The organism is Faecalibacterium taiwanense, from assembly GCF_036632915.2.
In the GTDB taxonomy this organism is placed as follows: domain Bacteria; phylum Bacillota; class Clostridia; order Oscillospirales; family Ruminococcaceae; genus Faecalibacterium; species Faecalibacterium taiwanense.
Map to the genome: position 1 here is coordinate 1,372,495 of NZ_CP155552.1, position 115,343 is coordinate 1,487,837.

Annotated in this window: 106 protein-coding genes and 3 pseudogenes (2 of these 109 only partly in view); 90 read left to right on the top strand and 19 right to left on the bottom strand. The window is 58.3% G+C overall.

What is annotated here, in order from left to right; all coding sequences use genetic code 11:
• The 14 genes from hemZ to glmS form a co-directional block, all read left to right on the top strand.
• Nucleotides 1-454, top strand: the 3' portion of a protein-coding gene (hemZ, locus tag PXT33_RS06940; protein WP_332376196.1) for a coproporphyrinogen dehydrogenase HemZ. 1,016 nt of this gene lie to the left of the window's left edge; only the last 454 of its 1,470 coding nucleotides appear in the window; the start codon falls outside the window, past its left edge; the stop codon is at nt 452-454.
• Nucleotides 420-1,382 carry a uridine kinase gene (locus PXT33_RS06945; protein WP_005940117.1) on the top strand — a complete coding sequence of 321 codons (963 nt, stop codon included), beginning with the start codon at nt 420-422 and terminating at the stop codon, nt 1,380-1,382. Before hemZ ends, PXT33_RS06945 begins: the two co-directional genes overlap by 35 nt.
• A 169-nt stretch (nt 1,383-1,551) precedes the next feature.
• Nucleotides 1,552-1,959, top strand: a complete 408-nt coding sequence (locus PXT33_RS06950; RefSeq protein WP_097774820.1) for a zinc ribbon domain-containing protein — start codon at nt 1,552-1,554, stop codon at nt 1,957-1,959.
• A gap of 161 nt (nt 1,960-2,120) precedes the next feature.
• Nucleotides 2,121-2,831 (top strand): MazG family protein, encoded by a 711-nt coding sequence (locus PXT33_RS06955; RefSeq protein ID WP_223387844.1) that lies wholly within the window; start codon nt 2,121-2,123, stop codon nt 2,829-2,831.
• A 54-nt stretch (nt 2,832-2,885) separates the two neighbouring features.
• Nucleotides 2,886-3,155 (top strand): HU family DNA-binding protein, encoded by a 270-nt coding sequence (locus tag PXT33_RS06960; RefSeq protein ID WP_005940126.1) that lies wholly within the window; start codon nt 2,886-2,888, stop codon nt 3,153-3,155.
• Between the two features lie 70 nt (nt 3,156-3,225).
• Nucleotides 3,226-3,483 carry an RNA-binding S4 domain-containing protein gene (locus tag PXT33_RS06965; RefSeq protein ID WP_005940129.1) on the top strand — a complete coding sequence of 86 codons (258 nt, stop codon included), beginning with the start codon at nt 3,226-3,228 and terminating at the stop codon, nt 3,481-3,483.
• 48 nt (nt 3,484-3,531) lie between these two features.
• Entirely contained in the window at nt 3,532-3,816 is a 285-nt protein-coding gene (locus PXT33_RS06970; RefSeq protein WP_005940132.1) for a YabP/YqfC family sporulation protein, read from the top strand.
• A complete protein-coding gene (locus tag PXT33_RS06975) occupies nt 3,813-4,253 on the top strand; it encodes a hypothetical protein (protein ID WP_097774821.1) in 441 nt (146 codons plus the stop codon). Before PXT33_RS06970 ends, PXT33_RS06975 begins: the two co-directional genes overlap by 4 nt.
• A gap of 30 nt (nt 4,254-4,283) precedes the next feature.
• Nucleotides 4,284-4,589 carry a septum formation initiator family protein gene (locus PXT33_RS06980; RefSeq protein WP_005940137.1) on the top strand — a complete coding sequence of 102 codons (306 nt, stop codon included), beginning with the start codon at nt 4,284-4,286 and terminating at the stop codon, nt 4,587-4,589.
• A gap of 39 nt (nt 4,590-4,628) precedes the next feature.
• Complete coding sequence (locus PXT33_RS06985; RefSeq protein ID WP_005940140.1) at nt 4,629-5,198, top strand: S1 RNA-binding domain-containing protein; 570 nt, start codon at nt 4,629-4,631, stop codon at nt 5,196-5,198.
• 105 nt (nt 5,199-5,303) lie between these two features.
• Complete coding sequence (locus PXT33_RS06990; RefSeq protein WP_005940143.1) at nt 5,304-6,509, top strand: class I SAM-dependent RNA methyltransferase; 1,206 nt, start codon at nt 5,304-5,306, stop codon at nt 6,507-6,509.
• 270 nt (nt 6,510-6,779) lie between these two features.
• Entirely contained in the window at nt 6,780-7,649 is an 870-nt protein-coding gene (locus tag PXT33_RS06995; RefSeq protein WP_044953440.1) for a DUF5685 family protein, read from the top strand.
• Nucleotides 7,646-8,203, top strand: a complete 558-nt coding sequence (locus PXT33_RS07000; RefSeq protein ID WP_005940152.1) for a hypothetical protein — start codon at nt 7,646-7,648, stop codon at nt 8,201-8,203. Before PXT33_RS06995 ends, PXT33_RS07000 begins: the two co-directional genes overlap by 4 nt.
• A gap of 301 nt (nt 8,204-8,504) precedes the next feature.
• Nucleotides 8,505-10,325 (top strand): glutamine--fructose-6-phosphate transaminase (isomerizing), encoded by a 1,821-nt coding sequence (glmS, locus tag PXT33_RS07005; RefSeq protein WP_332376200.1) that lies wholly within the window; start codon nt 8,505-8,507, stop codon nt 10,323-10,325.
• A gap of 370 nt (nt 10,326-10,695) precedes the next feature.
• On the opposite strand, the gene PXT33_RS07010 is transcribed toward glmS, so the two are convergent.
• Both PXT33_RS07010 and PXT33_RS07015 read right to left on the bottom strand, forming a co-directional pair.
• Complete coding sequence (locus PXT33_RS07010) at nt 10,696-11,961, bottom strand: AI-2E family transporter (RefSeq protein WP_332376201.1); 1,266 nt, start codon at nt 11,959-11,961, stop codon at nt 10,696-10,698.
• A 48-nt stretch (nt 11,962-12,009) separates the two neighbouring features.
• Complete coding sequence (locus tag PXT33_RS07015; RefSeq protein ID WP_097774826.1) at nt 12,010-13,356, bottom strand: butyryl-CoA:acetate CoA-transferase; 1,347 nt, start codon at nt 13,354-13,356, stop codon at nt 12,010-12,012.
• Nucleotides 13,357-13,869: 513 nt separating this feature from the next.
• Here PXT33_RS07015 and coaD point away from each other — a divergent pair.
• The 22 genes and pseudogenes from coaD to PXT33_RS07125 all read left to right on the top strand — a co-directional run bounded on the left by coaD (nt 13,870) and on the right by PXT33_RS07125 (nt 44,571).
• Nucleotides 13,870-14,376, top strand: a complete 507-nt coding sequence (coaD, locus tag PXT33_RS07020) for a pantetheine-phosphate adenylyltransferase (protein ID WP_044953444.1) — start codon at nt 13,870-13,872, stop codon at nt 14,374-14,376.
• Nucleotides 14,377-14,455: 79 nt separating this feature from the next.
• On the top strand, nt 14,456-15,673 hold the full coding sequence (locus PXT33_RS07025; RefSeq protein ID WP_005940168.1) for an acetyl-CoA C-acetyltransferase: 1,218 nt from the start codon (nt 14,456-14,458) through the stop codon (nt 15,671-15,673).
• A 122-nt stretch (nt 15,674-15,795) separates the two neighbouring features.
• Nucleotides 15,796-16,581 carry an enoyl-CoA hydratase-related protein gene (locus PXT33_RS07030; RefSeq protein WP_097774828.1) on the top strand — a complete coding sequence of 262 codons (786 nt, stop codon included), beginning with the start codon at nt 15,796-15,798 and terminating at the stop codon, nt 16,579-16,581.
• Between the two features lie 42 nt (nt 16,582-16,623).
• Nucleotides 16,624-17,496: a 3-hydroxyacyl-CoA dehydrogenase family protein gene (locus PXT33_RS07035; RefSeq protein ID WP_005940172.1), complete on the top strand. Its 873-nt coding sequence runs from the start codon at nt 16,624-16,626 to the stop codon at nt 17,494-17,496.
• A gap of 104 nt (nt 17,497-17,600) precedes the next feature.
• Nucleotides 17,601-18,776 (top strand): acyl-CoA dehydrogenase family protein, encoded by a 1,176-nt coding sequence (locus PXT33_RS07040; RefSeq protein WP_005940174.1) that lies wholly within the window; start codon nt 17,601-17,603, stop codon nt 18,774-18,776.
• A gap of 17 nt (nt 18,777-18,793) precedes the next feature.
• Nucleotides 18,794-19,576, top strand: a complete 783-nt coding sequence (gene acrB, locus PXT33_RS07045) for an acryloyl-CoA reductase electron transfer subunit gamma (protein WP_332376203.1) — start codon at nt 18,794-18,796, stop codon at nt 19,574-19,576.
• Between the two features lie 21 nt (nt 19,577-19,597).
• Entirely contained in the window at nt 19,598-20,692 is a 1,095-nt protein-coding gene (gene acrA, locus PXT33_RS07050) for an acryloyl-CoA reductase electron transfer subunit beta (RefSeq protein ID WP_097774831.1), read from the top strand.
• A 613-nt stretch (nt 20,693-21,305) separates the two neighbouring features.
• Nucleotides 21,306-22,244 carry a CAP domain-containing protein gene (locus PXT33_RS07055; RefSeq protein ID WP_332376204.1) on the top strand — a complete coding sequence of 313 codons (939 nt, stop codon included), beginning with the start codon at nt 21,306-21,308 and terminating at the stop codon, nt 22,242-22,244.
• Nucleotides 22,245-22,445: 201 nt separating this feature from the next.
• Nucleotides 22,446-23,066 (top strand): YigZ family protein, encoded by a 621-nt coding sequence (locus tag PXT33_RS07060; RefSeq protein WP_097781924.1) that lies wholly within the window; start codon nt 22,446-22,448, stop codon nt 23,064-23,066.
• A gap of 167 nt (nt 23,067-23,233) precedes the next feature.
• The gene (locus tag PXT33_RS07065) at nt 23,234-24,232 is read left to right on the top strand and encodes a deoxyguanosinetriphosphate triphosphohydrolase (protein WP_332376206.1); all 999 of its coding nucleotides are present in this window, start codon (nt 23,234-23,236) and stop codon (nt 24,230-24,232) included.
• 25 nt (nt 24,233-24,257) lie between these two features.
• Complete coding sequence (gene dnaG / locus PXT33_RS07070) at nt 24,258-26,033, top strand: DNA primase (RefSeq protein ID WP_154258718.1); 1,776 nt, start codon at nt 24,258-24,260, stop codon at nt 26,031-26,033.
• A 50-nt stretch (nt 26,034-26,083) separates the two neighbouring features.
• Nucleotides 26,084-27,163: an RNA polymerase sigma factor RpoD gene (rpoD, locus tag PXT33_RS07075; protein WP_120079519.1), complete on the top strand. Its 1,080-nt coding sequence runs from the start codon at nt 26,084-26,086 to the stop codon at nt 27,161-27,163.
• A 545-nt stretch (nt 27,164-27,708) separates the two neighbouring features.
• Complete coding sequence (locus PXT33_RS07080) at nt 27,709-31,551, top strand: DNA-directed RNA polymerase subunit beta (protein WP_097774836.1); 3,843 nt, start codon at nt 27,709-27,711, stop codon at nt 31,549-31,551.
• A gap of 128 nt (nt 31,552-31,679) precedes the next feature.
• Nucleotides 31,680-35,252: a DNA-directed RNA polymerase subunit beta' gene (rpoC, locus tag PXT33_RS07085; RefSeq protein ID WP_249235795.1), complete on the top strand. Its 3,573-nt coding sequence runs from the start codon at nt 31,680-31,682 to the stop codon at nt 35,250-35,252.
• Between the two features lie 288 nt (nt 35,253-35,540).
• Nucleotides 35,541-35,969, top strand: a complete 429-nt coding sequence (gene rpsL, locus PXT33_RS07090; RefSeq protein ID WP_005940205.1) for a 30S ribosomal protein S12 — start codon at nt 35,541-35,543, stop codon at nt 35,967-35,969.
• A gap of 161 nt (nt 35,970-36,130) precedes the next feature.
• The gene (gene rpsG / locus PXT33_RS07095) at nt 36,131-36,601 is read left to right on the top strand and encodes a 30S ribosomal protein S7 (RefSeq protein ID WP_005930552.1); all 471 of its coding nucleotides are present in this window, start codon (nt 36,131-36,133) and stop codon (nt 36,599-36,601) included.
• Nucleotides 36,602-36,655: 54 nt separating this feature from the next.
• A complete protein-coding gene (gene fusA / locus PXT33_RS07100; protein WP_242702867.1) occupies nt 36,656-38,752 on the top strand; it encodes an elongation factor G in 2,097 nt (698 codons plus the stop codon).
• 175 nt (nt 38,753-38,927) lie between these two features.
• On the top strand, nt 38,928-40,133 hold the full coding sequence (tuf, locus tag PXT33_RS07105; RefSeq protein ID WP_005940209.1) for an elongation factor Tu: 1,206 nt from the start codon (nt 38,928-38,930) through the stop codon (nt 40,131-40,133).
• A gap of 267 nt (nt 40,134-40,400) precedes the next feature.
• Entirely contained in the window at nt 40,401-41,033 is a 633-nt protein-coding gene (locus PXT33_RS07110; protein ID WP_120079525.1) for a GyrI-like domain-containing protein, read from the top strand.
• Between the two features lie 102 nt (nt 41,034-41,135).
• Nucleotides 41,136-42,686, top strand: a complete 1,551-nt coding sequence (gene guaA / locus PXT33_RS07115; protein WP_044953447.1) for a glutamine-hydrolyzing GMP synthase — start codon at nt 41,136-41,138, stop codon at nt 42,684-42,686.
• Nucleotides 42,687-43,084: 398 nt separating this feature from the next.
• Entirely contained in the window at nt 43,085-43,642 is a 558-nt protein-coding gene (locus PXT33_RS07120) for a TetR/AcrR family transcriptional regulator (RefSeq protein WP_097781913.1), read from the top strand.
• Between the two features lie 264 nt (nt 43,643-43,906).
• Nucleotides 43,907-44,571, top strand: a pseudogene (locus tag PXT33_RS07125) (hypothetical protein).
• 185 nt (nt 44,572-44,756) lie between these two features.
• Here the strand turns inward: PXT33_RS07125 and PXT33_RS07130 are convergent.
• Nucleotides 44,757-46,712 (bottom strand): glycerophosphodiester phosphodiesterase family protein, encoded by a 1,956-nt coding sequence (locus tag PXT33_RS07130; protein WP_332376211.1) that lies wholly within the window; start codon nt 46,710-46,712, stop codon nt 44,757-44,759.
• 365 nt (nt 46,713-47,077) lie between these two features.
• Here PXT33_RS07130 and PXT33_RS07135 point away from each other — a divergent pair, with 365 nt between their 5' ends.
• The 17 genes from PXT33_RS07135 (at nt 47,078) to PXT33_RS07215 (ending at nt 63,113) form a co-directional block, all read left to right on the top strand.
• Nucleotides 47,078-48,397 carry a carboxyl transferase domain-containing protein gene (locus PXT33_RS07135; protein WP_332376212.1) on the top strand — a complete coding sequence of 440 codons (1,320 nt, stop codon included), beginning with the start codon at nt 47,078-47,080 and terminating at the stop codon, nt 48,395-48,397.
• A 49-nt stretch (nt 48,398-48,446) separates the two neighbouring features.
• Nucleotides 48,447-48,827: a biotin/lipoyl-containing protein gene (locus PXT33_RS07140; protein ID WP_005940233.1), complete on the top strand. Its 381-nt coding sequence runs from the start codon at nt 48,447-48,449 to the stop codon at nt 48,825-48,827.
• A gap of 16 nt (nt 48,828-48,843) precedes the next feature.
• Nucleotides 48,844-50,247 carry an oxaloacetate decarboxylase subunit alpha gene (locus tag PXT33_RS07145; RefSeq protein WP_005940236.1) on the top strand — a complete coding sequence of 468 codons (1,404 nt, stop codon included), beginning with the start codon at nt 48,844-48,846 and terminating at the stop codon, nt 50,245-50,247.
• Nucleotides 50,248-50,431: 184 nt separating this feature from the next.
• Nucleotides 50,432-50,773, top strand: coding sequence for a transposase family protein (locus PXT33_RS07150; protein ID WP_044953484.1), 342 nt, complete (start codon nt 50,432-50,434; stop codon nt 50,771-50,773).
• Nucleotides 50,774-51,004: 231 nt separating this feature from the next.
• A complete protein-coding gene (locus tag PXT33_RS07155; RefSeq protein ID WP_097774851.1) occupies nt 51,005-51,883 on the top strand; it encodes a YicC/YloC family endoribonuclease in 879 nt (292 codons plus the stop codon).
• Between the two features lie 22 nt (nt 51,884-51,905).
• A complete protein-coding gene (locus PXT33_RS07160) occupies nt 51,906-52,187 on the top strand; it encodes a DUF370 domain-containing protein (RefSeq protein WP_005940246.1) in 282 nt (93 codons plus the stop codon).
• On the top strand, nt 52,174-52,746 hold the full coding sequence (gene gmk / locus PXT33_RS07165; protein ID WP_005940248.1) for a guanylate kinase: 573 nt from the start codon (nt 52,174-52,176) through the stop codon (nt 52,744-52,746). The genes PXT33_RS07160 and gmk overlap by 14 nt, the downstream gene beginning before the upstream one ends.
• 21 nt (nt 52,747-52,767) lie before the next feature.
• The gene (gene priA, locus PXT33_RS07170) at nt 52,768-55,026 is read left to right on the top strand and encodes a primosomal protein N' (protein ID WP_332376214.1); all 2,259 of its coding nucleotides are present in this window, start codon (nt 52,768-52,770) and stop codon (nt 55,024-55,026) included.
• A 16-nt stretch (nt 55,027-55,042) separates the two neighbouring features.
• Nucleotides 55,043-55,579 (top strand): peptide deformylase, encoded by a 537-nt coding sequence (gene def, locus PXT33_RS07175; protein ID WP_332376215.1) that lies wholly within the window; start codon nt 55,043-55,045, stop codon nt 55,577-55,579.
• Nucleotides 55,579-56,499: a methionyl-tRNA formyltransferase gene (gene fmt, locus PXT33_RS07180; RefSeq protein WP_005940255.1), complete on the top strand. Its 921-nt coding sequence runs from the start codon at nt 55,579-55,581 to the stop codon at nt 56,497-56,499. Before def ends, fmt begins: the two co-directional genes overlap by 1 nt.
• Nucleotides 56,499-57,917, top strand: coding sequence for a 16S rRNA (cytosine(967)-C(5))-methyltransferase RsmB (rsmB, locus tag PXT33_RS07185; RefSeq protein WP_347070535.1), 1,419 nt, complete (start codon nt 56,499-56,501; stop codon nt 57,915-57,917). Before fmt ends, rsmB begins: the two co-directional genes overlap by 1 nt.
• A complete protein-coding gene (rlmN, locus tag PXT33_RS07190; RefSeq protein WP_005940261.1) occupies nt 57,872-58,912 on the top strand; it encodes a 23S rRNA (adenine(2503)-C(2))-methyltransferase RlmN in 1,041 nt (346 codons plus the stop codon). Before rsmB ends, rlmN begins: the two co-directional genes overlap by 46 nt.
• Before the next feature lie 19 nt (nt 58,913-58,931).
• Nucleotides 58,932-59,159: a protein phosphatase 2C domain-containing protein gene (locus tag PXT33_RS07195; protein WP_347070536.1), complete on the top strand. Its 228-nt coding sequence runs from the start codon at nt 58,932-58,934 to the stop codon at nt 59,157-59,159.
• Nucleotides 59,156-59,671, top strand: coding sequence for a protein phosphatase 2C domain-containing protein (locus tag PXT33_RS07200; RefSeq protein ID WP_346352579.1), 516 nt, complete (start codon nt 59,156-59,158; stop codon nt 59,669-59,671). The genes PXT33_RS07195 and PXT33_RS07200 overlap by 4 nt, the downstream gene beginning before the upstream one ends.
• The gene (pknB, locus tag PXT33_RS07205; RefSeq protein WP_332376216.1) at nt 59,671-61,569 is read left to right on the top strand and encodes a Stk1 family PASTA domain-containing Ser/Thr kinase; all 1,899 of its coding nucleotides are present in this window, start codon (nt 59,671-59,673) and stop codon (nt 61,567-61,569) included. Before PXT33_RS07200 ends, pknB begins: the two co-directional genes overlap by 1 nt.
• Nucleotides 61,570-61,580: 11 nt before the next feature.
• Complete coding sequence (rsgA, locus tag PXT33_RS07210; RefSeq protein WP_097774859.1) at nt 61,581-62,459, top strand: ribosome small subunit-dependent GTPase A; 879 nt, start codon at nt 61,581-61,583, stop codon at nt 62,457-62,459.
• Nucleotides 62,460-62,477: 18 nt separating this feature from the next.
• A complete protein-coding gene (locus tag PXT33_RS07215) occupies nt 62,478-63,113 on the top strand; it encodes a thiamine diphosphokinase (protein ID WP_044953453.1) in 636 nt (211 codons plus the stop codon).
• 209 nt (nt 63,114-63,322) lie between these two features.
• On the opposite strand, the gene PXT33_RS07220 is transcribed toward PXT33_RS07215, so the two are convergent.
• Nucleotides 63,323-64,444, bottom strand: coding sequence for a cysteine desulfurase family protein (locus PXT33_RS07220; protein WP_332376218.1), 1,122 nt, complete (start codon nt 64,442-64,444; stop codon nt 63,323-63,325).
• Between the two features lie 394 nt (nt 64,445-64,838).
• On the opposite strand from PXT33_RS07220, the gene PXT33_RS07225 reads away from it, so the two are divergent.
• The 6 genes from PXT33_RS07225 to PXT33_RS07250 all read left to right on the top strand — a co-directional run bounded on the left by PXT33_RS07225 (nt 64,839) and on the right by PXT33_RS07250 (nt 69,445).
• Nucleotides 64,839-66,200: a uracil-xanthine permease family protein gene (locus PXT33_RS07225; protein WP_332376219.1), complete on the top strand. Its 1,362-nt coding sequence runs from the start codon at nt 64,839-64,841 to the stop codon at nt 66,198-66,200.
• A 287-nt stretch (nt 66,201-66,487) separates the two neighbouring features.
• Nucleotides 66,488-67,039, top strand: coding sequence for an NADH peroxidase (locus tag PXT33_RS07230; RefSeq protein WP_005926148.1), 552 nt, complete (start codon nt 66,488-66,490; stop codon nt 67,037-67,039).
• 164 nt (nt 67,040-67,203) lie between these two features.
• Nucleotides 67,204-67,974: a heparan-alpha-glucosaminide N-acetyltransferase gene (locus tag PXT33_RS07235; protein WP_332376221.1), complete on the top strand. Its 771-nt coding sequence runs from the start codon at nt 67,204-67,206 to the stop codon at nt 67,972-67,974.
• Nucleotides 67,975-68,125: 151 nt separating this feature from the next.
• Complete coding sequence (locus PXT33_RS07240) at nt 68,126-68,542, top strand: flavodoxin (protein ID WP_005940293.1); 417 nt, start codon at nt 68,126-68,128, stop codon at nt 68,540-68,542.
• Nucleotides 68,543-68,871: 329 nt separating this feature from the next.
• Nucleotides 68,872-69,228, top strand: coding sequence for a nitrous oxide-stimulated promoter family protein (locus PXT33_RS07245; RefSeq protein ID WP_097781902.1), 357 nt, complete (start codon nt 68,872-68,874; stop codon nt 69,226-69,228).
• Between the two features lie 58 nt (nt 69,229-69,286).
• The gene (locus PXT33_RS07250) at nt 69,287-69,445 is read left to right on the top strand and encodes a DUF1540 domain-containing protein (protein ID WP_005940302.1); all 159 of its coding nucleotides are present in this window, start codon (nt 69,287-69,289) and stop codon (nt 69,443-69,445) included.
• A 66-nt stretch (nt 69,446-69,511) separates the two neighbouring features.
• Here the strand turns inward: PXT33_RS07250 and PXT33_RS07255 are convergent, their stop codons facing one another.
• On the bottom strand, nt 69,512-70,126 hold the full coding sequence (locus tag PXT33_RS07255) for an HAD family phosphatase (protein WP_097774864.1): 615 nt from the start codon (nt 70,124-70,126) through the stop codon (nt 69,512-69,514).
• Nucleotides 70,127-70,256: 130 nt separating this feature from the next.
• Between PXT33_RS07255 and PXT33_RS07260 the strand changes: the two genes are divergently transcribed.
• From PXT33_RS07260 to PXT33_RS07280, 5 genes are all read left to right on the top strand, one after another.
• Entirely contained in the window at nt 70,257-70,556 is a 300-nt protein-coding gene (locus PXT33_RS07260) for a PRC-barrel domain-containing protein (protein WP_097774865.1), read from the top strand.
• A gap of 135 nt (nt 70,557-70,691) precedes the next feature.
• Nucleotides 70,692-72,629, top strand: coding sequence for an LTA synthase family protein (locus PXT33_RS07265; RefSeq protein WP_332376222.1), 1,938 nt, complete (start codon nt 70,692-70,694; stop codon nt 72,627-72,629).
• Nucleotides 72,630-72,830: 201 nt separating this feature from the next.
• The gene (rpsB, locus tag PXT33_RS07270; protein ID WP_005940316.1) at nt 72,831-73,553 is read left to right on the top strand and encodes a 30S ribosomal protein S2; all 723 of its coding nucleotides are present in this window, start codon (nt 72,831-72,833) and stop codon (nt 73,551-73,553) included.
• A gap of 48 nt (nt 73,554-73,601) precedes the next feature.
• The gene (tsf, locus tag PXT33_RS07275) at nt 73,602-74,525 is read left to right on the top strand and encodes a translation elongation factor Ts (protein ID WP_005940319.1); all 924 of its coding nucleotides are present in this window, start codon (nt 73,602-73,604) and stop codon (nt 74,523-74,525) included.
• Between the two features lie 190 nt (nt 74,526-74,715).
• Nucleotides 74,716-75,408 (top strand): alpha/beta hydrolase, encoded by a 693-nt coding sequence (locus tag PXT33_RS07280; RefSeq protein WP_332376223.1) that lies wholly within the window; start codon nt 74,716-74,718, stop codon nt 75,406-75,408.
• Nucleotides 75,409-75,785: 377 nt separating this feature from the next.
• Here PXT33_RS07280 and PXT33_RS07285 read toward each other — a convergent pair whose 3' ends face one another.
• A complete protein-coding gene (locus PXT33_RS07285; RefSeq protein WP_332376224.1) occupies nt 75,786-77,513 on the bottom strand; it encodes a carbon starvation CstA family protein in 1,728 nt (575 codons plus the stop codon).
• Nucleotides 77,514-78,209: 696 nt separating this feature from the next.
• Between PXT33_RS07285 and PXT33_RS07290 the strand changes: the two genes are divergently transcribed.
• The 12 genes and pseudogenes from PXT33_RS07290 to hslO all read left to right on the top strand — a co-directional run bounded on the left by PXT33_RS07290 (nt 78,210) and on the right by hslO (nt 90,289).
• On the top strand, nt 78,210-78,527 hold the full coding sequence (locus PXT33_RS07290; protein ID WP_120079555.1) for a YerC/YecD family TrpR-related protein: 318 nt from the start codon (nt 78,210-78,212) through the stop codon (nt 78,525-78,527).
• A 74-nt stretch (nt 78,528-78,601) separates the two neighbouring features.
• Entirely contained in the window at nt 78,602-78,925 is a 324-nt protein-coding gene (locus PXT33_RS07295) for a hypothetical protein (protein WP_097774870.1), read from the top strand.
• A 152-nt stretch (nt 78,926-79,077) separates the two neighbouring features.
• Complete coding sequence (locus PXT33_RS07300) at nt 79,078-79,731, top strand: HAD-IA family hydrolase (protein ID WP_243112283.1); 654 nt, start codon at nt 79,078-79,080, stop codon at nt 79,729-79,731.
• A gap of 42 nt (nt 79,732-79,773) precedes the next feature.
• Entirely contained in the window at nt 79,774-81,648 is a 1,875-nt protein-coding gene (locus PXT33_RS07305) for an SGNH/GDSL hydrolase family protein (RefSeq protein WP_347070537.1), read from the top strand.
• A 55-nt stretch (nt 81,649-81,703) separates the two neighbouring features.
• Complete coding sequence (locus PXT33_RS07310) at nt 81,704-81,925, top strand: hypothetical protein (RefSeq protein WP_005940342.1); 222 nt, start codon at nt 81,704-81,706, stop codon at nt 81,923-81,925.
• A gap of 95 nt (nt 81,926-82,020) precedes the next feature.
• Nucleotides 82,021-82,761 (top strand): YjjG family noncanonical pyrimidine nucleotidase, encoded by a 741-nt coding sequence (locus tag PXT33_RS07315; protein ID WP_044953456.1) that lies wholly within the window; start codon nt 82,021-82,023, stop codon nt 82,759-82,761.
• A 35-nt stretch (nt 82,762-82,796) separates the two neighbouring features.
• Nucleotides 82,797-84,692 carry an ABC-F family ATP-binding cassette domain-containing protein gene (locus tag PXT33_RS07320; RefSeq protein ID WP_332376227.1) on the top strand — a complete coding sequence of 632 codons (1,896 nt, stop codon included), beginning with the start codon at nt 82,797-82,799 and terminating at the stop codon, nt 84,690-84,692.
• Nucleotides 84,693-84,705: 13 nt separating this feature from the next.
• On the top strand, nt 84,706-85,395 hold the full coding sequence (locus tag PXT33_RS07325) for a Gx transporter family protein (RefSeq protein ID WP_347070538.1): 690 nt from the start codon (nt 84,706-84,708) through the stop codon (nt 85,393-85,395).
• A pseudogene (gene lon / locus PXT33_RS07330) lies at nt 85,392-87,850 on the top strand (endopeptidase La). Before PXT33_RS07325 ends, lon begins: the two are co-directional and overlap by 4 nt.
• A gap of 170 nt (nt 87,851-88,020) precedes the next feature.
• Complete coding sequence (gene yihA, locus PXT33_RS07335; protein ID WP_005940358.1) at nt 88,021-88,620, top strand: ribosome biogenesis GTP-binding protein YihA/YsxC; 600 nt, start codon at nt 88,021-88,023, stop codon at nt 88,618-88,620.
• A 3-nt stretch (nt 88,621-88,623) separates the two neighbouring features.
• A complete protein-coding gene (locus PXT33_RS07340; protein ID WP_005940360.1) occupies nt 88,624-89,373 on the top strand; it encodes a class I SAM-dependent methyltransferase in 750 nt (249 codons plus the stop codon).
• Nucleotides 89,374-89,377: 4 nt separating this feature from the next.
• Nucleotides 89,378-90,289 carry an Hsp33 family molecular chaperone HslO gene (hslO, locus tag PXT33_RS07345; protein ID WP_120019739.1) on the top strand — a complete coding sequence of 304 codons (912 nt, stop codon included), beginning with the start codon at nt 89,378-89,380 and terminating at the stop codon, nt 90,287-90,289.
• A gap of 402 nt (nt 90,290-90,691) precedes the next feature.
• Here the strand turns inward: hslO and PXT33_RS07350 are convergent, their stop codons facing one another.
• Both PXT33_RS07350 and PXT33_RS07355 read right to left on the bottom strand, forming a co-directional pair.
• The gene (locus PXT33_RS07350) at nt 90,692-91,834 is read right to left on the bottom strand and encodes a sporulation protein YqfD (protein WP_332376228.1); all 1,143 of its coding nucleotides are present in this window, start codon (nt 91,832-91,834) and stop codon (nt 90,692-90,694) included.
• 9 nt (nt 91,835-91,843) lie between these two features.
• A complete protein-coding gene (locus tag PXT33_RS07355) occupies nt 91,844-92,131 on the bottom strand; it encodes a YabP/YqfC family sporulation protein (RefSeq protein WP_332376230.1) in 288 nt (95 codons plus the stop codon).
• Between the two features lie 72 nt (nt 92,132-92,203).
• Here PXT33_RS07355 and PXT33_RS07360 point away from each other — a divergent pair, with 72 nt between their 5' ends.
• On the top strand, nt 92,204-93,244 hold the full coding sequence (locus tag PXT33_RS07360; protein WP_097774879.1) for a hypothetical protein: 1,041 nt from the start codon (nt 92,204-92,206) through the stop codon (nt 93,242-93,244).
• A gap of 324 nt (nt 93,245-93,568) precedes the next feature.
• Here the strand turns inward: PXT33_RS07360 and PXT33_RS07365 are convergent, their stop codons facing one another.
• A complete protein-coding gene (locus PXT33_RS07365) occupies nt 93,569-94,936 on the bottom strand; it encodes an AAA family ATPase (protein ID WP_332376231.1) in 1,368 nt (455 codons plus the stop codon).
• Between the two features lie 691 nt (nt 94,937-95,627).
• Here PXT33_RS07365 and PXT33_RS07370 point away from each other — a divergent pair.
• Entirely contained in the window at nt 95,628-95,894 is a 267-nt protein-coding gene (locus tag PXT33_RS07370) for an AbrB/MazE/SpoVT family DNA-binding domain-containing protein (protein ID WP_097774882.1), read from the top strand.
• Nucleotides 95,891-96,157 carry a type II toxin-antitoxin system mRNA interferase toxin, RelE/StbE family gene (locus PXT33_RS07375; protein WP_097774883.1) on the top strand — a complete coding sequence of 89 codons (267 nt, stop codon included), beginning with the start codon at nt 95,891-95,893 and terminating at the stop codon, nt 96,155-96,157. Before PXT33_RS07370 ends, PXT33_RS07375 begins: the two co-directional genes overlap by 4 nt.
• Nucleotides 96,158-96,238: 81 nt before the next feature.
• On the opposite strand, the gene PXT33_RS07380 is transcribed toward PXT33_RS07375, so the two are convergent.
• From PXT33_RS07380 to rpmB, 5 genes are all read right to left on the bottom strand, one after another.
• Nucleotides 96,239-98,803: a heavy metal translocating P-type ATPase gene (locus PXT33_RS07380; RefSeq protein WP_332376232.1), complete on the bottom strand. Its 2,565-nt coding sequence runs from the start codon at nt 98,801-98,803 to the stop codon at nt 96,239-96,241.
• 42 nt (nt 98,804-98,845) lie between these two features.
• Nucleotides 98,846-99,241 carry a metal-sensing transcriptional repressor gene (locus PXT33_RS07385; protein WP_332376233.1) on the bottom strand — a complete coding sequence of 132 codons (396 nt, stop codon included), beginning with the start codon at nt 99,239-99,241 and terminating at the stop codon, nt 98,846-98,848.
• A gap of 143 nt (nt 99,242-99,384) precedes the next feature.
• Nucleotides 99,385-100,140, bottom strand: a complete 756-nt coding sequence (locus PXT33_RS07390; protein ID WP_005941285.1) for an esterase family protein — start codon at nt 100,138-100,140, stop codon at nt 99,385-99,387.
• Nucleotides 100,141-100,240: 100 nt separating this feature from the next.
• Nucleotides 100,241-100,417 carry a DUF4250 domain-containing protein gene (locus PXT33_RS07395; RefSeq protein ID WP_097774886.1) on the bottom strand — a complete coding sequence of 59 codons (177 nt, stop codon included), beginning with the start codon at nt 100,415-100,417 and terminating at the stop codon, nt 100,241-100,243.
• Nucleotides 100,418-100,486: 69 nt separating this feature from the next.
• Nucleotides 100,487-100,675 (bottom strand): 50S ribosomal protein L28, encoded by a 189-nt coding sequence (rpmB, locus tag PXT33_RS07400; protein WP_082210844.1) that lies wholly within the window; start codon nt 100,673-100,675, stop codon nt 100,487-100,489.
• 413 nt (nt 100,676-101,088) lie between these two features.
• Here rpmB and PXT33_RS14820 point away from each other — a divergent pair.
• The 9 genes and pseudogenes from PXT33_RS14820 (at nt 101,089) to PXT33_RS07450 (ending at nt 109,925) form a co-directional block, all read left to right on the top strand.
• Nucleotides 101,089-101,762: pseudogene (locus PXT33_RS14820) on the top strand (site-2 protease family protein).
• Nucleotides 101,763-101,764: 2 nt separating this feature from the next.
• Entirely contained in the window at nt 101,765-102,487 is a 723-nt protein-coding gene (locus PXT33_RS07415) for a ScpA family protein (RefSeq protein ID WP_097778376.1), read from the top strand.
• Nucleotides 102,484-103,035 carry an SMC-Scp complex subunit ScpB gene (gene scpB, locus PXT33_RS07420; protein ID WP_005941268.1) on the top strand — a complete coding sequence of 184 codons (552 nt, stop codon included), beginning with the start codon at nt 102,484-102,486 and terminating at the stop codon, nt 103,033-103,035. Before PXT33_RS07415 ends, scpB begins: the two co-directional genes overlap by 4 nt.
• Nucleotides 103,036-103,038: 3 nt before the next feature.
• Nucleotides 103,039-103,788: a hypothetical protein gene (locus tag PXT33_RS07425; protein WP_097801861.1), complete on the top strand. Its 750-nt coding sequence runs from the start codon at nt 103,039-103,041 to the stop codon at nt 103,786-103,788.
• 79 nt (nt 103,789-103,867) lie between these two features.
• Entirely contained in the window at nt 103,868-104,275 is a 408-nt protein-coding gene (gene ytfJ / locus PXT33_RS07430; protein ID WP_005941263.1) for a GerW family sporulation protein, read from the top strand.
• Between the two features lie 403 nt (nt 104,276-104,678).
• Complete coding sequence (locus PXT33_RS07435) at nt 104,679-105,587, top strand: pseudouridine synthase (protein ID WP_347070541.1); 909 nt, start codon at nt 104,679-104,681, stop codon at nt 105,585-105,587.
• 700 nt (nt 105,588-106,287) lie between these two features.
• Nucleotides 106,288-107,658 carry a sodium-dependent transporter gene (locus PXT33_RS07440; protein ID WP_347070265.1) on the top strand — a complete coding sequence of 457 codons (1,371 nt, stop codon included), beginning with the start codon at nt 106,288-106,290 and terminating at the stop codon, nt 107,656-107,658.
• Nucleotides 107,659-107,902: 244 nt separating this feature from the next.
• Nucleotides 107,903-108,625 (top strand): LytTR family DNA-binding domain-containing protein, encoded by a 723-nt coding sequence (locus PXT33_RS07445; protein ID WP_005941248.1) that lies wholly within the window; start codon nt 107,903-107,905, stop codon nt 108,623-108,625.
• Nucleotides 108,618-109,925 carry a GHKL domain-containing protein gene (locus PXT33_RS07450; RefSeq protein ID WP_332376237.1) on the top strand — a complete coding sequence of 436 codons (1,308 nt, stop codon included), beginning with the start codon at nt 108,618-108,620 and terminating at the stop codon, nt 109,923-109,925. Before PXT33_RS07445 ends, PXT33_RS07450 begins: the two co-directional genes overlap by 8 nt.
• A 415-nt stretch (nt 109,926-110,340) precedes the next feature.
• Here PXT33_RS07450 and PXT33_RS07455 read toward each other — a convergent pair whose 3' ends face one another.
• The 3 genes from PXT33_RS07455 to PXT33_RS07465 are packed head-to-tail and all read right to left on the bottom strand — an operon-like array spanning nt 110,341 to nt 112,505.
• The gene (locus PXT33_RS07455; RefSeq protein WP_097781882.1) at nt 110,341-110,778 is read right to left on the bottom strand and encodes an aspartate carbamoyltransferase regulatory subunit; all 438 of its coding nucleotides are present in this window, start codon (nt 110,776-110,778) and stop codon (nt 110,341-110,343) included.
• A 1-nt stretch (nt 110,779) separates the two neighbouring features.
• Nucleotides 110,780-111,721: an aspartate carbamoyltransferase gene (gene pyrB, locus PXT33_RS07460; RefSeq protein WP_097781881.1), complete on the bottom strand. Its 942-nt coding sequence runs from the start codon at nt 111,719-111,721 to the stop codon at nt 110,780-110,782.
• A 28-nt stretch (nt 111,722-111,749) separates the two neighbouring features.
• On the bottom strand, nt 111,750-112,505 hold the full coding sequence (locus tag PXT33_RS07465) for a GntR family transcriptional regulator (RefSeq protein WP_097777907.1): 756 nt from the start codon (nt 112,503-112,505) through the stop codon (nt 111,750-111,752).
• Between the two features lie 197 nt (nt 112,506-112,702).
• Here PXT33_RS07465 and PXT33_RS07470 point away from each other — a divergent pair, with 197 nt between their 5' ends.
• Complete coding sequence (locus PXT33_RS07470; RefSeq protein WP_223387809.1) at nt 112,703-113,251, top strand: GNAT family N-acetyltransferase; 549 nt, start codon at nt 112,703-112,705, stop codon at nt 113,249-113,251.
• Nucleotides 113,252-113,458: 207 nt separating this feature from the next.
• A complete protein-coding gene (locus PXT33_RS07475; protein ID WP_154255424.1) occupies nt 113,459-113,596 on the top strand; it encodes a hypothetical protein in 138 nt (45 codons plus the stop codon).
• 134 nt (nt 113,597-113,730) lie between these two features.
• Here PXT33_RS07475 and PXT33_RS07480 read toward each other — a convergent pair whose 3' ends face one another.
• Together PXT33_RS07480 and PXT33_RS07485 are read right to left on the bottom strand one after the other, a co-directional pair.
• The gene (locus tag PXT33_RS07480) at nt 113,731-115,098 is read right to left on the bottom strand and encodes an MATE family efflux transporter (protein ID WP_332376238.1); all 1,368 of its coding nucleotides are present in this window, start codon (nt 115,096-115,098) and stop codon (nt 113,731-113,733) included.
• Between the two features lie 205 nt (nt 115,099-115,303).
• Nucleotides 115,304-115,343: the final stretch of a TIM-barrel domain-containing protein gene (locus PXT33_RS07485; protein ID WP_332376239.1), read on the bottom strand. Its footprint extends 1,976 nt past the window's final position; 40 of the gene's 2,016 nt are visible here — the last part of the coding sequence; its start codon lies beyond the right edge, outside the window — the gene reads right to left on this strand; it ends in the stop codon at nt 115,304-115,306.

Here is a 115,343-nt window from a genome sequence, read left to right on the forward strand (position 1 = left end):
GCAGGCCATCGCGCTGGACCCGGAGAACATCACCGTGCACACCCTCACCCTCAAGCGCGCTTCCCGCATCGTCATTGAGGACCAGAAGGAAAACGACTACGCTGACGTCGCCGCCATGCTGGAAAAGTGCAATCTGCTGGCCGAGGCGGGTTACCGGCCCTACTACCTCTACCGCCAGAAGAATACTCTGCAGAACCTGGAAAACGTGGGCTGGTGCAAGCCGGGCCACGAGGGATATTACAACATCTATATCATGGAGGAAGTCCAGACCATCCTCTCCGCCGGTGCAGGCGGCAGCACCAAGCTGGTGGCCGACGGCGGAAAACGGATGCAGCGCATTTTCAATTTTAAGTATCCGAACGAATATATCCAGCGTTTTGCGGAGGTGCTGGAACGCAAAAAAGGAGTGGCTGATTTTTATGATCACGATTTGGGTACCCAAACGTCTGGTTGAGATCGATCTGTACAATGTGGCAGCCCGCAGCCCGCAGGCACTTGCCGACCTGAGTGAGCAGAGCTATGCCCAAAGGATAGATTACGCCGCCCAGAAGGTGCAGCTCTCCGGCGCAAAGATCGTCATGCTCACCGGCCCGTCGGCCAGCGGCAAGACCACCAGCGCCCACTGTCTGGCGAAAGCTTTGCAAAAGCGCGGGACTCCGGCGCAGGTGGTCAGTCTGGATAATTTCTTCAAAGGCGCAGAGTTCTATCCGCGCCTGCCGGACGGCACGCTGGACTACGAGAACCCCGATACGCTGGATCTGCCTCTCATCAAGCAGTGCCTGCGGGAGCTGAGCGAGATGGGCAAGACCGTGCTGCCCATCTACGATTTCTCTGCCGAAAAGCGCTCGGCAGAGGTGGAGCCCATCGACCTGCAGGGCGGTGTATGCATCGTGGAGGGCATCCATGCGCTGAACCCGGAGCTGACCGGCCTTGTAAAGGGCGACGACATCTACCGCATCTATGCAGGCCTGCGGGAGGAATACTGCATCGATGGCCGCCGCGTCATCAACACGCAGGATATCCGCCTGTGCCGCCGCACCCTGCGGGACGCTGCAGCGCGCGGCCGCAGCCCGGAAAAGACCCTTGCCATGTGGGACCGCGTGCTGGACGGTGAGACGCGGTATATCAAGGGCTTCAAAACTACGGCAGACTTTTTGCTGGATACCTCCTTTACCTACGAGCTGGGCCTGATCTCCAAGCTGCTGGGCGTGGTGCGCCGTCAGTTCACGCTGGAAGGCCACAATGCGGAGCTGTGGGACGAGACAGCCCGCCGCTTTGAGCATGTGGCACCGCTGGAGCTGGAGCTGCTGCCGGAGGACAGCATGCTGCGGGAATTCTATGGCGGCGCAGCCGACCGCAGGGCACAGAATGCCGATGTGTGAAATTATCGTGTAAATTTAGGCCGAATGCGAAAAAATTGTTTCCAAACCGGCACCAAACTGTAAAAAATGCGGTCCGTTCATTGCAAACGAGCGGCCTGTGCGCTATAATGGAGATAACATCCGCACATGGCCCATGATAAACAGGCCGATAGTAAGAGAGGTGTCTTTTATGGATTTCAACAAGATCAAGGAAATGGGTCTGGAATATGCCGAAAAAGGCAAGAACGCTGCGCTGGACCTGGCCGAAAAGGGCAAGACTCAGGCTTTGATCGTAAATGAGCAGGGCAAGCTGCTCAAGGCACAGCGCCAGTTGGGCGCACTGGTGTACAGTCTGGCCAAGGGCAAGGAAGAAAACCAGCCGCTGGTGGATAAGTATATCGAGATGATCGATAACATCGAGCAGGAGATCGCCCGCCTGAAAGCATCCCTGACCCCGGCGGAAGCTGCCGAGGCGGAATATGTGGTGCACGAGGAAGTTCCTGCTGACCAGCCGGAAGAGCACAAAGCCTGCCCGCAGTGCGGTGCTCCCGTCTCGGACGATGCACTGTTCTGCAACAAGTGCGGTGCACAGCTGTAATAAAACGGTTCAGCAACAGGGCGGCGCTCCCCACAGGGCACCGTCCTGTTTTTGCGAGCGGAAAATGCAGGCGAAATGCGGGAAATTTGCGCACTTTGTCTTGCAAAACTGCATGAGATGCGATACAATATACAGTATCTTTTACAAGGCAGGTGAGCGCTGTGCTGGACTGGCAGCCAAAGGCACCCTATACGGCAGAGCAGCTGCTGGAAATTCTGCGTATCCTGCGGGACCCGGAGAACGGCTGTCCGTGGGATAAGGTACAGACCCATGCTTCCATCCGGAAGAACTTTCTGGAAGAGACCTGCGAAGCGCTGGAGGCCATTGATGCTGACGATCCGCAGTTGATGCAGGAAGAGCTGGGCGATGTGCTGATGCAGGTGGCGTTCCACGCGGTGATCGAAGAAGAGCGCGGGCGCTTTACTTTTGAGGATGTCTGCCGTGAGGTGTGCGAGAAGCTGGTGTTCCGGCATCCGAACATCTTTGCGTCCTCGGCGGCACAAAATGCGGGTATAAACGGCTGGGATGCGCTCAAAAATAAGGAAAAGGGCCGCACCACTCTGGCTGATGAGCTGGGCACAGTGCCGGTTACGCTGCCTGCTTTGATGCGTGCCCAGAAGCTGCAGAAGCGTGCCGACCGCTGCGGGGCAGAGCAGTCTGCGCCGGAAACGGCACGGCAGGCTTTGCGGGCAGCACTGGACGGCTGGAACCGGGAACAGGACGCACAGGCGGCGGGAGAACTGCTGTTTGCTGCGGCCAATGCCATGCGGCTGGCTGGTGTGGACGCGGAGGAAGCGCTGACCTTCGCATCCAAGCGCTATTGTGCAGAACTGCTGGCGCAGAAAGAACAAAGCGGTACTCAGGTCGAGTGACCTGCTCCGATAGAGAAAAAAGAACACCAAGTAACAAATCTGGAGGGTATTTTTATGACGAAGACCGATCTGATCGCACAGGTTGCTGCGAACACTGAGATGAGCAAGAAGAGCGCTGAGCAGGCTGTCAATGCTGTGTTTGAAGCACTGAGCAAGGCCATGTCTGAGGGCGAAAAGATCACCATTTCCGGCTTTGGCACCTTTGAGATGCGTGAGCGCGCCGAGCGTCAGGGCATCAACCCCCGCACCCGTGAGCCGATCACCATTGCCGCTTCCCGCAGCATCGTGTTCAAGCCCGGCAAGTCCCTGAAGGACACCCTGTAAGCTGTATCTGCTTTGCCGCCGCTGCCTGCAAGAGGGTGCGGCGGCTTTTTTTGTGACAGGAGGAAAAACCATGCGTCTGGATAAATATTTGAAAGTTTCGCGTCTGATCAAGCGCCGCACCGTGGCAAACGAGGTGGCCGATGCAGGCCGCATCCTCATCAACGGCAAGATCGCCAAGGCCAGTCAGGCCGTTAAGGCGGGCGACATCATCGAGGTGACCTTCGGCAACCGGCCCATCAAGGTAAAGGTGCTCTCGGATGTGGAGCCGCGCACCAAGGATGTGGCCCGCGAGATGTACGAGATCATTGCGGAGGGCGAGCAGGCATAAAAGCCCCGGTCCGGTGCATAGGATGCACCAGAAAAGGGGAGACGAACCATGCCGGAAAAAACACCCAGAGACCCGCAGCCCGCGCCGCACGATCTGATCTTGGAAAGCCGCGCCCGCCTGACGGTGACCGGTGTGCAGAAGGTACTGCACTGCAATGCCGACAGCGCTGCCATGGAAACGGGCAAGGGCACGCTGCACCTGACCGGGGCGCAGCTGAACATGGCGGCGCTGGATCTGGAGACCGGGGAGGCGAAGTTCACCGGCCGCATCGACACGCTGGAATATACGGCCAGCGCACCGGCGGGCGGTTTTCTGCGCCGCCTGCTGCGATGATCCCGGTACTGCCGCCTGCAGCCCTTGGGCAGGAGATCGCTGCCTGCACGGTGCTGGGAGCCAGTATCGGCGCACTGCGGGCTGTATTCCCGGCCAGAGGTCGTGCAGCTTTTGTGCCGGATCTGGTGTGGATGGGTGCTGTGCTGGCCGCTGTGCAGAGCTACGCAGCAGGGCAGAGCAGTGCCGGTGTTCTGCGCTGGTACATGGCTGCGGCAGCATTTGCCGGTGCCGGTGCAGCAGCCTTTGTGCTGGGTGCACCGCTGCGTGCAGCGGGAGGCGTTTTACAGCGCCGGGTACTCCGGCCGGCAGAGCGGCGGCGCGCCCGGCGGAGAAAGGCGCGCAAACTACGCCGCAGCGCAAAAAGAACTGCAAAAAAGCGCAAAAAGAACTTGCCAAACCAGCGCCGCATGATGTATAATTCATATGTGTTAAAGTAAGAGTCAAATGCAACGGGGGCAGAAGAGATCATGGCAGCACCGGACCGCAGAAAACGCAAGAAGAAAGTGGTCGTTAAAACGCTTGTACGGGTGTTTTTTGTCCTGCTGCTGCTGAGTATGCTGGCAGCATACATTTCCAATCAGGTCACCATCAGCTCCAAACGTGCGGAGCTGGACACGCTGAACGAGCAGATCGCCCAGCAAAAGACTGAAAACGAGGAGATGCAGCGCATTCTCAGCGGCGATGCAGACCAGATCACCGAGTGGGTCGCGCGGGATTCTTACAATTACGCTGCACCCAACGAGCGCATCTTTGTGGATGTGACCGGCAGCTGAATTGCTGCCCATTCTATGGAAAACAAGGAGTATTGAGTTTTGGCAATTGAGGTAGGGAACGTATTCGAGGGCCGCGTCACCGGTGTAAAGCCGTTTGGCGCTTTTGTCGCACTGCCGGAGGGCCGTGTAGGCATGGTCCATATTTCCGAGGTGTCCAACGAGTTCGTGCAGGACATTGCAGCTGTTCTGCACGATGGTGATATCGTCAAGGTGCAGGTGATCAACATTGCACCGGACGGCAAGATCGCGCTGTCCATCAAGCGCCTGCTGCCGCCGCCTCCGCGCCCGGCGCGTGAGGGCAGAGGCCCTGCAGGCGGTCCGCGCTCTGGTGGTCCCCGTCCGGGCGGCCCCCGCGAGGGTGGTCATTTTGGTGCAGGCCGCGGCGGCGCTGGCCGCCCCCCGCGTGAGGGAGGCAGAGGCCCTGCCCGCGACAGCGCACCCCGTGTATGGCAGCCCAAGGCTCCCGTCCGTTCCGATAACATGAGTTTTGAGGACATGATGAGCCGCTTCAAGAGCCAGAGCGAAGAGAAGATGGCCGATCTTGATCACGAGACCAATAACCGCCGCGGCGGTGGTTATGCGCCTCGCGGCCGCGGTGGCCGCCGCTGAGCGGAAAGGCCTGCGCTTTTCAAGCCTGATCAAAATAACGGAAACAGACCTGTCTCATTTGATCGGGCAGGTCTGTTTTTTCCGTAATAAAAGAAAGGAAACACAATGCCTGCAAAATTTGAACTGATCGCGCCCTGCTTTTTTGGGTGTGAATCCACTGCAAAATTTGAGCTGACCCGCATCGGCGCAGAGAATATCCGCGTGGACGATGGCCGTCTGAGCTTTGCCGGCGGCGCAGAGATGATCGCTGCTGCAAACCTCAATCTGCGCACGGTGGAGCGCGTGATGCTGCTGCTGGCCCGCTACAGGGCCGCCACCTTTGATGACCTGTTCGACGGCGTGTACGATATCCCGTGGGAGGAGCTGCTGCCCGCAGACGCAGCCTTTCCGGTCACCGGCTCTTCGCTGAACAGCCAGCTGTCCAGTGTGCCTGCCTGCCAGAGCATCATCAAAAAAGCTGTGGTCAAGCGCCTGATGGCAAAGCACCACACCTCTGTGCTGCCGGAGACCGGCGCGGAGTACAAGATCCGCTTCATGCTGCGCAAGGATCAGTGTGAGATCATGCTGGACACCACCGGCGACGGCCTGCACAAGCGCGGCTACCGCCGCAACGCCATGGAGGCACCCATCCGCGAGACTTTGGCGGCTACCATTGCAGACCTTGGCCGTGTGCGCCGCGACAGTCTGGTGGAGGACCCCTTCTGCGGCAGCGGCACGCTGCTGATCGAAGCTGCTCAGAAAGCCATGAACATTGCCCCCGGTCTGAAGCGCCGCTTTGCCGCCGAGCGCTATGGCTTTGTGCCGGCAGCCATCTGGGCCGAGCAGCGTCAGAAGGCACTGGCCGAGGCCAAGCTGGATGTGGGCTTTGAAGCCTTTGGCTATGATATCGACCCTGCCGCTGTGGCTTTGGCCAACGCCAACGCAAAGCTGGCCGGTGTGGAAAAGCGCTGCCACTTTGAAGTGGCTGATGTGGCCGACTTTGCCGCAAAGCAGGAGGCCATCGTGCTGACGAATCCCCCGTATGGTGAGCGCATGAGCACCATTGAAGGCGCTGCAAAGCTGGCCCGCACGCTGGGCCGGCAGATGGAAGCACACCCCTGCGCAGGCGTGTATGCGATCACTGCCGATATGGATTTTGAGACCCACTACGGCAAGCGTGCCAACAAGCGCCGCAAGATGTACAACGGCATGATCCCCTGCCAGCTGTATATGTACTACAGCGCGCCCAAGTTTGAGCACACTGCAAAGCCGATGCCGAAGTCCGGCTTTGACGGCAAGCGCACTGCACCGAACCGCTTTAACAAGAAGTAATTGAAAAATGTTACCTGCCGCACCGGAGCTGTCCAGTGCGGCTTTTTACATTGCAGCCGGTAATTACCGGAAAAAAACAAAGCAGGGCCTGAATTGGCAGGAGATGGAAATGAACGCAAACACAGGAAGTTTTACGCTGTGTTCCGCGCCATGTGCGGCAAAGATGAGACAAATTCATGCTCTTTTTACAAAGGATGGTTGAACCCGGGCTGAAAATGGATTATACTTACCTTATTATTCTGCGGTTCTTCCGAGGAGGAAAAGGTGCGTATGAAGGGTAGGATGCGGCCATATCTGCCGGAGCTCACCATCCGGGATTACAATATCTACCTGCGCTATCTGCGCGGGGTGCGACGTCAGCTGTACGAGGCGTACGGATTATATTCCTGCCATCTGCTGCGGAGCAACGGCGTGCTGTTTGCCATCCTTTCGGACAGTCTGGCCGGGCGGCAGGCCACTTGCCAGCGCAAGCGGGTCCCGGGCACACTGGCCTGGCGCAGGCTCATGTGCCAGACCCAGGGCATCCGGCTGGCCGCACAGGTGGAGGTGCTGCTGGGCTGGCACAACCTGCAGGACCGCAAATACAGCGAGCTGCGGCCGCTCAAGCGCCTGCGCCGTGCGGTGGACCGTCTGCTGCTGCGCCGCGCCTATGAGCGTGCCGTGCAGGAGAACCCGGCGCTGGAACGGCTGTTCGTGCAGGAGCGGGATCAGGCCGTGGTGCAGATGAATCTGAGCGCCAAGAACTACTCTCTTGCCGCTGAACCCATGAGCAACATTTACGGTGCACTGTATTCCACCCTTGCCACCGACGACCCCAGCCAGCGCAAGAGCATGCGCTACATCGGCAGCAGCATCGGCCGCATTTTTTACCTGCTGGATAAGGCTGAGCGCTTTGAGATGGACAAGAGCAGCGGCCGCTACAACGTGTTCGTAGTCAACGACCTGCGGGGACAGGCTGCGGCGGTGGAGAATGCCCGCCGTCAGGCACTGGCTGCCGCCAACGATCTGATCCGCGTGTACAGTATGCTGGACATCAAATTGAACCGCGGCCTGCTGGATAACATCATGCTGCTTGGCCTGCACCATGCGGTGGAACCGCTGGAAGCCGGTGCTGAGCGCGAAAACTGGGAGATCCCATGAAGCAAAACCATCAAAAAAGCTGGGCCATGGCTTACTGTGGCATTGTGGCGGCGCTGTGCGTCGCACTGATGCTGCTGGGAGCTGTGATCCCCATTGCCATGTTCATTGCGCCTGCAGTGGCAGGCTTCCTTGTTGCCACGGTGTGCGTGGAGTGCGGGATGCAACTGGCTTTGACGGCCTATGCGGCAGTCAGCCTGCTGGCACTGCTGTTCGTGCCGGATAAGGAAGTAGCGCTGATCTTTGTGTTTTTGCTGGGGTATTACCCGCTGGCAAAGCCGAAGTTTGAGCGCATCCGCCCTGCGGTTCTGCGCATTGTCTGCAAGCTGCTGCTGTGCAACGGCACAGTGCTGGCCATGTACGGGCTGGTATTTCTGCTGGTGCCGGCGGGCAGCATTTCGCAGGAGCTGCGCACCACCGCGCTGGCTGTCTCGCTGGCAACGCTGGTCATGGGCAATGTTGCCTTTGTGCTGTACGACCGGGCATTGCATAACATGCTCATGATGTACCGGCTGGTCTGGCGGCCGAAACTTCATAAAACTTTGGGCTGGCGCTGAGCCAGCCTTTGTGCTATAATGGGGCATCAGAAAGGGGAGAGCGCAGCACACAGGTAACGCAAAGCGCCGGGCCACGCGGGTGACAGCCGCGAGGGTGACGAGGAGAGGAATCATCGAAAGATTCGGCGGATGTTTCTCCGGCTGAGGGCTAGACCAGCCGCAGAGAAGGGCAAAAAACGGCAGCAATACCGCAACAGATCCCTTCAAAGAAAGCCATACAAGAACATAAACTGTACTAGGAAGCTGACTGGATATCACTGCGCCTTTTTGCGCGGGAACGGTCGGTATGGAGGTGTTTTGTATGTGTGGCATTGTTGGTTATGTCGGTAAGCGCAGTGCGCAGGACGTGCTGCTGGATGGTCTGGAAAAGCTGGAGTATCGCGGGTACGACTCCGCCGGTGTGGCGCTTGCGCTGGACGGCGGCATCCGCGTGGTAAAAAGCAAAGGACGGCTCACCGCCCTGCGGGAAAAGCTGGCGGCGCAGCAGCTGGCACAAAGCTTCTGCGGCATCGGCCACACCCGCTGGGCTACCCATGGCGAGCCCAGCGATGTGAACAGCCACCCGCATTCGACCCCGCGTGTGAGCATTGTGCACAATGGCATCATTGAAAATTACGGCCTGCTCAAGGAGCGCTTGGCCGCAAAAGGCTATACCTTCCAGAGTGAGACGGACACCGAAGTGCTGGTAAAGTTGATCGACAGCTGCTATACCGGTGACCCGCTGCGTGCACTGCAGCAGGCGCTTGCCAAGGTGCGCGGCAGCTATGCGCTGGCCGTGCTGTTCCGGGATTACCCGGACACCATTTTTGCAGTCAAGCGGGAAAGCCCGCTGATCGTCGGCTGGGGCGAGGGCGAAAACTTTGTGGCTTCGGATATTCCGGCACTGCTCAAGTATACCCGGAAATACAGCGTGCTGGAAGAAGGGGATATGGCCGTCTGCACCACAGAGGGCATCCGCTTTTACAACGAATTTGGTGAGCCGGTGGAGCGCCAGCAGCTGAAGGCGGACTGGGATATGGAAGCTGCCGAAAAGGGCGGCTATCCCCACTTTATGCTCAAGGAGATCAACGAGCAGCCTGCGGCCATTATGGCCACGGTCAGCCCCCGTGTAGAGGACGGACTGCCGGTGCTGCGCATCCCGGAGCTGACCGATGAAGTGCTGCGCGGTATTGGCCGGGTGCATCTGGTGGGCTGCGGTACGGCTATGCATGCCGGTATGGTGGGCAAATCTGCCATCGAAACGTTGGCCCGTGTGCCCGCCGAGGTGGACATTGCCAGCGAGTTCCGTTACCGGGACCCCATTCTGGAAAAGAACGATCTGGTCATCATCATCAGCCAGTCCGGCGAGACCAGCGACACGTTGGCAGCGCTCAAGCTGGCCAAGAGCCGCGGCGTGCCGGTGCTGGCCATCGTGAATGTGGTTGGCAGCTCCATTGCACGTGCCGCAGATTATGTAATGTACACCTATGCCGGGCCGGAGATCGCGGTAGCATCCACCAAGGCGTATATGGTGCAGATGTGCGTGCTGTATCTGTTTGCACTGCGGCTGGCCTATGCGCGCGGACGGCTGAGCGAGGCAGAGACCCGCCGCTTTACGGCCCAGCTGCTGCGCGCACCGGAGGTCATCAAGCCGCGCCTTGCAGATTGTGAGCAGATCAAGTACCTTGCCAGCCGCTATGTGAACACCCAGAGCTGCTTCTTCATTGGGCGCGGGTTCGACTATGCGCTCTCGCTGGAGGGCAGCCTGAAACTCAAGGAGATCAGCTATGTGCACTCGGATGCCTATGCAGCCGGTGAACTGAAACATGGTACCATCAGCCTGATCACCGATGGCGTGCCGGTGATCGCACTGGCCACCCAGAAACAGGTGTACGAAAAGACCATTTCCAATGCCAAGGAGACCCGCAGCCGCGGAGCAAGGGTGCTGCTGTTTACCACAAAGGATGCTGTGGTGCCGGAAGGCGTGGCAGATGCCGTGACCCGGCTGGATGAGTATGAGGATATCCTGATGCCGCTGCAGCTCATTGTGCCGCTGCAGCTGTTTGCCTATTATATGGCTGTTCTGCGCGGCTGTGACGTGGATAAGCCGCGCAATCTGGCCAAGAGCGTGACCGTGGAGTGACGGCATAAAACGCAGCCAGAAAGCCCTGCACGAAACAGAAATAACAAAACAGGACCCGCTCTGAATCACTGAAGTGCATTCTGTCAAGTAGACGAAAAAATAATATAAGGTTTTTGTTCGCCGTTTCCACAAGGAGACGGCGAATTTTTTGTGCAAAATCGGTATCAGGCAGCTCGGTTCATGGCACCGACATGAGCCCGCATCGGCATCTGAATGAACAGACGGTGCTGGCAACGGCGGCTGTTGCAGCAGTCAATCGTGAAGAGTGAGCGCTCTTTCTTGACATGAAAATACCCCCAGAGTACTCAGAGTTTTTGTCTCTGTCTACTCTAGGGGTAGCGTATCACATGGAATGCCGGGGCATTGTGATTTATAGATTATTTGTTTCGACAGGAGGTGCTTCCGATGCAGACGTTTCTACCGGAACATCGTCCTCCGGGTCACCGAAGCTGTCGTGGTAAGTCTGCAGCAGGTCGATCTCCTTGTTGCGCTTCAGGCCGTGGACGACCAGCTTTTTGATCACATCATAGATGACTGCAAACAGCGGCACACCTACGATCATGCCCACAAAGCCCCACAGACCGCCGAACAGCAGGATGGCGAACAGTACCCAGAAACTGGAAAGACCGGTGGTGTTGCCCAGGATCTTGGGGCCGATCACGTTTCCGTCCAGCTGCTGCAGCACCAGAACGAACAGGACGAACCACAGCGCCTTGATGGGGTTCTGAATGAGGATCAGCAGGGTGGCGGGCACGGCACCGATGAACGGGCCGAAGAAGGGGATCACATTGGTCACGCCGATGATCACGGAAACCAGAAGGGCACTGGGGAACTTGAAGATCAGGCAGCCGATATAGCACAGCACGCCGATGATGGCGGAATCCATGATCTTGCCGTTGATGAAGCCGCCGAACATCTTATCGGCGTACTTCACTTCTTCCTTGATCAGCTCTGCCCAGCGGGGCTTGAAGATGCTGTAGAGCACCAGCTTGGCCTGCTGCACAAAGCGCTTGCGGCTGGCCAGCATATACACGGCCACGATGATGCCGATGATCAGGTTCTTGGCCATGGTCACTACGTTCAGCACACCCACTGCGGCACCGCTGACGATGTTCTGCATGGAGGGCAGGAGCCGGGTCTTGATCAGATCATCGATATTGGTGCTGATGGTGGCATAAGCAGAGTTGAGCATGTCCATGATCTGCTGGTTGTTCTCAATGAACTCCACATGATTCGCCCACTGCACGAACTTTGCGAGGTTGCGCTGCGCAGTGTAGTACAGGGTGGTCACGCTGGTAATGAGCTGCGGAATGATCATCATGCACAAAGCGTAGATGAGGAGCAGGCCGAACAGGATGGTCAGCGTAACGGACAGCACATTGACCAGACCATGCATCTTTTCCGGGATGAACCGGCGCAGAAAGCTCTCGATGGTGTTGCACACAGGCTTGAGCAGGTAGGCGATGACGGCACCGTAGATGAACGGCATCAGAATGCCGGTCAGCGTGGAGATGGCATCACCAAAACCATCGAAGCGGTAGATCAGGAAAAAGAAGATGATGCTCAGGGAGATCGCTCCAAATCCTGCCAACATCCCGTAGAGATAGGGCTTGATGTGCGGCTTTTTGTCCATCATGATAGACTCCATTTCAGCCGCGGACAGCAGGAATCCCCGCGGCACTTATCAGATTTTGTTGCTCCTGCGCCAGATGTGCATTTTTTCGGCTTCCTTGATCAGGTCTTCACGGAAGTCGGGATGTGCTACGCTGATCAGAGCTTCAGCCTTTTCCCAGGTGGTCAGGCCCTTCAGGTTCACGCAGCCGTACTCGGTGCACAGGTAGTGGATGTTGGCACGGGTATCGGTGACGATGCTGCCGTTTTCCAGAGTGGGACGGATGCGGCTCTCCAGCTGGCCGGTCTTCTTATTAAAGAAGGTAGAGGACAGGCAGATAAAGCTCTTGCCGCCCTTGGAAAGGTATGCGCCCAGAACGAAGTCCAGCTGACCGCCGGCACCGGAGATGTGCTTGAGGCCTGCAGTCTCGGCGTTCACCTGACCGAACAGGTCGATGTCCACAGCGTTGTTGATGGAAATAAAGTTATCCAGTGCGGAGATGCTGCGGATATCGTTGGTGTAGTCCACGGGTGCAGACATGCACTCCGGGTTATCGTTCAGGTAATCGTACATTTTCTGGGTGCCGGCACCGAAGGCGTAGACCTGACGGCCCTTGTCCAGCTGCTTGCATGCACCGGTGATCTTGCCGGCCTTGGCGATATCCACAAAGGCATCCACATACATTTCGGTGTGCACGCCCAGATCCTTCAAATCGCTCTGTGCGATCAGGCTGCCGATGGCATTGGGCATACCGCCGATGCCCAGCTGCAGGCAGGCACCGTTGGGAATCTGCGGAACGATCAGGTTGGCAACCTTCAGATCCACTTCGGTAGCAGCACCGGGAGCGGCCATCTGGCCGATGGGCGGGTTCTCGCCTTCCACGATGCCGGTGACCTGAGAAATGTGGATGCAGTTCTCCATGCCGCCAAGGCAGCGGGGCATGTTCTTGTTGACCTCAACGATGATCTTCTTGGCTTTTTCGCACACAGCACCCAGATGAGATGCACTGGGGCCGAAGTTGAAGTAGCCGTGCTCGTCCATGGGGGTCACCTGGAACACCGCCACATCCAGCGGATCCGGGCTTTCGCGGTAGTAGCGGGGCAGCTCGGAATAACGGATGGGGGAGTAGAAGGAGAAGCCCTGTGCAATGGCCTTGCGCTCAATGCCGCCCATATGCCAGCTGTTCCATGTCATGTGTGCAGCGGGATCGTCGATCTGGAAGATCGCGGGCACCCACATCAGGATGCCGCCGCGGAAGTTGACACCTTCCAGCTCAGGCAGACGCTTTGCGATCTCGGCATCCACCGCCACAGGGGTGTTCACAGCCCAGCCGTAATCCACCCAGTCACCGCTTTTGACCAGTGCGGCAGCCTGAGCGGCGGTCATTTTCTTCTGAGCATACAGTTCCGTAAAATCCATTATAAACCATCCTCTCCTATAATAACATAAAGGAATTGTAAATTTATCATTTACTCTTCCTGCACGGACAAATCTTTGCAGGATGTTTACCACCTGTTGGCAATTTGAACACAGCTCTGACACAGGCGGATGATATCCTGATAACCAGCAGAAGGCAGCTGTCGGACAGGGCAGCAGATCTGCACAACTTAGTTATAACATTAACAATGTGTAGAATCAATAGTTTATCGAGAAAATTTTGACCGACTGGCAATATGGACAAAATTCGCGGAGTTTTTGGACGATTGTTTGGTGCTGAAAAACCAAAATCTTTGCAAAAGGACTTGATAAAATTTTGACGATATGGTTTACTTATAGCGTAGCAAGCAGCTGCGATGCAACACGACATTGATTGTTTAAATTTTAACGATAAAACGTACAGCTTGCACAAAAATCTTGCACCCAAGACTGGAAAGTGCTATCATGGCAGAACCAAAACGCGCTTTTCACAGCGCTCAAGGAGGACACCAGACGATGGCAACAGCAGTTTATCCCGGTTCGTTCGATCCGGTCACAAAAGGGCATCTCGATATCATCAAGCGCGCAGCAAAGATCAACGATCATCTGATCGTGGCGGTGCTCAACAACAGCGCAAAGAATCCGCTGTTCACCGTGGAGGAACGCGTGGAGCTTCTAAAGGAATGCTGCAAAGGCATCCAGAATGTTTCGGTGGAGAGCTTCGACGGCCTGACCGTGGAGTTCGCCAAGAAACGGCACGCTTCGGTGATGGTGCGGGGCCTGCGGGCGGTGACGGATTTTGAAAACGAGATCCAGCTTGCGCAGACCAATCATGCACTGATGCCCGGCATCGAGACCATGTTTCTGGCAACGAGCATCAAGTGGAGCTACCTTTCTTCCACCATTGTAAAAGAGGCAGCTTACTACGGCAGCGACATCGGTAAGTTCGTCACACCCAATGTGGAAAAGGCGGTCAACGAAAAGTATGCGCTGATCCGGCAGAAAAAAGACCCCGAGACCTAATTTGTAAAAGCGCTTACGGGCGTTTTGATAAAAATGGCTTACGAAAAGTAACACATACACAATTCAGGAGGCTATTCACATGAAAAAGATCGTTATCGCATCTGCATGCCGTACCGCTATTGGCAAGTTCGGCGGCACTCTGGCAAACGTTCCCGCAGTTGAGCTGGGCTCCATTGTCATCAAGGAAGCCCTGAACCGTGCAAACGTCGCACCTGAGCAGGTCGATCATGTCTACATGGGCTGTGTCATTCAGGCTGGTCTGGGCCAGAACGTTGCACGTCAGGCTGCTCTGAAGGCTGGTCTGCCCATCGAGACCCCGGCTGTCACCGTCAACGTGGTGTGTGGCTCCGGTCTGAACTGCGTCAATATGGCTGCTCAGATGATCGAGGCTGGCGATGCTGATATCGTGGTCGCAGGCGGCATGGAGAACATGGACATGGCTCCCTTCGCACTGCAGAAGGCTCGTTACGGCTACCGCATGGGCGCTCCTATGGGCAAGAGCGAGATCGTGGATACCATGGTCAACGATGCTCTGTGGGATGCCTGCGGCTTCAACAAGCACATGGGCATGACCGCTGAGAATGTCTGCACCAACGAGACTTATCAGAAGAAGTACGGCTACAGCCCCATCACCCGTGAGATGCTGGACGAGTTCTCATACAACAGCCAGCTGAAGGCTGACAAGGCCATCAAGGACGGCGCTTTCAAGGACGAGATCGTTCCCGTTGTGATCAAGGGCAAGAAGGGCGACACCGTGTTCGATACTGATGAAGGCCCCCGTCTGAGCGCTCCTGAAGTGCTGGCAAAGCTGAAGCCCGCTTTCACCAAGGACGGCATCGTGACCGCCGGCAACTCTTCCGCCATCAATGACGGTGCTGCTGCTCTGGTCATCATGAGCGAGGAGAAGGCTAAGGAGCTGGGCGTGAAGCCTCTGGCTACCTGGGTCGCCGGTGCTCTGGCAGGCGTTGAGCCCGAAGTCATGGGCCTGGGCCCCATCGCCGCTACCAAGAAGGTCATGGCAAAGACCGGCCTGACTGTTGCTGACATGGATCTGATCGAGGCCAACGAGGCATTTGCTGCTCAGTCTGTGGCTGTCAGCCAGGCTCTGAACTTTGATATGAGCAAGGTGAACGTCAACGGCGGCGCAATTGCTCTGGGCCACCCGGTCGGCGCTTCCGGCGCTCGTATCCTGGTCACCCTGCTGTATGCTATGAAGCATCGCGGTGCACACAAGGGCCTGGCTACCCTGTGCATCGGCGGCGGCATGGGCTGCGCTACCATCGTTGAGATGGACTAAGTTCCACCTCTTGGAATCCTGACTGAATGACAGACCCGGACGGGGAAGGAAACCGGAGAGCCTTTCCTCCATCCGGGGGCTGTTTGTGATAATTGATAAGATTTGAATAGGAGGTTTTCACAATGGCATTTGTAAAAACCGAGGTGCAGGGTGCAGTTGAGATCATTACCATCGACCGCCCCAAGGCACTGAATGCCCTGAATCCCGAAGTTCTGGCAGACCTGAAGGCAGCTTTTGAGGCTGTGGATCAGGAGACTGTCCGCTGCATCGTTCTGACCGGCGAAGGCGACAAGAGCTTCGTGGCAGGTGCAGATATCGGTTCCATGAGCACCATGACCAAGGCAGAGGGTGAGGCCTTCGGCAAGCTGGGCAATGATGTGTTCCTGATGATTGAGAGCTTCCCCATCCCCGTTATTGCAGCCGTGAACGGCTTTGCACTGGGCGGCGGCAACGAGCTGGCTATGAGCTGCGACATCCGCATCTGCTCTGACAACGCTGTGTTCGGCCAGCCGGAAGTGGGTCTGGGCATCACCCCGGGCTTCGGCGGCACCCAGCGTCTGGCACGTCTGGTCGGCATGGGTATGGCAAAGCAGCTGGTCTACTCTGCACTGAACATCAAGGCGGACGAGGCTCTGCGCATTGGTCTGGTGAACGCTGTGTATCCTCAGGCTGAACTGATGGAGAACGTGCTGAAGCTGGCCGGCAAGATCGCAAAGAATGCACCCATCGCTGTACGCAACTGCAAGAAGGCAATCAACGGCGGCATCAGCCTGCCCATCGAGAAGGCTGTTGAGGTCGAGGAAAAGCTGTTCGGCAGCTGCTTCGAGACCCACGACCAGAAGGAAGGCATGGCCTGCTTCCTGAGCCGTGAGAAGCCGAAGCCCAAGGCAGTGTTCACCAACAACTAATCCATTACTACATAATTTTTGATATTAAAGGAGAGGTTTCCTATGAAGATCGGTGTTATCGGCGCTGGCACCATGGGCCAGGGCATCGCAAAGGCATTTGCACAGGTTGAGGGCAACACCGTTGCTCTGTGCGACATCAAGCAGGAGTGGGCCGAGAATGGTCTGGCAAAGATCAAGAAGGGCTACGAGAAGCTGGTTGCCAAGGGAAAGATGACGCAGGAAAAGGCAGACGCTATCGTTGCTGCCATCACCCCGGGCCTGAAGGAAGACCTGTGCGCTGACTGCGATCTGGTCGTTGAGGCTGCTTTTGAGGATATGAAGGTCAAGCAGACCACCTTCGGCGAGCTGGATAAGATCTGCAAGCCCGAGTGCATCTTCGCTTCCAACACTTCTTCTCTGTCCATCACCGAGATCGGCAAGGGCGTTAGCCGTCCGCTGGTCGGCATGCACTTCTTTAACCCCGCAGACCGCATGAAGCTGATCGAGGTCATCGCAGGCTGCAACACTCCCGCTGAGACCGTTGAGAAGATCAAGGAGATCTCTGTTGCCATCGGCAAGCAGCCGGTTCAGGTCAATGAGGCTGCAGGCTTCGTCGTCAACCGCATCCTGATCCCCATGATCAACGAAGCTGCTTTCATCAAGATGGAAGGCGTTTCCGATATCGCCGGCATCGACACCGCTATGAAGCTGGGTGCCAACCACCCCATGGGTCCCCTGGAGCTGGGCGACTTCATCGGCCTGGATATCTGCCTGGCCATCATGGATGTGCTGTACAAGGAGACCGGCGACAGCAAGTACCGTGCCTGCCCGCTGATCCGTAAGATGGTCCGTGGCGGCAACCTGGGCTGCAAGAGCGGCAAGGGCTTCTACGTTTACAACGCAGACCGCACCAAGACCCCTGTTGACCAGCTGTAAATTCTGATAAACGTTTCTCCCGACCGTGGAAAAGCGGCCGGGAGGAATTTGTTTGCACCGGGCAATTCCGGTAAATGAAAAAGACCCGTTAGGAGGATATAGCGATGGATTTTACTCTGTCCAAGCAGCAGCAGATGGTACAGAAAATGTACCGCGAGTTTGCTGAGAACGAAGTCAAGCCCCTGGCAAAGAAGGTTGATGCGGAAGAGTACTTCCCCAAAGAGACCGTCGAAAAGATGGGCAAGCTCGGCATGATGGGCATTTATTTCCCGACTGAGGTCGGCGGTGCAGGCGGCGATGTGCTGTCCTACGTCATGGCAGTGGAAGAGCTGAGCAAGGTCTGCGGCACCACCGGTGTCATCGTCTCTGCTCACACCAGCCTGTGTGCTGCTCCTATTTATGAAAATGGTACTCCCGAGCAGAAGGCAAAGTATCTGCCCAAGCTGTGCAGCGGTGAGTGGCTGGGTGCTTTCGGCCTGACTGAGCCGGGTGCCGGCACCGATGCACAGGGTCAGCAGACCTTTGCAAAGCAGGACCCCGAGACCGGTGATTGGATCCTGAACGGTTCCAAGATCTTCATCACCAACGCCGGCTACGCAAACGTCTTTATCGTTATTGCTGTCACCGATATCGTGCCCGACAAGAAGGGCCGTCCCACCAAGCAGTGCTCCGCCTTTATCGTGGAGCGCACCGACCCGGGCTTCTCTGTCGGTAAGGCTGAGGACAAGATGGGCATCCGCGGTTCTTCCACCTGCGAGCTGATCTTTGAGGACTGCCGCATCCCTGCTGACCGTATGCTGGGTGTGCGTGGCCGCGGCTTCCAGCTGGCTATGGCTACTCTGGACGGTGGCCGTATCGGCATTGCTTCTCAGGCTCTGGGCATCGCCGAGGGCGCTCTGGAAGAGACCGTTGCTTACGTCAAGGAGCGCAAGCAGTTCGGCCGCAGCATTTCCGCATTCCAGAACACCCAGTTCGAGCTGGCTGAGATGAAGGCACGCGTTGAGGCTGCAAAGTATCTGGTCTACGCTGCTGCTCTGAAGAAGCAGGAAGCAATGGACGGCAAGAAGGTTCGTTACAGCGTCGAGGCTGCTCAGGCAAAGCTGATCGCAGCCCGCACCGCAAGCGATGTGACCCGCCGCTGCCTGCAGCTGTTCGGCGGTTACGGCTACACCCGTGACTATCCCATCGAGCGCATGATGCGTGATGCCAAGATCACTGAGATCTACGAGGGCACCAGCGAAGTGCAGATGATGGTCATTTCCGGCGCGCTGCTGAAGTAAGGGAGGCAAGAGTTACAATGAAAGCAATTGTTTGTGTAAAGCAGGTTCCTGATACCTCCGGCAAGGTGTCCGTCAAGCCCGATGGCACTCTGGACCGTGCTTCGATGGCTACCATCACCAACCCTGATGACCTGAACGCTCTGAAGCTCAAGGACGCTACCGGCTGCGAAGTCGTTGTTGTTACCATGGGTCCCCCGCCGGCAGAAGGCATGCTGCGTGAGCTGCTGGCCCGCGGTGCAGATAAGGCTGTTCTGGTCTCCGGCCGTGAGTTCGGCGGTTCCGATACCTTCGCAACCAGCCAGATCCTGGCTGCTGCCGTCAACAAGATCGGTGTCGGCCCCGAGGACGTTGTGTTCTGCGGCCGTCAGGCAATCGATGGCGATACCGCTCAGGTCGGTCCTCAGATCGCTGAGAAGCTGCACCTGCCTCAGGTCACCTATGTGGCTGACATCCAGAAGGATGGCAACACCCTGACCGTGAAGCGTATGCTGGAGGACGGCTACATGATGGTCAAGGTACAGACTCCCTGCCTGCTGACCTGCATCAAGGAGCTGAACCAGCCCCGTTACATGAGCGTGAACGGCATCTTCACCTGCTACGACAAGCCGATGGAAGTGTTCGATTACAACGCACTGAAGGACGATCCGCTGATCGAGGTCGATACCATTGGTCTGAAGGGTTCTCCGACGAACGTCTTTAAGTCCTTCACTCCTCCGCAGAAGGGCGCAGGCACCATGCTCAAGGGCGACGATACTGCCGCACAGCTGGCTGGTATCCTGGCCAAGAAGCACCTGATCTGATGAAAGGAGCATAGGATTACAATGGCTGATTTTAACGAATACAAAGGCGTATGGGTCTTCTGCGAGCAGCGCCAGGGCGCATTGATGCCCACTGATTTCGAGCTGGTGAGCGAGGCCCGCAAGCTGGCTGATGAGCTGGGCTGCGAGGTCACCGGTCTGCTGCTGGGCGACAACGTGGAAGGCATTGCCAAGGAGCTGGGCGGCTATGGTGCCGATAAGGTCATGGTCTGCGACAGCCCCCTGCTGAAGGATTACACCACCGATGCATACGCTAAGGTCGTGTGCGACATGGTCAACGAGTACAAGCCCGAAGTCCTGCTGATCGGTGCAACCAACATCGGCCGCGATCTGGGCCCCCGCTGCGCAGCTCGTCTGCACACCGGCCTGACCGCTGATGCTACCCATCTGGACATCGACACTGCAAAGTACATCGATTTCCTGAAGGAGAGCTCCACCATCGACCTGTCCAAGCAGAAGTTCGATATGGAAGACCGCAACCTGAAGATGACCCGTCCCGCATTCGGCGGCCATCTGATGGCTACCATCATCTGCCCCCGCTTCCGTCCGCAGATGTCCACCGTCCGCCCCGGCGTTATGAAGAAGGCTCCCTTCGATCAGGCCAAGGCTGATGCCTGCCAGATCGTGAAGCCCGCATTCGCTCTGGCTGCTGAGGACATCAAGACCGAGGTCCTGAGCGTTGAGAAGGCCGCTGAGAAGCTGGTCGATCTGATCGGCGCAGACGTGATCGTCTCTGTCGGCCGCGGCATCAGCAAGGATGTCCAGAAGGGCATTGAGCTGGCTGAGCAGCTGGCAGCTGCTCTGGGCGGCGGCGTTGTGGGTGCTTCCCGTGCCGTCACCGATGCAGGCTGGATGACCGCTGACCATCAGGTTGGTCAGACCGGCAAGACCGTGCACCCTAAGATCTATGTTGCTCTGGGCATCTCCGGCGCTATCCAGCACACCGCTGGTATGCAGGACTCCGAGTGCATCATCGCTGTCAACAAGAATGAGGGCGCACCCATCTTCGGTGTTGCCGACTACGGCATCGTGGGCGACCTGTTCAAGGTCGTGCCCGAACTGATCAAGCAGATCGAGGCAGCAAAGGCTGCTCAGTGATCGACTGACGCGAGATCTTTTTATAGCATAGCCTGAATTGTGGGAGGGCGGCTCTTCGGAGCCGCTCTTCTTTTTATGTAAGGAATACGGCACAGCACAGATGGCCCTGAAAAGGCTGCCTGTGCTGTTTTTTGTTGCAGAAAGTACAGCCAAAGGCCGGCTGCAGCCCAGAAAAGGGCTGCGGGAGGGGGGAGTGGAACGGAAAAGCGCACACAAAAGTCTGTTACACTTTGAAATATGCATATAAATAAATAAACATACAGAAAAATGCATGAAAAACATTGCAGAAAAGGTGTAGAAAAATAAAATGCAACACGTCAAGTGTGACGAAACAATCCTGAAAACGGTGAAGTGCAACACAGACGTAACAAATTTACGATATCTTGGATGAACCTGTTGCGCTTGTGAAACGTTTTCGGAACGGGAAATTTTGATTTTTTTGCATTTTCTCTCAAAAAATCGACAGAAACCCCTTGACGATGAGATGCTATTGTGATACTTTTGTTGCACAAAAGCAACACATTTGAAACGGAAGAGTTGCAAATGTGTTGCAGTACGCATTCACATGAATGCAAAAAAGCTTTTATATACAAAAGCTTACGGAGGATGTCTTATGAAACTCGAGATGCGCACCCTGAAAAATATCGCAGCAGCAGCTATGACTCTGGCTGTGGTTTTTGGTGCTGCATCTCTCAAACCCGTTACTGCAAACGCAGCTGAGGCTTCGGGTTCTGCCTCCATCGAAGAAGAAAATTCCTACATCAGCTTTCAGGACGAAGCTTATCAGAACGAGTTCCTGCGCCGCGTAAACAACGAGCGCGTAAAGGCTGGCCTGAAGCCCGTTCAGCTGGGCGACAGCAACCACAATAGTGCCGCTCAGGAGCGCGCTAAGGAACTGGCCTCTTCTTATTCCTACGTTCGTCCCAATGGCCAGCGCGATTTTACCATCTTCGCCGAGAATGGTATCGACGATGCGTCCGTTGGCGAAAACTACATGGCGGGCGTTTCTACCCCCGATGCAGCGGTGGATCAGTGGATGAACATTGATTTTACCCGTGAGCGCATCCTGAACGCAGACGCGACCACCATGAGCGTGGGCCACTACGAAGGCGGCGTTTACAACAACTACTGGGTGCTGATCTTCTCTTGCCCCGAAAACTCTTACACCAGCAACTACCGTCAGGAAGTTCTGAATCTGGTCAATGCCGAGCGTGCAAAGTACGGCCTGCAGCCCCTGGTCATGGGCGATGCAAAGCTCACCGCAGCTGCTCAGCAGCGCGCCGAAGAAATCGCAACCGTCAATTCTCACGTTCGTCCCAATGGTACCAAGTGGTACACTGTTCTCAGCGAGTACGGCGTGACGGATGCCGCTGCTGGCGAGAATGCCGCATGGGGCAGCGTTTCTCCTGAAGAAGTCGTGAATGCCTGGATGAACTCCGAAGGCCATCGCGCAAATATTCTGGACCCGGAAGCCCGTGCAATGGGTGTTGGTTACTACTACAACAGCTCCAGCACTTGGGGCCATCAGTGGATCCAGCTCTTTACCAAGTAATCATCGTAATCATATGCTTTCTTCAGAAAAATCGGCTGGGCCGCAGGGCTCAGCCGATTTTTTGTTGCGCTTTTTTCTGGCAGAGGACATGCGGGCAGCAGTACAGGAAGCTGGCCTTGACACAAAAACGTATGCGGCAGTGGTTGCACAACGGACGATTTATGTTATACTTGTTTTGAATAACATGCAGGAGGAACCACAGTGGAGGATTACCGCACCATCCATGGCACGGCCACAGGAGAATACGAAGAAAAGAAGAGCCGCTTCATTGCGGCGCTGTCATTTGCGGACAGCGAGGAAGCTGCCGTTGCATTTCTGGAACAGGTGCGTGCGGCCAACCGCACCGCCCGCCACAATGTGTATGCCTACCGCCTGAGGGAAGGCAACCGGGAACGCTATTCAGATGATGGTGAACCGGCCAAGACGGCGGGCACACCAGCGCTGGAGGTGCTGCAGCACAGCGGCCTGACGGATCTGATCGTGGTGGTGACCCGTTACTTTGGCGGCGTGCTGCTGGGCACCGGCGGCTTGGTGCGTGCATACACCACGGCTACGGCCCGTGCACTGGAAAATGCCGAGGTGGTCACGGTGCGCAGCGTGGTGGAGCTGCGCGTGACGGTGGATTACTCCCTTTATGAGCGTGCATCGCTGCTGATCGATGCGGCGGGAGCAAAACAGGCCGCGCCGCAGTTCACGGATCGCGTGGCCCTGTGCTGGCAGATGCCGGAACACACCGAAGGCCCGCTGCTGGAACAGCTGCGGGAGCTGACGCGCGGCAGCGCGCAGGTGACGGTATCCGACCCGTTCTACGCACCGTTCTGAACCCGGCAGCGGCAAAAATAAAAAAGCAAGCATTATTTTGCGAACCGACAGGCTTTTTCCCCCTTCGACAAAGCGGGTGTGCTACAATTGCCGCAGACGCAGCAATTGGGATCGGCTGTGCCGAAACAGAGAGGGGGAATGGCGACAAAAAGGGAGGGCGACTTTGTATGGATGTACGTCAGCGCACAGAAGAGATCGAACATATGACCTTCGCGCCGTGGGCTACCTTCAGCGACCAGAGCCGCGGCCGCATGCTGCCGGAAGAGCAGGACCCGATCCGGCCGGTGTTCCAGCGTGACCGTGACCGGGTGCTGCACTGCAAGGCGTTCCGACGGCTCAAACAAAAGACGCAGGTGTTCCTCTCGCCGGAGGGAGACCTGTACCGCACCCGACTGACCCATACGCTGGAGGTCTCGCAGATCGCGCGGACCATTGCCCGCGCCCTGCGGCTGAACGAAGATCTGACCGAAGCGATCAGCCTTGCCCATGATCTGGGCCACACGCCGTTTGGCCATGCCGGGGAGCGCGCGCTGAATGAGCTGTGCCCGGACGGCTTCAAGCACTACATGCAGAGCCTGCGTGTGGTGGACAAGCTGGAAAAGGACGGCCGGGGCCTGAATCTGACGTGGGAGGTGCGCAACGGCATCGTGACCCACACAAAGGGCACCTGGGCGGCAACGCCGGAAGGGCGCATCGTGCACATGGCGGATCAGATCGCCTATGTGAACCACGACATTGAGGACGCGGTGCGCGCCGGTGTGCTGGACCCGGCCACCCTGCCGAAGGACTGCACCGCCGTGCTGGGCCAGACAAAATCTGCCCGCATCACCACCATGATCAACAGTATCCTTGCCAACAGCGATGGGGATGTGAAGGTGGGCGCAGAGGAAAACGAAGCCTTCCTTGCGCTGCGGGATTTCATGTACGCTACCGTGTACGTGGACAAGACCGCCAAGCGGGAAGAGCAGAAGGTGGACAAGGTGATCGGGGAACTGTACGATTACTACCTGAACCATGTGGACCGGATGTCCAATTTTTACATCCAGCTGGCTTATCAGGAGGGCAGAGAACGTGCAGTGACTGATTACATCAGTGGCATGAGCGATGAATTTGCCATCCGCACTTTTGAGGAATTGTTTGTGCCCCGGAAGTGGCATGTCCTATAAATCCGAAAGGTCGTTTGAAAGATCCATGATCCCACACGAATACATTGAAGAACTGACCCGCCGCACCGACATTGTGGAGCTGGTGGGCAGCTATGTGCAGCTCAAGCGCAAGGGACGTTTGTATGGCGGCCTGTGCCCCTTCCACAGCGAAAAAACGCCCTCATTCTACGTCTACCCGGACACCCAGAGCTTTTACTGCTTTGGCTGCGGCGCAGGCGGCGATGCCATTACCTTTACGAAAAAGATCAACAGCATCGATTACCCGGAGGCCGTTAAGCTGCTGGCAGCGCGGGCCGGTATGCCGGAGCCGCAGGAGGACGACAAAACAGGCCGGATGCGCAGCCGCATCCTCTCCATGAACAAGGAGGCGGCACGGTTTTTCCACGCCTGCCTGAACTCCACCGTGGAGGAAGCCCGGCAGGCCCGTGCCTACTGGCGGCGGCGCGGTCTGGACGACAAGACGATCGTCCGGTTCGGGCTGGGCTATGCGCCCAACGACGGACAGGCGCTGTATCAGTTCCTGCGCGATAAGGGCTACAATCAGCAGGAGCTGGATGCCAGCGGCCTGTTCAAGCGCAGCGCGTCCGGCCGCATCTACTGCCTGTTCTGGAAGCGGGTGATGACCCCCATCTTTGACCTGCGCGGCAACATCATTGCGTTTGGTGGGCGCGTGCTGGACGATTCCAAACCGAAATATGTCAACAGCCCGGAAACGCTGGTGTACCACAAATCAGAGACGGTGTTTGCGCTGCAGATCGCAAAGCGCAGCGCGGTGCGTCGGTTCGTGCTGTGCGAGGGCTACATGGACGTGATCAGTATGCATCAGGCAGGCATCGACACAGCAGTGTGCGCCTGCGGCACGGCCCTGACCCCGGAGCAGGTGCGGCTCATCAGCGAGTATGCTGACGAGGTGATCCTGAGCTACGATTCGGACGAAGCAGGCCAGAAGGCCACGCTGCGCTCGCTGGAACTGTTCCGCAACAGCCCGGTAAAGGTGGGCGTGCTGCAGATCCCCGGTGCAAAGGACCCGGACGAGTACATCAAAAAGTATGGCGCAGAGCGATTCAAGGCCCTGCTGGACGGTGTGGGCAATGCACTGGACTTCCGGCTGGGCCGTCTGCGCAGCCAGTACGATCTGGCACAGGATGCCCAGCGGCTGGAATACGTGAAGGAAGCTGTGAATATGCTGGCAGAGCGCTCCAACCCTACCGAGCAGGAAGTGTATGCGGGGCGTCTGGCTGAGGAGACCAACATCTCCAAAACAGCTATCATGACCCAGCTGGAGACCGCCGTGAAGAGGGCGGGCAGCAAGCACCGCTGGGAGAAAAAGCAGCAGGCGCTCAAGTCCGGTGAGATGAATCAGATCAACGTGCCGTACAGTGCGGGCGGCAGTCAGGCGCTGGGCATTGCCAGTGCACAGCAGCGGCTGCTGGCGGCGATCCTGCGGGAGCCGCACTATATCGATCTGGTGCAGGGGCAGCTGACCGCAGAACAGTTCGTGCTGCCGCAGCAGAAGGAGCTGTTTGAAGCCATGCTGCGCTGCCGACAGGAGGGCATTGAGATCAGCCTGACCACGCTGCGCGCTTTTGTAAGCGAAGAAGCGCTGAATGAACTGAGCCATCTTGCGGCACAATACAGCGATGTGAATTGTACGCCGGATGATATCCGGCTGTATCTGGACCGCATTGCCCGGGGGATGCCCATGGCAGGCAAGGCGGCGCATATGTCCAATGAGGAACTGAGTGATTACCTCCAGTCGATGCGCGAAAAGAAGCAGGGAAATGTGCCTGTAGAAGAATGATCCCCCGCTTTCCCCTCCGGCTGGAGCAGGAGAGGAAAGGAGCAGGAACCATGCAGAAATTGTCGCAAACGGAGGAATTGGCCAGAACATTGGCTGCGCGGGCACGCCACCATGCCCTGACACCGGAGCAGATCAGCCGTGCCATGGACGAACAGGATTACGATGTGGCGCAGCTGGACGAGCTGTATACGGCACTGGAGGACCGCGGCGTGCACCTGACCGAAGAGGAAGCGGACCTGCCTGCGTTGGATGAAACGCAGATCGGCAGGCTGGAACATGAGCTTTCGGCAGAGGGGGTGGCGCTGGACGACCCGGTAAAGGCCTATTTGAAGGAGATCGGCCGGGTGCCGCTGCTGACGGCAGAACAGGAAACGGAGCTTGCCCGTGCCGCGCAGGCCGGGGACGAGGATGCCCGGCGGAAGCTCAGCGAAGCGAACCTGCGGCTGGTGGTGTCGGTGGCAAAGCGCTATGCAGGGCGGGGCCTGCCGTTTCTGGATCTCATTCAGGAAGGCAATCTCGGTCTGATGAAGGCGGCGGAAAAGTTTGAGCCGGAGCGCGGCTTCAAATTTTCCACCTATGCCACGTGGTGGATCCGTCAGTCCATCACCCGCGCCATTGCGGATCAGGGGAGGACCATCCGCATCCCGGTGCACCTTGTGGAGAGCATCAACCGGGTCAAAAAGACGACTGGCGACCTGCTGCGGAAAAATGGCCGGGAGCCTACCGCGGAAGAGATCGCTGTTCAGCTGGACATGGAGCCGGACCGTGTGCGGGAATTGCTGCAGCTGGCGCAGGACCCCATCAGCTTGGAAACGCCGGTGGGCGAGGAAGAGGATGCCCACCTTGAAGATTTTATTCAGGACGAGGATGCAGGCGTCCCGGTGGATGAAGCCGGGCGGCAGCTGCTGCGGCGGGAACTGTTCAGCGTGCTCAAAAGCCTGACACCGAGGGAAGAGCGGGTGATCGCACTGCGCTTCGGGCTGGAGGATGGCCGGGCGCACACGCTGGAAGAGCTGGGGAAGGAGTTCAATGTGACCCGGGAGCGGGTGCGGCAGATCGAAGCCAAGGCCCTGCGCAAGCTGCGGCATCCCAGCCGTGCAAAGCGTCTGCGGGATTATCTGGATGAGTGAACGATTATAATTGCCGCCGCTTGCACTCTGGCAATATTAGAGGAAACATTATTTTTATATTTGCAGCTCAGAAAAGCCTGCGAGCTTTTCTGAGCTGCTTTTTCACAAAAAAGGGCCGCAAGGGAAAACGGGCATATCCGACTGTAAAAGTAATACGCCAAAACACAAGGGCAAAGATAGACAAATTGCACAAGGGGATTATGAACAGGAACGTGCAAAATAAAAAAATCAAGCCCTAAAACAGCAAAACACAACACGCTGCCGGGCGTGCGAAAATGAAAGAAAAAATAAATTTGTTTTGGCAAAAATCTGAAAAATGGCTTGACAGCAAGGCTTTTAGGGTGTATACTGCATTAGTATCACATAATGGACTAGTGCGCCAAAAAGAGGAATGCGCAGGCGGTGACTGGACGGGTCAAACCGAAAAGTTTGTGAAAAACGCCGAAAGGTTCCCTTCGACGCGGGTCGAATTATGTGTGTCTGCTCAAATTTGACCCGTGTATACGACATCCCGTAGAGTATAAAAGTAAGGAGTGGTTGATTTTATGATGAAAGTCAAGCCCGTAAAGCTCGGCAAAACCGAGCGCATGAGCTTCTCCCACATCGACGAAGTCATCAGTATGCCGAACCTGATCGAGGTCCAGAAGAACTCTTATCAGTGGTTCCTGGACGAGGGCCTGAAAGAGGTCTTCCACGATATCGGCACCATTGAGGACTACACCGGCAATCTGGCACTGAGCTTTGTGGACTTCCGCCTGGATAAGGAGCCGAAGTACAGCATCAAGGAGTGCAAGGAGCGCGACGTGACCTATGCAGCACCCCTGCGCGTCACCGCCCGTCTGCTGAACAAGGAGACCGGCGAAGTGAAGGATCAGGAGATCTTCATGGGCGATTTCCCGCTGATGACCGATGCCGGCACCTTTGTGATCAACGGTGCAGAGCGTGCGATCGTCAGCCAGCTGGTGCGTTCTCCCGGCGTGTTCTACGGCGATGCCAAGGATAAGGTGGGCAACGACCTGTACAGCGCCACCATGAACCCCAACCGCGGTGCATGGCTGGAGTACGAGACCGATGCTTCCGATGTGTTCTATGTTCGTATCGATAAGAACCGCAAGCTGCCTGTCACCGTGCTGTGCCGTGCACTGGGCCTGTCCACCAACGAGGACATCCTGAACTTCTTTGGCGACGATGAGCGCATCCTCGCTACTCTGGAAAAGGATACCACCAAGAATCAGGAAGAGGGCCTGCTGGAAGTTTACCGCAAGCTGCGCCCCGGCGAGCCTCCCACGGTGGAGTCTGCTACCAGCCAGATCAACATGCTGTTCTTCGACCCGCGCCGTTATGACCTGTCTCGTTTCGGCCGTTATAAGATGAACAAGAAGCTGTCTCTGGCCCGCCGCATCACCGGTCAGGTGGCTGCTGAGAATGTGGTCGCTCCGCTGACCGGCGAGATCCTGATCGAGGCTGGTGCCAAGATCACCCGCGAGCTGGCTGAGAAGGCTGACAATGCCGGTGTGAATCTGGTCGTGCTGAAGCTCGACGATCCCATGAAGGAAGAGAGCCGGAAGATCAAGGTCATCACCAATGGCTGTGTGGATGCACAGGGCTTCTTCTCCTTCGACGTGAAGGAGTGCGGCATCAACGAGCGCTGCTCCTTCGATGAGATCAAGAAGATCCTCGACACCACCTCTGATGTGGAAGAGCAGAAGGAGATGCTGCGCCGCAACCACGACCAGCTGATCGGCCGCACCGTTACGGTCGCCGATATTCTGGCTTCCATCAACTACCTGAACGGTCTGGGCCACAATATTGGCACCACCGATGATATCGACCATCTGGGCAACCGCCGCATCCGCAGCGTGGGCGAGCTGCTGCAGAACCAGTTCCGCATCGGCTTCTCCCGCATGGAGCGCGTCATCCGTGAGCGCATGACCCTGCAGAGCCAGGATCAGAGCGTCATCACTCCGCAGGCCCTCATCAACATCCGTCCGGTGGTGGCAGCCATCAAGGAGTTCTTCGGCTCTTCTCCGCTGTCCCAGTTCATGGATCAGAACAACCCGCTGGCTGAGCTGACCCACAAGCGCCGCCTGTCTGCTCTGGGCCCCGGCGGTCTGAGCCGTGACCGCGCAGGTTTCGAGGTCCGCGACGTTCACTACAGCCACTACGGCCGTATGTGCCCCATCGAGACTCCTGAAGGCCCCAACATCGGTCTGATCTCCTATCTGGCATCTTACGCCAAGATCAACGAGTACGGCTTCGTGGAAGCTCCGTACCGCAAGGTCAAGAAGATCTATGACGAGAATGGCAACCTGAAGGAACAGGTCGTCACCGACGAGGTCGAGTATATGACCGCTGATGTCGAGGACGAGTACGTTGTGGCACAGGCCAACGAGCCGCTGGATGAGGGCAAGCACTTCATCCGTCCCCGTGTGTCTGCCCGCCGCCGCGACGAGATCCTTGAAATTGATGCAGAGAAAGTCGATTACATGGACGTTTCTCCGCGAATGATGGTCTCTGTTGCTACCGCCTGCATCCCCTTCCTGGAGAACGATGACTGTAACCGTGCTCTGATGGGTTCCAACATGCAGCGTCAGGCAGTGCCTCTGATGGTCACCCAGCAGCCCATCGTTGCTACCGGTATGGAGTACAAGGCTGCTACCGACTCCGGCACCGCTGTTCTGGCAAAGAATGACGGTATCGTTGAGAAGATGGATGCCGACCATGTTGTTGTGCGCAACAACAAGGGCGAGCTGGAGGATTATCCTCTGGTCAAGTTCGCACGCTCCAACGCAGGTACCTGCATCAACCAGCGTCCCATCGTGGAGGTCGGCGAGAGCGTCAAGGCCGGTCAGGTGCTGGCCGACGGCCCTGCAATGCGCAACGGCGAAATTTCTCTGGGTAAGAACGCTCTGATCGGCTTCATGACCTGGGAAGGCTACAACTACGAGGATGCCGTTCTGCTGAACGAGAAGATCGTGCGCGAGGACGTGTACACCTCCATTCATATTGAAGAGTACGAGACCGAGAGCCGCGACACCAAGCTGGGACCTGAAGAGATCACCCGTGATATCCCCAACGTTTCTGAGGATGCACTGAAGGATCTGGACGAGCGCGGCATCATCCGTATCGGTGCTGAGGTCAAGAGCGGCGACATTCTGGTCGGTAAGGTCACCCCGAAGGGCGAGACCGAGCTGACCGCTGAAGAGCGCCTGCTGCGCGCCATCTTCGGCGAGAAGGCACGCGAAGTGCGTGATACTTCTCTGCGCGTGCCCCATGGTGCATACGGCATCATCGTGGATGTCAAGGTGTTCACCCCGGAGAACAGCGACGAACTGCAGCCCGGCGTACGCGAGGTCGTCCGCTGCTATATTGCCCAGAAGCGCAAGATCAGCGTTGGCGATAAGATGGCAGGCCGTCACGGCAACAAGGGTGTCGTTTCCCGCATTCTGCCGCAGGAGGACATGCCCTACCTGCCCGACGGCACCCCGCTGGACATCGTGCTGAACCCTCTGGGCGTGCCTTCCCGTATGAACATCGGTCAGGTGCTGGAAGTCAACCTGGGCTACGCTGCCAAGGCATGCGGCATCAAGGTCATGACTCCCGTCTTCGACTCTGCTCGTGAGAACGACATCGGCGATACCTTTGATACCGCCCGCGAGATGTGGCATGGTGAGAATGCTCCTGCATATCCCACGAAGCTCCCCAAGATCATGGGCGAGAAGGGACACATCATCGACTTCTCCAAGATCGAGCTGGACCGCGATGGCAAGACCACCGTTTACGATGGCCGCACCGGCGAAAAGTTCGATAACCGCGTTACCGTCGGTTATATGTACTACCTGAAGCTGCATCACCTGGTTGATGATAAGATCCATGCACGTTCTACCGGCCCCTACTCTCTGGTCACTCAGCAGCCTCTGGGCGGCAAGGCCCAGTTCGGCGGCCAGCGCTTTGGCGAAATGGAAGTCTGGGCACTGGAAGCTTACGGCGCTGCATACACTCTGCAGGAGATCCTGACCGTCAAGTCCGACGACGTGGAGGGCCGTGTGAAGACCTACGAGGCCATCGTTAAGGGTGAGCCGATCCCGCAGCCCGGCATTCCCGAGTCCTTCCGCGTTATGCTGAAGGAACTGCAGTCTCTGGGTCTGGACGTTGTTGTTCAGGACAAGGACGGCAACGAGATCGACATGCGTCAGAACTTCGACGACGAAGAGACCGGCTTTGATATGCGCGATGTTGCCGGCACTGAGAACGTCGTGCAGGAGAGCGAACTGCTCAACGATTATAATATTAAGGATGCCGATGCCGGTTTCGATGATCCTTCTGTGCTGGAGGACAATAACTCCGGTGCCGAAGCTCCCGCTTCTTCTGACGAAGTAGATTTCTGATCAGACAAAGAACACAAGCCTCAAGCCCCCTGTTCCGCGTGCTGCGGCAGGGGAGAGGGGCCTGTGGTCTGAACAAGAAAGCCGCCTGTATCATCGAGACAACTAGAGATTAAGAAAGGGTTCGTTTCATGGAAAACAACGTTTTCGATTCCATCAAGATCGGCCTTGCCTCCCCGGAGCAGATCCGCAACTGGAGCTACGGCGAGGTCAAAAAGCCTGAGACCATCAACTACCGTACCCTGAAGCCGGAGCGCGACGGCTTGTACTGTGAGCGCATTTTTGGACCTACCAAGGACTGGGAGTGCCACTGCGGTAAGTATAAGCGCATCCGCTACAAGGGCAAGATCTGCGACCGCTGCGGCGTTGAAGTGACCAAGGCCAAGGTCCGCCGTGAGCGCATGGGCCACATTGAGCTGGCCGCTCCCGTCAGCCACATCTGGTACTTCAAGGGCATCCCCAGCCGCATCGGCCTGATGCTGGACATCAGCCCCCGCCTGCTGGAGAAGGTGCTGTACTTTGCAAGCTATATCGTCACTGATCCGGGCGCTACCCGTCTGGAAAAGAAGCAGCTGCTCACCGAGAGCGAGTATCGTGAGATGCGCGACCACTACGGTGATGAGTTCGAGGCTGCTATGGGCGCTGAGGCCATTCAGGATCTGCTGAAGGAGATCGATCTGGATCAGCTGAGTGAAGAGCTGACTGCCGAGGTGGAAAAGTCCTCCGGCCAGAAGCGCGTGCGCATCCTCAAGCGTCTGGAAGTAGTTGAGGCATTCCGCATTTCCGGCAACCGTCCTGAATGGATGGTCATGGATGTGCTGCCTGTTCTGCCGCCTGACCTGCGCCCCATGGTCCAGCTGGACGGCGGCCGTTTTGCCACCTCCGACCTGAACGACCTGTACCGCCGCGTGATCAACCGCAACAACCGTCTGCGCCGTCTGCTGGAGCTGGGCGCTCCCGACATCATCGTGCGCAACGAGAAGCGTATGCTGCAGGAAGCAGTGGACAGCCTGATCGACAACGGCCGCCGCGGCCGTCCGGTCACCGGCCCCAACAACCGCGCACTGAAGAGCCTTTCCGATATGCTGAAGGGCAAGCAGGGCCGCTTCCGTCAGAACCTGCTGGGCAAGCGTGTTGACTACTCCGGTCGTTCTGTTATCGTCGTCGGCCCTGAGCTGAAGATGGATCAGTGCGGTCTGCCCAAGGAAATGGCTCTGGAGCTGTTCAAGCCCTTTGTCATGAAGGATCTGGTGGAGAAGGGCATTGCCAACAACATCAAGTCCGCCCGCAAGATGGTGGAGCGCGCTAAGCCCGAAGTGTGGGACAGCCTGGAGACTGTGATCAAGGGCCACCCCGTTCTGCTGAACCGTGCACCTACCCTGCACCGTCTGGGCATTCAGGCTTTCAACCCGGTGCTGGTGGAGGGCCGTGCAATCAAGCTGCACCCGCTGGCATGTACTGCATTCAACGCCGACTTCGACGGTGACCAGATGGCAGTGCATCTGCCTCTGGGCGAGGATGCCTGCCGTGAGGCCAAGATGCTGATGCTGGCTTCCGGCAACCTGCTGAAGCCCTCTGACGGCGCACCTGTTACCGTGCCTACGCAGGATATGATCCTGGGCAGCTACTACCTGACCACCGTTCGTGAAAATGACGAGGGCGCAGGCAAGGTGTTCCGCGATGAGAACGAAGCCCTGATGGCTTATGCAGAGCACATCGTTACCCTGCACGCACCCATCAAGGTGCGCCGCACCATGACCATTGACGGCGTGGAGCGCACCGGTCTGGTGGAAGCCACCGTCGGCCGCATCATCTTCAATAACCCTGTTCCTCAGAATCTGGGTTATATCGACCGTACTGATCCCGAGCACTGGCTGGAGTACGAGGTCAGCTTCCGCGTGACCAAGAAGACTCTGCCCGACATCATTTCCCGCTGCATGACCCGCAACGGCACCCGCAAGTGTGCAAAGATGCTGGATGCCATCAAGGCGCAGGGCTACAAGTACTCCACTCTGTCTGCAATCTCCGTCGCTGTGTGCGACGCTGTGATCCCGCCGCAGAAGCAGGAACTGATCGCTGAGGCTGACCAGCAGATCGCAAAGGTCGGCAGGCTGTTCAACCGCGGCCTGATCTCCGACAACGAGCGTTACAACCAGACCATCGCCATCTGGCAGGCTACCACCGATAAGGTCTCCAAGGCTCTGGCAGACAACCTGCCCAAGGACAATGAGATCTATATGATGGCTGACTCCGGTGCTCGTGGTTCTATGAACCAGATCAAGCAGCTGGCCGGCATGCGCGGCCTGCTGGCAAACACCGCCGGCCACACCATCGAGATGCCCATTCGTGCCAACTACCGTGAAGGTCTGAATATTCTGGAATATTTCGTTTCTGCCCGTGGTGCCCGTAAGGGTCTGGCCGATACCGCTCTGCGTACCGCTGACTCCGGTTACCTGACCCGCCGCATGGTCGATGTCTCTCAGGATGTCATTGTGCGCGAGATCGACTGCGGCACCACCGACGGCCTGTGGGTGTCTGAGATCCACGAGGGCAAGGAGAAGATCGAGAGCTTCCGCGAGCGCTTGATCGGCCGCTTCGCTGTGGGCGATGTGGTCAACCCCGTCACCGGCAAGGTGATCGTGCCGGAAGGCAAGATGATCGACCTGTACGATGCAAACGAGATCGAGGCTGCTGGCATTACCAAGCTGAAGATCCGCAGCCTGCTGACCTGCCGTGCAAAGACCGGTGTCTGCGCACGCTGCTACGGTTCCGATATGGCAAACGGCGAGCCGGTCCGTCTGGGCGAGTCTGTCGGCGTTATCGCCGCAGAGTCCATCGGCGAGCCTGGTACTCAGCTGACCATGCGTACCTTCCATACCGGCGGTATCGCATCTGCTGAAGATATCACGCAGGGTCTTCCCCGTGTTGAAGAGCTGTTCGAGAGCCGCCGTCCCAAGAGCATGGCCATCATGAGCGAGATCTCTGGTGTCGTTTCTCAGGACGATACCAAGAAGAATGTCGTTATCAAGGTGACCGGCAAGGACGAGAACGGTGCCGAGGTCGTAAAGAGCTATTCCATCCCGTTCACCCAGCATTCCCGCGTGATGCCGGGTGACCGTGTGGAGAAGGGCGACATCATCACCCGTGAAGGTGTTCTGTATCCGCAGGATATTCTGGCAATCAAGGGTCTGGAGGATGTCCAGAACTACCTGATCAACGAAGTTCAGAAGGTCTACCGTCTGCAGGGCGTTGAGATCAACGATAAGCATATCGAAGTCATCGTCCGTCAGATGTGCCGCAAGGTGCGCGTGACTGATTCCGGTTCTTCCAACCTGATCGGCGGTGCACTGGCAAGCCGTCTGGAAGTGGAGAGCATCAACGCCGATCTGCAGCAGCGCATCGACGCTGGTGAAGAGGGCCTGAAGCTGGTCGAGTACCAGCAGGTGCTGCTGGGCATCACCAAGGCTGCTCTGGCAAACGACTCCTTCCTGTCCGCTGCATCCTTCCAGGAGACCACCCGCGTGCTGACCGAAGCTGCCATCAAGGGCAAGGTCGACCCGCTGGCCGGCCTGAAGGAGAACGTCATCATTGGTAAGCTGATCCCCGCAGGTACTGGTCTGCCGGAAGTCCGTGAGGATCTGAAGAACCGTGAGGCTGAGCGCGATGCTGAGATCGCTGCCGAACAGGCAGCTGCTGTACAGTAAGCAAAGCTCCTTCTTCTGAAATAAAACAATGGACCGCTCTGTGGGCATCCGCCTGCAGGGCGGTTTTTATATGCCCGGAAAAGCGGAAACAGGGGAGAAAACCGTGCGTTTTACGTCGAAAAAATGCTGAAAGAAAAAATCTGGAATAAATGCAAAAAACTTTGCAAAAACTGTTGACATCCGCCTGTAAAGCGAGTATTATATAACTGTTGCGCATCCCTCATGGGGATAGTGCGGCAAAAAAGTCGGAAAAAGTCCGATGTGCATTATTAAGAAAGGAGAAACAAAATGCCTACTTTTAACCAGCTTGTACGCAAGGGCCGTCAGGTTCTGGCTACCAAGAGTACCGCTCCCGCACTGCTGAAGAGCTACAATTCTCAGAAGAAACAGTATTCTGATCTGAACAGCCCCCAGAAGCGTGGTGTCTGCACTGCTGTTCGTACCATGACCCCCAAGAAGCCCAACTCTGCTCTGCGTAAGGTTGCTCGTGTCCGCCTCACGAATGGTATCGAGGTCACCTCTTACATTCCCGGTATCGGCCATAACCTGCAGGAGCACTCCGTCGTGCTGATCCGTGGCGGTCGTGTTAAGGACCTGCCCGGTGTGCGTTACCACATCATCCGTGGTACCCTGGATACTCAGGGTGTGGCAGGCCGTAATCAGGCCCGCTCCAAGTACGGCGCAAAGCGTCCTAAGGCCGGTGCTGCAAAGAAGTAATTGAGGACAACCGCCATAAACGGCTTTCCATTATATAAATAACAAGTCCGCTTGCAAAGCGGAGGGCAACAGTTTATGTAAAGGTCAGCTCTTTGTGACACAACGGGAGTTTTATTACTTTCGAGTACCGATGATATCATTCTGTGAAGGAGGGAAGAAAGATGCCTAGAAGAGGTAACATTGCTAAGCGCGATGTCTTAGCTGATCCTATTTACAATTCCAAGATGGTCACTCGTCTGGTCAACAGCGTTATGCTGGATGGCAAGAAGGGCGTCGCTCAGAAGATCGTTTACGAAGCTTTCTCCATGATTCAGGAGAAGACCGGCAACGATCCTCTGGAGACTTTCGAGAAGGCGATGGAGAACATCATGCCCAGCCTCGAGTGCAAGACCCGCCGCGTTGGCGGTGCTAACTACCAGGTTCCTCTGGAAGTCAGCCCGGCTCGCCGCGAGACCCTGGGTCTGCGCTGGCTGACTGCCTACAGCCGCAGCCGTGGTGAGAAGACCATGGCTCAGCGTCTGGCTGCTGAAATCATGGATGCTGCCAACAACACTGGTAACGCCGTGAAGAAGCGTGAGGATACTCACAAGATGGCAGAGGCCAACAAGGCTTTCGCTCATTTCCGTTATTGATCTGTTCTGTAGGAGGTTAATTTCATGGCTACACCCAGAGAAGTTTCTCTTCAGATGACGAGAAATATCGGCATTATGGCCCACATTGATGCTGGTAAAACTACTACTACCGAGCGTATTCTGTACTACACCGGTATCAACCACAAGATCGGCGAAGTTCATGATGGCGGCGCTACCATGGACTGGATGGTTCAGGAGCAGGAGCGTGGTATCACCATCACTTCCGCTGCTACCACCTGCTACTGGAGCCACTCTGAAACCCAGAAGGATCCGGTTGCATTCAAGAAGAACCGTCACCGCATCAACATCATCGACACCCCGGGCCACGTGGACTTCACTGTTGAGGTCCAGCGTTCCCTGCGCGTGCTGGACGGTTCTGTGACCGTTCTGGCTGCAAAGGGCGGTGTTGAGCCGCAGTCTGAGACCGTTTGGCGTCAGGCTGACGAGTACAAGGTTCCCCGTATGGTGTACGTTAACAAGATGGACACCATGGGTGCCGACTTCTTCCGCTGCATCAAGATGCTGCACGATCGTCTGCACGCAAACGGCGTGGCGATCCAGCTGCCTATCGGTCAGGAGGATACCTTCCGCGGTATCGTTGACCTGGTCGATATGAACGCTGAGGTCTACTACGACGATATGGGCAACGACATGCGCACTGAGCCCATCCCCGAGGATATGCGTGAGCAGGCCGAGGAGTACCACAACATTCTGATCGAGGCTGTTGCTGAGAACGACGAAGAGTTGATGGAGAAGTACCTCGAGGGCGAGGAGATCACCCGTGCCGAGCTGAAGGCTGCGATCCGCAAGGAGACCATCGCTAACACGCTGGTTCCCGTTGTCTGCGGTTCTTCCTACAAGAACCGTGGTGTCCAGAAGCTGCTGGACGCTATCGTTGACTATATGCCCGCTCCTACCGATGTCCCTGACATCAAGGGCGTGAATCCCGAGACTGAGGAAGAGGAGACCCGTCCGTCTTCTGACGACGCTCCCTTCGCAGCTCTGGCCTTCAAGATCGCTACCGACCCGTTCGTTGGTAAGCTGGCATACTTCCGTGTTTACTCCGGTAAGGTTGAGGCAGGTACCACTGTCTACAACTCCGTGAAGGACAGCAAGGAGCGTATGGGCCGCATCCTGCAGATGCATTCTAACCACCGCAAGGATATCGACTGCTGCTACGCAGGTGATATCGCTGCTGTTGTCGGTCTGAAGAACACCACTACCGGTGACACTCTGTGTGATGAGAATCATCCCATCATTCTGGAGTCCATGAAGTTCCCCGAGCCTGTTATCCGTGTTGCCATCGAGCCCAAGACCAAGGCCGGCAACGAGAAGATGGGCATCGCGCTGGCAAAGCTGGCTGAAGAGGATCCGACCTTCAAGACCTACACTGACGAAGAGACCGGTCAGACCATCATCGCCGGTATGGGCGAGCTGCACCTGGAGATCATCGTTGACCGTCTGCTGCGTGAGTTCAAGGTTGAAGCAAACGTGGGTGCACCTCAGGTTGCTTACCGTGAGACCATCCGCAAAGAGGCCAACCAGGAGACCAAGTACGCACGTCAGTCCGGTGGTAAGGGCCAGTACGGTCATGTTAAGATCAAGATCGAGCCCAACGAGCCCGGCAAGGGTTACGAGTTCGTCAACGCCATCGTTGGCGGTGCCATCCCGAAGGAATACATCCCGGCTATCGACAACGGTATCCAGGGTGCTATGAAGTCCGGTGTTCTGGCTGGCTATCCTGTCGTTGATGTCAAGGTTACCCTGTGGGATGGTTCTTATCATGAGGTCGACTCCTCTGAAATGGCCTTCTCCATTGCTGGTTCTATGGCGTTCAAGGATGCTATGCGCAAGGCTGATCCTATCATCACTGAGCCTATCATGAAGGTTGCAGTTATCGTTCCCGATGAGTATCTGGGCGATGTTATCGGCGACCTGAATGCACGCCGTGGTCAGATTCAGGGCATGGAAGCTATGGCTGGTACTCAGCGCGTCAATGCATTTGTGCCTCTGGCTCAGATGTTCGGCTACGCTACCGACCTGCGTTCCAAGACTCAGGGCCGTGGCCAGTATGTCATGGAGCCGTCTCACTACGAGCCGGTGCCTAAGAACATTGCTGACCAGATCATCGCTGGCCGCACCAAGGGCTGATTCCTGAAAAATGGATAAAGATTTTGCCGGGGTAGTGTAACCTCGGCAAAATTTCCTGTAAAAGCACTTGATTTTACAGGGCAAATTTAGTAGAATAGCCTTGCAATGCAATGTCTACATCTTGCAGGGTTGTTGTAACCAAATATCAAAACCTAAATTAAGGGAGGATATTCCAATGGCTGAAAAGGCAAAGTTCGACCGTTCTAAGCCGCATGTGAACATCGGCACCATCGGTCACGTTGACCACGGCAAGACCACTCTGACCGCCGCTATCACCAAGTACCTGGCTCTGAAGGGCGACGCAGACTTCATGGATTATGCCAACATCGATAAGGCTCCTGAGGAGCGTGCTCGTGGTATCACGATCAACTCCGCTCACGTTGAGTATCAGACCGACGCTCGTCACTATGCTCACGTTGACTGCCCGGGCCATGCTGACTACGTCAAGAACATGATCACTGGTGCTGCTCAGATGGACGGCGCTATCCTGGTCGTTGCTGCTACCGATGGTCCCATGCCCCAGACCCGTGAGCACATCCTGCTGGCTCGTCAGGTCGGCGTGCCCTATATCGTCGTGTTCATGAACAAGTGCGATATGGTCGACGACGAAGAGCTGCTGGATCTGGTTGAGATGGAGATCCGTGAGCTGCTGACCGAGTACGACTTCCCCGGCGACGACACCCCGATCATTCGTGGTTCCGCTCTGAAGGCTCTGGAGTCTACCTCCACTGATCCCAATGCTCCCGAGTATGCTTGCATCAAGGAGCTGATGGACGCTGTTGACACCTATATCCCCAACCCCGATCGTGAGGAAGACAAGCCCTTCCTGATGCCCATCGAGGATGTCATGACCATTTCTGGCCGTGGTACTGTTGCAACCGGTCGTGTTGAGCGTGGTATTGCTAAGGTTGGCGATGCTATGGAGATCGTCGGCATCAAGCCCGATCGTCTGAGCACCACCATTACCGGTCTGGAGATGTTCCGTAAGTCTCTGGACTTCGCTGAGGCTGGCGATAACATCGGCGCTCTGCTGCGTGGTGTTGATCGTACTCAGATCGAGCGTGGTCAGGTTCTGGCTAAGCCCGGTTCCGTGCACCCCCACAAGACCTTCGAGTCTCAGGTGTACGTTCTGACCAAGGACGAAGGCGGCCGTCACACCCCGTTCTTCTCCAACTATCGTCCTCAGTTCTACTTCCGCACCACCGACGTGACCGGTATCATCACTCTGCCCGAAGGCACTGAGATGTGCATGCCCGGCGATAACGTCATGATGCACGTTGAGCTGCTGACCCCTGTTGCTATGGAAGAGGGCCTGCGTTTCGCTATCCGTGAGGGTGGCCGTACCGTTGGTTCTGGCGTTGTTGGCAAGATCATTGAGTGATTTTGACCCTTCGCGCCTTTCCTAAGGCTAAAGGTTAAACTTACGAGAGACCTTCCCATTCCGGAGAGTGGGAAGGTCTCTTTTTGTTTTAGATCCTCTGTCTGTAAGGGCAGGGGATTTTTTTGCGGCATGTCACAACTTTTTGTTTACAAAACAAGGTTGTTCTGGTATACTGAAAAAGGAAATGCTGGAAAAGTCCTATCGGCTGGTGCTGAGGGGATTCAGCAAAAAAGAAGCAGCATGAACTTCTGGATGGGGTGAAGAGTAATGCCGTTTGATTATAAGAAAGAGTACAGGGAATTTTATCTCCCGCCGAAAAAACCGCATCTGATTACGATACCGCGTATGAATTTTGTGGCAGTGCACGGCAAGGGTGACCCGAATGCTCCGGGTGGAGCCTATCAGGAGGCTATGGGAGTGCTGTACGGCATTGCTTTCACCATCAAAATGAGCTATAAGGGCAGCCACAAGATGGACGGCTATTTTGAATATGTGGTTCCACCGTTGGAGGGCTTGTGGCATCAGAAGGGCGTGGATGGCGTTGACTATGCACATAAAGAAACATTTGAGTGGACATCCATGATCCGACTGCCAGAATTCGTGACGCCGGAAGCGTTTGATTGGGCCGTACAGGAAGCAACGGCAAAAAAGAAAAAGGATTTTTCCAAGGCGGAATTCCTGACCTATGATGAGGGACTTTGCGTTCAGTGCCTGCATATCGGCCCTTATGATGAAGAACCGAAAACGCTGGCGCAGATGGATGCCTTTGCCGTAGAGCAGGGGTATAGGCTTGATTTTTCAGAGACACGCTTCCACCACGAAATTTATCTGAGTGATCCTCGCCGTGCTGCACCGGGGACACTGAAAACAGTTCTGCGGCATCCCATACGTGAAAAATAAAAACAGGAAAATTCACAAATGATGTCGCTTTTATTTGGCAGATGTGCTATACTGATTTTATCTGTAGAAACACATTGAATGGATAAGGGAGGAGAGAACTTCATGCAGCATGAAACTGTCATCGTGCTGGACTTTGGCGGCCAGTACAATCAGCTGATCGCGCGCCGCGTCCGCGAGAACAATGTCTACTGTGAAATCTATTCCTATAAAACCGATCTGTCGGTTATCAAGGCAAAGAACCCCAAGGGTATCATCTTTACCGGTGGCCCCAACAGCGTTTATCTGGAGGATTCCCCTACGATCGACCCTGAGATCTTCAACTGGGGTGTGCCTGTGCTGGGCATCTGCTACGGCAGCCAGCTGATGATGCATCTGCTGGGCGGCCATGTCTGCCGCGCACCGGAGCGCGAGTACGGCAAGACTGAGGTGTTCGTGGACACGAACAGCAAGATGTTCACCGATGTGCAGCCCTCCACCATTTGCTGGATGAGCCACAACGACTATATTGAGCAGGCAGCGCCCGGCTTTAAGATCACTGCTCACACGGTCAACTGTCCGGTAGCTGCGGCAGAGAACGCTGAGAAGGGCCTGTACGCGGTCCAGTTCCATCCGGAAGTGCTGCACACTGCGGAAGGCAAGAAGATGCTGCGCAACTTCGTGTACAACGTCTGCGGCTGCACCGGCGACTGGAAGATGGACTCCTTTGTGGAGAACAACGTCAAGGCCCTGCGTGAGCGCATCGGCGATGGCAAGGTGTTGTGCGCCTTGTCCGGCGGCGTGGATTCCTCCGTTCTGGCAGCTATGCTGGCTAAGGCCATCGGCAAGCAGCTGACCTGCGTGTTCGTGGATCACGGTCTGCTGCGTAAGAACGAGAAGGAAGAGGTCTGCTCTGTATTCGGCCCGGGCAATGCCAACGGCTTTGATATCAACTTTATCTGTGTGGATGCCCGCGAACGCTACTTTGCAAAGCTGGCTGGTGTCACCGAGCCGGAGCGCAAGCGCAAGATCATCGGCGAAGAGTTCATCCGTGTGTTTGAAGAGCAGGCCAAGAAGATCGGCAAGGTGGATTTCCTGGCACAGGGTACCATTTACCCGGATGTCGTTGAGAGCGGTCTGGGCGGTGAGTCCACTGTTATCAAGAGCCACCACAACGTCGGCGGTCTGCCCGACACCGTGGACTTCAAGGAGTTGGTGGAGCCGTTGCGCAACCTGTTCAAAGACGAGGTGCGTCAGGCCGGCCGTGAGCTGGGCCTGCCCGAATATCTGGTCAGCCGTCAGCCGTTCCCCGGCCCGGGTCTTGGCATCCGCATCATCGGCGAAGTGACCCCGGAGAAGGTGGCTATCGTGCAGGATGCCGACGCGATCTGGCGTGAGGAGATCGCAAAGGCGGGTCTGGATAAGGAGATCAGCCAGTACTATGCAGCCTTGACCAACATGCACAGTGTGGGCGTCATGGGCGACGAGCGCACCTATGATTACGCTGTGGCGCTGCGTGCTGTGACCACCACCGACTTTATGACCGCGGAGAGCTATAATATGCCCTGGGATGTTCTGGGCACTGTCACCAGCCGTATCGTCAATGAGGTCAAGCATGTGAACCGCGTGTTCTATGATTGCACCGGTAAGCCGCCGGCAACCATTGAGCTCGAGTAATGAAAAAATCCTTCCGACTTTTTAGACCCTTCAACAATATAACGAAATAACGCAAATAAAGGCTCTGCTTTTCGGAAAATACCCCCCGAAAAGCGGGGCTTTTTTGTTTGGGGTAACACTTTGGTAACAGCTTTACGGCTTTTCTTCTTTTTTGATGCCGTCTCCGATGGATTCCCCCGGGGCTTTCAACTGTGCCGGGACGCTTGCTGATCATTACGTGTAGCCAATGCAGAAACCTGTGTTTGGTTTGTAAACTTTCAGCTGATTCATATTTTCCATTCGTGAACATGGCTCAAAGGGATAACCACAAAAATATAAACCTCTTATGAAATCCTCTTGACAAAGTGGGAACGGGCAGTATAATAAAAATGAACATTGTTCATATTGAGGGTGACCACATGAATACAATCGTAACCTCCAAGGAAGATATCTTAAAAAACAGCCGTGAGCTTATCCGGGAAAAGGGCTGGGCGGCGGTCAGTATCCGTTCTGTCGCCTCGGCATGCGGGGTCTCGGTCGGCTCGATCTACAACTATTATGACTCCAAGGCTGAGCTTATCAGCGCCACGGTCGAGAGCGTCTGGTGCGAAATTTTCCACCGCCCGCAGGACGAGGCTGTATTTCAGGATGTGCAGACCTGTGTCAAATGGATGTACGAGCGCATGGCCTACGGCTGTGAGCAGTATCCTGGATTCTTCACACTGCACTCTCTCGGCTTTATGCAGGAGGACAAGGCCGATGGCAAACGGCACATGCAGCAAATCTGGCACCATATCTTAAATGGTCTGTGTACGGTGCTGCAACAGGATACCAAAATCCGTCCGGACGCTTTTAACGCGCAATTCACCGTTGAAAAATTTGCCGATGTTCTATTTTCGCTGATGCTGTCTGCCTTGCTGCGGCAGGACTACGACCCCGCCGCTGTGCTGGAAATCGTGCGCAGAACCTTATATTGACCGCATTTTCTTCCCACACTGCTGTGGGAATTTTATAATGCCTAAAATGAACAATGTTCACTTAAAAGGGACACTCCTAGGAAAGTCCATCGCAATATCCTATTGCTGCTCGCCTGCCTTGTGTGGAGCGCTGCCAGCTTCAACATCCTGCGCTTTGGATGCAACTTTGCCGAGCAAGCCCTTGATGACCGTAAAAACGAAGTCGGCCCTGCAAAAAATGCAGTGTTACAATCAATTTAATCTATCAACAAGGAGCAATCAACTATGCAAGCAATCGTAGAAACTGTTTTTGATGCTGTGTATCTGGTATCCGTCATCACCATCGGTATCCTGATGATTCGTGGCTGCAAGGGCAGCCACCAGTTCAAGCTGTTCGGCCTGATGGCTGTCGTTCTGGGTGCCGGCGACTCGTTCCATCTGATTCCCCGTGCTCTGGCTCTATGCACCACGGGCTTTGAAAACTTTACCGTCCCCTGGGTCTGGGTAAGTGGATCACCTCTGTGACAATGACTGTCTTTTATGTGCTGCTGTACTATGTCTGGCGTGAGCGCTACCGGGTCAAGGGCAACAATGGCCTGACTGCCGCCGTCTACGGTCTGGCTGCCGTGCGTGTTATCCTGTGCATGATGCCGCAGAACCAGTGGCTGAGCGCCGAATCCCCGCTGTCCTGGGGCATTTACCGTAACATTCCTTTTGCACTGATGGGCCTGCTGATCATCGTGTTGTTCTACCGCAGTGCCAAGGAGCATGACGACTCGGCTTTCCGCTGGATGTGGCTGACCATCGTGCTGAGCTTCGGGTTCTACATTCCCGTTGTTCTTTGGGCCAATACCGTCCCCATGATCGGTATGCTGATGATCCCCAAGACCTGCGCCTATGTGTGGACCGTTCTCATCGGCTATTCTGCTATGAAGAAGGAATGTAAGTGATTTGTTCACAGTACCGATTTATTAAATAAATTGCTTCGTAAAGATCCAAGCTTACCGAATTGGAATGATCTTTCTTGATAAAACTGGATCAGGTAAACTTGTAAGCCCCCTGCCGGTGATGAACTGGCAGGGGGCTTTTTATGTGTGTACGGGTAGTTTAACAGAATACTTGATGTTTGCCGCGATTACGACGCATCCAGCAATTCGTCCGGGTCCTCGATGGCTTCTTCGATGGTCTCTTCCTCAGGAGTGGGTTCATCGACATCGGACGGAGCGAACAGGTCGCGGATGAAGTCGCGCAGGAGGACGAGGCTGTTGTCAAGGTCGGCATCCTCGCTCAGCAGCTGCTGGATCATATCCGGCTTATCGGTGATCAGGTCGTCCACGCCGATGCTCAGCAGTTCGCTGGCATCCTCTTCGCGGTTGACGGTCCATGCGGAGATCGTCTTGCTGCGCTTATGGATCTGCTGCACCATACCAGAGGTGATAAAGGTGGACTGTACGCTGAAGAAATCTGCGGCAGGCAGATCGTAATAACTGCCCACGCCCAGTGCAAGGATATAGCCGGTCCGGATCTCCGGTGCCAGCTCCTTGACCTTGCAGAGGGTTTCATAACTCTGCGAGGTGATGGTGCAGTCCTGCGCAAAGCCTTTTTCGCGGATGATGCGGATGGTTTCCGCTTCCAGCTCCGGGGTGGCGGCATTGGGCTTGATCTCAATGTTCAGCTGGATCTTACCTTTGCACAGGTCCAGCACTTCTTCCAGTGTGGGAACTTTGGCACCAGTGTACTTCTGGCCGAACCAGCGCCCGGCATCCAGCTTGCGAACCTCGTTACAGGTCAGGTCGTAGATGTTCTCGTTGCGGCCGGTGCAGCGGCGCAGGCTGGTATCGTGGGTCACCATGACCACGCCGTCCCTGGTCATCTGCACATCCAGCTCGGCCCACTCGCAGCCCTGATCGATGGCCAGCTGGAAAGCGGGCAGGGTGTTTTCCGGTGCGGCAGCGGAGTAGCCGCGGTGCGCGGTGACTACCGGCGCAACGCCGCCCAGCATGGAGAGCAGCTCGTCGTCTCTGGGCAGGGCAAGGTAACAGAATGCCAGCGCAAAGGTGAGCAGAGTAGCACCCGCAACCGATGCACCCAGAAGCAGCCTGCCGGTGGAACGGTGATGCTTTCCGCTCTGGACCGGCTCCGGCTCAGAGGGGAGAGACTCCCGCAGGCGGCAGTGTAGCATGGCGAGGATCGTGCACTGCGCCATGGTGATGGCGCAGTCGATCAGGAACTGGAAGAAAGGCATCTCAATGGCCAGCGCCGCGCGGGACAGTGCAAACATGGCCTGTGTGCTCTGCAGCCCGACCGCGATGATGATGCCGTACAGCGGCACGGCAACCGCTGCCGTCAGCAGCAGGGAACGCAGGACGACCGAGAGGTTCCAGCGCAGCAGCAAAAGAAAAGCACGGAAGACGCGCCTGCGGATGCAGCAAAAGCTTTCCTTTACCGACTGCCACAGGCTTTTGCGCTCCAGCACGAACAGCGGCAGCACCAGCACCCAGCTGACACAGAGGAACAGCAAGGCGGCACCGGCAGCCAGATAGAGCAGGTAATACCGGCTGTTTGCCCGGATGACACCCATGATGTATTCCGGCACGGCAAGCTGCGTGATATAGTTATAGGCGAGGAAGAAGTTGGTGAACGGGATCAGCACGGCACTGTAGACCAGAACGAGCCAGTTTTGCGGCAGGAATGCGTGGCGGATATCTGCAAGAGAGGTGCGCAGCAGGGCAGGCAGGCGGATCGTTTCGCCCTTGCGGGCAAGATCCAGCCCATGCAGCAGGACGGAAAACTCATACAGCGCCCAGAACGCGGTCAGGATGGCAATGAGCGTGATGCACAGGATGATCGCAGGGGAGGAAAAGATATCGGAAGCGTTGTTGTTGCTCAGGTAGTGCATGGGTGCGAACCGCAGCGTGAGCGACCAGAGCTGCTGCATCAGGGGGACGAACAGCAGGTTCGTTGCAGCCTTATACAGGACGATGACCGCGAGCAGGGGGATCTCGGCGCGGCGGATGATAGCCCGGGCGGAGTGTTTCATGGAGTTGTAGGTTTCGTTGGAGGCGCGGAGTGAAGTGAGCAGATTTTTCAATTTGACATGGCCGTCCTTTTATATTCTGCAAAATGACCCGCCCCGAAGCTTCCCGGCGGGCTGTTCTGCGAAAAAAATTTACATATTAAATATAGTGTAACATAACTTCTTATAAAATAAAATGCAGCAGGGGCAGACAGAATCCACAAAATTGAAAGAGAATTTTTGGCAGCTGAGTGTGCGGCGCAAAATGCCCGCAAAAAGGCGAGAAAGCGGAGAAACGATGAATCGTTAAAAAATTGTAGAACTTTGCCGACAGATGTTGATTCGCATGGACTTTTATAGAATCTCTTGCATTTTTATGGAAAATTCAGTATAATAAAACTAATTTTGAAAGCTCACACAGACAACCAGGAGGTCTTACCATGGCTTCAAAGATCAATAAGGGAGAAATCCTCGCCAAGTTTTTTGATGACGGGGAATACACTGCACTGTTTGCTGACGGTGCAGTGAGCGCTGCTTGCGGCTATGCGGCAGGTCAGCAGGCTTACGCTGTTTACCAGAACGGCGAAGCTGTTACCGTAAAGGATGTTGAAAAGAACATCAAAGTTCTGGAGATGGCAGCTCAGACTGGCTGCCCGGTCGTCACCTTCTACAACTCCGTCGGCGCAAAGCTGGCTGAGGGTCTGGACGTGCTGACCGCCAGCGCAAAGCTGAATGCGCAGATCGCAAAGGTTTCCGGCGTGATCCCGCAGGTGGCTGTTGTTCTGGGTGTCTGCGGCGGCACCAGCGCACTGAGCGCTGCCAATGCAGATGTCTGCATCATGGCTGAGGGCGCAGAGCTGTTCTTCACCGCTCCGTTCACCTCTGCTGCCAAGGGCGACAAGGTGGCCGATGCCGGCACCGCAGCCGCCGCTGCAAAGGCTGGTGTGGCCGCCATTGTGGCACCCACTGCTGAGGAAGCTGCCGAGAAAGCTGCTCACATCGTGGGCCTGCTGCCGGCCAACAACCTGACCGGCCCTGCGATCTTTGAGTTCGAGCAGCCCACTGCTGCTCTGGCTGCCGGTGCAGAGCCTGCAAAGGCTGCTGCTGCCGTGGTCGATAAGGACAGCGCTGTGGAGCTGTATGCAGGCTTTGGCAAGTCTGTTTACACCGCATTTGCCACCGTGGGCGGCAACGCCGTGGGCGTTGTGGCCACCGGCAAGACCCTGTGCCACAACTGCGTGGCCAAGGCTTCCCGCTTTGTGCGCCTGTGCGATGCCTTCAGCGTGCCGGTGATCACCATTGTGGATACCGAGGGCTTTGTGCCCAGCGCGACCGATGACATTGCAGGCGGCATCCGTGAGGCTGCCCGTCTGGCTGCTACCTATGCCGACGCTACCACCGCAAAGGTGGCTGTGCTGGCTGGCAAGGCTGTCGGCCCTGTTTACACCGCTCTGGCTGCTGCCGATCTGCGCATTGCCGTGACTGGCTGCACCGTCAGCGCACTGGAACCCAGCGCAGCGGTCAGTGTCCTGTACAAGGAAGAGATCGATGCTTCCGACAACATCATTGCAGCCACCAACGCAAAGGCTGCTGCTTACACCGCCGAGGTGTGCAGCGCAGCAAATGCAGTTGCCTGCGGCGCTGCTGACCTGACCTGCGATGCAGCCAATGTGCGTGCAAGCGTTGTTGCCGCACTGGAACTGCTGAGCACCAAGCGTGCTGCCCGCCTGCCCAAGAAGCACGGCAACATGGCTCTGTAATCGTCTGTATAAATCTTTTTGATACGATTTTGATTTGGAGGATCCTTCCATGAAGTACTACAATATTACCGTCAATGGCGTTGCTTACAGCGTCTCCGTGGAGGAGACTGCCGCTGGTGCTGCTCCGGTTGCTGCTGCAGCTCCTGCCGCACCCGCTGCTCCTAAGGCTGCTCCGGCTCCCGCTGCTGCTCCCAAGGCTGCTGCAGGCGCTGCTGGTGCCGTTGCCGTCAAGGCTCCCATGCCCGGCAACATTCTGGATGTCAAGGTCAAGGCCGGTGCATCCGTGAAGGCTGGCGACGTGCTGGTGATCCTGGAGGCCATGAAGATGGAGAACGAGATCGTTGCTCCGCAGGATGGCACTGTGGCTTCCATCAACGTCAACAAGGGCGACACCGTCAACTCCGGTGACGTTCTGGTTTCCATGAACTAAGGGAGAGGTGACAATCATGGCCAAAAAGCCGATCAAGGTTACTGAGGTCGTCCTGCGCGATGCCCACCAGTCTCTGCTGGCCACCCGCATGACCATGGATGAGATGCGTCCCATCCTGCCGGAAATGGATAAGATTAACTACTTCTCCGTGGAGTGCTGGGGCGGCGCTACGTTCGACAGCTGCATCCGCTTTCTGGACGAAGACCCGTGGGAGCGCCTGCGCATCCTGCGCAAGGAACTGCCCCACCAGAAGCTGCAGATGCTGTTCCGCGGCCAGAACATGCTGGGCTACCGCCCCTACGCAGACGATGCCGTTGAGTACTTTGTGCAGAAGTCTGTTGCAAACGGCATCGACGTGATCCGTATTTTCGATGCACTGAACGATCCGCGCAACCTGCAGACCGCCATCAAGGCAGCCAACAAGGAAGGCGCTCATGTGCAGGGCTGCATCAGCTACACCCTCAGCCCCGTGCACAACAACGAGTACTTTGCAGCCTACGCCAAGACCCTGGAGGAGATGGGCGCAAACTCCATCTGCATCAAGGATATGGCCGGTCTGCTGACCCCCTATACCTGCTACGATCTGGTGAAGAAGCTGAAGGAGACCGTCAGCATCCCTGTTGACATCCACAGCCACTACACCGCAGGTCTGGCTTCCATGTCCATCCTGAAGGGCATCGAGGCAGGTGCCGACATCATCGATACCGCCATGAGCCCCCTGAGCCTGGGCACCAGCCACATGCCCACCGAGAGTCTGGTCGCTGCCCTGCAGGGCACCGATTACGACACCGGTCTGGATCTGAAGCAGCTGAACGTTGTGCGCGCATACTTTGCAAAGCTGCGCGAGAAGTACATTGCCAACGGCCAGATCAGCCCGAAGAGCCTGGGCGTGGATGCAAACACCCTGCTGTATCAGGTGCCGGGCGGCATGTTCTCCAACATGCTCAAACAGCTGAAGGATGCCGGCAAGGAAGATAAGCTGGACGAAGTGCTGGCAGAGATCCCCCGCGTCCGCGAGGATGCAGGCTATCCGCCGCTGGTCACCCCCACCAGCCAGATCGTTGGTACGCAGGCTGTGTTCAATGTGATCCTGGGCGAGCGCTATAAGATGGTCACCAAGGAGTTCAAGGGTCTGGTCCACGGTGATTACGGCAAGACTCCCGCTCCCATCAAGCCCGAGTTCACCAAGAAGATCCTGGGCGATGAGCAGCCCATTACCTGCCGCTTTGCTGATACTCTGGCTCCTGAGATGGACAAGCTGAAGGCAGAAGCTGCCAAGTGGGCAACGCAGGAAGAGGATGTGCTGACCTACGCAATGTTCCCGCAGGTGGCACCCAAGTTCTTTGAAAAGCGCAATGCCAAGAAGCAGGGCGTGGACGGCGACCATGTGGACTACACCAATCAGTCTCATCCCGTCTGATCTTTCATAACGGATTCAGGAGCTTCTCGCTTTTGCGGCGGGAGGCTCCTTTTGTGTTTTGCACCGGATCTGGCCCCCAAAATGGGCGGCGGCTCATTGACATGAAAATCCATCCATTTTATAATGAATCAAAATGGATGCAGCCGACACCCGGGCATCCCCGGAAAAAGAAGAGGTGATCTGCATGAGAAGCATCACGGCACAGCGCCTTGCGGAATTTACAGAGCAGGATTATGAATTTACCTTCGGCATCACCCGGAAGGAATTTGCCCAGATGCTGGAAGCACTGAATGCGGCTTATTGCAAGGAGCACCGGCGCAGGCCGCATTTTACCAAGATCACAATGCAGGATAAGCTGGTGCTGACTTTGCTCTACCGCCGCGAGTACCGCAGCATGGAGAACATTGCGGCAGAATACGGTGTCTCCCGCGATACCATTGCGGACAATATCCACTGGGTGGAGCGCGCACTGCTGAACGCAAATCTGCTGCAGAACAGCGTGACCTGCGTATATAAAACCAACTGAAACAGGCTCTGATACGGGATCGGAAGATTTTGTATCAGAGCTTTTTTGCTTTGCACCGTGTATTGCGGCCGGTTTTGGCGGCGGCACGCAACAGTGCACCTTGAATTTTGAGCCGAAGAATAGTAAAATGAAACTATATGTATCGTAACATGGGTTTGTGTACCCAAAGGCGGATACGTATACCGAAACTTGTAAGCTGAAACACTGAAAATGTAAGAACAGGAGAGCGTTATGATCTTAAGCATGACCGGCTTTGGCCGGGGGACTGCTGTGCGCAATGGCCGTGAGATCACGGTGGAGCTGCGCAGCGTGAATTCCCGCTACTTTGAGTATTCTTCGCGCATCCCGCGCACCTGCAGCTATCTGGACAGCCGCTTGAAAAAGCAGCTCAACGAGCGCATTTCCCGCGGCAAGGTGGAGCTGAGCATGACCGTGCAGAATGTGGACGCTGCCGATACGGTGGTGGCCGTCAACATGGAGCTGGCACGCAGCTACCAGCAGGCCATGCGGGATATTTCGGAACAGCTGGGTGTCAAGAACGATATCTCTGCGGGCGTGCTGACCCGCTTCCCGGATGTGCTCACCACCCGCCACGCGGATGTGGACGAGGAACAGCTGTGGGAAGATGTTTCTGCCGTTACCGCACAGGCGCTGGACCGCTTTGTGGAGATGCGCGCCGCCGAGGGTGCCAAAATGAAGGCAGACGTGGAAAACCGCCTGAACTTCCTCGAGGAGTGCGTGGGCAGGGTGGAGACTTTGAGCGCAGGCCGCGTGGAAGCCTACACCAACCGCCTGTACGAGAAGCTCAAGGTCATTCTGGAGGACCGCGATATCGACGATGCCCGCGTGCTGACCGAGGCCGCTATTTTTGGAGATAAGACCGCTGTGGATGAAGAAACGGTGCGCCTGCGCAGCCACATTGCGCAGTACCGCGATATCCTCAAGCTGGACGAGCCGGTGGGCCGCAAGTTGGACTTTTTGACGCAGGAGCTGAACCGCGAGACCAATACCATCGGCTCCAAGTGTCAGGATCTGGATATCACCCGCATCGTGGTGGATATGAAGGCGGAGATCGAAAAGATCCGCGAACAGATCCAGAATCTGGAGTGATACAGAAAATTCGGAGGGGTTTATGAAGCTCATCAACATCGGGTTTGGCAATATGGTCAGTGCAGGCCGTGTGGTGGCAGTGGTCAGCCCGGATTCCGCCCCGGTCAAGCGCCTTGTAAAGGAAGCGCGGGAGCGCGGAATGCTGATCGATGCATCCTATGGCCGCAGCACCCGTGCAGTGCTTATCATGGACTCCGATCATGTGGTGCTCTCGGCGCTTCAGCCGGAAACGGTGGCCAACCGTGCGGCAGGGCAGGAGGGCAAAACACCAGCAGAGGAGGAACAGACCCATGGCGAACGATAAATATTTGTTTGTGGTCTCCGGCGCGGCCGGTACCGGCAAGGACAGCGTGGTGAAGGCACTGCGCGAAGCACACCCGGAGATCGAAAAGACTGTTTCCGCCACCACCCGCGCACCGCGTCCCGGTGAGCAGGAGGGCGTGGATTATTATTACCGCACCCGGGAGCAGTTCCAGCAGCTGATCGAGAACGATCAGGTGGTGGAGCACAACTTCTACAACGGCAACTACTACGGTACCCTGCGCGAGGAAGTGGACAAGCGCCTTGCAGCCCGGAAGGTGGTCGTTCTGGTCATCGATGTGCACGGCGCAGCGAACATCCGCCGCATGTTCCCAGGCGCGACCACCGTGTTCCTGCTGCCGCCGTCGGTGGAGGAGCTGGAGCGCCGTCTGCGGGGACGCGGCACCGAGACCGAGGACAGCATTCAGGAACGTCTTGCCACCGCCCGACAGGAGCTGGCCCAGCAGGATAAATTCACCCTGAAGCTGGTTAACGACCAGGTCGATACCTGCGCCGATGCACTGTATCAGGCCATCTGCCAGCGCATTGGTGCCGCAGAATAACATTTTGAAGGAGCTGGACGAATGCCCAAAACGGTAGGCGTTGCCGTCAGCAATGCGACCTTCCACTTTGATAAGCTTTATACCTATGCCGTCATGCCGGATCAGCAGAATGCGGTAAAACTTGGCAGCATGGTGCTGGTGCCCTTTGGCCGCGGCAGCCGCGCCCGCATGGGCGTGGTGCTGGCCTGCGATGCCGAACCGGAAAGCACGAAGCTGAAATATCTTTTCGACGTGGCCCCGGCATCCGCCTGTCTGACCCCGGAACTGCTGCGGCTGGTGCATTTTCTGAAGGAGCGCACCTTCTGCACCTATTACGAGGCGGTCAAGGCGGTCATTCCCTATGGTGCACAGTACAAGCCTGCCGTGGCGGCAGACGGCGTAACGCCGGTGCTGCAAAAGCAGCTCACCCGCCACACCGAGAACTCCTACCGCCTTGTGGGCGGGCTGCCGCCAAAACCGAAGCCGACAGCCAAGCAATTGGCGGCAGTGGCGCTGCTGGGCGGCGGGCCGCGCACCCTGAACGAGCTGGAAGACAAGGGCATCAGCCGTGCCGTGCTGGATAACCTGTGCGCCAAAGGCGTGCTGGAATGCAGCAAGGTGAACAAATCCATCGACCTGTATTCGTCCATCCCGCTGAAAAACGAGCCGATCACCCTCACGCAGGAGCAGCAGGCGGCTTACGATGCTCTGCTGCCAAAGCTGGAAGACGATGCACCCCACTCGGCGCTGCTCTACGGCGTGACCGGCAGCGGCAAGACGCTGGTGTTTTTAAAGCTCATTGCCCGCTGTCTGGAGCAGGGCAGGCGTGCGCTGGTGCTGGTGCCGGAGATCAGCCTGACCCCGCAGATGATCCTGCGGCTCAAGAGTCAGTTTGGCCGCCGGGTGGCGGTGCAGCACTCTGCCCTCAACCACACCGAACGCCTTTTGCAGTGGCAGATGATCCAGGACGGCGGCGCAGACATCGTGGTGGGTACCCGCAGTGCCATCTTTTCGCCGCTGGAAAACATCGGGCTCATCATCATCGATGAGGAGCAGGAGCACACCTACCGCTCGGAATCCGCGCCCCGCTATTCTGCCCACGAGGTGGCCCGGCAGCGCGCGGCGGAAAGCGGTGCATTGCTTCTGCTGGCAAGCGCCACCCCCAGCACCGAGAGCTTTTACGCGGCCCAGCATGGCCGCACCCAGCTGGTGCGGCTGACCCAGCGCTACGGCGGCAACCCGCTGCCCACGGTGCAGATCGTGGATATGCGCGCAGAGCTGGCGGCAGGCAACCCGCGGGAGATCAGTCTGTCGCTGGAAGATGCCATCCGCCGCAATCTGGATGCAGGCAAGCAGACCATTTTGCTGCTGAACCGCCGGGGCTACCAGACCATGGCCCAGTGCGAGGACTGCCGCGAGGTGCTCAAGTGCACAAAGTGCAGCGTGCCGATGGTGTACCACAAAGCGGCGCACAAGGTATTGTGCCACTACTGCGGCAGCCAGATGGAACCGCCCACTGTGTGCCCCGCCTGCGGCGGCAAGCTGCAGTACCGGGGCTTCGGCACCCAGAAAGCCGAGGAAGAGCTGGCAAAGCTGTTCCCGGATGCGCGGGTGCTGCGCATGGATCAGGATTCCACTGCCGCAAAGGATGCCCACGAAAAGCTGCTGGCAAGGTTTGCGAACCACGAATATGACATCATGGTGGGCACCCAGATGGTGGCCAAGGGACTGGATTTTGAGGATGTGACCCTTGTGGGCGTGCTGGGCATCGACTCGCTGCTGTTTGCGCAGGGCTTCCGCGCGTATGAGAACGTGTTCAGCCTCATCACGCAGGTGGTGGGCCGCAGCGGACGGGCCAGAGACCCGGGCTTTGCCATCATCCAGACCACCGACCCCGATAACCCGGTGCTGAACCTTGCCGCCGCGCAGGACTACGATGCCTTTTTTGAGCAGGAGATCGCCTACCGCAAGCTGGGCCTGTACCCGCCCTTCTGCGGGCTGTGCGTCATTGGCTTTGCAGGCGCAAAGGAGATCGAGGTGGCACGGGCGGCGGCGCGCTTTGCGGCCCTGCTGGGCCAGCAGGCGGCAAAACAGCCGGACCTGCCGCTGCGGGTGCTTGGCCCCACGCCCGGCAGCATTGAAAAAATCAACGACACCTACCGCTACAAACTTACCATCAAGTGCCGCAACGACCGCCGCTTCCGCGACCTTGTGCGCAGCACACTGGAAAGATACGAACAGGAAAAACTTCCGTCCAAGGCCACCGTTGCGGTGGACCTGCACTCGGACGGTGACATCTGATTTGGAGGTACCATAAATGGCTATCCGTAACATTGTAAAAGAGGGCGATCCCATCCTGAACAAGGTCTGCCGCCCCGTCACCACCTTTGATGACCGTCTGGCTACCCTGCTGGACGACATGCACGAGACCATGATCGCCGCCGACGGCGTGGGTCTGGCCGGCCCGCAGGTGGGCATGCTGCGCCGTCTGTTCGTGGTGTGGGACACCACCGACGCGCCCGAGGAGATCCCCGAAGATTACGAATATAAGTTCATCGACTTCGTCAACCCGGAAATTCTGGCTGTATCCGAGGAAGAGGAGACCGCCTACGAGGGCTGTCTGTCCTTCCCGGGCCACAACGGCGCTGTGACCCGTCCCGTGGCGGTCAAGGTGCGCGCACAGGACCGCCACGGTGAGTGGTTCGAGCTGGAAGCTGAGAATTTGCTGGGCCGCTGCATCCAGCACGAGAACGACCATCTGGACGGCATTACCATCATGCAGTCCAGCGAGTATTTCTATGAGGATACCGAAGAGGGCAAAAAAGCTGCCCGCGAAGCGAAAGGAAACAAGTAATGCGCATTTTGTTCATGGGCACGCCGGATATTGCCGCAGAGTGCCTCAAAGCCCTGTATGCCGCCGGGCATGACATCTGCGCGGTGTACACCCGGCGGGACAAGCCGGTTGGCCGCAAGCAGGTGCTTACCGCACCCCCGGTCAAGGAAGTGGCCCTTGCCCACGGCACGCCGGTGTTCCAGCCCCGCACCCTGCGGGACGGCAGCGAGGACGAGAACATCCGCGCACTGGCCCCGGAACTGATCGTGGTGGTGGCTTACGGCTGCATCCTGCCGAAGTCTGTGCTGGAAGCGCCGAAGTACGGCTGCATCAACCTGCATGTCTCCCTGCTGCCCAAGTACCGCGGCAGCGCCCCGGTGCAGTGGGCCGTGCTGAACGGCGATGCCGAGACCGGCGTTTCCATCATGCAGATGGACGAGGGCCTTGACACCGGCGATGTGCTCTGCTGCGAGAAGATCGCCATTGACCCGGAGGAGACCAGCGGCCAGCTGTTTGACCGCGTGACTGCCGTGGGTGCACGGGTGCTGTGCGAGGTGGTGCCCGCCATCGCCGCCGGAACGCTGAAACCCCAGCCGCAGGATCATGAGAACGCCTGCCTTGCACCCATGCTGAACAAGGAGATGGCAGAGTTCCGCCTGACCGAATCGGCTGCCCACATCCACAACTGGGTGCGCGGCATGAACCCGTGGCCCGGTGCATGGTTCGTCACCTCCGGCGGCAAAAAGCTCAAGGTGATGGAGTGCCGTGCCGTGGAAGCTCACGGCGAAGCGCCCGGCACCGTGCTGGCCACAAAGCCGCTCACGGTGGCTTGCGGTGAGGGGGCCGTCCAGCTGCTGAATGTGGTGCCGGAAGGCAAAAAGCCCATGGACGGCACCGCCTTTGCGGCCGGTCAGCGCCTGAAAACGGGGGATATCCTCTGATGGCGGCGAATCCCCGCGCGGCGGCAGTAGCGGCGCTGGTGCGGCAGGAACAGGATGGTTTTTCCAACCTTGTTCTGGATGCCGAACTCAAGCGCCAGCAGCTGGAAGGCCGCGATAAAGCTTTTGCCAGCGCCATCTTTTACACGGTGCTGGAACACCGGGGCACGCTGGACTACATCCTGTGCCAGTTCCTGCCCAAGGGCCTTGCCAAGCTGGATGCACCGGTGCGCGAAATATTGCGCGCGGCGCTGGCGCAGGCCCGCTATATGCAGGTGCCGGTGTCCGCTGCGGTGAACGAAGCCGTCAAGCTGACCCGTGCCTTCAAAAAATCCAGCGCATCCGGTCTGGTCAACGCCGTGCTGCGCAAGGCGTGCAGCTACGACCTGAGCACCGCAAGCTTCAAAAACGAAGTGGAGCGGCTCATGGTGCTTGGCTCTGCCGGGCGGGATGTGGCGGAATTTCTGCACAAAAACTACCCGGACGAAGCACTGGATATCCTTACCTACAAGGCCGACGGCGGCATGACCAGCCTGCGGGCGAACCCGCTGAAAGGCAGTGCCGATGAGCTTTGTGCAAAGCTGCTGGCTTCCGGCGCAAAGGAAGCAAAGCGGGGCATTGTGCCCGGCAGTGTGCTGGCCCGCTTCGAGGGCAGCCCGGCGGAAAATGAGCTGTTCCGGCAGGGGTACTTCCATGTGGAAGGGCAGGCCAGCCAGCTGGCGGCGCTCTGCGTGGACGCACAGCCCGGAGAAACAGTCATCGACCTGTGCGCCGCGCCCGGCGGCAAGACCATCCTGCTGGCCGAGCAGATGCACAGCACCGGCAGGCTTTACAGCTGCGATGCCGCCGAGAACCGCGTGGGCCTGATCCGCACGGCAGTGCAGCGCATGGGACTTGCCAATGTGGAAGCCCTGTGCAACGATGCCACAAAGGTGAACCCGGCCCTGCCGCAGGCCGACCGCATTTTAGCGGATGTGCCCTGCAGCGGCCTTGGCATTCTGGCAAAAAAGCCGGATCTGCGCTACAAAAAGCTGGAACCGGCCCGCGAAGCTGAATTATTGGCCACGCAGTCGGCCATCCTCGATACGGCGGCACAGCTGCTGAAAGCGGGCGGCAGGCTGGTGTACTCCACCTGCACCATCGACCCGGCAGAAAACCAGCAGCAGATCGCGGCATTTCTGGCCCGCCACCCGGAGTTTACGGTGGTGGAGCCTGCCGCAGCGCTGCCCGCCGGGATGACGGCAGGGGAGCACGGCGCGCTTTCGGTGCCCACCCGTACCGGCATGGACGGTTTTTCTTGTGTGCCATGCAGAAAAACGGGGAAAAGCTGCAATGAAACAGGTGGCTTGTTCGTAAAAAACAATAGGAGAACACAATGGAACAAAAACGCTGTATCTCTTCCTTTACGCTGGCAGAGCTGACCGCTGAACTGAAAGCGATGGGTCAGCCGGGCTTCCGGGCAAAGCAGATCTTCCACTGGGTGCACCAGAAGCTGGTCACCGAGTTTTCTGCCATGACCGACCAGCCCAAGACCCTGCTGGCAAAGCTGGAAGAAAGCTTCTACATTGCCGCGCCCAAGATCGAGCGCAGGCAGGAAGCAAAGGACGGCACGGTAAAATATCTGCTGCGCATGGCGGACGGCAACTGCATCGAGACCGTTGTGATGCGCTACCACTACGGCAACACGGTGTGTGTGTCCACGCAGGTGGGCTGCCGCATGGGCTGCCGCTTCTGCGCGTCCACCCAGGCGGGCCGCGTGCGCGATCTGGAAGCAGGCGAGATCTGCTCTGAGATCTACACCGCCCAGAAGGATATCGGGGAGCGCATTTCCCACATCGTGCTCATGGGCATTGGCGAACCGCTGGATAACTTTGACGAAGTGATGAAGTTTCTGGAGAACATCACCTCGCCCGAGGGCGTGAACATCGGGATGCGCAACATCAGCCTTTCTACCTGCGGTCTGGTGCCCAAGATCGACCAGCTGGCCGAGAAAAAGCTGCAGCTGACCCTCTCGGTGTCGCTGCACGCACCCAACAATGAAATTCGCAGCGGCATGATGCCGGTGAACGATGCCTATCCCGTGGAAGTGCTGATGCAGGCCGTGCGCCGCTATCAGGACACCACCGGCCGCCGCGTGAGCTTTGAATATTCCATGGTGCGCGGTGTCAATGATTCCGATGCCTGCGCCAGACAGCTGGCAAACCTGATCCGGGGCATGGGTGCCCATGTGAACCTGATCCCCATCAACCCGGTGGACGGCAGCCCGTACTCGGCCACCGATGCAGCCAACGTGCACCGCTTCCAGCAGAAGCTGGAGAGCCTTGGCGTGAACGCTACGGTGCGCCGCCGCCTTGGCAGCGAGATCAGCGCCGCATGCGGCCAGCTGCGCCGTGACGAAATGAACGGGAAAGCGTAAATATTAAAGGGAGAAGCCTATGAAACTTGCAGGAAAAACGGATGTCGGCAGGGTCCGGCAGGATAATCAGGACGATTATCGCGCAGGAGAACTGCCCGGCGATGCCGCATGGCTGCTGGTATGCGACGGCATGGGCGGTGCGCGCGGCGGCAGGGAAGCCAGCCAGAGCGCGTGCGATGTGATCGAGCGCTGCTTTCAGGAGCAGTATGCTTCCAAGTGCCTGCCCGGCGAAGAGGAGACCTTTTGAAAAAGAGCCTGCTCAGCGCCAACCGCTTTGTGTTCCAGAAGGCCCTGCGTGAGGAATCGCTGGCGGGCATGGGCACCACGGCTGTGTGCGCACTGGTGCGCGGCGGCAAGGTGTTCCTGTGTCATGCAGGCGACTCGCGGGCGTACCTGTACCGGGACGGCAGGCTTGCCCAGCTCACCCACGACCACTCCTATGTGCAGGAGCTGGTGGACTGCGGCACCATTACCGTGGAGGAAGCCGAGCACCACCCTCAGAAGAACATCATCACCAAGGCGCTGGGCGTGGACTACCGGCTGGACTCGGAGTTCACCACCGCACCGCTGCAGAAAGGGGATATCCTGCTGCTGTGCTCGGACGGCCTGACCAATGCCGTGCCCAGAGAACAGCTGGAACAGCTGCTGCGCACCGGCAGGTTCTACGACCTGCCGGACCTTCTGATCCGCACGGCCAACGAGAACGGCGGCCCGGATAACATCACCGCGCTGCTGCTGTGTGTGGAGGAGGTGCGCTGATGGACAACCTGATCGGCAAAAAGCTGGACGGCCTGTATGAGGTGCGGGAGCTGATCGGTTCCGGCGGCATGGCAAACGTCTACAAGGCGGTCATGCTGGGGCACAACGGCCCGGTGCCTGCCGGTACCGTGGTGGCGGTAAAGGTGCTGCGGCAGGAGTATATGCACGACCCGGACCTTGTGCGCCGCTTTAAAAATGAATCCAAGGCCATCTCGCTGCTGAACCACCCCAACATCGTAAAAGTGTACGATGTATCGGTGAATGATGATCTGCAGTATATCGTGATGGAATATGTGGACGGCATGACATTGCGCGAGTACCTTAACCAGCGCGGCGGCAGGCTGACCAACCGGGAGACCGTGCACTTCATCTCCCAGATCTTAAAGGCGCTGGAACATGCCCACGCCAACGGTGTGGTGCACCGGGACATCAAGCCCCAGAACATCATGCTTTTGGACAACGGCCAGCTGCGCATGATGGATTTTGGCATTGCGCGCATCTCCCGTGCCGAGAACCAGCTGCTGAGCGGCAAGGCCATGGGCAGCGTGCACTATATCAGCCCGGAGCAGGCCAAGGGCGATGAGACCGACTGCACCAGCGATATCTACTCGGTGGGCGTGATGATGTACGAGATGCTCAGCGGTCATCTGCCCTTTGATGCAGACGACATGGTGGAAGTTGCCATCAAGCAGATCTCCGATCAGCCGAAGTCTTTGCACGAGATCGCGCCGGAGGTGCCGAATGCACTGGTGGAGATCACCGAAAAGGCCATGGCAAAGCTGCCGCAGAACCGCTACGCATCCGCCCGCGAAATGCTGGATGCGCTGGACACCTACGTGCACAACCCCTCCGTGATGTTCGAGTACAAGTATATTACAGAAGATGCTCCCGAAAAGGTGGTGAAACGTACCATGAACCAGAACCGTGCAAACCGTCAGGCCGAAAAGCCTGCGCCCCGCGGCAAAAAGGCCGCACCGCGCAAGAAAAAGCGCACCATCTTCCTGCCGGCACTGTTCGGCGTTACCATTGCATTTGCACTGGCGTGCCTTGCGCTGTGCTGGATGATCCTGAACGATTCCTCCAACCTGATGAACAACAAGGCCGATATCACGCTGGGCGATTATATCGGCATGACGCAGGACGAGGCTGCTGCCACCGAGCAGGTGGTCTCCGGCCAGATCAGCGTTACCTGGGAGCAGGAGTACAACAGTAACTATGCGGCGGGCTATATCTATAAGCAGTCGCCGGTGTCCGGCCGCACGGTGCGCGAGGGCCAGAATGTGACCCTGACTGTGAGCCTTGGCACCCAGTACGTTACCGTGCCGGACCTGACCAACTATGTGCAGGCCGATGCAGAGCAGCAGCTCAAGGAGCTGGGTGTCTCGGTGCTGGTAACGCAGGCTGTGGATACCTCTGTGGCATCCGGCGCGGTGATCCGCACCGACCCGGCGGCGGGCAGTCAGGTGGCTGCAGGCAGCACTGTGGTGATGTATATCAGCCGCCCGCAGGTGGCAACCACCACCAAGGTGCCCTCGCTGACCGGCATGAGCACCGCTGATGCCCGCACCCTGCTGGTGCAGAACCATCTGGGCCTTGGCAGCCAGACCGAGCAGTACAGCGACCAGCCGGTGGGTACTGTCATCAGTCAGAACCCGGCGGCAGGCTCTACCACAAAGCTGAACGGCCGCGTGAACATTGTGGTAAGCGCAGGGCCGGAGCCTGCACCGGAACCGGAAGCACCCAGCGACAGCACCACCGGCGGCGACTGGTGGAGCGGCCTGTTTGGCAGCGGCTCCTCTTCTTCCAGCACCGAGACCGGCACCGAACAGGGCACAGCGGGCAGCGGCGACCCTTCGCAGAAACCGCTGACCGACTGGTGGTCCTCGCTGCTGAGCTGACGGAGGCGTGCATGAAGGGATATATCACAAAGGGCATCGGCGGCTTTTACTATGTAAAAACGCCGGAGGGCATTGTGGAGTGCAAGCCCCGCGGAATTTTCCGCAAACAGAAGATCACGCCGGTGGCGGGCGATGAGGTGACGCTGGAGACCGAGAACGGTGCAGCCGTCATTGCCGAGATCGCACCGCGCAAAAATGTGTTCGTGCGGCCTCCGGTGGCAAATCTGGATGTGCTGTTCCTTGTGGCCAGCACCACCCAGCCCACGCCCAGCACGCTGGTGCTGGATAAGCTTGCCGCCATTGCGGTGGACAAGGGCGTGCAGCCGGTGATCGTGTGCACCAAGGGCGACTTGGCCGAGGCGGAATTCCTGCGTAAGGCCTACGAAAAATCGACCCTGCCGTTCATCCGCATCGATTACGAGACCGGCGGCGGGCTGGACGAGGTGAAGCAGTGGATCAGCGGCAGGCTGTGTGCGTTCTGCGGCAACTCCGGCGTGGGAAAATCCACCCTTTTGAACCATCTGCTGCCGGAAGCAGAGCGCGAGACCAGTGCCATCAGCCAGAAGCTGGGCCGCGGCCGCCACACCACCCGTGAGGTGACGATCTTTGAAGCCTTTGGCGGGCGCATTGCGGATACGCCGGGCTTTGCCAGTCTGGAAGCGAACCGCGCCGGGTTCATCCCCAAGGAAAATCTGGAACATGCGTTCCCGGAGTTCGGGCCTTATCTGGGCCAGTGCCAGTTCACCGGCTGCTCCCACCGCAGCGAAAAAGGCTGTGCCGTGCGCGCCGCACTGGCCGAGGGCAGGCTCTCCCAGACCCGGTACGACAGCTACTGCGCCATGTACGAGGAAGTCAAGGACGTGAAGGATTGGCAACGCCCGAAAGTATAAAGGATAAGGAAGAGATTCATGTCACGTTGTGTGATCATTTCGGCCTGCCCGGTTTCTCCGGAGCTGGCAGAGGCCCTGCGGCCGGACGACTTTATCATTGCCTGTGATGCAGGCTACCGCAACTGCGCACCTCTGGGGCGTAGACCCAACATCATCGTGGGTGACTTTGACACCGCCCCCTGCCCGGAACAGCAGGACGACGATATCATCGTGCTGCCCCATGTGAAGGACGATACCGACACCGAGTATGCTGCAAAGCTGGTCTCGGAAAAGGGCTTTGACGAGGTGCTGCTGCTGGGCGGCCTTGGCGGCAGACGGGTGGAGCACACCCTTGCAAACCTGTGCACCGGCCTTGGGCTGGAACAGCGCGGTGTGCGCACCACCCTGCTGGATGAGCGCAGCCGCATCACCTACGTGATGCCCGGCGAGACCCGCCGCTACCCGAAGGAGAAGTACTTTTTCTTCTCGGCCTTCCCGATGGAGGGCAGGGCGCAGGGCGTGTGCGAGCGCGGCTCCTACTATGAGCTGACCGATGCGGAGCTGACCGCCAGCTACCCGCTGGGCGTCAGCAACGAGTACGCTGCCGGGTCGGACTGCATCACCATCTCCACCCGCAGCGGTGCGCTGGTGGTGGTGGAGACCATCGCAGACTGAGCGCTGCTGCCCTTGCCGGAACGTTCCGGCCCCTGCCTGCATAGGATGGGCCAGAAAACGGAAAGGCGGGGAGCATATGCAGGTAGTTGTGATCCGAAGCCCCAAGGCGCTGCGCGGCATTCTGCGCAGACTGTTCGGCATTCAAAAACAGTAGAAAAGATCCCCTCGCTGCTGGTCGGCGGGGGGATCTTGCTTCATAATACTCCTTTTTATTGCGTCAGGGCGTTGTAACAGGCATCGAACGCCTGCATAAAATCAGTGATCTCCTGTTCCGTGGTCAGGTGGCTCAGGCTGATGCGCCACGAGGACAGCGCGTTGCGCCGGTCATGGCTCACGGCAAACACGGCGCGGGAGGGCAGGCCGTCCGAAGAGCAGGCCGATTTGACCGAGACGCATACGCCCCTGGCATCCAGCTCCCGCTGGAAAACGGTGCCCTTCACGTTCTGTACGCTCAGGTTTAAAATCTGCGGCACGGCGGTGTCCGGGCTGTTGATGCGCACCTTGGGGTATTGGGCAAGCCCGGTGCGCAGGCGGGCGTTCAGGGCGCGGATGTGCTCCACCCGGGCGGGCAGCTCGCTCACTGCCTTTTCCAGCGCCAGCGCCAGCGAACAGGCCAGCGCCACGGTGGGGGTGCCGCTGCGGTAGATGGTGGTGCTCTCGCCGCCATGGATGAGCGGCTCCAGCGCAAGGCCGCGCCGCTTGACCAGCACACCGATGCCGTTCAGCCCGTAGAACTTGTGGGCGGTCAGGCTCATGGTGTCGATGCCCGCAAAGCTGACCGGCAGCTTGCCCACGGCCTGTGTGGCATCCACATGGAAGTGGCAGTGGGGGCAGGCCTTCAACATTTCCGCGATCTCGGCCACCGGCTGCACCACGCCCAGCTCACTGTCCACGGCAGTGACGGCCACCAGAATGGTGTCCGGGCGCAGCAGTTCTTTCAGGTGGGCAAGGTCCACCGTGCCGTCCTGCCGGATGTCCACAAGGTCGATCTCGTATCCCTGCTCCTGCAGGGCGGTCAGGCTGCCGCTCACCGAGGAATGCTCCAGCGGGGTGGAAATGATGTGTCTGCCATGGTGGCGCTCCAGCCGGGCGATGCTCTTGATGGCAAAGTTGTTGGCCTCGCTGGCACCGGATGTATAGATGATCTCGGCGGGCTGCACATTCAGACTGCGGGCAATGCTCTGGGTGGCGGCATCGATGGCAACTTTTGCGGCAGTGCCTGCTGCGTGGCGGGAATTGGCATTGCCCGGGCAATTGCGCTCCACCTCGCAAAAGCGCTGTAAAACCGCTTCGTCTACCGGGGTATTGGCAGAATAATCCAGATAGATCATAAACTCTCCTGATAATTCTCTTATAATACAGATTACAATGGTAGGTTATATTATAGTGCGCTTTGGGCCGGATTGCAAGAGAAGCGGTGCAAACTTCCGGGCTGGAAATACAGGAGAATTAAGCAAAATGGTTGCACGGCGGCAAAAAGTCTGCTATAATCTCTTGAAGGACTGCCCGCTGCGGCCTTTTGCGGGGCTTTTGGCGGCGGTTTGGAAAGAGCCTGAATGAAAGGGGGAGCGCACCATGCTGCACAAGAATCATCGACTGCGCTGTATTGCACTTCTCATTTCCGGGCGGGATCATTGTTCCCAAATTTCAGGGGCATTGCCGTTTTGCTGACGGCGGTGCCTCTTTTTTTGGGGCTGCGAGTTCTGTAGGAGGCAGAAAAACTTCATGAGCGAAAAGATCGATTACTCCAAAGGCATTTACGACGCGCGCCAGCTGGGCGCAGGCCGCATGTTCATTCTGGGCGTGCAGCACATGTTTGCCATGTTCGGCGCAACGGTGCTGGTGCCGCTGCTCACCGGCCTGAGCGTTTCCACCACCCTGCTGTGCGCAGGTCTGGGCACCCTGCTGTTCCACCTCATTACCAAAAAGAAGGTGCCTGCATTCCTCGGCTCCTCCTTTGCGTATCTGGGCGGCTTCTCCATCGTGGCCCCCATGCTGGCAGATGCAGACGGCAACCTGACCGTTGCCAACACCAAGATGCTGCCCTACGCCTGCGCCGCCGTCGCATTTTCCGGTCTGGTGTATCTGGTGGCCAGCCTGCTGATCTCCACCTTCGGCATCCGCCGCATCATGAAATTCTTCCCGCCGGTGGTCACTGGCCCCATTATCATTTCCATCGGCCTGATCCTGGCCCCCTCTGCGATCAACAACTGCCAGTCCAACTGGATCCTGGCCTTTGTGGCACTGGGTGTCGTGATCGTGTGCAACATCTGGGGCAAGGGCATGGTCAAGATCCTGCCCATCCTCATCGGTGTTCTGGTGTCCTACGCAGTGGCACTGGTGACCGGTGCAGTGGACTTCCAGCGCATTTCTGAGGCTGCATGGGTGGGCATCCCTCTGCACAAGGAGGCCATGGGCCTGTTTGCCATCGACGGCAGCCCGGAGTTCATCAGCGCACTGTTCACCATCATCCCCATTGCACTGGCAACCATGATGGAGCATGTGGGCGATATCGCCGCCATCAGCGCAACCGTGGGCCACAACTATATCAACGACCCCGGCCTGAACCGCACCCTGCTGGGCGACGGCCTTGCAACCACCATGGCCGGCCTGCTGGGCGGCCCGGCCAACACCACCTACGGCGAGAACACCGGTGTGCTGGCTCTGAGCAAGATCTACGATCCGCTGGTCATCCGCATTGCGGCTGTGCTGGCCATCATCCTGAGCTTCAGCCCCAAGTTTGAGGCTGTCATCAACACCATCCCCACCGGCATCATCGGCGGCATCAGCTTTGTGCTGTATGGCATGATCTCCGCCATCGGTGTGCGCAACGTGGTGGAGAACCGCGTGGACTTTACCAACAGCCGCAACCTGATCGTGGCCGCTGTCATTCTGGTGTGCGCACTGGGCTTCAACTCTGTGGGCGGTGTCAGCTTTGCCGTTGCAGGTGTCACCATCAACCTGTCCGGTCTGGCTGTGGCCGCGATCGCAGGCATCCTGCTGAACGCTATCCTGCCCGGCAACGACTACGAGTTTGATGCTGCCGACGGCTCCGAAGCCGCTACCAGCAGCAACCTGCAGGTCTGATCTCCCATAGAAGAAGGAAGAACAAGGCAGAAGCCGTCCTGTGTGTGCAGGGCGGCTTTGCTGTTTTTAAGGTGCACAGGGCAAAGCACACAGTTTTTGATGATGGTTTTTAGTGACCCTGCCGGAATTTATCTGTAAGACAAAATAAATAGGAATTATTCTTAAAATTATCCTTGACTAACTAGGAATAATTCGCTATAATAGAGCCATGACAAGGGCCGGTGAGTACCAACACCGCCCAGCCTGTTTTCTAACTGATATAAAAAGAATGATGGAGGTCTATTCTTATGAAGAAGTACGTTTGCACCGTTTGTGGTTATATTGCTGAAGGCGAGATCCCGGCACAGTGCCCCGTCTGCAAGGCTCCTGCTTCCGCTTTTGTGGAGAAGACCGGCAACACCTACGTCACCGAGCATGTTGTGGGCATCGGCAAGGCCGAGGGCGTGCCGCAGGAGATCGTGGATGGCCTGCGCGCAAACTTTGAGGGTGAGTGCAGCGAGGTCGGCATGTATCTGGCAATGGCTCGTGTGGCTGAGCGCGAGGGCTACCCCGAGATTGCTGAGGCTTACAAGCGTTATGCCTACGAGGAAGCAGACCACGCATCCCGCTTTGCAGAGCTGCTGGGCGAAGTTGTCACCGACAGCACCAAGAAGAACCTGATGATGCGTGCCGAGGCCGAGTGCGGCGCATGTGCAGGCAAGATGGATCTGGCCAAGAAGGCAAAGGCCCTGAATCTGGATGCCATCCACGACACCGTTCACGAGATGGCAAAGGACGAGGCCCGTCACGGCCGCGGCTTTGAGGGCCTGCTGAAGCGCTACTTCAACACCGAAGTCTGATAAGGTTTCCCCGGTTATCCATTCTGACCGCTGCATGGCTTTGCCGCTGTGCAGCGGTTTTTTGCTGCCTTCAACCCCCTGAGATGTCTGGTTGACAGGTGCCGCAGTGCGGTTTATAATTTGTCATATCGTATTGCGAAACACAGCAAAGGGGAATATGGATAATGGAAAACGAACGACGAGTGCAGCAAAAGGCCCCGGCGAGCCGCTACGCCCTGCTGGACGAACTGCGCGGACTGGATCTGGTCAGCATGATGCTGTACCATGCCTGCTGGGACATGATGTTCCTGTTCGGCATCTGGATGGACTGGTATATCGGCTGGCCGGGGCGGCTGTGGCAGCAGAGCATCTGCTGGGTGTTCATCCTGCTGTCCGGCTTCTGCGTGCCGCTGGGACACCGCACCCTGAAGCGCGGCGCACAGGTGTTTGCTGCCGGGGCACTGGTCACGGTGGTGACGCTGGTCTTCATGCCGGAGGACCGGGTGGTGTTCGGTGTGCTGACCTTTCTGGGCAGCGCCATGCTGCTCACCGGTGTGCTGGAACCGCTGCTGAAAAAGATCCCGCCCGCCGCAGGGCTGGCGGTTTCGGCGGTGCTGTTTGCACTGACTTATCATCTGGACGAGCGTTGGCTCGGCTTCGGCGGGCTGCGCCTTGCGTTGCCGGATGCATGGTACGCGAATTACTTTACAGCGTTTTTCGGCTTTCTGCCCTTCGATTTTTATTCCACCGATTATTTTGCCCTGCTGCCGTGGCTGTTTCTGTTCTGGGCAGGGTACTTTCTGCACGGCGTGGTGGGCCGGGCGCGGATGGAACCGTTGCGCCGTTCGGTCTGCCCGGCGCTGGGCTGGATGGGCCGGCACTCGCTTTTGCTGTATCTGCTGCACCAGCCGGTGATCTACGGCGTACTTTCAGCCGCGGCAGTTCTTTTTGCATAAAAGGCTTGACACAGCCGGGAAGCTGTGGTATTCTATCGGTGGTTAGAAGGTACTAACCAAATGGGGATGCGTCTGCGTGGTTGGACGCATTTTCATGGAACATAAAGTTAGATATATCTAACTAATATTGATTTGAGAGAGGACGATCTTTATGAGCAAAGTAGCAGTCGTATTCTGGAGCGCAACCGGCAACACTGAGACCATGGCAAACTGCGTGGCAGAGGGTGCAAACGGCACCATCGTGCCCTGCAGCGAGATGAACGCCGCAAAGCTGGCTGAGTTTGATGCAGTGGCTTTTGGCTGCCCCGCAATGGGTGCTGAGCAGCTGGAGGAGAGCGAGTTCGAGCCGATGTTCTCTGATCTGGAGGGTTCTCTGAACGGCAAGAAGATCGCCCTGTTCGGCTCCTACGGCTGGGGCGACGGCCAGTGGATGCGTGACTGGGTGGAGCGTGCTCAGGGCGACGGCGCACAGGTGCTGAACGGTGAGGGCCTGATCTGCAACGAGGCCCCGGACGATGATGTTCAGGCTGCATGCCGCAAGCTGGGTGCAGATCTGGCTGCATGGTAAACAGGAGAAGCTTCTCTTGACAAACAGAGACAGCTGCGATAAACTATGAGAACACCGAAAAACGGTGTTTTTGTAGAGCTGAAAGTTAGTAAATACTAACTTTCGCGCAAAAGCAACAGCCTCTGTACAGAATGCATCAAAACTGCGGCAGGGGACAGCAGGCGGAAAGGTCTGCGCTCCTGCCGCTTTGGTTTCAGAAGGCGGTGTATATGGCAGTGGCTGCAGCAATTGGTGTTACGGTAGGCTTTGCATTTTTGCGCCGTGCGGTGCGCCGCGCTGCAATGCGGTCGGACCGTAGAAAAAAATAAGGCAGCAGGAGGCCCCGTCCCATGCAGGATACCCCGAAGAACTTGGATCAGAAGCGCGCAGATGAAAAGATGCTGGTGAGCGAGATGATCGCTCTTTACTGCCGCAGGCAGCACAAAACACCCAAAGGCAGCCTGTGCCCGGAGTGCCGGCAGCTGCATGATTACGCCCTGACCCGCATTGACAAATGCCCGTTCATGGAGACCAAGACCTTCTGCTCGGCCTGCAAAGTGCACTGCTACAAGCCGGAAATGCGGGAGAAGATCCGCGCGGTGATGCGCTGGGCAGGCCCGCGGATGCTGCCGGTGCACCCGGTGCTTTCCATCCGGCATGCGGCAGTCACACTCCGGTCTAAGCGCGAAGCGAAAAAGACTGGCTGAATTTTCCGGAATAAACACCCTGCCCGCAGGCCATACTGTGGACAGAGAGGTGATAAATATGGAAAACATCGGCGTTACCTGTGATGTCTGCGAGTGCAGCCACAATGTGAGCGGCTGCAAGTGCGACCTGCCCCAGATCAAAGTGACCGAGCAGTGCACCTGCGATACGCAGCAGGTGGAGACCCCGCACTACTGCCAGAGCTACGAGAAAAAGTAATTCCTAAAGCAGCAAAACAGCTCCTGCCAGAGCATTTCCGGCAGGAGCTGTTTTGGGTCACGGAGGTCAGCGCAGGGCCACATTGCAGGTGGCAAGGCTGCGGATCAGGGTGCCCACGCTCTCTTTCATCCGGATGCCCACGAAGCCCAGCGTGAATGCGGCCTGCACATTGGCCAGATTGTCGTCGATGAACACGCACTCGCTGGCCTTCAGGCCGTATTGATCCAGCAGGGCCTGATAGATGCGGGGGTCGGGCTTGTTGATGTGCACCTCGCAGGAGGCTACGCCGCCGTCAAAGCGATCCAGCACGCCGCGCTCCTTGAGCAGGGCCAGCACGTCCTCCGGGATGTTGCTGAGATAGTACACGCTGTAGCCATGGTTCTTCAGGCGGCGCACCAGCTCCTGCATCCGGCGGCGCGGGCGCAGGATGTGCAGCCAGTCGTCCAGCACGCCCTGCACCTCAAACTCGCGCCCGGCGGCCTTGGCGTTGCGCAGCATGGCCTGATTGCCGTCAAAGCGGGAGACAAGCCCCGCATCCAGCTGCTTCCACTCCTCGCTGCCAAAGGTCAGGTCGTACACCTGCTCCTCGATCTCTTCATTGCAAATGCGGTCTACCAGATAGGCGCGGGGGGCAAAATCCACCATGACACCGCCCAGATCAAACACGATGCTTTTATACATTTAAAATTTCCTCTGTTTCTCATGGAATGCTCTGCCCACAGTATACCACAATCTGCCATGCGGTTTCCACTGCTTTTTGCATGATGTGCCTGGCGGCTGCATAAGCTGTGGCAGAAAGGGGAGAAGGGCATTGACCATCCGGGAACTGTGTGAAAAAGAGGTGGTGCAGCTGGAGCAGGGGGTCTGCCTTGGCCGGGCCGACGACCTGACCTTTGACCCTGCCACCGCCCGGCTGCAGAGCCTGATCCTGCTGGGACGGCCAAGGCTGTTCGGATTGCTTGGCCGGGACGATAGCCTGACCATTCCATGGCAGGAGATCGAGACCATTGGCACGGATGCGGTGCTGGTGCACACGGCCCTGCCGGAAGCACCGCCGCAGCCGGAACAGCTCAAATGGTGGCAAAAGCTGCGCGTGAAGCTGGGTTTGTAAATTTTTTGCAAAAACAGGGTGGACTTTTTTGTGGAAGTGACTATAATAATCGCAGAAGCTTTGTGCAAAAAGCGTAAAGAAATGTGCTTTTGCGTATGATCTGAGGTTTCAAGGATGAGGAAAGGAACAGGAATTATGAAAACTCCCAAACCGCTTTTGGCGCTGCGGATGGTATTCCCGCTGGCGGCATCGCTGATCGTGCTGCTGCTGGGCGAGGGGATCGCCCGCGGGAGCCTGAGCGCAGACGTTTTTGCAAGTTTTATCTTCCCGCACATCGGGGCTTATCTGCTGGCGTGGCTGCTGCTGTTTCTGGTGTGGCTGCTGCTGGACTGGGTGCTCCGCTGTCCGCCGCTGTCCACGCTGGGCATGGCGGTGCTGGGCTGTGCGCCCTGCGCGGTGAACTTTTACACCCTGCAGCTGCGCGGCGAGCCGTTCCTGCCATGGGATCTGACACAGGTGTCGGAGGCTGCCGGTGTGGCATCCGCTGCGGGCCTCAAGATCCAGCCCAGCATGGTGGTGACCATCATCGTGGTGCTGGTGCTGATGGCGGGCAGCTTCTTCCTGTTCCGCGGCCGCCACAAACAGCGCTGGCTGCCCCGGCTGGCGGGCAGTGCCGCCACCGCAGCGGCCCTCTGCCTGCTGGTGTTCGGCGTGTACCTGCAGCCCGCGGTCACGCAGGTGCTGGGCATTACGCCGGATGCATGGATGCAGGACCGCTACTACCGCTACTACGGCGTGATCACCGGCTTTATGACCAACCTCACCAATCTGGAGATCTCGAAGCCCGAGGAATACTCGCAGGAAGCGGTGGATGCCCTGCTGGACAATGTGGACGAGAGCCAGAAGTTTGCCACCAGTCCGCTGTATTCCACCAGCTACAGTGCCGTGACCCCCAAGGACGAGCAGGTGAAGCAGCCCACCATCATCTATGTGATGGACGAGTCCTACTGGGATGTCTCGGAGCTGGAACAGTACGGCATCACCTTTGATACCGATGTCTCCAAGAACCTGCACGCCTTGCAGCAGACCAGCGCCTATGGCCGGGCCTACAGCCCCAGCTTTGGCGGCGGCACCTGCGATGTGGAGTTTGAAGCCCTTACCGGCTACTCGGTATCCTTCCTGCCCAGCGGCAGCAAGCCCTACCAGCAGCATGTGACCAAGCCCATGTTCGCCATGCCCAATTACCTCAAGCTCAAGGGCTACCAGACCGCAGCCGTGCACTGCTTCTGGGCAAAATACTGGAGCCGCGACAAGGCTTACCCCAACCTCGGCTTTGACGATTTTATCAGCCTTGAGGATATGCATGGCGTGACCAAGGTGCGCAAGCACTACTGGACCAACGGCCTTGTCACCGATGATTCCATGGCCGACCAGATCATCCAGCAGTACGAGAGCATGAAGTCCAGCTCGGACAAGCCCATCTTCCTGCACGCTGTCACCATGCAGAACCATACCAATTATAACAAGGACAACTACCCGGACGACGAGCGCGTAAAGGTGCTGTCCCACCCGGCGGGCCTCAAGCCCAGCACCGTGGGCGCGCTGGAAGATTTTGCTACCGGCATCCGGGATGCAGATGCCATGATGGGCAAACTGACCGAATACTTCTCGCAGGTGGACGAGCCGGTCATTCTGGTGTTCTGGGGCGACCACTATAACCCTATCGATTCCAATTACGATGTCTACACCACTACCGGCTATGCCAGCGATTCCAGCGCAGACCCCCGCCTGCACCAGACCACGCTGCTGATGTGGTCCAACTACAGCCAGCAGCAGGTGGACCTTGGCACCATTGCCGCTTACGATATCTCGCCGGTGATGATGGACATTTACGGTCTGGAAGAGCCGCTCTACTTCCAGTTTCTGAACCGTCAGCTGCGTGTGGCCAGCCGCACCAATACCCGCGGAACCACCATGAATCTGGACGGCACCACCACGCAGGAGCCTACCGAGTTCCAGCAGCGGTGGAGCGCAGAGCACTGGCTTTTGCAGTACGACCTGATGTTCGGCAGGGGATACGCCCTGCAGCGCATGGGCCTTGCGGGCCTGAGCGGCGTGGACACAGGCAAATGAGCGAAAAACAGACGATTTCTTTGTAAAAAACAGAGAAAAACTCTTGCAACCGGCGTTTGTTTGTGATATTATAACAAGGCATTACACACGCATCACTATGCCCTTTTGTGCCCAAATGGGTGGAGGGCAGTCCCGAACCGTCCGATACGGCCCGGGATCACGGTGTGCGGAGGCAAAACAATATCTGGAGGTATTTTTACTATGGCAGTCGTTTCTATGAAGCAGCTTCTCGAAGCAGGTGTGCACTTCGGTCACCAGACCCGCCGCTGGAACCCCAAGATGGCAAAGTACATCTTCACCGAGCGCAACGGCATCTATATCATCGATCTGCAGAAGACCGTGAAGAAGCTGGACGAGGCTTACAACTACGTGAAGGAAGTTGCAGCTGAGGGCGGCGACATTCTGTTCGTCGGCACCAAGAAGCAGGCCCAGGAGTCCATCCGTGACGAGGCTCTGCGCTGCGGCATGCACTATGTCAATGCTCGCTGGCTGGGCGGTATGCTGACCAACTTCCGCACCATCCGCAAGCGCATCGACCGTATGGATCAGCTGGCTAAGATGAAGGAGAACGGCACCTTCGAGCTGCTGCCCAAGAAGGAAGTTGCCAAGCTGGAGCTGGAGATGGAGAAGCTGGACAAGTACCTGGGCGGTGTCAAGAACATGAAGACCCTGCCGAAGGCTATGTTCATCGTTGATCCTCACAAGGAGCGCATCGCTGTTGCTGAGGCCCGCAAGCTGAACATCCCCATCGTGGCTATCGTTGATACCAACTGCAACCCCGACGAGATCGATTACGTGATCCCCGGCAACGACGACGCAATCCGCGCTGTCAAGCTGATCGCTGGCGCTATGGCTGACGCTGTGCTGGAAGGCAAGCAGGGCAACCAGGAGGCCGCTCCCGCTGAGGATGCAGCAAACGCCTGATTTCCCATCCCACAAACAACAAAATAACGTGTAAGGGAGAATACGAAAATGGCTATTTCTGCAAAGGACGTTATGGAACTGCGCAAGCAGACCGACTGCGGCATGATGGAGTGCAAGAAGGCTCTGACCGAGGCTGACGGCAACTTCGAGAAGGCAATCGAGATCCTGCGTGAGCGTGGTCTGGCTACCGCTGCCAAGAAGGCAAGCCGTACCGCTGCCGAGGGCATGGTCTACGCTGACTACTGCCCCCAGTGCAAGGTGGGTGTTGTCATCGAGGTCAACGCTGAGACCGACTTCGTCGCCAAGAACGACAAGTTCGTTGCTTTCGTCAAGGAGGCTACTCAGGTCATCATGAAGCAGAACCCTGCTGATGTTGAGGCTCTGATGGCTTGCAAGACCGAGAACGGCGAGACCGTGGACGAGGCTCTGAAGAACCTGATCCTGGTCATCAAGGAGAACATCAAGGTTCGCCGCTTCGTCCGTTACGAGGGCGTTTGCTCTGCATACGTCCACGGCGGCGGCACCCACGGCATTCTGGTCAACTTCGAGACCACCAACGGCATCGAGGCTAAGGACGAGTTCGTTACCTACGGCAAGGACATCGCCATGCAGGTTGCAGCTGCTAACCCCGGCTATGTCGATGAGGCTTCTGTCCCCGCTGAGGTCGTGGCCAAGGAGAAGGAGATCATGCTGGCTCAGATGGCTGGCGATCCCAAGACCGCTAACAAGCCCGAGGCTGTGAAGCAGAAGATGATCGAGGGCAAGATCAAGAAGTTCTTCAAGGAGAACTGCCTGGTCGATCAGGAGTTCGTCAAGGACAGCGACCTGACCGTTGCTCAGTACACCGCTAAGGTCGCTAAGGATCTGGGCGGCGACATCAAGATCGTCAAGTTCACCCGCTTCCAGAAGGGCGAAGGCCTGGAGAAGCGTGCTGACGACTTCGCTGCTGAAGTTGCAAGCATGGTGAAGTAATTTAACTTCCAAAGTTGAATTGGGAGCTGCAGTACCCGTAACAGGGCGCTGCGGCTCCTTTTTGTTTGTGTTTGGCGGGCGGATGTGCTATCATAGAGAAAACGGAAAGAAGGGAGGACGAAAAGCAATGCGCAGTGTAAACAAAACGTCTCTCCGATTGGAGAGCATGATCGGATAAGGAGAATCCCTTATGAAAAAACAAACCATGACTCTTGCGGGCATCCCTGCCATCCTGTACGGCAGCCGGAGCCGCAGGGTCTATCTCTATCTCCATGGCAAGAACGGCTGCAAGGAAGAGGCAGAACGTTTTGCCGCTACAGCCTGTGAAGCGGGCTGGCAGGTGCTGGCTATCGACCTGCCCGAGCATGGCGCACGGAAAAACAGCCCTGAGCGGCTTCTGCCGTGGGTGGCTGTGCCGGAGATAGAAGCCGTATACGCCCGCATGAAGCCGGTGTGGGCGCATATCCGGCTGTATGGTGTGAGCATCGGCGCGTGGCTTGCCATGCAGGCGCTGCAGGGAGACGCGCCGGAACAGGCCCTGCTGGTCTCTCCGGTGGTGGATATGGAAGCTCTCATCACGGATATGATGCAATGTGCCCATGTGACCGAGGAACAGCTGCAGCGGGCAGGGGAGATCCCCACGGATCTTGGGGAGACCCTCTCATGGCCGTATCTGTGCTGGGTGCGGGAACATCCGCTGCACTGGCATGGCCGCACGCAGGTGCTGTATGGTGACAGGGATGCCCTGACCAGCCGCACCATGATCGAGCGCTTCCGTCAGGAAAGCGGGGCGCATTTGACAATCATGGAAGGCGGGGAACACTGGTTCCACACCCCAGTGCAGATGGCGGTCCTTCAAACGTGGGAAGAAACGAACGTTTGATTTTTGATTTAGAATAGCCGCCGCGTGCGCTTTGGCTATTTTTAGCGGAAGTATTATTTTTATATTTGCAAACCAGCAAAGCCTGCGGGCTTTGCTGGTTTGCTTTTTCACGGGAAAGGTCGTGACCGTACACTGCATTTTTTGTGGTGACTATGCATTTTATCTTTGGGACTCTTTCTGTGAAAAAATGGTTTGGAAACGACCGCAGTCGTTTCCAAACCACAATATCAAATAAATTTTCCTCTGCTTATGGCCAGAGCGCACGCGGAGGCCATTTCAAATCATAGAAGCTTACAGCAACAAAAACTGCCGCTGACGGTTTTTACGCCGTCAGCGGCAGTTTGCATTTACAGATTCAGTTCAGCAGGATCTGAAACTCAGACCTTTGCTTCGCTGTTGTGCTCAGCATTCTTATAGGCCTTGAAGGAGTGGAACACGATGTTCAGGCCCAGAACGATCAGCAGCACGGCCAGGATCAGCTGCAGGCCGTTTGCAATGAACACAGCACCCCAAGTGGTCTCGCCAGCGGGGATGGTGACAGCAGCGGCATTGCTGATGGCCTTGACCATGGCGATCAGGCGCTGCACCAGAGCGGTGAAGGTGACGCACAGCATGATGATCAGCGGAGGGAAGATCATCTTGTTGCTGCGGCCGGTGACCTTCAGGAACACGCACAGGGTGGCCAGAACCAGAGCGCTCAGCAGCTGGTTTGCAGAACCGAACAGGGGCCAGATGTTGGCGTAGCCGATCTTGGTCAGCAGGAAGCCGAAAGCCAGAGTCAGGAAGGTGGAGAAGTACACGTTGCACAGCAGCTTGCGCCAGCCCTCAGCATGCTCCATGTCGTCCACGCTGAACAGCTCCTGGAAGCTCATGCGGCCGATACGGGCCACAGCATCCAGACTGGTCAGGGCCAGTGCGGAAACGCACATGGTCATAAACACAGAGGCAAAGTGCTGGTCCAGGCCGAAGCCCACGAAGAAGCTGGCAACGCCGCGGCTGAAGATCTGGAACGGAGTGCCGTCTGCGGGGGTGCCGTCTGCAGCAGCAGAAGCACCGGCCACGCACAGGGCGATGACAGCCAGCAGGCTTTCCAGCACCATGGCACCGTAGCCGACCTTCAGCATATCCTTCTCATTGGTAACGGTCTTGGAGGAAGTGCCGGAAGACACCAGACTGTGGAAACCGGAAACAGCGCCGCAGGCAACGGTAACGAACAGGATGGGGAACATGGTGCCCAGCTTGGCGTTGGTAAAGCCGGTGAACACCGGCAGGTTCATGACGGGATGATTGACGATCAGGCCCAGAACAGCGCCCACGATCATGGCCACGAACATAAAGGTGGTCATGTGGTCACGGGGCTGCTTCAACAGCCACATGGGCAGGACAGCGGCAAAGAAGATGTACACAAAGGTGATGTAGCTCCATGCAGCCTTGCCCAGAATGATGGGGAAGTTTGCACCCACCACAAAGGACAGCACGATGAATACGATGCTGATCACATTCTCTTTCCAGCCGGTGAAGTGCAGGTTCTTCTGCAGCAGGCCAAAGATCACGGCGAACACCATGAACATGATGGAGACCATGCCGGCAGCACCGTTGGTCTGGGCAGCCTCCACCAGAGCACCGTCGGCACCGTAGGCATTGAAGGTGCCGGCCACCATGTCGGCAAAGGCGGCAATGACGATGCCGCAGAACAGCCAGCAGAACAGCAGGAACAGCTTGCGGCCGGTCTTGCCGATGTACTTTTCGATCAGCATGCCCATGCTCTTGCCGTCGTTCTTAACGGAAGCATACAGAGCGCCGAAGTCGGTGACGGCACCGAAGAAGATGCCGCCCAGCAGCACCCACAGCAGCACCGGCAGCCAGCCGAAAGCAGCGGCCTGGATCGCACCGGTAACAGGGCCTGCACCGGCAATGGAGCTGAACTGGTGTGCAAACACGGTCCAGCCGTCGGTGGGAACGTAGTCCCGGCCGTCCTCATGGACAACTGCCGGGGTCTTGGCAGAGGGGTCGATGCCCCACTTGTTTGCCAGCCAGCGGCCGTAAAGCATATAAGCGCCAAACAGACACACGGCTGCGATCAATACGATGACCAGCGTATTCATTGTTTTTACCTCTTTCCTTTCTTGGCATCCGGCAAATGTCAGCGGCATGGGGGCGGCAGGATGTAAAAAAGGCCCCGTCTTCCTGCGTTCGTTCCGTTTGGGACGAACCATCGAAGACGAAGGCCTTCACATACACTGCACATCGTGTATGGAATACTCCGCGATACCACTTCGTTTGCTGCACAGGGCAGCCACTCCCAGCGTACATACATACGCAGCCCCGTAACGTGGGCAAAACGGCCATGCATTACTGGAAGGCGGGGTCAGCGCCTTTGTTCACACAGGCTGCTCGCAGGGGAGAACGCTTTGCTCCTGACTGCTGCCCTTGCATCAGATGGGCGGCTCTCTGGGAGAGGGTGCTGCAAAGAATCATGTCCTGTTCATCGCATTTGCCGAATGATTGTCCGTATTTTAGTGTGGAATTCACAAATTGTCAATATCATTGGAGCAAGTTCGGAGGATACACTAATTCAGGAAAGCGTTCTGCAATAATTTTTAGGTGATTTTTGTTCATGCGTGAAACGAAGAAAACTATACACGTCAACGAATGAAAAGAGTTCACGCCAAGGGCTTGACTTTCACACTTTGATGTGCTAAAGTGGTGATGCAAGAAAGAACCTGAACATTTCCGGAACATTTAAAAGAGGGAACGCTCCCAAAACCGGACAGTCCGCTGCGGCGGCAAGGAGAACATTCATGGCAGATAAAAATTCCAGAAGAAACCAGACCACCGATGCACTGTTTGATGCCATCCTCAGTCTGGAAACGCGGGAGGAGTGCTACAACTTCTTTGAAGACCTGTGCACTGTAAAGGAGATCTCGGATATGGCGCAGCGGCTGGAAGCGGCAAAGATGCTGCTGGACGGCAGAACCTACGATCAGATCGTGAAGGCAGTGGAGATCAGCACGGCCACCATCAGCCGCATCAACCGCTGCATCCAGTACGGCTCCGGCGGCTACCGCGAGACCATTGAAAAGGTGCGCGGCATCCAGAACCCTAAAAAGCAGGAGTAACACCGGCGTACCCGGCAGACATAGAATGGGGCGTACACCGCCCCTGACCGGACGAATGAAAGGAAGGTTTTATCATGTCTGCTGAGAACTGTATCGATACCACCCGCTGCCCCTGCCCCTGCCTGCCCAAGGTGACGCTGGAGCAGGCGGTCGTTGACCTTGTGGAGAGCATTGCTCTGCAGGAAAATGCCCTGAGCCACATCCTGTGTGCCGAAAGCCGGAAGATGGACGCCGCCATGAAACTGGACGGTCTGGACCTGTGCAAGCTGCTGGAAGTAAACGATTCGGCCACCAACATGGTGCACGCCGTGGCAAACCTGGAGCTGGTGCTCAAGGATAAGCTGGAGTTCGTCTCCAACAACCTGTACTATCCGCCTGTGGATGCCGCAGCGAAGTAAGAAGATGCGGAAAGGCCTGTCCGGATGCCGGGCGGGCCTTTTCTCTGCTTGAATGCATAATTTTTGTAAAAACCATTTGTTGGAATTGCTGATAACGGGATTCTGTGCTATACTATACAATGTATCACCATGAAAGTGAGGAAATTTACAAATTGCTGAACTACGATGCGATCCTGTTTGATGTGGACGGGACCCTGATCGATTCCGCTCCCGGTATCATAAATACATTAAAAGAAGTCTTTGCCAAGATGGGCGTGGACACCACAAATGTGAACCTGCGCCGCTACCTTGGCCCGCCGCTGCGCAAGAGCTTTGGTGAGCACTTTACCGACCCGGCCCTCATTGAAAAGGCCACCGACCTGTACCGCGACAGCTACGCCGTCAAGGGCAGCCACGAGTGCGCCGCCTACCCCGGTGCAGCAGAGATGCTGCAGCGCCTGAAGGACGCGGGCCTTGTGCTGTGCACCGCTACCTCCAAGCCCACGCAGGTCGTTACGCCCATTCTGGAAGAAAAGGGCCTTGCAGGCTATTTTGATTTTATCGGCGGCGCGTCCATGGACGAGAGCCGCGACACCAAGACCGACGTGGTGCGCCATGTGCTGGCCCAGCCCATGATGCAGGGCAGGCGGGTGCTGATGGTGGGCGACCGCAACGACGACATGCGCGGCGCTGCGGACTGCGGGCTGGATGCCGCCGGTGCGCTGTACGGCTACGGCAGCAGGGAAGAGCTGGAACCCTTCCACCCGGTGCTGCTGGCCGAAAGCTGCGCCAGCCTTGCAGACCAGATCCTGAACGGACAGGCATGACCGGAAGGCCCTGTGCCGGAAACTAAGTGAATGGTGAGAAATATGAGAAATACACGACCGGAAAAGCAATCGCTTACTCCTATGCAGAAGCAGGCTGTGCTGGTGTGCAGTGTGTGCGCGCTGGCAGCCATTCTGACCATTGCCATTACCATGACGCTGCTCAAGCGCGGCAAGACCCCTGCAGCCCCGGGGGAACAGCCCTCCAGCGAGGTGCTGGTGCCGGGCGAAGAGGATATCTCGGATCACTACCAGATCAGCGAGACCTCTGCCGCCCTGCTGCCGGAGACCGCCGACGCGGGCGAGAGCTACCAGAAGGAAACGCTGTTCCTCGGCGATTCCAACACGGTGCGCCTGTACGCCAACGGCCTGATCAGCCTGCAGCAGTTCTGCGCCAAGGAGGGCATTGGCACCCATGCCGCCCTGAACGAGGGCATCGTTACCTTTAAAAAGGACAGCAGCACCTACACCATCGCGCAGGCCGTGGCCAAAATGAAGCCCCGCCGCGTGGTCATCATGCTGGGCACAAACGATACCGGCATGAGCGTGGACGAGTTCATCAAGAACTATACCGCGCTGGTGCAGGCCATTCAGGAAAGCTACCCCTACACTGACATCATCGTGAACACGGTGCCGCCGGTGCCTGCAAACCACGCAAACTACCCCCACATGGACCAGACCAAGATCGACGACTTCAACATGGCCCTGCTGTCCATGTGTGAGCAGATGGGCCTGAAGTTCCTCAACAGCGCCGAAGCGCTGAAGGATGCCAACGGCTATGGCCGCGAGGATTACTACCAGACCGGCGATATCCACCTGAAGCCCGTGGGCCTGAAGGCCATGCTGAGCTATCTGCGCACCCACGCTTACCAGACCGACGACCGTCGCCCGGACACCGCCAACATCCCCACCCGCGCCGAGTATACCCCGAACCCCAGCTCTGCGGTGACAGCACCCAGCAGCTCGGAGGCTGCAGGCTCTTCCGAAGAGCAGGGTGTGCTGTATCAGGCCAGCTACCGGGTGGACAAGACCGGCGGCACCCTTTCCAGCGGCAGCGACAGCGGCAAGACATCCCTCTCCTATGAAGTGACCAGCGCCGCCCAGTCCATCAGCGTGACGGCTGTGCCGCAGGACGGCTATGTGTTCGTCAAGTGGAGCGACGGCGTGACCCAGAAGACCCGCACCGATACGAACTTCAAGCAGAACGTGGACGTGACCGCCGTGTTTGCAGCGGCTTCCGTGCATATCAGCAGCACCGGCAAGGCCGTGCTGGGCGATTCCTACACCTTTACCGCAAAGCTGGGCGGCAAGCACCTCACTGCCGACAGCATCCGCTGGTACGCCAACGGTGCGGAAGTGCCGCAGGCGGCGGGCAAGACCACCGTCAAGGTGGAGATCGACCCCTCCATGCTCAATGCGACCTTTAAGGTGTACGCAGTGGCAAGCTACAACGGCTGCACCGTTACCAGCAACACCGTGAATGTGACGGTCAGCGGCGTAAGCTCCGGCAGCTCCGGCAGCTCTGGCAGCTCTGGCAGCACGTCGGGCAGCAGTTCTTCCGGCAGCACCAGCTCTTCCGGTGCATCGTCCGGCACCACCTCCGGGGCATCCTCCGGGGCTACATCCACCTCCGGCAGCTCGTCTCACAGCTCTTCCGACAGCCCGTCTCACAGCTCTTCCAGCAGTGAGAGCACGGCTTCCCCGGCAGGCTCGGCTTCTGCTTCCAACGGAACAGCCAGCTCTTCCCACAGCACCAGCTCGTCCCACGCGGACTCTGGTGAGAGCAGCTCGGCTTCCCATAGCAGCTCCAGCAGCGAGAGCAGCTCTGCAAGCTCTGGCAGCTCCCATGCGGCTTCGGAATCCAATGCCAGCAAGGAAGCCGCCAACGAGCAGTCCGCATCCACGGACTCCGCGTCCTGAGGCTGTCACCCCGGCCTGCTGTGCCGCATAGGCTGGCAGGAAGGGAGGCGTTTGCATGTATTACGAGGAACCCCGCATCCCGGCGCTGCCCGGGGAAGAGAACGTGACCGACGGCAGCGTGGATGATTACGGCACCGACTGGGAGAACGTGGACAACGGCGCGCTGGAAGAGGAAATGGCAAAGTGTGCTGCCACCCCCTGTGATGTCAAAACCACCTGCCCGGACAACGACCCGGAGCAGACGGACGTACCATCGTACGAAATTGTAACAGAATGATGTGAAGCCAGCTCTGTTTACGGCAGGGCTGGCTTCTGCCTGTTGTTGAGCGCATGGCAGCTGAGGCCATGGCAGAAGGAAAAGAGGGAAGGTTTATGGCAAAATATTATTGCGTGCTGTTCGATGCAGACAACACCCTGCTGAACTTTGACGCAGCCGAAAGCAAGGCACTGGCCGAAACGCTGGTGAACTACGGCATTGAGCCGGATGCAGAAACGGTGCAGACCTACCGCACCATCAACTCGGAGCTGTGGCGGCAGCTGGAAAAAGGCCAGATCAAACGGGAAAAGCTCATGGCGGAGCGGTTCACCCGCTTCCTCAAGGCCATTGATGCCGCCGGTGACGGAGCCGAGATGAACCGCTTCTATCTGGAACAGCTCTCCACCCACCCGGACCTGATGGGGCCGGAAGTGCTGGATGTGCTGCGGGAGCTTTCCGAGGTGGCAACGCTGGCCGTTGTGACCAACGGCTTCCAGAAGGTGCAGATCCGCCGTCTGGCCGAGAGCGGTGTGCTGAACTTTATGGAGGACGTGTTCGTCTCCGAGAAGATGGACAGCGAAAAGCCGAACCGCAGAATTTTTGATGCGGCCCTGCGCGCCCTTGGCGTGGAGAACCGCGAGCATGTGCTGGTGGTGGGCGACGGCCTGAGCAGCGACATTCAGGGCGGCGTGAATGCGGGCCTTGACACCTGCTGGTATAACCCCAGCCACGCCGAGAACCCCGGCAAGGTGGTGCCCACCTACGAGATCGCAGACCTGAAAGAGCTGTACCCGCTGGTGATGGAGCAGGAAGAGCTGGCCAATGTGGGCCTGAAGAACCGCCGCCACCAGTGCTGAGCCAATAAGCGGATGGAGAACGGGATCATAAAACTATGCTGATACATTTGGAAAAACTAGGCAAGAGCTTTGGCGAAAAGATCGTGCTGCACGATGTGACCGCCAGTGTCGAGCGGGAGGACCGCATCGGCATCGTGGGCCAGAACGGCGCGGGCAAGACCACCCTGCTCAAGATTTTGACCGGCGAGTACCAGGACTACGAAGGTGAGTTCAGCGTGACCCATGGCGTGACGCTGGGCTATCTGGAACAGAACGCAAAGCTGGATGCCACGCTGGATCTCTACGGCGAGATGCGCTCCACCTTTGCCCCTGTGCTGGATGCCATGGCCCAGATGCAGGTGCTGGAACGCAAAATGGCCGCGCAGCCGGACGACACGGAGCTGCTGGCCCGGCACGACCAGCTGCAGAACATCGTGGATGCCGCCGACGGCTACAACATGGATGTGAACATCAAAAAGGTGCTGTCCGGCATGGGCTTTGCGCAGGATACATGGCAGAAGAACATTGCGGTGCTCTCCGGCGGCGAGCTGACGAGGCTGCGGCTGGCAAAGCTGCTGCTGGAAAAGCCGGACGTGCTCATTCTGGACGAGCCCACCAACCACCTGGACTTTGCCACCATGGAATGGCTGGAAAACTACCTCAAAAGCTATTCCGGTGCGGTGCTGGTGGTCAGCCACGACCGCTACTTCCTCGATAACGTGTGTACGAAGATCTGGGAGGTCTCCTTCCAGACCATGACCACCTACAAGGGCAACTTCTCGGCCTACCTGCCCCAGAAGGAAGCCGCCGATGCCCTGCGCCAGAAGCAGCACGATGCAGATGTGGCACTGGCCGAAAAGCTGCAGGACTACGTGGACCGCAACCTTGTGCGCGCTTCCACCACCAAAATGGCCCAGAGCCGCCGCAGGCAGCTGGAAAAGCTGGAGATCACCGAAGCGCCCAAGGACGAGACCAACCAGCTCAAGTTCCGGTTTGAATATGACGTAGAACCGTGGAACGAACTGGTGCTGCTCAAGAACCTGACCATCAAAATAGGGGAGTGCACCCTGCTGGAACCCTTTACCTACACGGTGTGCCGCGGCCAGCGGCTGGTGATCGCAGGCCCCAACGGCGCGGGCAAGTCCACCCTGATGCAGGTGCTGGACGGCAAGCGCCGCCCCTCCGGCGGCATGGTGCGGCTGGGCACCGGCGCACGGCCCAGCATCTTTGCCCAGCAGCAGAACCGTCTGGGGCAGGGCCGGGTCATCGATGTGATCTGGAACAAGTACCCCCGCATGACCGAGCTGGAGGTGCGCAGCCATCTGGCAAAGCTGGGCTTCCGGGGCGAGACGGTGTTCAAGCCCTGCGAGGCGCTTTCCGGTGGCGAGCTGGCCCGCCTGCGCTTTGCGGAGATCGTGCTGGAACGGCCCAACCTGCTGTTTCTGGACGAACCCACCAACCATCTGGACATCTACACCCGCGAAAATCTTACCGAGGCCCTCATGGCCTACACCGGCACGCTGCTGCTGGTCACCCATGACCGCCACCTGATGAACAGTCTGGCCTGCCCCATCCTCTACCTTGAGGACGGCAAGGCCACCCTCTACCCCAGCTACGATGCCCTGATGGGCCGCAACGCCCCGGCCCCTGCCGTGCAGAAGGCCGCCGAACCGGCCAAGACCGGCTACGGCAGGGAGCAGCGCCGCCGCCGCGCAGAGCTGCGGGCCAAGATCAAAGCCTGCGAGGACGAGATGGAAGCCCGCGGTGCACGCGAAGTGGAGCTGGACAACGAGATCAACTCGCCGGAGGTGTACAACGACCCCGATCTGCTGCGTCAGAAGAGCGACGAGCTGAGCGACCTGCGCTTCCATCAGGAAGAGCTGTTTGCCGCGTGGGAAGCCGCCATGGAAGAGCAGGAAAGCTACGAGCAGAGCCAGCAGACCGAAGAGTAAAGGAGGGTGCAGCATGCCCCAAAACAGACGCAGTTACGAAAAAACGCGCCGCATCGCCCTTTCCGGCCTGCTGTTTGCGCTGGCCATGGCACTTTCGTTCATTGAGGGCACGCTCACCATCCCGGGCCTTTTGCCGGGCATGAAGCTGGGCCTTGCCAACATCGTGGTGATGTACGCGCTGTTTTTCATGGGGCCAAGGCAGGCGCTGGTGCTGGACGTGCTCAAGGCACTGTTCGTGTTTCTGGTGTCCGGCTTCACGGCGGGCTTTCTCTCGCTGTGCGGCGGCCTTTTGTCCCTGCTGGTGATGTGGGTGCTGTACTATCTGCTGCCGGTGCGGCCAACCTGGTTCATCCTGTCCGTATGCGGCGCACTGGCCCACAACATTGGCCAGCTGCTGGGTGCAGGCGTGATCATCTCGTCCTCGCTGTCGTTCTACTATGCGCCGGTCATGCTGGTGCTGGGCCTTGTGATGGGCGCACTGACCTCCATCACCCTCAAGGCCCTGCTGCCGGCTCTTGGCAAAATGGGCTTCTCCACGCAGGAAAAGCGGGGGAATAACCAACCGTCCATGCATCACAGTTGCATTTTGGCCGGAAATCAGTATAATAAGGAAACAACCTGCTATTTTAAAGATAAAATCTCTTGCATACAGCGCTGCCGCCGTGGGAAAGTGCGCGGCAGCCGGGAGGTGTTTGCACTATGAGTGAAAAAGTTACCATCAAGGTGGAGCGCAAAAAGCTGCATCTGCCCACCATCGCCCTGCGCGGGCTGGTGGTGTTCCCCAACAATCTCGTCCACTTTGAGGTGGGCCGCGAAAAGAGCATTGCCGCCGTGGAGTGGGCAATGGCAAATAATTCCAACGTGTTTCTGGTGGCACAGAAGTCCATGGACACCACCGAGCCGCAGCAGGCAGACCTGTTCAGCTACGGCGTGGTGGCCGAGGTCAAGCAGGTGCTGCGCGTCTCCGGGGACCTTGTAAAGGTCCTGGTGGAGGGCAAGTACCGCGCAAAGCTCAGTGCACTGGATGCCAGCGGCGATTTTCTGCTTTCGGAGGTGCGCCCGGCCCCGGTGCGCGCAGGCAAGGCCGACGATGCCGTGGAAACCGAAGCGCTGCTGCGCGCCCTCAAGGCCGGGTTTGACGAGTACCTTGGCATGAACCCGCGCCTTGGCAAGGACGTGGTGTTTGCCATCGTTTCCAGCGACGACCCCGCCTTCCTCAGCGAGTACATGCCCGCAAATCTGCTGTTCCGCTACGAGGACAAGCAGGCTGTGATGGACGAGGGCACCCTGAACGGACGGCTGAAAAAGCTCATCGAGATGCTGCGCCGTGAGTGTCAGGTGATGAAAATTGAAAAGGAGATCGCGGAAAAGGTCAACGAGTCCATGGACAAGAACCAGCGCGATTACTACCTGCACGAACAGCTGCACATCATCAGCGACGAGCTGGGCGAGGGCGACGACACCCACGCCGAGGCCGACGAGTACCGCCGCAGGATCACCGGACTGCACCTTGCCGAGGACAGCGAGAAGAAGCTGCTCAAGGAAGTGGACCGCCTTGCCAAGATGCAGGGCTCCAATCAGGAGGCAACGGTCATCCGCACCTATCTGGACACCTGCCTTGACCTGCCGTGGAACACCTTTACGGTGGACGACCTTGATATCAGCCGCGCACAGCAGATTTTGGACCGCGACCACTACGGCCTGAAAAAGGTGAAGGACCGCATTCTGGAAACGCTGGCCGTGCGCAAGCTGGCACCGGACGTGAAGGCACAGATCATCTGCCTTGTAGGCCCTCCGGGCGTGGGCAAGACCAGTATTGCACGCTCCATCGCCGAAAGTCTGGGCCGCAAGTATGTGCGCATCAGCCTTGGCGGCGTGCGGGATGAAGCCGAGATCCGCGGCCACCGCCGCACCTACATCGGCGCGATGCCCGGCAAGATCATCACTGCCATGATCTCTGCCAAGAGCGCGAACCCCCTCATGCTGCTGGACGAGATCGACAAGCTGGCAGGCGACTTCCGCGGCGACCCGGCCGCAGCCCTGCTGGAAGCGCTGGACCCGGAGCAGAACAGCACCTTCAACGATCATTTCATCGATATCCCGTTCGATTTGAGCCATGTGCTCTTTATCACCACCGCCAACGACCTTGGCAGCATCCCCGGCCCCTGCGTGACCGCATGGACGTGATCGAGCTGCCCAGCTACACCCGCGTGGAAAAATACAACATTGCCCGCAAGCACCTGCTGCCCAAGCAGCTCAAGGCCTGCGGCCTGACCGGCAAGGTCACGCTGAGCCAGAGCGCGCTGTACGGCATCATCGACGGCTACACCCGCGAGGCCGGTGTGCGCAATCTGGAACGCACCATCACCAGCGTGCTGCGCAAGTGCGCCCGCAAGATCGCCGCAGGCGAGGTGGAAAGCGTCTCCGTTACCGGCACCATGCTGGAACAGCTGCTTGGCCCCCGCTTCGTCAAGCCCGACTTCCTCAACCGCACCAATGCGGTGGGTATCGCCAACGGTCTGGCATGGACCAGCGTGGGCGGCGAGACCCTGCCCATCGAGGTGCAGGTGATGGACAACGGCAGCGGCAAGATCACCGTCACCGGTTCGCTGGGCGACGTGATGAAGGAGAGCGCTCAGCTGGCCGTTACGTGGGTGCGCGTGCACGCCGCCGAGTACGGCATCGACCCGGAAAAGCTCAAGAAGTGCGACCTGCACATCCACGCCCCGGAGGGCGCAGTGCCCAAGGACGGCCCTTCTGCCGGTGTCACCCTGACCACGGCGCTGGTGTCCTGCCTGTCCGGCATCCCGGTGCGCGGTGATGTGGCCATGACCGGCGAGATCACCCTGCACGGCAACGTGCTGCCCATCGGCGGCCTGCGGGAAAAGAGCATGGCGGCTTACCGCGAGGGCATGAAAACGGTGCTCATCCCCAAGGACAACGAACCCGACCTGTATGAGGTGGACGACGAAGTGAAGAAGAACCTCACCTTCCTGCCCATGCAGAGCCTGACACAGGTGCTGAACGCGGCCCTGCTCAAGCCCCAGAACGCAAAGAAGGCCAAGGCTCCCAGCCGCACCCATGCAAAGAAAAAGGCGGCAGATGCCGCCATCGTGCCGCCCACCGCAGAAAAGCCCCAGCCCGGCGCGGTGTGCTGAGAACAATAGAAACCCTCTCAGTCACGGCTTGCGCCGTGCCAGCTCCCCCGAAGGGGGGAGCTTAAGGGATGTTTTCCACCAGATGAAAGAGCTCCCCCTTCGGGGGAGCTGGCGAGGAACGAAGTGACGAGACTGAGAGGGTTTGACGTACCACAAGAAAGGAAAGCTCCATGAATTACAACAAAGCTGATTTCATTGCCAGCTACGGCATTTCCAGCCAGCTGCCCGAGAGCGACCGCCCGGAGCTGAGCTTTTCGGGGCGGTCCAACGTGGGCAAATCCAGCCTCATCAATAAGCTGTGCAGCCGCAAAAACCTTGCCCGCGTGTCCAGTACGCCGGGCAAAACGGCCACCATCAATTTCTATTCGGTGGACGACTGCTACTTTGTGGACCTGCCCGGCTACGGCTACGCCAAGGTGAGCAACGCCGACCGTGAGCGCTGGGACGACCTCATCAACAGCTACTTTGAAGCACCCCGCCACCACACCCTGCTGGTGCAGCTGCTGGACTGCCGCCACGCCCCCAGCGCCGACGATGAGCAGATGCTGCGCTACCTGCACTATCACCAGATCCCCTACGTGGTGGCCCTGACCAAGGCCGACAAGCTCAAAAAGAGCCAGCTGGCCAAGACGCTGGAAGACTTTGAGAACCTCTGCCGCCCCTATGGCTGCCAGAAGGTGGTGCTGACCAGCGGCGAGAACGGCTACGGCATCCCGGAGCTGCAGGCGGTGCTCAATGCCGCTGTGGCCGGGGAACAGGAAGCGGAGTAAACCATGGCCTACAACGAATTTGCCTATTTCTACGATGAATTCAACGGCGAAGCCGATTACGATGCCCTGTATGCCCACATCCATGCAAAGCTCAAGGAGCACGGCATCCACGACGGCATCCTTGCCGACCTTGGCTGCGGCACCGGTGAGCTGACGTTGATGCTCACGCAGGCGGGCTATGATATGATCGGCATTGACCAGTCCGAGGAGATGCTCTGCGTTGTGCGCGATAAGGCCGAACAGCTGGGCCTTTCCGGCAGGCTGCTGCTGCTCCGGCAGGACCTGCTCAAGCTGGATCTGTACGGCACCATCCGGGGCGCGGTGTCCACCTTTGACACCTTCAACCACATCCCGGACCTCGACACCGCCATTGCCAACGCGGGCTTTTTCATGGAGAAGGGCGGGGTGTTCCTGTTCGATATGAACACGCCCTACAAGCACCGGAACGTGCTGGGCGACAACGCGTTCACCTTTGAGGAAGAGGATGCCGCCTGTGTGTGGCGCAACCACTACGATGCCGCCAACCGCCGCGTGGAGATCACCGTGGACATCGACTACCACGAGACCGGCGAGCACTTCCACGAACAGTTCTGCGAGTACACCTATGACCTTGACACCATCCGCACCGCGCTGGAAAAGCACGGCTTTGCGCTGGAAAGCGTCTGCGACGGCGAGACCTTCGGCCCGCTGACCGAGGACAGCCAGCGCTATTTCTTCTGCGCAGTCAAGCAGTATACACAATTGGAGGGATAACTTTATGGCAAATCTGATCCGCGGCCTGTCGGAGAACGGCGGGGTCGTGTTCTGTGGCGTGGATTCCACCCAGATCGTCCGCAAGGCCGAAAAGCTGCACACCACCAGCGCCACCTGCAGCGCGGCACTGGGCCGTCTGCTCACCGGCGCGGCCCTGATGGGCTCCATGCTCAAGGACGACCGTGACCAGATCACCCTGCGTGTGTCCGGCGGCGGCCCGGCGGGCGTGGTCATTGCCTGCACCGACGGCACCGGCAACGTGAAGGGCTGCATCGATCACCCCTTGGTGGAGCTGCCCGCAAAGCCGAACGGCCACCTGGATGTGGGCGGCGCTGTGGGCAAAGACGGTGTGCTCACCGTCATCCGGGATAACCGCCTGCAGAAGGAGCCTACCGTGGGGCAGGTGCCGCTGGTCTCCGGTGAGATCGCCGAGGACCTGACCGCCTACTACGCCTACAGCGAGCAGGTGCCCACCGTCATGGCGCTGGGCGTGCTGGTGGACAAGGACCTGTCCATCCTGTGCGCAGGCGGCTTTATGGTGCAGCTGCTGCCCGGTGCCACCGATGCGGAGATCGATCAGCTGGAAAAGAACATCGCGGCCATGCCGTCCGTCACCACCCTGCTGCACGAGGGCAAGACCCCCGAGGACATGATGCAGCTGGCGCTGGCGGGTTTTGAACCCAATGTGCTGGACGAGCGCGATGTGCACTACCAGTGCGACTGCAGCGCCGAGCGCACCAAGGAGATGCTGTTCAGCCTTGGCCGCAAGGAGCTGGTGAGGATGCGCGACGAGGACCCCGCCTGCGAGGTGGTGTGCCACTTCTGCCACAGCAAGTACCAGTACGACCTCAACGACCTGCTTGCCGAGTACGACGCGCAGGCGGCGGAACGTGCCGCTGCAGAGCAGGGAACTTGACAAACCGCTAAAAAACAACTATACTACAAATAGAAAAGGCGCTGTCCGCAATGGTCAGCTCCTTCCGGTTAGATCAATAAGAATGACCGCCACGGTTTGGAGATTGGGGCGGTCATTTCTTATTGTTATGGATCTCTTTGAAGATTGCCCATGCGATCTGAAATGTAATCCCAACTGTGCCGCCAACAATGACGAACAGCTGCAGAACATCGTTCAACACCATGATGCATCCCCCCTTCCGCGTTTGCGAACGGGGGAACAAACAATAAGCTTTTACGTCCCCCGGACGCTTGCCGGAGGGAAGCATGACCACCTGCGCTTGCAGACAGCACCTAATCACCGCCTTTTCAGGCGGTATTTTTAGTTTAACATACTTTTTGGCGAATTACAACGGGAATCCTTTCACCCGCAGATGTCCGCTGCCACGGTGTAGGTAACGGTATAGTCCAGTACATTGCCGTTCACGGTGCAGTCCTCTTTGCGGGCGATGTGCTCCGCGTCCGGCCATGCGGCGTACAGCGCCTGCAGGCTTTGCAGCCGGGCCAGCGCGGCGGCCTGCGCTTCGGTGCGGCGCAGCGTTTCCGGCTGCTGCACATAGCGGCAGGTCTCCTCCACAGAGCAGGGCAGGGCAAGGCCCAGCAGCGGCACCTCCGGCTGAAAGTGCCGGAGGATCACCGCCGCATGTTCCGGCGCAGGCGCGGCGGGCAGGGAGAAGGTGTGCCCGAACGCTGTCACCCGGTATGCGCGGGTGCACGCGCCGGTGTACTGCTGCACCGTCTCTTCCAAGGGCACGGTGCGGGTGTCGCTCCACTCAAACTGCGCAACCACCGTTCCGGCGGCGGGCGCAAAGATCAGGGTGCCGTCCCGCTCGGCGCGGGCTGTGCCAATGAGGCCCTGCCCGGCTTCCACCTGCTGGCCCGGCTGCACCAGCATGGTGCCGCTGGTAAGGTTCGTGCGCAGAACAGTGCCGCTGCATTTTGCCCGGATGCCATGCAGCGTTCCGGCGGCAATGTCCGGCTTGGGCCTGGCCGCGGCGGCTTCCACCACCAGCCGCCCTTTGGCAAAATTCAGGCTGGCCCAGGAGAACTCGCCGCTGTGCAAAAGGGCGTACTCCCCGGCGGTGAGCTTTGCCTCGGTCACAGCCGCACCGGGCTGCAGGCCCGCTTCCCGCAGGACGGCGCAGGCCCGCGCAGCCTGTCCGGTGGTGAGGGAAGAGGTGTCCGCATACCAGACGAACTGCTGTGCAAAGAGCAGCAGCGGCACAAACACCGCCAGCCCCGCCCAAAGCCCGGCCCGGCGCAGCAAGGGGCGCAGGCAGAAATACAGCCCCAGTTTCCGGCGGATGCGCAGCCGCACCCGGTGCTTGCGGGCCAGCGCGGCAAGGCGCGGGTACTGCCACGCGGCGCACCGCCCGCCAAACCCTCCCGGCAGGGCCGTTACCCCGTAGGGATGCAGCCCGGCCCGGGCGGCAGCGGTAAGCAGGGCTTCGGTGCTGCCATTGCATGCGGTGAACTCCACCGCGGCCCAAAGGCTTACCGGTTCCATGGGCACCTCCTAGTCATCCGCAAAGTCCGTGCGCACGAACCGCCCCCGCAGGGTCAGGCGGCTGGCGGTAAGGGCAACGATCTTCAGCCCGTCGCCGTAGATGGTCAACCGGCCATGGGGCATCTGCAGGCACAGCCGGTCAGGGCTGTAGGTCAGGATGCGGCAAAAGTGCTCCACCTCCATGCGGCCCCCGCTCAGGTAGACGGCAGGGGCGTGGTAAAAGCCCTGCGGCGGCTGACGGAACAGCAGGGCCAGCCAGCTTTGCAGCAAAAGCCGCTTTTTGCGCTTGGCACACATCCCATTCCCTCCCATCCCGCAGTTCTGCCCGCGGCGCGCTGCTACATATATATGGATGCGGAGGGCTGAGTTATGAATCGAAGCTGGAATTTCCGGCGGGGCGTGCTGCTGGCGCTGGCAGGGTACACGGCGTTTCTGGTGTTTGCCGCGCCGCAGCGCTGTGCCGATGCCCTGCAGGCGGGGCTGCGGCTGTGCGGCGGGCCGCTGCTGGTATCGCTGTTTCCGTTCCTCATCGTATCGGCGCTGGCGGCAGGCTGCGGGGCCGGGCAGTGGCTGGGCTTTGTGTTCCGGCCTGCGGCGCGGCTCATGGGCATCCGGGCAAAGGGTGCGGGCGGCGTGCTGCTCATTGGGGCCTTGGGGGGCTTTGCACCGGCGGCGGTGGCTGCGTCCGAAGCCGTGCGCACCGGTCAGCTCACCTCCCGGCAGGCCTCGGCGCTGCTGCCCGCCTGTGTGTGCAGCGGGCCGTCCTTTGTCATCCTCACGGTAGGGCAGCAGATGCTGGGCAGCCGCGCGGTGGGGGTGCGGCTGTTTGCGGCCCAGCTGCTGGCGGGATACCTCACGGCGGCGCTGCTGTGCCGGATGCAGGGCGGGGCCGGGCAGGCTCCACCCGCGCAGGGGGAAACCATTCCGCTGCCCGCACTGGACGCGGTGATCGCGCAGGCGGCAGTGACCTACCTGAAGCTCTGCGGCTTTGTGCTGTACTTCCGGCTGCTGGCGGCAGGGTGCGGGGCATTGCTGCCACAGCCGTGGGCGGCGCTGCCCGCCATGCTGCTGGAAGTGTGTTCCGGCTGCGATCAGGCCGCCCGCACCGGGCTGTGGGCCAGCACGCTGTGCTGTGCGGCGCTCAGTGTGCAGGGGGTGTCGGTGCTTTTGCAGGTGCGCACCATCTGCCCGGCCGAGATCTCGCTGCGGCCTTTGCTGGCAGCGCGGGCGGTGCATCTGCCGCTTTCGGTGGCGCTGTTCTGGCTGGGCAGCACCGTGCCGGTGCAGGCCGTGCAGACCTTTACCACCCTGACCGAACGGGTGGTGGTGCTGCGCCGTGTCCCGCTGGACTGCGCCCTGCTGGCCTTTGCCGTGTGCTGCATTACGGTGGAGGAGTTGGCGAGGAGTTAAGGTGCGGGCTGGGCTGTGGGCTGGGAGTTTCTCCAGCGAATGTCCGGGAAGTGGGGCCCCGTGCGTAAGCACAGGGGCGGAACCGTGGGTTCCGGGCTGTTCGCGGAGAAAGCTGCCAGCACGCAGCCTACGGTTTCAGGAAACTTTATCAGGTGCTACTGTAGGAGCGTTATCTGATACAGTGGCAGATTATTGACGCTGATGCGATGAAAAATGCAGTGTATCAAGCTGATACAGTGCCCCCTTGATTGATACAGTGCGTCAGTGTATCAGGGCAGGCCAGTGTATCAACTTGATACACTGGCAAAAAGAAACATAAGTAAGTTATATATTTCTCACTGTATCATGTGTTTCTCCACGGTAGGCCAGCCGGGTAAACCACCCTCGCGCGCCGTCCTTTTGGCACAGCTGATATTTTGCAATGTCGCCATCCCGTACAAGCTCAGCATACGAGCGTTTGTAAGTGGCTTCACTGCACTTGATCTCCTGAAGTACAGCACTTTTGAGTTGAGGATTTGCCATCGACCCAAGGCGGCTCTCGGACAGAACGTTCAGGATGGCGCTGCGGGTGTCCTGCCGGGTCTCCGCTGTGCGCACCCGCCGCTCCTCAATGAAGTCGGCATCCTTCTTGTCGGTGTAGCCGTCAAACACGGCCCGCGCGGTCTTTACGCCCTCCACCTCCACATCGTCGATGTGCAGCAGCACCGTCTGCTGGGGGCGGGCGTAGCTGTTTTTCTCGTGGCTGAGATAAATTTTGCCGTCGTTCTTGGCGCGGCCCATCATCAGCACGCTGCGGGCCATGTCCCAGATATCCGAGCTGTCGGCCAGACGTGCGCGGCCGGAAACGCCCTGCTTTTTGTTGGAGTGCATCACGATGAGCACCGCGCAGCCCTGCTTTGCGGCAATGGCGCGCAGCGGCAGTAGGGCACCGCGCATCTGGTTGCGGCTTGCCATCTCCACATCGGCGGGCAGAAAGCTCTGCAGCGGGTCCACGATGAGCAGCAGCGGCCCGGCCTTGGCGGCAAAATCCGCCAGTGCCTGATCCTTGAGGGTAAGGGGCTGGCCGGTCTTGCCAAAGTAGTCGTCGGCGGTCAGCACCAGCACCCGGTTCATGTCGGCCCCGGCCGCCAGCAGACGGGCCTTGAGCACCTTGCCGGGGTCGTCCTCGCCCGCAAGCAGCAGCACCTTGCCGGTCTGCTGCGGCGGCAGCGGAAAAAAGCCGGAGGTCTTGCCCGCCGTCACATAGGCAATGAGCTGTGCCTGCCAGATGCCCTTGCCGGTGCCGCCGTCGGCACCCAGCAGCGACACTTCGCCCAGCGGCAGCAGCTGCGGCACCAGCCACGCCACGCTCTGCATGGGCACATCGGCCAGCAGGCCGGGCTGCGCCGCGCTGCCCTCCAGCGCAAGCTTGCGCTGCTTTGCGTCCGCGTTCACGGCTGCCATAAAGGCTGCGGGGTCGGCCTGCCACGCCTGCTTGCAGGTGTTGAGCCATTGATCGATCTTGTAATTGACGGCGGGCAGCTGCATGCTGCAGGCTGCGCCGCGCACGTCGTCCAGCAGGTCTTCCCGTGCATCCGGGTCGGTCTGGTGGAACATTACCGCAAAGGTCAGGCGGCTGAACAGCTGCTGCTCGGTCCTGCAGGCATCCAGCATGTTCAGAAAGTCTGTGCGGTCCTGAATGGATACTCCCAAAATACATTTCTCCTTTCGCTGTGGTTTATAACTGGAAGTAAAACCAAATGTTGTTGCTATAAGTATAACTCTGAAAAAACAACGTGTCAACAAATAGTTTTTGCGCAAAAAGCCACAGCTTCCGGGGTGAAAATGCACAGGAAAATGGGGAAAGAAAAAGAGAAGGCGGGCACCTTCTCTTGACAAAACGGCAAAAAATAACTATACTACAAATAGAAAAGGTGCTGTCCGCAATGGTCAGCTCCTTCCGGTTGGATCAATAAGAATGACCGCTTACCGTTTGGAGACAGGGGCGGTCATTTCTTATTGTTATGGATCTCTTTGAAGATTGCCCATGCGATCTGAAATGTAATCCCAACTGTGCCGCCAACAATGACGAACAGCTGCAGAACATCGTTCAACACCATGATGCATCCCCCCTTCCGCGTTTGCGAACGGGGGAACAAACAATAAGCTTTTACGTCCCCCGGACGCTTGCCGGAGGGAAGCATGACCACCTGCGCTTGCAGATAGCACCTAATCACCGCCTTTTCAGGCGGTATTTTTAGTTTAGCATACTTTCTGACGAAATACAATAAGAACCCACAGAAACGACGCTTTGTAAAATTTTATGGTGCATGGTTGCTTTTTGAAAAAAGCAGAGTATAATAAAAGTGAGAAAGTAAGAAAATCGCACAAAGGAGAATGAAGGATGCTGACGGAATTGAGGACAAAATCCCAAATCACCATTCCAAAGGATATTGTAATGAAGATGGGCCTGCGGGAGGGCGACAAGCTGGAGATCGTGGAGAAGGATGGCGTGATCGAGCTGATGCCGGTAGCCGTTTACCCCAAAAAGTATCTGGACGAGCTGCGCAGCGAGATCAACGAAGCAAAGGCCAAAATTGCGGCAGGGGAGCAGCCGGTGTTCGACACTGTGGACGCACTGTTTGAAGCGCTGGACGGTGCGGACGAATGAATTACAAGATCACCTACACCAAACGATTCATAAAGAACCTGAAGCGTTTGAACGCAGCGGAGCGGGCGCAGCTGAAAAAGAAGCTGGAAATTCTGGAAATGGACCCGCTGTATCCGTCGCTGCGCACAAAGCGTATTCAAGGCACGGTAGACTTGTTCGAGTTCAGCGTAAACATGGATGTGCGGGTTATCTGGCAGTACGACGGTGATACGATCATTCTGCTGTTGGACATCGGACACCATGATATTCTGAATCAATTTTAAAAGCCTGTAAACACGATAAAAAGGCCGCTGCGGTTCACATGCAGCGGCCTTTCCATTTGATGGGGAGTATTCAGCGGCGGTTTACTGGATGCCGGTCACAGGATAGTCCTGATCCTCAACGGCCTTCTTCAGCACGTCGTCGGCGACCTCGGCGTTCAGGGTGACGATGGCGGTGCCGGCCTCGTGGCTCACCACGGCCTCGTCCACCTCGGGCAGGGCTTCCAGAGCCTTCTTCACGCGGGCTTCGCAGTGGCCGCACATCATGCCTTCCACCTTCAGGGTCTTTTTCATAGCAGTGTCCTCCTTGGTACTCTCTTTATTTGCAACCGCTGCGGGCTGTGCGGAGACAGCGGGCAGGGAAGCAGCATTTTTTGCCGCACGATCGTGCTTTGTGCTGTGCACGTCGAACAGGTTCAGGCGCAGGGCGTTGCTTACCACGCAGAAGCTGGAAAGGCTCATGGCAGCAGCACCGAACATGGGGTTCAGCGTCAGGCCGAAGGGGATGAACACGCCTGCGGCCAGCGGGATGCCGATGATGTTGTAGATGAACGCCCAGAACAGGTTTTCGTGGATGTTGCGCAGGGCAGCGCGGCTCAGGCGGATGGCGGCGGGCACGTCCGACAGCTTGGAGTTCATCAGCACCACGTCCGCCGCGTCGATGGCAACGTCGGTGCCTGCGCCGATGGCGATGCCGGTGTCGGCACGGGTCAGGGCCGGGGCATCGTTGATGCCATCGCCCACCATGGCCACCTTGCCGGATGCCTGCAGCTGGCGGATGACCGCTTCCTTGCCGTCGGGCAGCACACCTGCGATCACCTCGTCCACACCGGCCTGCCTGCCAATGGCATCGGCAGTGCGCTGGTTGTCACCGGTGAGCATCACCACGCGGATGCCCATGGCCTGCAGCTCCCGGATGGCGCGGGGGCTGTCCTCCTTGATGGTATCGGCCACCGCGATGATGCCCAGCAGACGGCCTGCTCCGCCGAAGAACAGGGGCGTTTTGCCCTGTGCGGAAAGGGCTGCGGCCTTCTCCTGCAGCTGTGCGGGCACGGTGACTTTGGTGCCGATAAAGGACGCATTGCCGCCAAAGATCTCCACGTCGTCCAGCTTTGCGGCCAGACCGTTGCCCGGCAGGGCGGCAAAGCCGGATACCTCGGGGGCGGTGAGCTTCTGCGCGTCGGTGCAGGCCAGCACGGCCTTTGCCAGCGGGTGCTCGCTCTTGCGCTCCAGTGCGGCGGCAAGGGTGAGCAGCTCCGTCTCGGAAACGCCCTCGGCGGGCAGAATGTCGGTCACTTTTGGTTCACCGCTGGTGATGGTGCCGGTCTTGTCCAGCGCCACGATCTGGGTGCGGCCTGCAGCTTCCAGCGAAGCGGCGGTCTTGAACAGGATGCCGTTCTTTGCACCCAGCCCGTTGCCCACCATGATGGCCACCGGCGTTGCCAGACCCAGCGCACAGGGGCAGCTGATGACCAGCACGGAGATGCCGCGGGCCAGCGCATAGCCCAGCTCCCGGCCCAGCAGCAGCCACACGATGGTGGTGACCACCGCAATGGTAATGACCGCAGGCACGAAGAAACCGGACACCGTATCGGCGATTTTTGCAATGGGAGCCTTGGTGGCGGCGGCATCGCTGACCATCCGGATGATCTGGGCAAGGGTGGTGTCCTCGCCCACGCGGGTGGCCCGGCACTGCAGGAAACCGGACTGGTTGGTGGTGGCAGCGCTCACCTTATCGCCCGCAGCCTTGTCCACGGGGATGCTCTCGCCGGTCAGGGCGCTCTCGTTCACGGCGCTGGTGCCTTCCAGCACGATGCCGTCCACGGGGATGTTCTCGCCCGGGCGCACCACAAAGATGTCCTCCTTCTGCACCTGCTCGATGGGCACGGTCACTTCGGCACCGTCCCGCAGCAGGGTGGCGGTCTTGGGGGCAAGCTTCATCAGGCTCTTGAGCGCGTCGGTGGTCTTGCCCTTGGAGCGGGCCTCCAGCATCTTGCCCACCGTGATGAGGGTCAAGATCATGGCGGCGGACTCAAAGTAGAACTCCATCATATAATGCATGACCAGCTCGCTGTTGCCGTCCACCTGCGCGCGGGTCATGGCGAACAGGGCGTAGGTGCTCCACACAAAGCTAGCCATGGAACCCATGGCCACCAGCGTGTCCATGTTGGGCGAGCCGTGGAGGAGCCCCTTGAAGCCGTTGATGAAGAACTTCTGGTTGATGACCATGACGATGCCCGCCAGCAGCAGCTGCACAAGGCCCATGGCGATGTGGTTGCCGTCGAACCAGCGGGGCAGGGGCCAGCCCCACATCATGTGGCCCATGGAGAAGTACATCAGCACCAGCAGAAAGCCCAGCGACGCAATGAGCCGCCGCTTGAGCTTGGGGGTCTCGTGGTCGGCCAGCGCGTCAAGGTCGGCGCTGGTGGAGCTGGCAGCCGCCGCGCCCGCACGCTTGGGGCTGGCACCGTAGCCTGCATCCTGCACGGCCTTGATGATCTCGGCAGAGCTGGCGGTGCCCTCCACGCCCATGGAGTTGGTCAGCAGGCTCACCGAGCAGCTGGCAACGCCGGGCACCTTGCTCACGGCCTTCTCCACCCGGGCGGAGCAGGCTGCGCAGCTCATGCCGGTAACGTTGTATTGTTCCATAAAATATCACTCCTACGTTGAGTATGCACGGAAAAGGGCTTCTTATTTCATGAGCTTGGGCAGCAGATTCACCAGCTCGTCCAGCTTTGCCTCGCTGCCCGCGCGCAGGTCGTCCGCCACGCAGGTGGAGATGTGCTGGGCCAGCAGCTCTTTGGAAAAGCTGTTCAGTGCCGAGTTCGCCGCCGCCACCTGCACAAGGATGTCCACGCAGTAGGCATCTTTTTCCAGCATGCCGCGGATGCCGCGCACCTGCCCCTCGATGCGGCTGAGCCGGTTCAGCAGGGCCTTGTGCTCCTCCGGGGTGCGGTCTTTGTGGCGGCAGCAGGAGGGGGTGACGCTTTCGGTGGGCACAGCGGATGCGTCAACGGCCGGAGCCGTGGCAGCTTCGGACTGGGCGGGCGTGCCGCAACAGCAGCAGGGCTTTTTCTCGTTGTCCATAAAATATCTCCTTTACCCATAGGGGGTATGTGTCTTACAGCATGAGTATAGCACAGCAAACCCGATAAATCAAGTAGGGAATTGAAAAATACAAACAAAAAGAGGGAAGGCACTGCAAATGCCTTCCCTCTATCAAATCACTTTTACTTCTCCAGAATCCGCGGCACAAACAGGCCCAGCATCTTGCCCCACCAGTACCACTCGTGGGAGACATCGCCGCCCCAGACCTCGAGGTGGGCGGGCAGGCCTTGTGCGGCCAGCACATCGGCCAGCGCCTGCGTGTCGGCTTTGGCATCGTCCTCATAGGCACCCTGACCGGCGCAGAGCATCAGGCTGTTCTCCTCGGCCTTGGCCAGAGCCAGCTTGTCGGCGATGCCGTTCTCGGCCAGATACTGCAGGGGAGAGCAGCGCAGCACCAGATCGTCGGCTTCACTGCCCCAGAAGCGGGCCAGATCGTAGATGCCGGAAAGGCCGATGGCACCGGCAAAGAGCTTGGGACGGCGCAGGCGGCAGTTGACGGCGTGCACAGCGCCAAGGTCGATGCCCACACACCACAGCTTGGCATCCTTTGCGGCACCGTTCAGGGCCAGCACCCGGGGAGCCAGCTCGGCGGTAAGGTAGACGAAGTACTTTTCCTCCATCTCGGCGCGGCGGCGCACCGGGATGTCGCCGTTCAGTACGGCCTCGCCGTCAATGCTGTCGGCGCAGAACAGCTGCACCTTGCCCTCGTTCAGCAGCGGGGCAATGGCATCGGGCATGCCGTTGTTCTCCCAATCATAAAAGCGGCCGCCGCGGGCAGGCAGGGCCAGCACCGGCACACCGGCGCTGCCGTATACCTTGAACTCCATCTCGCGGTTCAGCACGCTGCTCCACTCTTTGTAATAGGTACCCTGGATCATAAATCAAGCACTCCTTGTTTCTATATTCACCGGCCCGGGCGTAGTCGCTGCACGTTGGTGCCGGTCGTTAGCGATCAAAAGAAAGCTTTCTCTGGAAATATCACACGAACTGGTTGCGCTGGGCATCGTACTCGTAGCCCACAGCTTTGAGCTTTGCGCAAAGATCTGCCTTGTCGGCATCCATGTCTTCGCACAGAGCATCGAGGTTTTTGTAAAAATCACGCAGCTTCAGGTTCACCACGCTCAGCAGCATGATGGGATCGTTGGGCAGAGCCATGTGTTTTGCCTCCTTACAGCAACAAAAAAAGCCGGCCACTCGACAAAGTGACCGGCCACATACACCAAATTAGACAGCGCGGGTAACTTTGCCAGCGCGCAGGCAACGGGAGCATGCGTAGACGTACTTGGGAGAACCCTCAACGACCGCCTTGACACGACGGACATTCGGCTTCCAGGTACGGTTGGAACGACGATGAGAGTGAGAAACCTTGATACCAAAGGCAACACCCTTGCCGCAGCATTCACATTTAGCCATGGTACTTGCACCTCCTGCAGTGAAGTAAGGAATCAAAATAATCAGCTTGACTATTGTAGCAGATTGCCGGGCAAAATGCAAGCCTTTTTCAAAAAATATTGCGGTTTTTTGGAAAACCAAACTCCTTCAGTCATCGCTGCGCGATGCCAGCTGTTCCCCTTCTGGCACTTTGTGCCACCTCCCCGGCCGGGGAGTCTGTCTCAGTGAGGGAGCCTCTGGCGAAGAGGAAAAGCTTTCCGGTATGCCAAAGCCTCCTCCGCGAGAAAGACTTCCCCGGCCGGGGGAAGATGTCACGTAAGTGACAAAAGGGGGAACAGGGGGACCGCGTTAGCGGTGGAAGGAGTTTACCCCTTGTCTAAAACCTCAAAAAATAGTATTATATATGGTATACTGAAAAAAGGCAGGAATATCGAATGACCTCTCAGGGCATCTATTATCTCATCCGCGCGCTGGTGGCGCTGGTGGCCATCCCCTTCCACGAGTGCGGCCACGCGCTGGCAGCATGGCTGCTGGGCGACGACACCGCAAAGCGGCAGGGGCGGCTTTCGCTGAACCCCTTTGCCCACTTTGACCTGCTGGGCACGCTGTGCATGGTGTTTGCGGGCGTGGGCTGGGCAAAGCCCGTCTCCACCGACCCCCGCAATTTCAAAACCCCAAGTGGGGCATGGCCCTCACCGCGCTGGCTGGCCCTGCGGCAAACATCCTCCTTGCCTATGTGGGCATGGTGGTGTGGAAGCTCATGTACTACTGGGCACCGGTGAACGATGCCACCATCTACATTGCCATGTTCCTGCAGTACCTTGTGCTGATGAACGTGAGCCTTGCCGTGTTCAACTTGATCCCGGTGCCGCCGCTGGACGGCAGCCGCATCCTGCTGGTGCTGCTGCCCCGGCGCATCTACTTTGGCCTGATGAAGTACGAGCGCTATATCATGATCGCCCTGCTGGCGGCAGTGTGGTTCGGCGCACTGGATACCCCCCTGTACTACCTGAACAACATCGTGTGGGAGCTGCTGGGCAAGGGCACCGGCTACATTGATAAGATCGCGTATTCCATCTACTATGCCGGCCTTGGGACGGTGGTGTGAGCGTGGCAGAAGAACTGACCTTCCATCTGGAAGATTTTGACGGCCCGCTGGAATTATTGCTGGCGCTTGTGGCCAAACATAAGATGGACCTGCACAACATCCCCATTCTGGAGCTGATCGACCAGTACACCGCCACGGTGGCGCGGGCCGACCCGGACCCGGAAGCCGCCAGCGCCTTCATCGAGATGGCCGCGCGGCTGGTGGAGATGAAAAGCTACCTGCTTTTGCCCCGCAGCGAAGAGGGCGAGCGCATGAAGCAGGAGTTCACCGGCCAGCTGATCGAGTACGACCAGTGCCGCCGCATGGCTGCGCTTTTGCGCCAAAAGGCCGAAGCTGCGCCGGTTTTTGTGCGTCCGCCCATGGAGATGGAGTTCGATAACACCTACGACCTGCACCATGCGCCGCAGGTGCTGGCGGATTACTGGGCCGTTCTTTCCGGCCGCACCAAGCTGCGCCGGGAGCCTACCCAGCAGCAGTTCGAGCCGCTGGTCACAGCGCCCATGGTGTCGGTGACGAGCCGGGTGGTGTACATTCTGCGGCACCTGATCAGCGGCACAGCGGCAAAAATGAGCCAGCTGTTCAGCCGCCAGCAGACCCGCAGCACCAACGTGGCCACCTTTCTGGCCTTGCTGGAGCTGGTGCGCGGTGGCCGTGTAAAGCTGGACGACGAGGGCCGGCTGACCATGCAGCGGGGCCGCATCCAACGTGATAAGGAGAAGGAATGAACCAGAAACAGATCCGTGCAGCCGTGGAAGCCATGCTGTTTGCCAGCGGCGACCCCATTGGTGCCGACAAGCTGGCCCAGGCGGTGCAGCTGCCGCAGCTCAGCGTGGAAGCCGCGCTGGAAGCCCTGCGGGAGCGCTACGCCCGGGAGGACAGCGGCCTGTGCCTGCTGCACCTGAACACCCGCTGGCAGCTTGCCACCAAGACCGAGTGGGCCGACTGCATCCGCCGCCTGCTGGACAGCCGCCGCGCAGTGCCCCTTGGCCCCGCCGCCATGGAGACCCTGACCGTGATCGCCTACAACCAGCCGGTGTCCCGCGCCTTCATCGAGCAGGTGCGCGGCGTGGATTCCTCGTCCAGCGTGTCGGGCCTGCTGGAAAAGGGCCTCATTGAGGAAGCCGGACGCCTTGACCTGCCGGGCAGGCCGGTGAGCTTCCGCACCACCGACACCTTTTTGCGGGTGTTCGGCCTTTCTTCTCTGGCCGACCTGCCGCCGGTGCACGGACAGGAGACAGAAACGAACGCATCACCGACAGAAAGTGAGGGGTAACGCATGGGAGCATTCCTCGCCGCGCTGGGCGCAGTGCTGCTGTTCATCCTCCGGGTGATCGGCATTCTGCTGCTGGTGGTGCTGATCTTACTGGTGCTGTTGCTGCTGTGCCCCTTCTGCGCAGACCTGTGCTGGGAGCACGGCGTGCTCACCGTAAAGGCCGGTGCGCTGGGCATCACCTTCCCGGTGTTCCAGTACCCGAAGCCGGAGCCGCCGCCCGCACCGGAAAACCCGGAGCCGCCCAGGGGTTTTGGCAAGGTCAAGGCAAAGTTTGCCGCATGGCGGGCCGAGCGCAAGCGGAAAAAGGCAGAGGAGAAGGCCCGCAAAAAGGCCGCCGCCGCTGCCGCCAAGGCAAACAAGCCCGCCCAGCCGCGCAAAAAGGCAAAGATCACGCTGGAGATCCTCTGCACCATGCTCAAAGGTGCAGGCACTTTGACCAAGGCTGTGTTCGGTGCGCTGCGTATCACAAAAATACAGGTGCGCCTTGGTGTGCGCGGGGAGGACCCCGCCGCCGCTGCCCGCAGCTACGGCAAGCTGCAGGCGTGGCTGTACCCGGTGCTGGGCGTGCTGGACCGCTTTCTCTGGCTGCAGTTCGATGAGCTGCGCATCCTGCCGGACTTTGGCAGCGGGCAGCCCACCGTGGAGGACCGGGTGTCCTGCCGGGTGAGCGCACAGGCACTGTTCATCGTCCTTGCGGCGGTGCGGGTGCTGTACGAGTTCTGGCGCAAAAAAGTATTGGACATCTTCCTATAATGTGGTACACTATACGTGTATCCGGATCTGCAGACAACGGGCCTTTGCCCGAATCAAACCGATAAAGGAGAGCTGTTTTATGGCTGAGCATCCCATTCAGGGCCTGATGAACGTTACCATGGAGAAGATCCACCAGATGGTGGACTCCAACACCATCATTGGCAAGCCCATCATCACCGAGGACGGCACCACCATCCTGCCGGTTTCCAAGGTGAGCTTTGGCTTTGCCTCCGGCGGCACCGACTTTGACGGCAAGAACGCCGCCAACAAGGACCTGTTCGGCGGCGGCTCCGGTGCGGGTGTGAACATCCAGCCGGTGGCCTTCCTCGTGGTAAAGGACGGCTGCGTGCGCACCATCCAGCTGTCGGACAACGCCGACACCATCAACCGTGCCCTGACCATGCTGCCGGAGCTGGTGGACAAGGTTGCCGCCCTCATCAAGAAGGACGAAAAGAAGGAAGAGCCTGCTGCTCCTGCTGAGCAGTAAGGGAGGGGGCTTGGCACCGGACACTCCGTCCCGCCTGCGCTCGCCAGACCACCAGCGTGGTGTAGCCCTCGCACTTCCCGTCGGGCTTTTCTGTCGATTTTAGTCGCAGCCTGCACTTTAGACATGGCTTCGCGCATCTTGCCGGAGTATCCGGTGCCGATCCCGGCAGGACGGCAGGGAGTTTCTCCAGCGAATGACCGGGAAGTGGGGCCCCGATACGAAGTATTGGGGCGGAACCGTGGGTTCCGGGCTGTTCGCGGAGAAAGCTCCCTGCTGGCCTGCTAACTACTATCGCCGTAACTGTGAGCTTCCAACTCACAGTTTTGATACAGGCGCACCCGCACCCCAAAGCAGGGGAGAGGTGCGCATTTTGAGCGCCGGGAGGCGCACAAGGAGTTTTATTATGGCAGAAGAACGTATTCAAAAGATCATGGCTGAACAGGGTCTGTGCTCCCGCCGTGCGGCTGAACAGATCATTGCCGAGGGCCGCGTGAAGGTCAACGGCCACCCCGTCAAGGTGGGCGACAAGATGGACCCCAACCGCGACGTGCTGCACGTGGACGACGAGCGCATCTATATCCGTAAGGATCAGCAGATGTACTATCTGGCCCTGTACAAGCCCCGCGGCTATGTGACCACCGCCAGCGACGAGCTGGGCCGCAAGACCGTGATGGAGCTGGTGAGCGATATCCCCGCCCGCCTGTACCCGGTGGGCCGTCTGGATAAGGACAGCGAGGGCCTGCTGCTCATGACCAACGACGGCGCGTTTGCGCAGGCCGTCACCCATCCGTCGGGCGGCATCTCCAAGCTGTACCGCGTCACCGTGCAGCCCCGCGCCGATGAAAGCCAGATCCTGAAGCTGAGCAGCGGCGTTGTGCTGGACGACGGCACCAAGACCATGCCCTGCGCCATCAATGTTGTCACCGACGAGCCGGGCCGCACCGTGATGGAAATGACCCTGAAAGAGGGCAAAAACCGCGAGATCCGCCGCATGTGCGAGACCGTGGGCCTTGAGGTGGTGCGCCTGAAGCGCAACGCCGAGGGCGTGGTAAAGCTGGGAATGCTCAAGCCCGGCACCTACCGTGAGCTGACCAAGGCAGAGATCAACGGTCTGCGTGCCGCTGCCGCCAAGGGCCGCGCCCAGACCCGCAGCGCCGCAGTGCAGTCCAAGGCTGCCGAGCGCCGCCCCCGCGGCCCGGTGGGCAAGGGTACTGCCCCAAAAAGCGGAAGTAAGCCTATATACCTATATAAACGAAAAGAAAGCACCTGTACAGCGGGTGCTTTCTTTATTGTAAAATGTTATTTTTTATGATATCATAAAGATGCCGCCCGAAAAGGCGGTGATTCGGTGCTGTCTGCAAGCGCAGGTGGTCATGCTTTCCTCCGGCAAGCGTCCGGGGGACGTAAAAGCTTATTGTTTGTTCCCCCGTTCGCAAACGCGGAAGGGGGGATGCATCATGGTGTTGAACGATGTTCTGCAGCTGTTCGTCATTGTTGGCGGCACAGTTGGGATTACATTTCAGATCGCATGGGCAATCTTCAAAGAGATCCATAACAATAAGAAATGACCGCCCCAGTCTCCAAACGGTGAGCGGTCATTCTTCTTATTGACCAATTAGCCGGAGGAAGCTGACCATTGCGGACAGCACCTTCTCTATTTGTAGTATAGTTTCTTTTTGTTGGTTTGTCAAGAGATGGTTCTCGGCTGTTATGCAAGGCATTTTTATATAAGTGAATAACTGTCAGCTCTTCACCTTTCAGGTGAGAAAAATTTCAGCCCGCCGCAAATACACCGAAAACGGACGCATCTGCAACGAAAATTGCGGTACGGCCCTGCGGCAGGACGGGCTGTGCACGCGGGAAAGACAAAGAACACTTTTGACAACAAAAGTTCATCTCACTGAAGCGCCCCTGTTCTTCGACCAAATTTGTGCTATAATACAAAAGCAACGCTTCGCCCGGCCCCGCAAAGGGCAGGGCAGAGCAGAACGGAAAACAAGGAGTTTGGAATCATGGAAAGAGAAAAACTGAAGTCCCGTCTGGGCTTCATTCTGCTTTCGGCGGGCTGTGCCATCGGCATTGGCAACGTGTGGAAGTTCCCTTATATTGCCGGTCAGGGCGGCGGCGGCGCGTTCGTGCTGTTCTACCTGATCTTCCTCATCATTCTGGGCCTGCCCATCATGACCATGGAGTTTGCGGTGGGCCGCGCTTCCCGCAAAAGCCCGGTGCGGGCCTATCAGGCACTGGAAAAGCCGGGCCAGAAGTGGCACATCCACGGCTACCTCACCCTCATTGGCTGCTATCTGCTCATGATGTTCTACACCACCGTGGCAGGCTGGATGCTGCACTATTTCTACATGACCGCCACCGGTAAGCTGGCAGGCCTGAACGCCGATCAGGTGGCTGGCAAGTTTACCGAAATGCTGGCAGACCCCGGCGTGATGACCTTCTGGATGGTGTTCGTGGTGGCACTGGGCATCTTTGTATGCGCCAAGGGCCTGCAGAACGGCCTTGAGCGCGTGACCAAGGTCATGATGATCGCCCTGCTGGTGATCATGGTGGTGCTGGCCGTCAACAGCCTGTTCATGCCCGGCGCAAAGGAAGGCCTGAGCTTCTTCCTCGTGCCCGACTTCGGGCGCATGAAAGAGGTGGGCGTGGTCAACACGCTGGTGTCCGCCATGAATCAGGCCTTCTTCACCCTGAGCCTTGGCATTGGCGCAATGTCCATCTTTGGCAGCTACATCGGCAAGGAGCACTCCCTGCTGGGCGAGTCCGCCCGCATCGTGGTGCTGGATACCTTCGTGGCCATCACCGCCGGTCTCATCATCTTCCCGGCCTGCTTCACCTACGGTGTGGACCAGACCAGCGGCCCCAGCCTGATCTTCATTACCCTGCCCAACATCTTTGCCAACATGGCCATGGGCCGGTTGTGGGGCTCCCTGTTCTTCCTGTTCATGGCCTTTGCAGCGCTTTCCACCGTGCTGGCTGTGTTCGAGAACATCATCTGCTGCGGCATGGAGCTGACCGGCTGCAGCCGCAAGAAATCCAGTCTGGTGAACTTCGTGCTCATCACTCTGCTTTCGCCGCCCTGCGTGCTGGGCTACAACGTGTGGGCATGGGACGGCTTTGCCGTGTTCGGCGGCGCTGTGCTGGATTTGGAGGACTTCCTCGTGAGCAACCTGTTCCTGCCGCTGGGCAGCTTGGTGTACCTGCTGTTCTGCGTTACCAAGTACGGCTGGGGCTGGGACAACTATAAAAAGGAAGTCAACACCGGCAAGGGCCTCAAGATGCACGACTGGATGCGCGGTTACCTGACCTGCGTGCTGCCGGTGATCGTGCTGTTCATCTTTGCTTTTGGCATCTACGATAAATTTTTTGCGTAAATAAAACACTCCTTCCGTCATGGCTGACGCCATGCCACCTCCCTCAATGAGGAAGGCTTTGGCATACCGGAAAGCTTTCCCTCATCGCCAGAGGCTCCCTCTCCGAGACAGACTCCCCGGTCGGGGAGGTGGCACGAAGTGCCAGAAGAGGAACAGCTGTCGAGCGAATGCGAGACTGAAGGAGTTCCCGGCTCCTCTTATTCCATAAATAAGAGGGGCCTTTTGCGGCAGAAAGGAACCTTCCATGCATATCCTGATCTGTGACGATGATGCGGCGTTCGGCGCGCGTATGGCAGAATATGTCACCGTCTACTTTACCGCCCGCAGCGTGCAGGTGCACACCGCCGTCTGCACCAGCGCAGCCGAGGTGCTTGCAACGCCGGGGCTGGAGCTGTATCAGCTGGCGTTTCTGGACGTGGACATGCCCGGTGCAAACGGCATGGTGCTGGGCCGTCAGCTCAAGCAGAAGTGCCCCGGACTGATGCTGGTGTATGTTTCGGCCTATCTGGAATTTGCGCTGGAAGGCTACACGGTGAACGCCTACCGCTACCTGCTCAAGCGGGACATTGCGCGCACCCTGCCCAAGTGTCTGGACGACCTGCTTGCCGCCCTGACCGACCAGCGCAAGACTCTGACGGTGCACCACAACCGCACCGAAACGGAAATTCCGCTGGATCAGATCTATTATCTGGAAAGCGACCTGCGCCAGATCAACGTCTACGGCGACATTGCCCGCCGGCCCATCTGCACCTACTACGGCAAGATCGCCGACCTGCCGCCCATGCTCTACGAGAACGGCTTTTTGCAGGTGAGCCGCAGCGATGTGGTGAACATGAAATATGTGCGCAGCATCCGCAGCTACCGCGCCCTGCTGAAAAACGGGGTGGAGCTGAGCGTGAGCCGCGCAGGCTATGCAGCCATCCAGAACGCATATCTGGAATGGAAGGGGCAGTATGTGGATGAGTGATGCATTTGCGGAAATGATGCTGGGGCATCTGGTGTGTCTGGTCCAGGGGAACGCCTTTATTCTGGTGGAGTGGGCCTATCTGGGCAGGGGAAAACTGCGCTGGCCGGTTCTGTGGGCAGAGCTGCTGTGTATGGGGCAGCTGGGCCTGTCACTCGCAACAGGAATGTCATTTTTCAATGTGCAGAGCGTCCTGCTCAATGTGCTGTACCTTTTTGTTACGGCGCAGCTGTTTGGCGGAAACTTTGCCGATAAGCTCACCGCCTGCCTGATCAACGGCACCATGTGCCTGCTGGTGGAGAACACGGTCAACTATACCTACTCCTGGTTCACAGGAGTGCGCACCGGCGAAGCATGGCAGCACCCCGGCTGCCTGATCGCGCTGTGCGCCGCGAACCTTATCGTGGGTGCAGCAGTTGCGCATTCCCTGTACAGCTGGAACCAGAAGTGTGCTCTGCAGCCGCTGCAGGCGCTGGTGATGTCCTTTTTCCCCGGGGTGGCTGTGGTGCTGAACATCGTGCTGATGGTCACAGGGACCCAGCAGCCCGCTACCCGGATGACCATGCTGCTCACCTTTGGCATGAGCGTGGCGGTGCTGGTGCATATCGCCATCGTGCAGATGTTCAACGATCAGGTGGTGCAGCGGCAGAACTCCCGCTACCGTGCTCAGTTGGAACAGCAGCGTGCCGAAGCCCTGCTGGATTCCTACACGGAACAGCGCCGCCTGACCCACGAGTTCACCAACCACATGACAGCCCTTACCGCCCTGCTGGATCAGGGAGATCTGAAAGGCGCACAGGCCTACATTGCCAGCGTGAGCAAAACGGTGGCGGCGGGCACCACCATCATGGATACCCACAACCCGCTGCTGGATTCCATTCTGAGCAAAAAATACGAAGAAGCGGCAAAAGTTGGCGTGAACATTTACTTTGACCTGTGCGATCTCAAGCGGATGCCCTTCGACAGCATGGATATGGTCATCGTGCTCTCCAACCTTCTGGACAACGCCACCCGCGCCGCAGCGCAGGCCCTGCCGCCGGAGGTGCATGTGCGCATCCGCAAAACGCCGGAAGAATATCTGATCTCGGTGCGCAACCGCGTGCAGGAAGACCTGCTGCTGGAGGAGGGCAAGCTGCCCGGCACCACCAAAAAGGAGAGCGGCCACGGCATGGGCCTTGCCAACGTGCAGGACGTGCTGCGCAAGTACGGTGCCGAGTATACCGTGAGCTGCCGCGACCGGTGGTTCCGGTTTACCTGCGCCATCCCGTGCGCAGTTCATGACATGTGTACCGACAATTTATGACATGTTCTGTGCAACAGGCACGCAACAATGCTATACTAAGACCAGTAAAGGTGACCTCCTGCCGGGGCAGGGCGGATTTGCGGCCAAAGGAAAACCTGGTGAAGCTTTGCCCCCTGTGCAGTGATCCGGGCAGTGGTGCGTGTTAAGCTGCTCTGTTTTCCCTTTGCTCTTCGCTGTGCAGTCCTCATGCGCTGCGCAGCTCATCTGGCGGGGCTTTCAACGGCGAACTTTGGGGTTTGCTGCTGATAAAGTCACTCGGCACGTCGCATTTCTGTCCGGCAGGTGCTGCTTGTGGGAATGGAGCATCTGCCGCACAGGGCATTTGCGTCGGTGAGAGTTCCGTCAGATTTTTTATTGCAAAAAAGAGCTGCTGTACGGCAAAATTGCCTGATACAGCAGCTCTTTTTCTGTGTCGTTATTCCGGCTTTACCTGCAGCTCCTGCTCGCAGTAGATGCAGCGGTATTTGCCGTTGGAGCTCAGCTCAAAGATCTGGTCGCACTCTTCCTCAATGGAGGAGATGCAGCGGGGGTTGCGGCATTTTACAATGTTCACAAGGCGCTTGGGGGGCATCGGCTTTTCCTTGCGCACGGCCTTGCCGTTTTCAATGATGGTCACGCTGATGCCCGGGTCAAGGTAGGCCAGCACATCCAGGTTCAGCCAGGAAGCATCGCCCTCCACCTTGATGATGTCCTTGCGGCCGCTGGCGCTCTTGCTGCTGCGTGCATTCTGGATCAGCGCCACGCTGGCGGTGCGGTTGCCCGCAATGCCCAGCAGGTCCATCAGGCCAATGGCGGTGCCTGCCTTGATGTGGTCGATCACGATTCCGTTCTGAATTTCATCGATGTTCAACATATCAGTTCTCCTCCTTAGGTGCCTTGGGGTCGCGCAGGCCCAGCAGGGTCATGATCAGTGCCATACGCACATACACGCCGTTCTGCACCTGCTCAAAGTAGGCGGCGCGGGGATCGTCGTCCACGTCCAGTGCGATCTCGTTGACGCGGGGCAGGGGATGCAGCACAGCCATATCCGGCTTTGCAAGGTCCATCTTTTCCTTGGTGAGGATGTAGCTGTTCTTCAGGCGGATGTAGTCCTCCTCGTTGAAGAAGCGCTCCTTCTGCACACGGGTCATGTACAGGATGTCCAGCTCCGACATGGATTCCTCCAGACTGCGGGTCTCCTGGTAGGGGATGCCGTTGGCCTCCAGCACGTCCTTTACGATGTAGTCCGGCACGCGCAGCTCTTCCGGGCTGATAAGCACGAACCGGATGTTCTTGCAGCGGGCCATGGTTTTGATGAGGGAGTGCACGGTGCGGCCGAATTTCAGGTCGCCGCACAGGCCGATGGTCAGGTCATCCAGCCGTCCCATGCGGCGGCGGATGGTCATGAGGTCCGTCAGGGTCTGGGTGGGGTGCTGGTGGCCGCCGTCGCCCGCGTTGATCACCGGGATGCGGGAGTAGCGGGAAGCGCGCAGCGGTGCGCCCTCTTTGGGGTGGCGCATGGCCACGATGTCCGCATAGCAGGACACCACGCGGATGGTGTCGGCAACGCTTTCGCCCTTGCTTGCGCTGGACACGTTCTCACTGGGAAAGCCCAGCACATGGCCGCCAAGGTTCAGCATGGCTGCCTCAAAGGAGAGGCGGGTGCGGGTGGAAGGCTCGTAGAACAGGGTAGCCAGCTTTTTATGCCGGGCCACCTCCTGATACGCGGCCGGGTCGTCATGGATGCGGTCGGCCAGATCAAGCAGCGTGGAGATTTCCTGTTGGGTAAAATCCAACGGGTCGATCAGATGTCGCATGGGTGCATACCTCCGTCAGTTTTTTGGTTTAGAGCAGCTTGCGTAAAATGGAAAAATCAAAGAAGTTTGTGTAGTAGCTCAGCGAACGCATCACCGGGCGGCACAAACGATTGAAACACACTTCGTCCAGCAGCAGCATGGCCTCGCCCGGAGCAAGGCGCATGGCGGAGCGGATGGCATCGTCGCCGCAGCTTGCCTTCAGGTGGGCGACGTTGGAGGAGATCTGCTGGTGACACTCCCGTTCCAGAATATCGAACACGCCGCCGGTCAGGTCGATGCGGGTGTAGTCTCTGGCACCGAACAGTGCTCTGGGCAGGTAGTCGATGGAGTAGATCACCGGGGTGGTGTCGGCCAGAATGCGCTTTTTGATGCAGATCACGTCGTCGCCCGGCTCAATTTCCAGATCGCGGGCCAGCTCTTCACCGGCACGGATGGGAAATACCTGAATGCCATCGGCGTGGGGGTAGCTGCCAAAGCTGCGGATCAGCGGGTAGTATTCCAGCTTCTGGTCCAGCCGGCTGCGCAGGCTCAGCACAGCGCGGTTCACCACCGTGCCAATGCCGCGCACGCGTTCCACATAGCCTGCGCGCTCCATCTCGCTCAAAGCATCGCGGATGACGGTGCGGCTCACGCCCAGCTCAGCGGCAAGATCTACCTCGGCGGGCAGACGGTCGGCCCGGGCATAGCGCCCGGTGCGCAGCTCTTCCAGCAGACTGGCAACGATGCGGTCGCTGATCACAGCACCGCCCAATCGGTTGGAAGAGGTAAGTGCAGATTCCTTCATGGTTCGGTTCCTCCGTTCACGGGCAGGGGATGCTCCCCGCCGGGACTTGAAGCCTGCGCCGCACGGCACCTTTGTGACCACGCCATACGCCGCAAACCCCTTTATACTTTATTATAACATAAATTGACATTTATAAAAGCGGCATTTATACTGGAAACAGCGAAAAAGTATGATTTTATTTTGGAGGGAAACGCAAGATGGAAGTTTTTCTGCACAAGATCTGCGGCCAGCCGGTGCAGCCGCCGGTGTCCATGCAGCTGCGCCGCTGCACGCCGGAGCAGGCCCCGGCGGTGTACGCCTTGCAAAACGAGGTGCGCGCCGCCATGCCGGACCCGGAGCAGTTCGTGCCGGACACGCTGGAAAACATCACGGCCTATGTCCGCAAGGACCTGTGCATCGGCGCATGGCAGGGCAGCCGCCTTGGCGGGTATCTCATCGTGCGCTTCTGCGGGCGCAGCGCACACAACTATGCGGCCTTCATGGATGCGCCGCGCACCGAGTGGGAGCACTGGGCCAATGCGGACAGCGCCATCGTCCACGCAGACTTTCGCGGCAACGGCCTGCAACGGCTCATGCTGGAAGCAGCGCTGCCGCTTTTCCCGAAAAAAATCACCCATATCGGTGCTACCGTCAGCCCGCAGAACCAGTACAGCCTGCACAACGCCCTTGCGTCCGGTTTTGCCATCGTCTCCCGGCGGGAAATGTACGGCGGCCACGACCGTTACCTGCTGGCAAAGGAGCTGTAAAAAGTTGTAATTCGTCAAAAAGTATGTTAAACTAAAAACGCCACCCCGAAGGGTGGCGTTAAGGTGCTATCTGCAAGCGCAGGTGGTCATGCTTCCTGCCCGTTATCGCTGCTCTTTCTACATAGAACGAAGCAGAGGTTCCGGGAGTGGAACTTTTTTGCAAAATGAAACTTCCCGGAGCCTTGAAGGCGAAGGGAGGGATATCCGGTGACTCTGTTGGAAACCCTCGCACTGCTCACCTTCATTCTCACACTGTTGGGTCTGATCGTGGACGTGATCCGTCTGGCCGTTGAGGTCATGACAATGTTTTCCAAGCACAAAGCCGATGATAGCAAAAAAGACTGACCGCCCAGCTACCAACTCGTGCGGTCAATCTTTTCTTGACTAAACGGGCAAGGAGCTGACCATTGCGGACAGCGCCTTTTCTGTTTGTAGTATAGTGCTTTTTTCAGGGATTGTCAAGGGCGCAGGGCTTCTCTTTACACCGCCTGTAGTGTCTGACCTCTCTGGCGCATCTTGTGCCACACCACCAGCAGGCAGGCCAGATGCACGGCAGCCGTCAGCACCCAGCTGATGGGGTAGCTGATGTACAGCATGAACGGTGTGCGGTTCAGCTGGAAGATGGTGGCAATCCACACCAGCCGCAGCAGGCAGCTGCCCACAAGGCTCACCACCATGGGCAGCACGCTGTAGCCAAGGCCGCGCAGGCTGCTGGCCAGCGTATCCATGATGCCGCACAGCAGGTAGGTGCCGCAGATCACCCGCAGGCGTTCGTATCCGGCGGCGATCACCGCCGCATCCGAGGAGTAGAAGTGCAGCAGCTGGGTGCCTGCCAGCACCGCACCGCCGCCCAGCACCACGCCGGTCACGATGGCGCACAGCAGGCAGTTGAGGACAACACGGTTCAGGTTCTGGTACTTGCGCGCGCCCATGTTCTGGCTGGTAAAGGTGACGGCAGCCTGCGAAAAGGCGTTCATGGCGGTATAGACGAAGCCCTCCAGATTGGCGGAGGCCGAACTGCCTGCCACCACCGTGGAACCAAAGGAGTTGATGGCCGACTGGATGACCACGTTGGACAGGCTGAACACGGTGCTCTGCAGACCGGCAGGCAGGCCGATAAGCAAAATCTGCTTCAAGGCACCCATGTGGAAGCCCAGATGATGCAGATCCAGATGCAGCGCGCCCTCCTCCTTCATCAGCATCCGCGTCACCATGCAGGCGGAAACGGTCTGGCTGATGATGGTAGCCAGCGCCACGCCTGCCACGCTCATGGAAAAGCCAATGACGAACACAAGGTTCAGCACCACGTTGATGATGCCGGCTGCTGCCAGACAGTACAGCGGGCGCTTGGTGTCGCCCACGGCGCGCAGCAGCGCACTGCTGAAGTTGTACAGCATGGTCATAGGCATCCCGATGAAATAAATTTTAAGGTACAGCGCAGAAAGGTCGATCACATCCTCCGGGCAGCTCATCAGCTCCAGCAGCCCCCGGGCTGCAAAGAACCCCACCACAGCCAGCAGCACGCCGCTGACAAGGCCCAGCGTCACCGAGGTCTGCACCGTGTCCTGTACGCCGCGGTCATCTTTTGCGCCAAAGCAGCGGGCCGCCACCACGTTTGCGCCCAGCGAAAGCCCTACGAACAGGTTCACCAGCAGGTTGATGAGGGAGCCGTTGGAGCCGACGGCGGCCAGTGCGGTGCTGCCCGCAAAGCGGCCCACGACCACTACGTCCGCAGCGTTGAACAGCAGCTGCAGAATGCTGGAAGCTGCCAGTGGGATGGAGAACAGGATGATCTTTTGGAGCATCGGGCCGCTGGTAAGGTCAGCGGAGCGGCTTGTCTGAGCCATGAGAAAAGTACCTCCTTTTTATCGTTTACGCGGAGAAGCCGTTTTCCGAAGCATTGCACACTGCTTAGGAGGACAGCATCTGAAATGTAAATTTTTCGTAAATAAAGGGAACCGAAGGCATATTATAACGCGCGGCGCAGAAAAATACAAGTGGCACCGCCGAAAAAGACAGTTTTTTCCGGCAATGCCACAGGAAAACGGTTTTTCAGTTGGATTCAAGCACCTTCCAGTGCTCCGGTGCGGCA

Excerpts from the sequence above, each read along its gene's own strand:
- PXT33_RS06945 (WP_005940117.1), top strand. The coding sequence starts at position 420 with ATGATCACGATTTGGGTACCCAAACGTCTGGTTGAGATCGATCTGTAC.
- PXT33_RS06950 (WP_097774820.1), top strand. The coding sequence starts at position 1,552 with ATGGATTTCAACAAGATCAAGGAAATGGGTCTGGAATATGCCGAAAAA.
- PXT33_RS06960 (WP_005940126.1), top strand. The coding sequence starts at position 2,886 with ATGACGAAGACCGATCTGATCGCACAGGTTGCTGCGAACACTGAGATG.
- PXT33_RS06965 (WP_005940129.1), top strand. The coding sequence starts at position 3,226 with ATGCGTCTGGATAAATATTTGAAAGTTTCGCGTCTGATCAAGCGCCGC.
- PXT33_RS06970 (WP_005940132.1), top strand. The coding sequence starts at position 3,532 with ATGCCGGAAAAAACACCCAGAGACCCGCAGCCCGCGCCGCACGATCTG.
- PXT33_RS06975 (WP_097774821.1), top strand. The coding sequence starts at position 3,813 with ATGATCCCGGTACTGCCGCCTGCAGCCCTTGGGCAGGAGATCGCTGCC.
- PXT33_RS06980 (WP_005940137.1), top strand. The coding sequence starts at position 4,284 with ATGGCAGCACCGGACCGCAGAAAACGCAAGAAGAAAGTGGTCGTTAAA.
- PXT33_RS06990 (WP_005940143.1), top strand. The coding sequence starts at position 5,304 with ATGCCTGCAAAATTTGAACTGATCGCGCCCTGCTTTTTTGGGTGTGAA.
- PXT33_RS06995 (WP_044953440.1), top strand. The coding sequence starts at position 6,780 with ATGAAGGGTAGGATGCGGCCATATCTGCCGGAGCTCACCATCCGGGAT.
- PXT33_RS07000 (WP_005940152.1), top strand. The coding sequence starts at position 7,646 with ATGAAGCAAAACCATCAAAAAAGCTGGGCCATGGCTTACTGTGGCATT.
- glmS (WP_332376200.1), top strand. The coding sequence starts at position 8,505 with ATGTGTGGCATTGTTGGTTATGTCGGTAAGCGCAGTGCGCAGGACGTG.
- PXT33_RS07010 (WP_332376201.1), bottom strand. The coding sequence starts at position 11,961 with ATGATGGACAAAAAGCCGCACATCAAGCCCTATCTCTACGGGATGTTG.
- PXT33_RS07015 (WP_097774826.1), bottom strand. The coding sequence starts at position 13,356 with ATGGATTTTACGGAACTGTATGCTCAGAAGAAAATGACCGCCGCTCAG.
- coaD (WP_044953444.1), top strand. The coding sequence starts at position 13,870 with ATGGCAACAGCAGTTTATCCCGGTTCGTTCGATCCGGTCACAAAAGGG.
- PXT33_RS07025 (WP_005940168.1), top strand. The coding sequence starts at position 14,456 with ATGAAAAAGATCGTTATCGCATCTGCATGCCGTACCGCTATTGGCAAG.
- PXT33_RS07030 (WP_097774828.1), top strand. The coding sequence starts at position 15,796 with ATGGCATTTGTAAAAACCGAGGTGCAGGGTGCAGTTGAGATCATTACC.
- PXT33_RS07035 (WP_005940172.1), top strand. The coding sequence starts at position 16,624 with ATGAAGATCGGTGTTATCGGCGCTGGCACCATGGGCCAGGGCATCGCA.
- PXT33_RS07040 (WP_005940174.1), top strand. The coding sequence starts at position 17,601 with ATGGATTTTACTCTGTCCAAGCAGCAGCAGATGGTACAGAAAATGTAC.
- acrB (WP_332376203.1), top strand. The coding sequence starts at position 18,794 with ATGAAAGCAATTGTTTGTGTAAAGCAGGTTCCTGATACCTCCGGCAAG.
- acrA (WP_097774831.1), top strand. The coding sequence starts at position 19,598 with ATGGCTGATTTTAACGAATACAAAGGCGTATGGGTCTTCTGCGAGCAG.
- PXT33_RS07055 (WP_332376204.1), top strand. The coding sequence starts at position 21,306 with ATGAAACTCGAGATGCGCACCCTGAAAAATATCGCAGCAGCAGCTATG.
- PXT33_RS07065 (WP_332376206.1), top strand. The coding sequence starts at position 23,234 with ATGGATGTACGTCAGCGCACAGAAGAGATCGAACATATGACCTTCGCG.
- dnaG (WP_154258718.1), top strand. The coding sequence starts at position 24,258 with ATGATCCCACACGAATACATTGAAGAACTGACCCGCCGCACCGACATT.
- rpoD (WP_120079519.1), top strand. The coding sequence starts at position 26,084 with ATGCAGAAATTGTCGCAAACGGAGGAATTGGCCAGAACATTGGCTGCG.
- PXT33_RS07080 (WP_097774836.1), top strand. The coding sequence starts at position 27,709 with ATGATGAAAGTCAAGCCCGTAAAGCTCGGCAAAACCGAGCGCATGAGC.
- rpoC (WP_249235795.1), top strand. The coding sequence starts at position 31,680 with ATGGAAAACAACGTTTTCGATTCCATCAAGATCGGCCTTGCCTCCCCG.
- rpsL (WP_005940205.1), top strand. The coding sequence starts at position 35,541 with ATGCCTACTTTTAACCAGCTTGTACGCAAGGGCCGTCAGGTTCTGGCT.
- rpsG (WP_005930552.1), top strand. The coding sequence starts at position 36,131 with ATGCCTAGAAGAGGTAACATTGCTAAGCGCGATGTCTTAGCTGATCCT.
- fusA (WP_242702867.1), top strand. The coding sequence starts at position 36,656 with ATGACGAGAAATATCGGCATTATGGCCCACATTGATGCTGGTAAAACT.
- tuf (WP_005940209.1), top strand. The coding sequence starts at position 38,928 with ATGGCTGAAAAGGCAAAGTTCGACCGTTCTAAGCCGCATGTGAACATC.
- PXT33_RS07110 (WP_120079525.1), top strand. The coding sequence starts at position 40,401 with ATGCCGTTTGATTATAAGAAAGAGTACAGGGAATTTTATCTCCCGCCG.
- guaA (WP_044953447.1), top strand. The coding sequence starts at position 41,136 with ATGCAGCATGAAACTGTCATCGTGCTGGACTTTGGCGGCCAGTACAAT.
- PXT33_RS07120 (WP_097781913.1), top strand. The coding sequence starts at position 43,085 with ATGAATACAATCGTAACCTCCAAGGAAGATATCTTAAAAAACAGCCGT.
- PXT33_RS07135 (WP_332376212.1), top strand. The coding sequence starts at position 47,078 with ATGGCTTCAAAGATCAATAAGGGAGAAATCCTCGCCAAGTTTTTTGAT.
- PXT33_RS07140 (WP_005940233.1), top strand. The coding sequence starts at position 48,447 with ATGAAGTACTACAATATTACCGTCAATGGCGTTGCTTACAGCGTCTCC.
- PXT33_RS07145 (WP_005940236.1), top strand. The coding sequence starts at position 48,844 with ATGGCCAAAAAGCCGATCAAGGTTACTGAGGTCGTCCTGCGCGATGCC.
- PXT33_RS07150 (WP_044953484.1), top strand. The coding sequence starts at position 50,432 with ATGAGAAGCATCACGGCACAGCGCCTTGCGGAATTTACAGAGCAGGAT.
- PXT33_RS07155 (WP_097774851.1), top strand. The coding sequence starts at position 51,005 with ATGATCTTAAGCATGACCGGCTTTGGCCGGGGGACTGCTGTGCGCAAT.
- PXT33_RS07160 (WP_005940246.1), top strand. The coding sequence starts at position 51,906 with ATGAAGCTCATCAACATCGGGTTTGGCAATATGGTCAGTGCAGGCCGT.
- gmk (WP_005940248.1), top strand. The coding sequence starts at position 52,174 with ATGGCGAACGATAAATATTTGTTTGTGGTCTCCGGCGCGGCCGGTACC.
- priA (WP_332376214.1), top strand. The coding sequence starts at position 52,768 with ATGCCCAAAACGGTAGGCGTTGCCGTCAGCAATGCGACCTTCCACTTT.
- def (WP_332376215.1), top strand. The coding sequence starts at position 55,043 with ATGGCTATCCGTAACATTGTAAAAGAGGGCGATCCCATCCTGAACAAG.
- fmt (WP_005940255.1), top strand. The coding sequence starts at position 55,579 with ATGCGCATTTTGTTCATGGGCACGCCGGATATTGCCGCAGAGTGCCTC.
- rsmB (WP_347070535.1), top strand. The coding sequence starts at position 56,499 with ATGGCGGCGAATCCCCGCGCGGCGGCAGTAGCGGCGCTGGTGCGGCAG.
- rlmN (WP_005940261.1), top strand. The coding sequence starts at position 57,872 with ATGGAACAAAAACGCTGTATCTCTTCCTTTACGCTGGCAGAGCTGACC.
- PXT33_RS07195 (WP_347070536.1), top strand. The coding sequence starts at position 58,932 with ATGAAACTTGCAGGAAAAACGGATGTCGGCAGGGTCCGGCAGGATAAT.
- pknB (WP_332376216.1), top strand. The coding sequence starts at position 59,671 with ATGGACAACCTGATCGGCAAAAAGCTGGACGGCCTGTATGAGGTGCGG.
- rsgA (WP_097774859.1), top strand. The coding sequence starts at position 61,581 with ATGAAGGGATATATCACAAAGGGCATCGGCGGCTTTTACTATGTAAAA.
- PXT33_RS07215 (WP_044953453.1), top strand. The coding sequence starts at position 62,478 with ATGTCACGTTGTGTGATCATTTCGGCCTGCCCGGTTTCTCCGGAGCTG.
- PXT33_RS07220 (WP_332376218.1), bottom strand. The coding sequence starts at position 64,444 with ATGATCTATCTGGATTATTCTGCCAATACCCCGGTAGACGAAGCGGTT.
- PXT33_RS07225 (WP_332376219.1), top strand. The coding sequence starts at position 64,839 with ATGAGCGAAAAGATCGATTACTCCAAAGGCATTTACGACGCGCGCCAG.
- PXT33_RS07230 (WP_005926148.1), top strand. The coding sequence starts at position 66,488 with ATGAAGAAGTACGTTTGCACCGTTTGTGGTTATATTGCTGAAGGCGAG.
- PXT33_RS07235 (WP_332376221.1), top strand. The coding sequence starts at position 67,204 with ATGGAAAACGAACGACGAGTGCAGCAAAAGGCCCCGGCGAGCCGCTAC.
- PXT33_RS07240 (WP_005940293.1), top strand. The coding sequence starts at position 68,126 with ATGAGCAAAGTAGCAGTCGTATTCTGGAGCGCAACCGGCAACACTGAG.
- PXT33_RS07245 (WP_097781902.1), top strand. The coding sequence starts at position 68,872 with ATGCAGGATACCCCGAAGAACTTGGATCAGAAGCGCGCAGATGAAAAG.
- PXT33_RS07250 (WP_005940302.1), top strand. The coding sequence starts at position 69,287 with ATGGAAAACATCGGCGTTACCTGTGATGTCTGCGAGTGCAGCCACAAT.
- PXT33_RS07255 (WP_097774864.1), bottom strand. The coding sequence starts at position 70,126 with ATGTATAAAAGCATCGTGTTTGATCTGGGCGGTGTCATGGTGGATTTT.
- PXT33_RS07265 (WP_332376222.1), top strand. The coding sequence starts at position 70,692 with ATGAAAACTCCCAAACCGCTTTTGGCGCTGCGGATGGTATTCCCGCTG.
- rpsB (WP_005940316.1), top strand. The coding sequence starts at position 72,831 with ATGGCAGTCGTTTCTATGAAGCAGCTTCTCGAAGCAGGTGTGCACTTC.
- tsf (WP_005940319.1), top strand. The coding sequence starts at position 73,602 with ATGGCTATTTCTGCAAAGGACGTTATGGAACTGCGCAAGCAGACCGAC.
- PXT33_RS07280 (WP_332376223.1), top strand. The coding sequence starts at position 74,716 with ATGAAAAAACAAACCATGACTCTTGCGGGCATCCCTGCCATCCTGTAC.
- PXT33_RS07285 (WP_332376224.1), bottom strand. The coding sequence starts at position 77,513 with ATGAATACGCTGGTCATCGTATTGATCGCAGCCGTGTGTCTGTTTGGC.
- PXT33_RS07290 (WP_120079555.1), top strand. The coding sequence starts at position 78,210 with ATGGCAGATAAAAATTCCAGAAGAAACCAGACCACCGATGCACTGTTT.
- PXT33_RS07295 (WP_097774870.1), top strand. The coding sequence starts at position 78,602 with ATGTCTGCTGAGAACTGTATCGATACCACCCGCTGCCCCTGCCCCTGC.
- PXT33_RS07305 (WP_347070537.1), top strand. The coding sequence starts at position 79,774 with ATGAGAAATACACGACCGGAAAAGCAATCGCTTACTCCTATGCAGAAG.
- PXT33_RS07310 (WP_005940342.1), top strand. The coding sequence starts at position 81,704 with ATGTATTACGAGGAACCCCGCATCCCGGCGCTGCCCGGGGAAGAGAAC.
- PXT33_RS07315 (WP_044953456.1), top strand. The coding sequence starts at position 82,021 with ATGGCAAAATATTATTGCGTGCTGTTCGATGCAGACAACACCCTGCTG.
- PXT33_RS07320 (WP_332376227.1), top strand. The coding sequence starts at position 82,797 with ATGCTGATACATTTGGAAAAACTAGGCAAGAGCTTTGGCGAAAAGATC.
- PXT33_RS07325 (WP_347070538.1), top strand. The coding sequence starts at position 84,706 with ATGCCCCAAAACAGACGCAGTTACGAAAAAACGCGCCGCATCGCCCTT.
- yihA (WP_005940358.1), top strand. The coding sequence starts at position 88,021 with ATGAATTACAACAAAGCTGATTTCATTGCCAGCTACGGCATTTCCAGC.
- PXT33_RS07340 (WP_005940360.1), top strand. The coding sequence starts at position 88,624 with ATGGCCTACAACGAATTTGCCTATTTCTACGATGAATTCAACGGCGAA.
- hslO (WP_120019739.1), top strand. The coding sequence starts at position 89,378 with ATGGCAAATCTGATCCGCGGCCTGTCGGAGAACGGCGGGGTCGTGTTC.
- PXT33_RS07350 (WP_332376228.1), bottom strand. The coding sequence starts at position 91,834 with ATGGAACCGGTAAGCCTTTGGGCCGCGGTGGAGTTCACCGCATGCAAT.
- PXT33_RS07355 (WP_332376230.1), bottom strand. The coding sequence starts at position 92,131 with ATGTGTGCCAAGCGCAAAAAGCGGCTTTTGCTGCAAAGCTGGCTGGCC.
- PXT33_RS07360 (WP_097774879.1), top strand. The coding sequence starts at position 92,204 with ATGAATCGAAGCTGGAATTTCCGGCGGGGCGTGCTGCTGGCGCTGGCA.
- PXT33_RS07370 (WP_097774882.1), top strand. The coding sequence starts at position 95,628 with ATGCTGACGGAATTGAGGACAAAATCCCAAATCACCATTCCAAAGGAT.
- PXT33_RS07375 (WP_097774883.1), top strand. The coding sequence starts at position 95,891 with ATGAATTACAAGATCACCTACACCAAACGATTCATAAAGAACCTGAAG.
- PXT33_RS07380 (WP_332376232.1), bottom strand. The coding sequence starts at position 98,803 with ATGGAACAATACAACGTTACCGGCATGAGCTGCGCAGCCTGCTCCGCC.
- PXT33_RS07385 (WP_332376233.1), bottom strand. The coding sequence starts at position 99,241 with ATGGACAACGAGAAAAAGCCCTGCTGCTGTTGCGGCACGCCCGCCCAG.
- PXT33_RS07390 (WP_005941285.1), bottom strand. The coding sequence starts at position 100,140 with ATGATCCAGGGTACCTATTACAAAGAGTGGAGCAGCGTGCTGAACCGC.
- PXT33_RS07395 (WP_097774886.1), bottom strand. The coding sequence starts at position 100,417 with ATGGCTCTGCCCAACGATCCCATCATGCTGCTGAGCGTGGTGAACCTG.
- rpmB (WP_082210844.1), bottom strand. The coding sequence starts at position 100,675 with ATGGCTAAATGTGAATGCTGCGGCAAGGGTGTTGCCTTTGGTATCAAG.
- scpB (WP_005941268.1), top strand. The coding sequence starts at position 102,484 with ATGAACCAGAAACAGATCCGTGCAGCCGTGGAAGCCATGCTGTTTGCC.
- PXT33_RS07425 (WP_097801861.1), top strand. The coding sequence starts at position 103,039 with ATGGGAGCATTCCTCGCCGCGCTGGGCGCAGTGCTGCTGTTCATCCTC.
- ytfJ (WP_005941263.1), top strand. The coding sequence starts at position 103,868 with ATGGCTGAGCATCCCATTCAGGGCCTGATGAACGTTACCATGGAGAAG.
- PXT33_RS07435 (WP_347070541.1), top strand. The coding sequence starts at position 104,679 with ATGGCAGAAGAACGTATTCAAAAGATCATGGCTGAACAGGGTCTGTGC.
- PXT33_RS07440 (WP_347070265.1), top strand. The coding sequence starts at position 106,288 with ATGGAAAGAGAAAAACTGAAGTCCCGTCTGGGCTTCATTCTGCTTTCG.
- PXT33_RS07445 (WP_005941248.1), top strand. The coding sequence starts at position 107,903 with ATGCATATCCTGATCTGTGACGATGATGCGGCGTTCGGCGCGCGTATG.
- PXT33_RS07450 (WP_332376237.1), top strand. The coding sequence starts at position 108,618 with ATGAGTGATGCATTTGCGGAAATGATGCTGGGGCATCTGGTGTGTCTG.
- PXT33_RS07455 (WP_097781882.1), bottom strand. The coding sequence starts at position 110,778 with ATGTTGAACATCGATGAAATTCAGAACGGAATCGTGATCGACCACATC.
- pyrB (WP_097781881.1), bottom strand. The coding sequence starts at position 111,721 with ATGCGACATCTGATCGACCCGTTGGATTTTACCCAACAGGAAATCTCC.
- PXT33_RS07465 (WP_097777907.1), bottom strand. The coding sequence starts at position 112,505 with ATGAAGGAATCTGCACTTACCTCTTCCAACCGATTGGGCGGTGCTGTG.
- PXT33_RS07470 (WP_223387809.1), top strand. The coding sequence starts at position 112,703 with ATGGAAGTTTTTCTGCACAAGATCTGCGGCCAGCCGGTGCAGCCGCCG.
- PXT33_RS07480 (WP_332376238.1), bottom strand. The coding sequence starts at position 115,098 with ATGGCTCAGACAAGCCGCTCCGCTGACCTTACCAGCGGCCCGATGCTC.